Below are 115,343 nucleotides of genomic sequence, written 5' to 3' on the forward strand. Positions count from 1 at the left end.
GTCTTCCGCGCTTTAGTTTCGATATTGACCATAAAATATTTCATTTTCGAAAATTTTCAAGCGATGAATTGTGACAATTTATAGTCACTCAGCATCTATTGACACGTTCACCTCCTCAAATACCGGGAAAGTTTGCATAAAAATTTCGATTTTGAAAAATATGAACAGATTTATTTGTTGCACAAACAAAAACACTCCGCCAGAAGACGGAGTGTTTCAGAGGCCGGAATATGAAGACGGGATCAGGAAAGCCAGCGGCGCTGCCAGTCAGACAGCATGGCAATCGCCCAAAGCTGCTGCGACCAGTTCTTGCGACCTGAAAGATGTTCGTTAAAGCGTTTGTCGATTTCAGCCCGGTTCAGGCCAAGATCGGAATAAAGCGCATCGCGTGCCAGCAAATCCCCGACCCATTCCTTAAGCGGCCCGCGCAACCATTCCGCCAGCGGTACAGCAAAGCCGGTTTTGGGGCGGTCGATCAATTCGTGCGGAACATATTTGTAAAGGATACGCCGAAGGGCGATCTTGCCCACCGAACCATCCAGCTTAAGGTGCGCTGGCATACGCCAGCCAAATTCGATCACCCGATGATCAATCAAAGGCACGCGAACTTCAAGCGAGCTTGCCATTGATGCCCGGTCAACCTTGGTCAGGACGTCATCGACCATATACATCATCGTATCCATGACCTGCATCGCAGACACATAATCAAGGTTTCGATTGCGGCAGAATTTTTCGCCCGGAATGCGGAATTTCTTGCGGGGCTTACCCGGTTCATCCGCCATCAGGACATCGGGGTTCCAAAGCGAAAGCAACGCCTGATAGCGATCCAGATCATCATGGATCGACAGAAGTGGTGCCACCTTGTGGATTTTATCGCCCAATGCCGCCGTCCCGCGCTTGCCGGGTACAAGACCGATCAGGGCATCCCATTGCGCAGGCGACAGCGCCGTCAGCCCCTTGGACAGCAACGACGACCCGAACGGGATGTTTTTGGCGATATTGCTGATCTGGCGCGCCCAAAGATACCGATTATAGCCGCCAAAAGTCTCATCGCCGCCATCACCCGAAAGGGCAACCGTGACTTCCTTGCGGGTCAGCGATGAAATCAGGCAGGTCGGGATGGATGAACTGTCAAAAAACGGTTCGTCATAGATTTCCGAAAGACGCGGCACCAGATCAAGCGCATCCTTGGCGGTGACGTAAAGCTCGGTATGGTCGGTGCCAAGATGTTTGGCGACTTCACCGGCAAAGGCCGCCTCGTTATAGGCATCATGATCAAAGCCTATGGAATAGGTTTTCACCGGCCGATCCGAAACCGATTGCATCAGGGCAACGACAGTCGAGGAATCAATGCCGCCCGACAGAAACGCGCCCAACGGCACATCCGCAATCATGCGGCGTTCGACGGCATCGCGCAGCAAATCTTCCAGCGCGTCAATCGCACTTTGGTCATCGCCACTCCAATGATGGTTCTGGCCACTGATAACCGCGTCCTCGACCGACCAGTATGCGAATTCGGATGCGTGCCCCTCGCCCGCGATTTCAAGGATGTGACCGGGTTGCAGCATTTTGGCATGGGCATAGATCGAATGCCCCGATGGCACATAACCAAACCGCAAATAGGCATCAAGGGCGGTACGATTGACCTCGCGCGAGATGACATTGCCCGCAATCAGGCCTTTAAGCTCGGACGCAAAAGCGATGTTGCCGTCATAGCGCGACCAGTAAAGCGGCTTGATCCCAAGACGGTCACGCACCAGTGTCAGCTTGCCGGTCTTTTTATCCCAAAGGGCGATGGCAAACATGCCGATCAGGCGTTTGACCGTATCACGCACGCCCCAACGGGCTATACATTCAAGGATCACTTCGCTGTCAGAATGGCCGCGCCAGGCGATGTTATCACCAGCCAGTTTGGCACGCAGGTCTTCGGCGTTATAGACCTCGCCATTATAGACCATGACATAACGGCCATCGGCCGAATGCATCGGCTGTTTGCCGGCATCGGAAAGATCGATGATGGCAAGGCGACGCTGCCCCAGTGCCAGCCTGGCATCTTTATCGCACCAGACATCGCCGCCATCCGGCCCACGATGCAGCAACGCATCGGTCATGCGCGTGATGGTGTCGCGCAATTTATCGCCGTCGCTATTGCGACCAAGCCACAGACCGGTGATGCCGCACATGAAAATATCCCTTTATTATTTGCCCCTACTTAAAAACGATCCGGGCGCGTTCGACAACGAAAATCATGGGGATGCCGCCACGGATTCGCAGTTTGTTCCGGGGATTTTGGTCGCACACGATGGCAAGCGGTGATAAACAGGCAGCATTGCCCATCAAGCTGGAATGACCATGCTGAAACTGGATCGACTGTTCATCAAAATCCTGCAGGTTTTGCAAACCAACGGCCGGATTTCGAACCTTGATCTTTCAGAAGAGGTCAATCTGTCGCCCTCGCCCTGTCTGGAACGGGTGCGCAAGCTTGAAGAAGCCGGGCTGATCACGCAGTATCTGGCGGAAATCGACCTTGATAAAATCGGTGCCAACCTGCACATCATGGCAGAGATTACGCTGGGCAATCATCTGGTTGACGACTTCAAACGGTTCGAAGCCGCGATCACCGACGTACCCGAAGTCATTTCCTGCTATAAAATCGCCGGTCCGTTCGATTACACGATGGATATGATCTGTCGCGATATCGCGCATTTCAACCGGCTGAAAGAAAAGCTTCTGGCCGCCAATATCGGGATCGAGAATTTCCGCGGCCATGTTGTGATGGAACGCACCAAAACCTTTTCCGGCTATCCGCTTGAAAGCCTCACCGCGCCCTCGCCGCTTGACGGTGTGCTTAAGGGCTAGGCTTCACGCCTTATATTGAACCGGTCCATCTTGCGATAAAGCGTATTGCGACTGATGCCGAGCACCTTGGCGGTTTTGCTGATATGCCAGCGATGATCCTCAAGGACTTGGCGCAACGCATCGGCTTCAGCCCGTTTCAGGATCGATCCGGCAGGGGTCGGGTCGCGCATAACGGTTTCGTGGAATTCATCGGGCAAGTGATCGCGCAGGATCAAACCACCTTCGGCAAAGACGCAGGCATATTGCAAGACATTGACCAGCTCGCGAATGTTGCCCGGCCAGTCATGGCGTGACAACAGTTCCAGAACGTCGTCCGAACAACGCACATTCCCCGCCATATCTCCGGAAATACCGCGAAGAAGCCGGTCGATCAGATCGGGCAGATCGGACCGTTCGCGAAGTGCTGGCAGGGAAAGGCGCGCACCTTTGATCCGGTAAAGCAGATCTTCGCGGAATTTGCCATCCGCCACCGCACGGGTCAGATCAACATTGCTGGCACAGATCAGACGGAAATTGACCGGCACGGATTTGGTACTCCCCAGCGGCTCCACCGTGCGCTGTTCAAGCACGCGCAAAAGCCGCCCCTGTGCCGATAACGGCATATCACCGATTTCATCCAGAAACAGCGTCCCACCATCGGCCTGTTTGATCCGCCCGCCAAAGCCATCGCGCGCCGCCCCGGTAAAGGCACCACCGGCATGACCAAACAATTCGCTTTCGATCAGGCTTTCGGGAAGGGCCGCGCAATTGATCGCAACAAACGGTTTGCGCGCACCGACTGCGGCGGCATGAATGGCGCGCGCCATATGTTCCTTGCCGCTGCCGGTTTCGCCCGACATCAGAACATTGATACGATTGGTCAGAAGCTTGCTGCCGACCTTGTAAAGACGACGAATTGCCGGGTCCTGATCAGGGATGTGATCGGCTTCGTTTGCAGGCGTCCGGCTGACGGGACGCGAAACGGGTGCAGGACGCAACGAAATGAATTTGCGCCGCTGCTTTTCAGGCAAAGTCACCCGCCCGAACAAAAGCCCCCCACCATTGACGGGCAGGGCCTTGGCCGATGCAGAAGTTGATGCCCCCTCGCCCACGCCAATCTTCGCGATCAGGCCATCCAGATCAAACCCGAACATCGACTGGACATCGCGCGCATTATCCGCCGCCGCCAGCAAACGGCGTGCGGTCGACGTCGCCCCGCGGATATTGCCATCCGGACCAATGGAAATCAGGGCGTCACGGGTCGATCCGACATGCTGTGCGTCGGGATGAAGATGCAGGATCAGGTCGGACGCGCATTCATCAAAGAAAAGAATACGCTCAAGCGCATCGGCATAATCGGCAATCAGGCTTCGGACCCGCAAACAATCCGTGCGTTTGATGTCATCGCGCACGGCAGATACATCAAGGACGGAGCAAACCTGCCCTTCGGGGTCAAACACCGGGGCCGCCGTGCAGGTCAGAACCGCATGTTGCGCCAGAAAATGCTCGTCCTTGTGGATGGTGATCGGACGGCCTTCAACGATGCAGGTGCCGATACCGTTGGTGCCCTCGCGTTCCTCGCTCCAGACGGCACCGGGCAAAAGGCCGTTGGTGCGAAACGACGGCAGCAGCGTGTGGGCCGCGACACTGTCAAGGATCACACCGTCATTATCGGTCAGGAAAACCGCATAGCCCGACGCATCGATCTTGCGATAAAGAGTGCGCACCAGATCATGGGCATGATGATAAAGCCGCCCGCTGCGATCACGGCGCTGGCGGGTTTGGCTTTCGGGCATGATTTCGGGACGGCGCAGCGTGTCATGCGCCAGACCAAAGCGCTGTTCGCAACGCTGCCAGCTTTCAAGCACGGCGCGATTTTGGGCGACGCCACTTAACTGCAACGCAGCTTCGATCCGTCCACCGTAATGGTTTCCAGACATAAGACGTTATCTCCCTTGCGTCGGTATTTTGTCGGGAATGCGTTCTGGCATGGCCCGGCCTGCGGCTTTATCCGCGTCCGATCACAAGCAGGATCGTAACACATCAAAGCCCCGAAACGCCAAATGGTTTCCGCGCAAACAAGCCGCATAATTGGTTGTGTCACGAATATGGGACAGTTTGTATCACCTGTGCCACCGCCGGGGACGGAATGACACAGATACCTTGCACCACCGCAACCCTCCAACCGATTGGAAAAAGACGAAAAAACGGATCAATCAACCATCTGGCACGGAATTTTGCGAACTGGCACGTGCTTTGCGGAACTGTCAGGGCCAAAACCAAAAACAGGTGGCAAAGCCGCCTTCCGATCATGGAGGATCCAAGATGATTTACAAGAATCCGGGCGACGCGGGCAGTGTCGTTGCGTTCAAATCCCGTTATGACAACTTTATCGGCGGCGAATGGACCGCCCCCACCAAGGGGCAGTATTTCGAAAATGTCTCGCCCGTGAATGGCAAGCCATTCTGCGAAATCGCACGATCCAGTTCGGAAGATATCGATAAGGCACTTGATGCCGCCCATGCCGCAGCCGAAGCGTGGGGCAAGACATCGGTCACCGAACGGGCCAATATCCTCAATAAAATCGCCGACCGCATGGAACAGAACCTTGAAATGCTGGCGGTTGCCGAAACATGGGATAACGGCAAGGCGGTGCGTGAAACGCTGGCCGCCGATATTCCGCTGGCGATTGATCATTTCCGGTATTTTGCCGGTGCGATCCGCGCCCAGGAAGGATCCCTTGGCGAGATTGACGACAACACCGTCGCCTATCACTTCCACGAACCGCTTGGCGTTGTCGGGCAGATCATCCCGTGGAACTTCCCGATCCTGATGGCGGTTTGGAAACTGGCCCCGGCGCTGGCAGCGGGCAACTGCGTTGTCCTGAAGCCGGCCGAACAGACCCCGGCATCGATTTGCGTGCTGCTGGAACTGATCGGTGATCTTCTTCCGGCAGGTGTGCTCAACGTTGTGCAGGGCTTCGGGGTTGAAGCGGGCAAGCCGTTGGCACAAAGCAACCGGGTCGCCAAAGTCGCCTTTACCGGTGAAACCACCACCGGCCGCCTGATCATGCAATATGCCAGCGAAAACATCATTCCCGTCACGCTGGAACTGGGTGGCAAATCGCCGAACATCTTCTTTGACGATGTGATGGCACAGGATGACGATTTCCGTCAGAAAGCCGCCGAAGGCCTGACCATGTTCGCGCTCAATCAGGGCGAAGTCTGCACCTGCCCGTCGCGCGCGCTTATTCAGGAAAACATCTATGACAAATTCATGGATAGCGTGCTGTCACGCGTGGCCAATATCAAGCAGGGCAACCCGCTGGATAGTGAAACCATGATCGGCGCGCAGGCATCGACCGAACAGATGGAAAAAATCCTGTCCTATCTTGATATCGGCAGGCAGGAAGGTGCTGAAGTCCTTTGCGGTGGCGGCAAGGCCGAAATGAGCGGCGATCTCTCGACCGGGTTCTATATCCAGCCGACCATCTTCAAGGGCCATAACCGGATGCGGATTTTCCAGGAGGAAATCTTTGGCCCGGTGGTTTCCGCCACGACCTTCAAGGACGAGGCAGAGGCACTTAAAATCGCCAACGACACGCTTTACGGTCTTGGTGCGGGTGTCTGGACCCGTGATGGCACGCGTGCCTATCGGTTTGGCCGCAATATCAAGGCAGGTCGCGTCTGGACCAATTGCTATCACCTCTATCCGGCACATGCCGCCTTCGGCGGGTACAAGCAATCGGGTATCGGGCGTGAAAACCACAAGATGATGCTCAACCATTATCAGCAGACCAAGAACCTGCTGGTTTCCTATGATCCGAAACCGATGGGCTTCTTCTGATCGGAAAATGTTGGCCGGGTGCCTGCTTACACCCGGCCGTTCCCGATACAGGAGGCGAAAATGACGACAGACCAGATACCGGCACGGGTCACGGCCACCGATGCGGCCACCGCCCTGATCCGAAAGCTCAAGGACATTCACGGCCCCCTGATGTTTCATCAATCCGGCGGCTGTTGCGATGGCAGTGCGCCAATGTGCTTTCCGGATGGAGAGTTCAAAACCGGCGATCAGGATGTGTTGCTGGGCGAGATTGAGGGCAGCCCGTTTTATATCGGGCGGGCGCAATTCGAATATTGGCGTCACACGCAACTGATCATCGACGTCGTGGATGGGCGCGGGGGCATGTTTTCGCTTGAGGGACCAGAAGGCAAACGCTTTCTGACCCGGTCGCGCATCTTCACCGATGATGAATGGAACACGCTGAAAGACGCAGAACAAAGAAACGAGCAATCTGAAACAGAAGCAAGAACGTAAAGAAGATTACCAACGCAGGTCTACCCGTGGCATTGCGAGATCCCTGCCTCCCAAAGAGTCTGCTCTGCAATGCCTGAAGATGCCGGACGCATCTTCCCCTTGCCCGTCGCCATCCCCCCGAACAGGCGGCGGGCTTTTTTTTGTGATTTTTCCGGGCCGGGGCCATTAAAATTATGGCGAAAAAAATCTGGAACAACACCCCGACCGGAATTGTTCCGCAGTTGGAAAGCGATCCCGGGACGCACCGCGCCCGGAACTGAATTCCAATTCAAAAAAGGAGCATCCATAATGCGACGCTCAATCATCACACTGACCGCCCTGTCCGCTATTGCCCTTGGGACGGCCCCCGCAATGGCAGCAGGCCAGCAGAAAGAAAATCCGCAACTTCCCGATACAACACAGCAGTCGACGCAGCAAAATCCTGCAACCCTTAACGAAGCGGAATCGGTGCATCTTTCGGGTACGGTAAAAAAAGTTACCGATAACCAGTTCACGATGAACTATGGCAATGGGGAAATTGCCATCGATATGACCGATTATACCTGGTTCGATCAGGACTTCATCAAAACGGGCGACAAGGTCCGGGTTAATGGTGAAGTTTCCGAAGGCTTCTTCACCGATAAAATGGTCGTCGCCACGTCGATCTTCCTTCCGGAACGCGGCGCCTATTACACCAACGGCAAAGACCGCACCGGTTTTGTAAACAACAGTGGTCTGCCAACAGGTGACGAATGGGTCACATTCACCGGCGAGGTAACAGAAGTTCGCGAAGATGAAATTGCCCTGAATACCGGCAATACGTCGATCACTGTCGATACCAGCGACGTCCCGGAAAACAGTGCCGATGGACAGGCCTATCAGAAAATCAGGGCCGGGGATCGCATTTCGGTCGCCGGGGAAATGGATGCAGCCGGCCTGTTCACCGACCGCGAGCTTGTTGCATCGTCGATTGTCGTCATGAATGACAGCAACACCTACATGCAGTAATCCGGCAAAGGTAACTGTTACCTGACGATGTAAAAATGGCCGACGCCGGTTAAACTGGCGTCGGCTTTTCTGTTCGCGATCAGGTCAGAACAACCAGAACCAGAAGGCCAAGCGCACACAGCACCAGAAGCGATAGAAGGGCTGCTGCCATCACCCGCCCGCCGACATGCATGACACTTCGGATATCAACACTTAATCCCAATGCCGCCATGGCAAGGATGGTCAGGAAGGATGAGGTTGTGCGCATCGGTTCAAGGGCGATTTCGGGGATCAGACCAAACGAACGGGCCGCCATCATCGCAACAAACCCGACAATGAACCACGGCACCATCTGGGTGACAGGCAGGCGGACCTCGCGTTTGCGTCCCCCCATCAGGGCAAGCGCAAAGATCACCGGGCCGAGCATCAGAACCCGGATCAGCTTGACCAGCGTGCCGACCTGCACGGCCAGGGCCCCCGCCGGGGCGGTCGCGGCCAGAACCTGTGGGACTGCATAGACCGTCAGCCCGGAAAAGATGCCGTATTGCGCGGCACTCAGGCCCAGCCCGACATGCACCAGCGGCAGGGCAAAGACAAACAGAACCCCCAGAACAGCGGTAAAGGCGATGGATGCTGCGACATCATCGGATTTTGCCGAAATCACCGGGGCGGCGGCGGCAATCGCCGAATTGCCGCAGATCGAATTACCGCACGCCACCAGCATCGATAAATGCTTCGACAGGCCCAGCGCCCGCCCGATATGAAAACTCAGAAACAGGCTGGCACAAACCACCAGAACAATTGCGGCAATCAGGCCAAATCCCGCCTGCCCCAGGGCCTGCGCGCTGATTGACGCACCCAGCAAAACAATCGCGATTTCAAGCACGGTCTTGCCACAAAACCGCACCCCGTCATGAAACGGCTTGGCAAGGCCGAACACGGACCGCACCACAACCCCCAGAAGGATCGCAAAAACCAAACTTTCGATCCAGCCATGCCCCAAAAGGCTACGCTCCGCCTGCTCGACCAGTTTGGCGATCAGGGCAATCGCCGTCGTCAGGAACAGACCCGGCAAAAGGGGTTTTAGGTGTGCTTTAAAAAACATGGTTTACCTGTAAAATGTGACAGGCGGAAAATCACACGAACAATCATTTACTTCTATCGAATAAAAATGGATATTTCATTCGATTATTTCGAATGATCAATGGACATACGCCATGATGACGCTTGAACAGCTTGCCATCTTTGTTGCCGTGGCCGAACGCGAACATCTCACAAAGGCCGCAGATGCGATTGGCCTCACACCTTCGGCGGTCAGTTCGGCAATCAAGAACCTTGAAGGGTTTTATGGCGTTGCGCTGTTCCACCGGGTCGGACGGCGGATCGAGCTTAGCGAAACCGGGCGGCTGTTTTTAAACGAGGCCAAGGCGACCCTGGCGCGCGCACGCGCCGCCGAACTGACACTGGCGGAACTTGGCGGATTGCAGCGCGGCGAACTTAACGTCTATGCCAGCCAGACAATCGCCAGCTACTGGCTGCCCCCCTTTTTGATGCAGTTTCATGACCAGTATCCCGGCATTTCGATCAATCTGACCATTGGCAATACCAAAACCGTGGCCGATGCCGTGCGTGGTGGTGCCGCCGATATCGGCTTTATCGAGGGCGAAGTGGATGAACCCGCCCTTGCCATGCGCGAAGTCGCCGAAGATGCACTGGTGGTCGTGGTCGGCCCCAAACATCTTTGGGCCGATGGCAGGCCGCTTAGCGCGCAGGACCTGACCATACAAAGCAGTTGGGTGCTTCGCGAAGCTGGATCAGGCACAAGGTCGGAATTTGAAAATGCCGTGCGTCAGTCGGGCGTCGATCCACAAAAACTCAAAATCGCCCTGACATTACCGGCAAACGAGGCGGTGATCACCGCAGTTGAAACCGGCATCAGCGCCACCGCCGTTTCAAGCTTCGCGGTCAGCTCCCTGATCGCGCAGGGGCGGCTTTTCCGCGCGGCATTTCACATCCGCCCACGCAAATTCATGATGCTGCGCCACAAGGAACGCCGCCAGACGCAAAGTTCGCTGGCTTTGGAAAAGCTTTGCCTTTCCACAAACGCATAATCGAATTTTTCCAGATCAAAATTGCGAATACGCAATGCACAATTCGGACGGGTCCTTTATCACTTTGTCCTTATGAACACGGCCCCTGATCCCCTGTTTTCAGTGGATCAGGTCATGCAATGAGCGATTTCGCATTGCAGCGAAAAACGCGGCCCGACAGGAAGGCTTTGCCTGATAAAAGGACCAACGCCAATGTTTGATCCCGACATATTGGCCCGCATACAATTCGCGTTCACCATCTCGTTCCACATCATTTTTCCGTCCTTTACCATTGGATTGGCCAGCTTCCTTTTCGTGCTCGAAGCACTTTGGCTGCGCACGCGCGATGATGCCTATCTGGCGCTATATAAATTCTGGCTGAAAATCTTTGCGCTGGCCTTTGGCATGGGCGTGGTTTCGGGCATTGTCATGTCCTATCAGTTCGGCACGAACTGGGGACCGTTTTCCGAATTTACCGGCGGGGTTTTGGGCCCGCTTATGGCCTACGAGGTGCTGAGCGCCTTTTTCCTGGAGGCCGGGTTCCTTGGCATCATGCTGTTCGGGCTAAACCGTGTCGGACCGAAGCTGCATTTCACCGCGACCACCATGGTCGCAATCGGCACATTATTTTCCGCCTTCTGGATTTTATCAGCCAATAGCTGGATGCAGACGCCGACCGGCTATGTCATCGAAAATGGCCGGGCGGTTGTGCAAAGCTGGTGGGATGTGATCTTTAATCCAAGCTTCCCCTATCGGCTGGTTCACATGGTTCTGGCGGCCTTTCTGACCACATCGCTTGTTGTCGGTGCGGTCGGGGCGTGGCATTTGTTGCGTAATCGGGAAAACCGTGCCGCCCGGATCATGTTTTCGATGGCGATGTGGATGGCGGCGATTGTGGCCCCGATCCAGATCGTTGCCGGTGACATGCACGGGCTTAATACCCTTGAACATCAACCGGCCAAGGTCGCCGCGATGGAAGGCCATTTTGAAACGCAGAATGGCGCGCCGCTGATCCTGTTTGGCTGGCCCGACATGGCTGCCGAGGAAACGAAATACGCCATTGAAATCCCGAAACTGGGATCGATGATCCTGACCCATGACTGGGATGGCAGGATCACCGGATTAAAGGACTTTGCCCCCGAAGATCGCCCGAATGCGACCATCGTATTCTGGACATTCCGCATCATGGTCGGGCTGGGCGTTCTAATGGCGTTGCTGGGCATCGCCAGCCTGTTCGCCCGGTGGCGCAAATCGCTTTATAGCTGCGTATGGCTGCATCGATTTGCCCTTGTTATGGGGCCAAGCGGCTTTATCGCCATTCTGGCCGGGTGGTTCACCACCGAAATAGGTCGCCAGCCTTGGGTGGTTTACGGACTGATGCGCACATCCGAGGCCGGATCGCCAGTCGCCCCGGCTGCGATTGCCGGGTCACTCGCCGCATTCGTCATTGTCTATGCCATCGTGTTCGGGGTTGGCACCGCCTATATCATCCGCGCGATGAACAGGGACCCGCGTTTTGCTCATTCGCCGAAGGGCGAGGTGCTCCGTGCCGGAAGCCGCCCGGTTGCCGATCACACCATCCCGACGGCAGGAGAATGACCATGGATTATCAACTGATCTGGGTACTGCTGATTGCGGTTGCCGTTTTCGCCTATGTCACGCTGGATGGTTTTGATCTTGGCATCGGCATTCTGTTCCCGTTCATCAAGGATCCTGCCAAACGCGGCAGGATGATGAATACGGTTGCCCCTGTGTGGGATGGCAATGAAACCTGGCTGGTGCTGGGTGGTGGCGGGCTTTATGCCGCCTTCCCGCTGGCCTATTCATTGCTGATGACCGCGTTTTACATCCCGGTTTTCACCATGCTTCTCGCCCTTGTATTTCGCGGCGTGGCGTTCGAATTCCGGTTCAAAAGCCGCGATCATCAAAAACACTGGGACTTTGCCTTTTCCGCCGGGTCGATCATTGCCGCTGCCATGCAGGGCGCGATGCTGGGCGCTTTTATCGAAGGCATTGCGGTTGAAAATGCCAAATTCGTTGGCGGCCCGTTTGATTGGCTAAGCCCGTTTTCGGTGTTCTGCGCGTCCGCCGTTGTCGTCGGCTATGCCCTGCTTGGCACCGGCTGGCTGATCATGAAGATGGAAGGCAATTTTCAGGGACGTTTGCGGGCGCTGGCAAAACCCGCCGTCATCTGGATGGCGGCCAATCTTGGCGTGGTGTCGCTGATGACAAGCTATATCCACCCGGCTTATGCCGCACGCTGGTTTGATACGCCAAACCTGTTTTTCCTGGCCCCGATCCCGATTGTCACGACCGGTCTGCTTTTCTGGCTTTGGCATGCGGTGAAACACCGGGAAAAGACGGTATTTGGCATTACACTTGGCATTTTCTTCCTGTGTTATGCCGGATTTGGCATCACGCTTTATCCCAATATCGTGCCGCCAATGATTGATTTCAGAACCGCCGCAGCCCCCGATAACAGCCTGTCCTTCATGCTGGTCGGTGCCGCCATCCTGATCCCGATCATTCTGGCCTATACCGCCTATGCCTATTGGGTATTCCGGGGCAAGGTCGGGGATGAGGGATATCACTGATGACGGCATTTTCACCCAAACCCAAAACCCGGCGTATGCTTTGGTTTATCGGGCTCTATGCCGGGGGCATCCTCGTGATCGGGGCCGTGTCGCTTTTGCTGCGCAGCCTGATCACCGGGATTTCATGAAAATATCCGGTCACAAATATCGGATTTAACCGTCTACCTGCTGACACTTGTCAGCAACTCCGGCCCGGCAGCAAGGTCCCCCACCCCTGCCGGGCTTTTTTATTCGGGTCCGGTCATTGGCCCAGATAATCGCTGTCGGCCACCTTTTCCAGCCAATCGACCGGCGATCCGTTGACCGATTCCGCAATCGCGATATGGGTCATCGCGGTTTTGTCGGTCGCCCCATGCCAGTGTTTTTCACCCGGTTCGAACCAGACGATATCGCCGGGGCGGATTTCTTCGCGGGGTCCGCCTTCACGCTGCGCCCAGCCAAGGCCACTTGTGATGATCACGGTCTGGCCTAACGGATGGGTATGCCATGCGGTGCGGGCACCCGGTTCAAACGTGACAATGGCACCGCTGACCCGTGCGGGATCGGTGGTTTGAAACGGGCTGTCGATCCGGACCGTACCAGTGAAGTAATCCGGCGATCCCTTGGTCGATGGCTTTGATGCGTTGCGCTGGATGTTCATGATGATCCTTCGGCTTTGTTTCGCAATAATCCTTACTGATTGTGCACACGCCGGATCAGCAATGCCAAGCGTTCGATGCCGTCGCGGATGCGATCCGCCTTTTCGGTCGCGAAGCTGAGCCGTGCGGTATTGCGGCCCGTATGATCGCAGAAAAAGGCCTGACCGGGGACGAAGGCGACCTTGGCGTCGTGCAGGGCCTGATCCAGCAATTGGCGGCTATCGATATTTTCCGGCAGGGTCAACCAGATGAACATGCCGCCTTCGGGCCGGGTGTAGGACACGGTTTCGGGCATGAATTCGTCAAGGGCGGCCAGCATCGTATCGCGCCAAACGCGATAGGCATCGCGGATGGTATCAAGATGCCCCGGAAACAGTTTGCGCGCTGCACGAAGGGCGACTTCCTGATTGATGGTCGAGACATGCAGATCACCGGCCTGCGTCATCAGCACCAACCGTTCAATCACCGGACGCGGCGCACAGACCCACCCGATCCGAAGGGCAGGCACCAGCGTTTTGGAAAATGTGCCAAGCTGAATGACGGTTCCGGCCTGCGGATCGCCGTTGGTTTCATCAAGTGACAGCAACGATGGCAAGACTTCGCCTTCGTAAGCCAGCTTGCAATAGGCCGCGTCTTCAAGAATGACCGCACCATATTTGCGCGCAACCTCAAGCACCGCCAGACGCCGCTCAAGACTATAGGACCGCCCGGTCGGGTTTTGGAAATCAGGTGCGAGATAGGCAATGCGCGCACCACGTTCAAAGGCGGCTTCAAGTTCGGCAATCACCGGACCATCCTCATCCATATCCACCCCGACATAGATCGGGCGGCGCATGGAAAAGGCCTGCATCGCTCCAAGATAGCTTGGCTTTTCCACAACGATTTCGCGGCCCGGTTCCAACAACAAACGGGCAAGCATATCAAGCCCCTGCTGCGCGCCACAGGTAATCAGGATGTTATCGATCCCGCGTAACGCCCCGCTGGCCACCCCACTGGCAGCCAGATCATCTGCAATCCATTGACGCAGGGCCGGCAGGCCTTCGCTGATGGAATATTGCAGGCTTTTGCGACCGGCGATTTCATCCGTTGTCAGATCGCCATAGATGGCATTGAAATCGGCCAGCGGGAAAAGCGACGGGTCGGGCACGCCCCCGGCAAAGGAAATGATTTCCGGCTGGTCGGCAACTTTAAGCAGATCACGGATTTCGGAGGCGGTAAGCGCACGGGCATCACGAACGATCAGGTCATTCCATTGGACAGTCATGGGGCTTCTCTTTTTAGGTCAGTGTTGCTGCCATTATTTGGTAAGAAAGCCTGACCTAAATCAAGTTTATTTTTCTATGGAGGCTAATTTTGAAATAAAATTACCTTTGAGCATTTCATTTGCCCGCATGTAATTCCGTTTCCATCCCCCTATCCCGCACCACCTGCCGGGCGGTTTTTGGCACCCTATATCCAATAAACAATCAACAATGCCAAAACGTCCCGAAGGTTATCATGACCGAATATGCAAAGTTTCAGCCCTGGCTCGACTGGCTTGATCAGCGTTACGATGAAACGTTTGATCGCCTGAAATCGTGGTCGGTGATCAATAGCGGCACGGGCAATATCGCCGGCCTTGACCGGATGCGTGATGCCATTCTGGATGCCTTTGCCGAACTTGATGCCAAAACCGCGATCATCGACCTGCCCGATAGCGCGGCAGTCGCCGCCGACGGCAGTATCGCACCGGTGCGCTATGGCAAGCTTTTGCATTTTTCCAAACGGCCACAGGCCCCGGTTCGGGTTTTGCTGTGCATTCATTATGACACGGTCTTTGCCATCGATAGCGCGTTTCAAACCCCGCGCCTGATCGATGAAAACACCTTGAACGGGCCGGGTGTTGCCGATGCCAAGGGCGGCATTCTGACGATCCTCAATGCCTTAAGCGCACTGGAACGAAGCCCGTTTGCCAGTGGGATCGGCTGGGACGTGATCCTGAACCCGGATGAAGAAACCGGCTCCATCGGATCGGCCCCGTTTTTGGCCGAACACGCCCGCGCCGCCGATTTCGGCATGCTGTATGAACCGGCGTTAGAGGACGGCACCCTTGCCGGGGCGCGCAAGGGATCAGGCAATTTTTCCGTCCGGATCAAGGGGCGTGCTGCCCATGCGGGGCGTGAATTTCATGCCGGGCGCAGTGCCATGGTCGCGGCCAGTGACTGTGTCATGCGCCTTGATCGGCTTAACGGCAAGGTTGGCGAGGCCACATTCAACATCGGCAAGATCGATGGCGGCGGGCCGGTCAATGTCGTGCCTGATAGTGCCGTTGTGCGCTTTAACGTTCGGGTTTCAAACCATGACGAACGCCATCAGGCCGAAAATGAAATTGCCGACGTCATTGCCGCGATCAATCAGCGCGACGGCATCACGGCCGAACTGCATGGCCAGTTTGGCCGAGCGCCAAAGCCGATGGTCGGCAGGACCAGGGCGCTTTTTGAATGGGTCCGCGAACTGGGTCATGACCTTGATCTGGATATCGCATGGAAACCCACGGGCGGCTGTTGCGATGGCAATAACCTGGCCGAGGCCGGATTGCCCAATATCGATACCCTTGGGGTGCGCGGCGGCCTGATCCATTCCGATCAGGAATTTGTAAAGCTCGACAGCTTGATCGAACGGGCAAAACTTTCGGCCCTGATCCTGATGAAAGCCGGCTCCGGTGATTTACCCGACACATTAAATTCGGGTGATTTACCCGACGCATTGAAAAAGACGGAGATATAAAATCATGATGCGTGTCCGCCCCGCCCGTATGAACGACCTTGACCGGCTGGTTGATCTGGCATCCTCCGCCAGCAAGGGATTAACCACCTTGCCCGCCAATCGTGACGTGCTTGAAGCCCGCATTATCGAAAGCATCGAGGCATTCGGGGCCGATGCAGACGGGCCGGGTGGCGAAAGCTATTTCATGGTTCTCGAAGATACCGCCAATGGCAAGGTCGCGGGCACCTGCGCGATCTATGCGGGGGTCGGGTTATCAAAGGCCTTCTATAACTATAAAATCCTGAAACTGACGCAGTATTCGCATGAATTGAATGTCACCGTGACATCGCGCCTGCTGACCCTTGTGAACGATTATCAGGGTGCGACCGAGGTGGGCACGCTTTACCTTGATCCCGATTATCGCAAGGACGGCAACGGGCAGCTTCTGGCGCGGTCAAGATACCTGTTGATGGGGTGCTTTACGGAACGGTTTTCGGAAATGGTCATGGCCGAAATGCGCGGCTGGCAGGATGAAAACGGTAAATCTCCGCTGTGGGAAGCGCTGGGGTCGCATTTCTTCAATATCCCGTTCCCGGATGCCGATTACATTTCCGGGATCGGCAATAACCAGTTCATCGCCGATCTGATGCCGAAATATCCGATCTATATCGAAATGCTGCCCAAGGCCGCACAGGATGTGATCGGCAAAACCCATGATGAAACGCGCCCGGCATTGAACCTTTTGAAAAAGGAAGGTTTCCGGTTTTCAAATGCGGTCGATATTTTTGACGGCGGGCCATGCGTTGATGTCCGGCTTGATGACATCCGCACTATTCGTCATTCCAAAATCGCCACCATCCGCAAAACAGTTGATCGCACGACCTCTATGGAACGCCACCTTGCCTGCACGCTGGAACTTTGCGGGTATCAGGCAAGCTGGCTTTACATGAATGTTGTGAATGGCACGCATGTCGATCTGGACCGTGATCAGGCCGAAATCCTTGGCCTGATCGCTGGCGATCAGATCCGTTTTGTCACCGATTAAGCATCAGGAGCAGGCATCATGACCCAGAAATCAAATCCCGCCCTGTTCATCAATGGCACATGGCAAACTGGCAATGGCACGGCCTTTCACGCCGAAAACCCGGCCAATGGCGATATCATCTGGCAGGGAAATGCCGCCAGCAGCGATGATGTTAACACCGCGATCATGGCGGCGCGAAATGCCTTTCCGGCATGGGCAAAACGCGACCTTCATGAACGGATCGCAATCCTTGAACGGTTTGCAGGGCTTCTCAATGACCATAAGGACGCACTGGCACACGCCATCAGCCTTGATACCGGAAAACCGCATTGGGAGGCCCTGACCGAAGTCGGTGCAATGGCCGGTAAAATCGCGATTTCGATCAAGGCCTATCATGAGCGCACCGGCACACGCCACGGCGATGCGCCGGGCGGCGGACAGGCGGTTTTGCGCCATAAGCCGCACGGGGTTGTTGCGGTCTTTGGCCCCTATAACTTCCCCGGCCATCTGCCCAACGGCCATATCGTCCCGGCTCTTCTGGCGGGCAATTGCGTCGTGTTCAAGCCATCCGAACTGACCCCGCTTGTCGCTGAGGAAACCGTAAAGCTCTGGCAACGCGCCGGATTGCCCGACGGGGTTCTGAACCTTGTGCAGGGCGAACGCGATACCGGCATTGCCTTGGCGCAGCATCCCGGTATTGAAGGGTTGTTCTTTACCGGCAGTGTCCCAACCGGGCGCCATTTGCATCAGGCCTTTGCCGGGCAGATGGACAAAATCCTGGCACTCGAACTTGGCGGGAATAATCCGCTTGTCGTCTGGGACGCCGCCGATCTCGATGCCGTCGCCCACCATACCGTCATGTCGGCCTTTATCACGGCGGGGCAGCGTTGCACCTGTGCGCGCCGCCTGATCGTACCATCCGGCGCAAAGGGCGATGCGATGATCGCCGCGATCAATGACTATTGCGACCGGCTGATTGTTGGGGCGCCAGATGATGATCCTGACCCCTTCATGGGGCCGGTGATTTCCAACCGGGCGGCTGATGGCCTTATGGCGGCACAGGCAAAACTTGTTGCCAATGGTGCCAAAATAATCCGCGAAATGACGCGCCCCGACCCTGCCCGCCCGTTCCTGACACCAGGTCTGATTGACGTGACCAATGTAAAGAACCGCGCGGACGAGGAACTGTTTGGTCCGATCCTGCAAATCATCCGGGTCGACAGCTTTGATGCGGCCATTCTTGAAGCCAACAATACCCGTTTTGGCCTTGCCGCCGGGTTGCTGTGCGATGATGCCGAACTTTGGCAACGTTTCATCCATGAAAGCCGCGCCGGGATCGTCAACTGGAACAAGCAACTGACCGGCGCATCCAGTAGCGCCCCGTTTGGCGGCATCGGCGAAAGCGGCAACCACCGCCCCTCGGCCTATTACGCCGCCGATTATTGCGCATGGCCGGTCGCAACCCTTCAGACCGACAAACTGATCGCCCCCGATGCCGCCCCCAAAGGAGTCCGCCCATGACCCGTTATGCCATCGAAGCCAATTTTGACGGTCTGGTCGGGCCAACGCATAATTATGCGGGGTTAAGCTTTGGCAATGTCGCCTCGACCAGTAACGCCAGCACCCTTTCCAACCCGAAATCGGCAGCCCTTCAGGGCCTGACCAAGATGAAGGCCCTGCATGACATGGGCTTTGTTCAGGGCGTGTTGCCGCCCCATGAACGCCCGCATATCAAAACCCTCCGCGATGTTTTCGGCTTTCGCGGATCGGATGGTGATGTTCTGACCTCCGCCTGGAAGACCAACCCGAACCTTGTTCTGGCGGTATCATCGGCATCCCCGATGTGGACGGCCAATGCCGCAACCGTTTCGCCTAGCGGTGATACAGGTGATGGCAAGGTGCATTTCACCCCGGCCAATCTGTGCGCGATGTTCCACCGGTCGATCGAACATCCGGCGACCGGGCGCGCGCTTGCCGCGACATTCGCCAATCCCGATCATTTCACCCACCACGCCGCCCTGCCCGGCACGGACCATATGGGGGACGAGGGGGCTGCCAACCATACCCGTTTTTGCGGCGACTATGGCGGGCGCGGGGTCGAATTTTTCGTCTATGGCCGTCACGCTTTTGATCCGGGCAAAACCCGGCCAAACCGTTATCCGGCACGCCAGACGTTCGAAGCCAGCAGCGCGATTGCCCGCCATCATGGCTTAACCGAAAATGGTGTCGTCTATGCGCAGCAAAACCCGGACCTGATTGATGCCGGGGTGTTTCATAATGACGTGATTTCGGTCGGCAATGCCAATGTGCTGTTCCATTACGAGGGCGCCTTTGTTAACACGCCCGCCGTCATTGACGACATCCGGCACAAGATGGATGGCATCGCCGATTTCACCAGTATTGAAGTGCCCAAAAGTGCCGTGCCGCTTTCCGACGTGATCAAAAGCTATCTGTTCAATTCACAGCTTTTGCGCCTGCCGGAAAACGGTCAGATGATGCTGATCCTGCCGACCGAGGCCGAAGAAACCATATCGGTCCGCGATTACCTGTATGACCTGATCGGCAAGGGCAACACGCCAATCAGACAGATCAAGTTTTTCGATCTGCGCCAAAGCATGCGCAATGGCGGCGGCCCGGCCTGTTTGCGGCTGCGCGTTGCCCTGACAGAGGATGAACTTGCCGCCACCAACCCGCAAAGCCTGATTGATGATCAACGCTTTGCCGAACTGACAGGCTGGGTCGAAAAACATTATCGCGACCGGCTGAGTGCCGATGATTTCCGCGATCCAACGCTTCTGAACGAAGTCCGGACAGCCCTGGATGAACTCACACAGCTTCTTGACCTTGGCCCGATTTACGATTTTCAACGGGAAGGATGAACCGTCCCGCATTCCCTGCCGTGCTGCCCGGTTGCTTCGAAATTTAATACCGGACCAACCATGGCAGAATAACCGGAACAACAAGCTTCACGCCCCACACAAAGCCCGGGAGCCCCGCCATGTCGACCCCCTATGATACCGAACTCCTCAAAAGATTGGATGCGGCCAATATCCTGCATCCGGCATCCGTGGTTGCCGATGTGTCAAACAACGGCCCGGCCCGCATTTTTGTTAAGGGCAAGGGGGCGTTCATTACCGACAGTGACGGCAACAGGATGCTGGACGGGGTTGGCGGGCTTTGGTGCATGAATATCGGCTATGGCCGGACCGAGATCGGCGATGCGATGAAGGCCGCATCCGATCAGATGGGCTATTTCCATACCTTTGCCGGGGCATCCAACCCGGCCCAGATCGAGCTGGCCGAAAAGCTGGTGGCAAAAATGCCCGCTCACATCACCAAGGTGTTTTTTGGCAGCTCCGGGTCGGATGCCAACGACACGCTGATGAAGATCGTCTGGTATTATAACGGGCTTCGCGGCAAGCCGGAAAAACGCAAGATCATCGCCCGCGGGCAGGCCTATCACGGCACCACCATTGCCACCGCCAGCCTGACCGGACTTGCATCGTTTCATCGCAATTTCGGCCTGCCGATCCCCGAAGTCAAACACACGTCGCTCCCGCATTATTACCGCGAAGCCAAACCCGGCGAGAGCGAGGAACAGTTTTCCGCCCGGCTGGCAAACGAGCTTGAATCCCTGATCATCGCCGAAGGCCCGGAAACGGTCGGTGCCTTCATTGCCGAGCCGATCATGGGGGCCGGTGGTGTCATCACCCCGCCAAAGGGTTACTTCAAGGCCGTTCAGGCGGTTCTGAAAAAGCACGATATCCTGTTCATCTGTGACGAGGTTGTTTGCGGTTACGGTCGCGCCGGACACTGGTTTGGTCATCAGCTTTATGACATTCGCCCGGATATGATCGCCACCGCCAAGGGCCTGACCAGCGGCTATTTCCCGATGTCGGCAGCTTTCATCAGCGATGATATCTGGAAAGTCCTGCGCGACGGGTCGGCAACCCTTGGCGCATTTGCCCATGGCTTTACCTATTCCGGTCATCCGGTGGGATCGGCTGTCGCACTGGCGAACCTTGCGATCATCGAAGGCGAAAATCTGGTCGCGAATTCCGCAAAAACCGGTGCCTATCTGCATGCGCAGCTTAACGATACCTTTGGCCATCATGCCCATATCGGCGAAATCCGCGGTGTCGGCCTTCTGGGTGCCTTGCAACTGATGGCGGACCGGGACACAAAAACCGGGTTCGATCTGAAACACAAGATTGCGGCGCGCTGTGCCACTGCGATTGGCGATCATGGCGTGATTGTCCGCCCGCTTCCAACCGCCGACAGCCTGGCATTTTCCCCGCCCCTGACGCTAAGCCGGGGCGAAGCCGACCAGATGGTCGATGCCATCAAAAAGGGGATTGATCAGGTAATGGGCGAACTGAGCGCCGAGGAACGCAAGGGCATGGCTGCCTGATTTTCAAAACACCCCAAATCCTACCCCACTTGCCCGACCGGAATACTGGTCGGGCCGTTTTTTTATGTGTAAGGTGGCGCAAACAAGATAACGGCGACCCGATGATCAAGATCGACGAGATCAACCTTAAAATCCTGCGCGCCCTTCAGGCCAATGCAAAGCTGACCAATCTTGCCCTGTCAAAGCTGGTGGGACTAAGCCCGAGCCCCTGCCTTGACCGGGTCAAAAAGCTTGAAAAAGAAGCGGTCGTGAAACGCTACCGCGCGGTACTTGATATCGAAAAAATCTGCCCGCATGTCCGGGTCTTTGCCGAGGTCACCTTGACCGGCAAGACAGCCACCGATTACAAACGCTTTGCCGATGCGGCCAAAACCATCCCCGAAGTCGTTGCCGCCTACCGGATTTCGGGGCCTTATGATTATATGCTCTGCCTCGTTTGTCGCGATGTGCAGCATTATCATTCCCTGTCCGAGGAAATGATCCACGGCAATCTTGGCATCACCAAATTCATCGGCCATGTCGCCCTTGCCCAGACCAAGGCATTCAAGGGCTATCCGGTTTGATGCCGGAACTTCATCGACCACAAAGAAAACACCCAAAGAACATATTTAGTTTGTACTAGAAAATATCTGGTTATCTTTTTTGTGTGATTTGGATAGATCGCGCTTGCATCAAAGCGGATTCCATATTACCCATCAAAGCAACGTGAAATACATTTATAAACACAAATTTTGTGTTGTTTGCCACAGTTTTGATTGATCGGCAGGAACGAGAATGCAGCCTAATCTGACCCATCTCCGCCAGCTTGAGGCCGAGAGTATTCACATTATCCGCGAAGTCGCGGCGTCGTTCGAACGGCCGGTGATGCTTTATTCCATCGGCAAGGATTCGTCGGTTTTGCTGCATCTGGCGCGCAAGGCATTTTACCCGGCCCCGCCGCCCTTTCCGTTGATGCATGTCGATACCACGTGGAAATTCCGCGAAATGATCGCGTTTCGCGACAGGATGGCCAAGGAATACGGGTTCGATCTGATTGTCCATATCAACGAGGATGGCGTGAAGCAGGGCATTGGCCCCTTCACCCACGGATCGAGCCTGCATACCGATGTCATGAAAACGGAATCGCTGAAACAGGCGCTGAACAAATACAAGTTCGATGCCGCCTTTGGCGGTGCGCGGCGTGACGAGGAAAAGGCACGCGCCAAAGAACGCGTATTTTCGTTCCGCACCGAAACCCACCGCTGGGACCCGAAAAACCAGCGCCCGGAACTTTGGGACATTTACAACGCACGGATCAACAAGGGCGAAAGCATTCGCGCCTTCCCGATCTCGAACTGGACCGAGCTTGATATCTGGCAATATATCTATCTCGAACAGATCCCGATTGTGCCGCTGTATTATTCGGCCAAACGCCCGGTTGTTGAACGTGACGGCATGCTGATCATGGTTGATGACGACCGCATGCCGCTTGATCCGGGTGAAAAGCCGGAAATGAAATCGGTGCGTTTCAGAACGCTTGGCTGCTATCCGCTGACCGGTGCGGTTGAGTCCGAAGCCGCCACCCTGCCCGACATTATCCAGGAAATGCTCCTGACCCGTTCAAGCGAACGACAGGGCCGCATGATCGACCATGATCAGGCCGGTTCAATGGAAAAGAAAAAGCAGGAAGGCTACTTCTAATGGCGCATCAATCCGACCTGATTGCCGATGACATTCTCGGCTACCTGAAATCCCAGGAAGAAAAAAGCCTGCTGCGCTTCATCACGTGTGGCAGCGTTGATGATGGCAAATCGACCCTGATTGGCCGTCTGCTTTGGGATTCCAAACTGATCTTCGAGGATCAGCTTGCCGCCCTTGAGTCTGACAGCCGCAAGGTCGGCACCCAGAATGGCGAGATCGATTTCGCCCTGCTGCTGGACGGGCTTCAGGCCGAACGCGAACAGGGCATCACGATTGATGTCGCTTATCGCTTCTTTTCGACCGATAAGCGCAAATTCATCGTCGCCGATACCCCCGGTCACGAACAATATACCCGCAACATGGCAACCGGCGCCTCGACCGCCGATGTCGCCGTGATCCTGATTGATGCCCGCAAAGGCATCCTGACACAGACACGCCGCCACAGCTTCATCACGTCCCTTCTGGGCATCAAGCATGTGGTGCTCGCCGTGAACAAGATGGACCTGATCGACTATGATCAGGCCAAATTCGATACCATTGTCGCCGATTACAAGGAATTCGCCAAAGACCTCGGCTATAGTTCGATAACGCCGATCCCGTTATCAGCCCTTCGCGGCGATAACATGATCGAAGCCAGCCCGAACACCCCTTGGTATGACGGCCCGACACTTCTCGCACATCTTGAAACCGTTCAGGTCGAACAGGATGCGATTGAAAAGCCGTTCCGCTTTCCGGTGCAGTGGGTCAACCGCCCGAACCTTGATTTCCGGGGCTTTTCCGGCACCATCGCATCGGGCATCATCAAGCCGGGCGATCCGATTGCCGTCACCGCATCGGGACAGACCAGCAAGGTCAAGGAAATCGTCACCTTTGATGGTAACCTTGATCAGGCCTTTGCCGGTCAGGCCGTCACCCTGACGCTTGAAGATGAAATCGACATTTCGCGTGGCGATGTTCTGGCCCGTCCGGATGAACGCCCGGAATTTGCCGATCAGTTCGAAGCCCGCATCATCTGGATGCACGAAGATCACCTTCTGCCCGGCCGCCCCTATATCATCAAGATGGGCGCGCAGGTCACCAACGCACAGATCAGCGACCTGAAATACAAGGTCAATGTCAACACGCTGGAACATATTGCCGGCAAGACGCTGGAACTGAACGAAGTCGGGATTGCCAATATCGCAACCGACAAGGCACTGGCCTTTGATCCCTATGATGACAACCGCCATTCGGGCCGGTTCATCATCATCGACCGTTATTCCAACGCCACCGTTGGTGCGGGCATGGTCAACCATTCGCTTCGCCGTGCGACCAACGTCAAATGGCAGGAAATGGACATCAACAAAAAGTCGCGTGCCTATCAGAAAGGTCAGAAATCTGCCGTTCTGTGGTTCACGGGTCTTTCGGGTGCCGGTAAATCGACCATCGCCAACCTGGTCGAGAAAAAGCTCCATGCCATGGGCAAGCACACCTACACCCTTGATGGTGACAATGTCCGTCACGGATTGAACAAGGATCTTGGCTTTACCGATGCCGACCGGGTGGAAAACATCCGCCGTGTCGGTGAAACCGCCAAGCTGTTTGTCGATGCCGGGATCATCACGCTGGTATCCTTCATCTCGCCGTTCAAAAGCGAACGCCAGTTTGCACGCAACCTTCTCGAAGATGGCGAGTTCATCGAGGTCTTTATCGATACCCCGATTGAAGTCTGCGAACAGCGCGACGTGAAAGGCCTTTATAAAAAGGCCCGCGAAGGCAAGATCGCCAACTTCACCGGGATCGACAGCCCGTATGAAGCACCGGAAAATGCCGAGATCACGGTCAACACATCCGATCAAACCGCCGAACAGGCAGCAGAGGTCATCGTTGCCAAGCTCGAAGAATTCGGTGTTCTGGGTGCGTGGTATCCGGAAATCTGATCATCTGGCGAAAACAATCGTCTCACAAGACCCGGTGCTCAAAATACCGGGTCTTGTTGTGTTTCATGGCTTATTCAAATCAAGGATCTGCCACGCATCATAGGCCGCAACAACCGTTGCCATCTGCGCTGTATGGGCCGCAATAAAGGCGTCGCCATAAACCGTTTCATCGGGATATTCGGTAATCAGGGTCAGCGGCACATCATGGCGATCATCAATGGAAATCATGCACGGAAAACCATTGATGATCCGAAAACCGGTTTCACCGGCATGGATGCGATAAAGATCGATCTGTGCCGCGTTGAATGCCAGAAGCCCCGGAATGGCCGCAAGTTTCCGGGTGACCTGATCGATAAAGTTTTCCGCCCATTCCGACCATTCATCATGATGACGCATGATCAGGAAGAACCCTTTGGGCAGGGTCCACATGCCAAATCCGCGCGGAACATATCCCGAAAGCGGCCGGGTCCATTCATGGGACGGATAACCATGCAGGTTGACATGCAGGCTCGCCCCGCTGATGGCGCGCGCCCGAACCCGGATTTCCTTTTCATACAGGCCATCATCACTGCGATATTCCATGTCATCGCCAAGCGCTGTATAGCGTGCCGCATGATGCATATGGGTCGGGTTGTCCACAATCAGGCGCTGATGAAGGGCATAACCATCCGGGTTTTCCAGCGGTGAAATCGTGAAATGCGCCCCGTCGCGTTTTGCCAGTTCCAACGCCCCGCGAAGCGCGCCAGCAACACCGGAAGTCTCGTTGGGATGCTGCCCGCCACTGATCATCACCGGCAAATCCGTACCCTTGTGATAGCGCGCATTCAAAACCCGCCCGGACCGCGACGTCGCATGGAATTCTTCGCCCTCGATCCCGTCAAGCTCGGCCCGGATTTGCGCAACGCTCAACGGACGGATGGCATGATCAATCTGTTGCATCTCACCCGTTGTCTCATCCTTTGACAGGGGGCGTAACTCAACCGTGACACGGGCCTCGCCATCCTCGGATATCTGCCGGATTTCCGGGATGATCTGCCCTGGTTGCAATCCGCGATCGCCGAGCGAACGGCCCGATTTGACCTGAAAATATTCCAGCAGCGAGAAATAGAAATCCTCGTGCAGGGCTTCATGCAGGCTCAGAACCTCGTGGGCATGGGCGATCTTCTGATCATGCCCCGGCAGATCGACCGAAATGTTCAACTCTTCGAAATAAGGTTCCTGATCGCCCCAGTCATGACCGGCAATGGCCGTCATGGTCCGGGCAAAAAGCGCCTCATATTCGGTTTCAATCCGTTCATCGCGCACAATCTGACCATCGACATCGGCAATCCGCACCCAACCGGTCGGCGACAGATGGGTTTCATTGACCGCATCCTGATGCACCCGGTTTGGGGCAAAAACTTCGTGTCGCGTTTCCGCCCCGTCCGATCCGCGCAGGATCACGTCATAGGTACAATCACACCGATCCGATGCCTCGAACGTAATCGAGGCTGACGCAACCAACGCCGCCAGCGGATAGGTTTCAAGCAGGAAACGATTATCCGCCGCATTTTCATGGCGCGGATAACGCACCGTGATCTCGGCAATATCCGACTTTGCCACGTCAATATCTTCAAGGAAGAAATGCAAAAGCGGCTTATAGGTACTGCGGATACGGGCTGTAACACCCTGCCCCGCCAGTTCGGCCTCGGCTGCGCTGCGGGTTTGAGTATCGTTAAACAGCCATGCCTCGATAACCTGTCCGGGGCGGGCGGTTTTAACCAATTCATTCATCAGGGTTCGGATGGTCGGCGCAAAGGTGGTGGCGAAAATCTGTGTCATTTGGACGTCCTGCCTGTGGGGTCAAGGCTATCGCGCAGCCAGTCACCCAGAAGGTTCAGGCCAAGCACGGTCAAAAGAATGGCAAGCCCGGGGAAAACCGATACCCACCAGGCATTCTGCAAATAGGTCCGCCCATCCGCCAGCATCCCGCCCCAGCTCGGGATCAGGGGATCGACACCCAGTCCAAGGAAGGTAAGACTGCTTTCAAGCAGGATGTTGGTCGCAACATTAAGCGTCATCAGCACGATGACCGGACCGATCAGGTTGGGCAGAAGATGGCGGAACAGGATATGAATATCGCGCACGCCAATCGCCTTGGCCGACTGGATGAATTCCCGATCTCGCAATGACAGAACCGATCCCCGCACCAGACGGGCATATTGCACCCATTGCGCGATGATCAGCAGAATGATCATGTTGGTCAGTCCACCACCGATAATCGCGATAAACGTAATCGCCAGCAGGATAAACGGCAATGCCAGTTGCACATCGGCAAACCGCATCACGATCATGTCCCAGAAACCGCGATAATATCCCGATATCAGGCCCATTATCACACCAATGACAACCGCCCCCGCAACCGATAGCAAACCCACCTGAAGCGAGATTTTGCCCCCCGAAATCACACGCGCCAGAACATCGCGCCCCAGCGGATCGGTGCCAAAGATATGATCCGGATTGGTAAACGGCACGATCAGCCGGGCCGAAAGATCGATCTTGTCCGCCGCACCGGGAAACAGCAGATCGGAAAACACGACCAGAAAACAGATGCTGCCGGTCAGAAAAGCACCCAGAACGAATTCAAGATTTTTAAAGCGCGCAAACCGCGACTTGGTTGCAGTGGTCGCCATGGGGTTACTCCGTCCGGATACGTGGATCAATCAGGCCATAGGCAATGTCGACAAGCAGGTTCACCCCGACAATCATGATCGACAAAACTGTAATCACAGCCTGCAAAACCGGATAATCACGCCCACCAACGGCATCAAAAGCCAGCGTGCCCATTCCCGGCCAGTTAAACACCAGTTCGACAACAACAATCCCGCCCAGAAGATTGCCAAACTGCAAACCGAAATAGGTCACAAGCGGGATCGCACAGTTGCGAAGCGCGTGTTTATACAGCACGACATTTTCGCTAAGCCCCTTGGCACGCGCGACCATGATGTATTGCGACTGAAGGGTTTCCAGCATCGAGGTCCGCACAAGCCGCACATTGGTTGCGGTCAGGATCACCCCCATGGTGATCGCCGGCATGATGAAGTTTTCAATCCCCGTCATCCCACTTGGCGGCAGAAGCCTGAACGTGATCGACAGCAACAGCACCAGCATTATCGCTAGCCAGAAATTCGGGAACGACAGTCCCACCAGCGACAGGATGCGAATGACCTGATCGGGCCATTTGCCACGCGAAATGGCAGCCTTGATCCCCAACGGGATCGAAATCACGATGGATACGAACATCGATGCAAACGCCAGCATCAGGGTTGCGGGCAATGCATTGCCAATCAGGGTGGAAACCTGCGTTCCACCAAGGAAGGATCGACCGAAATCAAGGCTGAAAAGCCCCAGCATGAAATCGGTATACTGAACAAGAAACGGCTGGTTCAAACCAAGGGATTCACGAATACGTGCAAGGTCTTCCTCGGTGATGCTGCCCGCCCCCTGACTTAGCATCAGCGCCGGGTCCCCCGTCAATCGGATGGCAAAGGACACAATCAATGTCACCGCGACGACCACAAAAATCGCCTGCAAAAGGCGCTTGATCAGAAAACCAGCCAAAATACTTGTCCTTTAAAGAAATAGGCATGAAAGCCGCCCGGTATCTGTCCGGGCGACTTCCGTTTCACATTAGTCGACGGTCACTTCCGTCAGACGCAGACGGCTGTCAGGAACCGGAATGAAATTCTTGACGCGCTTGGAAACCCCAAAGATCGCATTAAGGTTATAAAGCGGCATTTCCAGTGCACGATCGGCCGTGTAATGCGCAATCGACTGGAGGATTTCTTCACGTTTCGCACGATCGGTAATCGCACGCTGGGATTCCAGCAGCTTGTCGAGTTCCGGGTCGCTGTCATACGGGTTCCACTTTTCACCCGTGTGATACATGAAGTAAGCGGTGTTATCATAATCAAGCGTCCAGCCGCCCCACGACTGCTGGAACATCGCACCGGTTTTACCCGCCGGAATGATGTCGTTAAGCAGAACGTTCGTTTCATACGGCTTGATCGTCGCATTCAGGCCAATCACCTGAAGGTAGCTGGCAACGGCCTGGGCAACTTCGTTAAAGGTTGCGTCATTGCCACGAATATCGATCTGGATTTTCGTGCCCGGTGCAACCCCTGCCTCTTTCAGAAGCGCTTGGGCTTTGGCCGGGTCATAGGGCAACGGCTCCATCGACGGGTCGTTGCCAAATGACAATTCACCCTGGAAACTTGCAATCTGGGCGGCCTGACCGCCAAGGATCGAATCAATGATTGCCTGACGATCCACACCGTAAATCAACGCCTTGCGGACTTTTTCATCTGCCGTAATGCCATTGCCGGTGTTGAAACGAAGCGCATAAACCGTCGGGCTTGCCGTGGTGACGACATCGATATTTTCGTCTTCTTCGATGGTCGGGATCATACCAATCGGAATGGTCGGCGGAATGACCAGATCAACGTTACCGGCCTGCAATTCCGCAACTGCGGTCGACGGTTCGCTGATGAAACGGTATTTGATGGTCGAAAGTTTCGGCGCACCACCCCAATGATCGGCATAGGCTTCAAGCGTCAGACCAACTTTGGGTTCATAGGACACCATCGTGAACGGACCGGTGCCGATCGGGTGGGCGTTGAAATAATCCTCGCCTTTTTCCGCGATGTATTTCGGTGGCACGATCATCGCACCATAACCGGCAAGCTTGGTCAGAAGCACCGGGTCCGGCTGGGTCAGATGCATGTCGACGGTCTTTTCGTCGATGACCTCGACCGATTCAATCGCGGCATAATTCGACCGCTGCGGGCCTTTTTTGCCTTCATCACCCATCAGGCGATCAAAGGTGAATTTGACCGCTTCGGCATTGAACGGTTCGCCATTCTGGAAAGTCACACCTTCGCGCAGGTGGAACCGGATGCGTGTTCCCTCATCAAGTTCCTCCCAGGACGTCGCAAGCCCCGGAACCAGCTTGGTATCCGGCCCGCGATAGGTCAGACCGTCAAAAATATTGGTCGCAACCGACGACCAGTTGACCAGAAATGTATCGACCGGGTCCCAGCTGCCGGGGTCCTGTGGCGATGAAATGGTCAAGGTGCCTTCGGCATATGCCGGCGCAGTTGCCATCAGGCCGCCCGCAAAGGCAAGAGCCATCAGCGCGCTGCGCATTCCCTGTTTTTTCGTCATGTTATTTTTTCTCCGTTGTTGGTGGCTTGGCGCGAGGGGAGACAAGGCTTGCGACCCAAGGGCCGCTTAACGTGCGTCGGCCACAAAGTGACCGGGCGCAATTTCGCGATGGGCAAGGATGGCCGGTTCATCACCGACCCGGCGGATCGGGCTGGGGATTTCACCATCCATCAGAATATGGTTCCGCACGATTGTGGGGTCGGCAACCGGCACGGCACTCAGAAGTCTTTGGGTATAGGGATGTGTCGGCGTTTCAAGAACCTGCTGGCGGGACCCGAGCTCGGCAACCTGACCCAGATAAAGCACGGCGACGCGGTGGCTCATTTTTTCGACCACCGCCATGTCATGGCTGATGAACAGATAGGCCAGCCCATGCTCTTCCTGAAGCTCCATGAACAGATTGATGATCTGTGCCTGGATCGACACATCAAGCGCCGAAAGTGCCTCGTCGGCAATGATCAGCTTGGGATTGGATGCCAACGCGCGCGCTATGCAGATACGCTGGCGCTGGCCACCCGAAAATTCATGGGGGTAACGGTTGGCATGGGTCGATGTCAGGCCGACCCGCTCCAGCAACTGGTCAACCCGCGCAGAAATCTGTTTGTCACCCTCAATCAGGCGGTGTGTGCGGATCGGCTCTGCAATCGAAAATCCGATTTTCTTGCGCGGATCAAGGGACGCAAACGGATCCTGAAAGATATACTGGATTTCCTGACGCAGGCGTTTCTGTTCGCCTTTGCCCATTTCACTGAACGGTCGGCCTTCGAAACTGATATTCCCCGCCGTTGCCTTTTGCAATTGCTGGATCGTGCGACCGATGGTCGATTTGCCCGATCCGGACTCTCCGACAAGGGCAAGTGTTTCGCCGCGATAAATATCAAAACTGACATTCTCGACCGCATGAACCCGATGGGAAACCCCACCAAACAGGCCCTTTTTGATATCAAAGCGCGTCACCAGATCACGCACCGACAATAACGGAGCTTCGTCGTAACGTGCGGTATTCTGAATATGCTCCGTCCCAATCAGACGCGGCGTTTCACCGTCCATCATGGTGACCGGGAAACGTTTGGGGAATGCTTCACCCGTCATGCTGCCAAGTTTCGGAACCGCAGATAGCAGGGTCTGGGTATATGGATGGGCAGGATTGGCAAAAATATCGGCAACCGTACCTTCTTCGACCTTTTTGCCCTTCCACATGACGACAACATCATCGGCAATTTCGGCAACAACCCCCATGTCATGGGTGATGAAAATCACCGCCATACCGAGCTGTTTTTGCAGATCGCTTATGATGGTCAGGATTTGGGCCTGAATGGTGACATCAAGCGCGGTGGTGGGTTCGTCCGCAATAAGTACCTTTGGTCTACATGCCAGTGCCATGGCGATCATGACACGTTGGCGCATCCCGCCCGAAAGCTGATGGGGATAACGGCCTAGAAGTTCCTGCGCATCGGGCAGCCGTACCATATCAAGCAGCCGTTTGCTTTCAACAAATGCATCGGGCTTGGACATGCCTTCATGGAGCATCAGGGATTCTGCAATCTGATCGCCGATGGTGAAAACCGGGTTTAGCGACGTCATCGGTTCCTGAAAGATCATCGCGATGTCTTTGCCACGAATACTGCGCATCTGTTTTTGTGACAGTGCCAGCAAATCTTCATCGCGATCCTGAGGTGTGAACCGGATGCGCCCCGATGCATAGGATGCGCCCATCATATCGGCCAGACGCATGATCGACATCGATGTCACAGACTTGCCCGATCCGGACTCCCCGACAATTGCCAATGTCCTTCCGGGCTTCACGGCAAAACTCAGATTTTCGATGACCCGGCTGTCGCCGAACTCAACGGACAAATCTTCGACGGACAGGATCGGAACAGAAACAGAATCAGTCACGCAAACATCCTCGGCAATGTAAGGCGGATGCGCGGGTGGCGCGCACCGGTCAAACCGGTGTCAGTGCTGCAAGACGTGATTGGCGCCAGATCGGGTTTCTCGTCCGGCACGGTGGGGGCCGTAGCCTTCTGACGATGCGTAACGGAAAGTTGTAACGCGGTCCCTCTTAACGACGATTGCCAACAACCCTGATACCGAATTCATGGTTTTTTATTTTGTATACAAACCTCATCATTTATTCGACAAATTGTCAACGAATTGAATTTCACTAAATTCAATTCGGTTTTAATGCCTTGTTTTCGCATAATCGATCATCCAGTCTGGACGAATTAAACGGTTGTTTCACAATCATAATTCCGCATCGCAGCATTCCGCCCCATATCACGAGCAGTCCAACACACCTTGCAACCCAAAGACGAACGCATGACGCCACGTTCGTAAAGCGCAACCAAAGACTCCTCATGAGCTGACGCCAGACCACCCTACCCTCTGCCAACCCGGGGCCGTTTTTGGATCATCCCGTTAGCCCCGCAAATTGGTCCCCTTCATTTTGCCAAAACGGCTCTTTATGGCGCACCAATAATGCCCCAAACTGCATGCTCCCTCGCCTCACAACAAAGGTCATCAGATGCCATTCGAATATAAAAACGAATTTGGTCAGCCGGTCGGCCGCCCGGTTGAAAACTGGAAAGAATGCCCGATGCCACCACGCAGCGACATGGTCGGCAACCATGTCATCGTCAGCCCGATTGATGTCAAACGCGACGCCAGACACCTGTTTGATGCCAACCGCAAAGCCATGGACGGATCTCGCTTTACCTATCTTTTCAATGACGCATTCGTGGATTTTGATGCTTATCAGGCGTGGCTTGCAAGCATGGCCGCCACCAGCGACCCGATGCTGCATACCATCATCGACAAGGCATCTAACAAGGCGGTCGGCATTGCCGCCTTCATGCGCATCGATACCAAATTTGGCGGTATTGAAATCGGCAATATCAACTATTCCCCGGCCCTGTCGCAAACCATCGGCGGGACAGAGGCGATGTATATGATGATGAAACGCGCCTTTGACGAGCTTGGATATCGCCGCTACGAATGGAAATGCGACGATCAGAACGCCCCCTCACGTGCCGCCGCCCTGCGATACGGTTTCACCTACGAAGGCACCTTCCGCAACCACATGGTCTATAAGGGCCGCAACCGCGACACCGCGTGGTTTTCGATTACCGATCTTGAATGGCCAAGGGTCAAGGCCGCGTTCGAAGCATGGCTTGCACCCGGCAACTTCGATGCAACCGGCAAACAACGCAATAGTCTGCAAAGCTTCCGCAAGGTATAATCACGCGCAGGGAACAAGGAAACACAAGCAACGCGCGCATTCATGATCGCGCATCCCCGGGAGGTTATGTGCCATGCAATCCTTTTCCGTTCGCCTGCGAAACAGCCTGAAATGCCTGATAACAAGCATCTTTCTGATCGGCGCGGCACACAGTGCGCGCGCCGATATTACCCTGCCGATGCCCGACCCGGATCAGATCAAGCGGATAGAGCTTAACGGCTACGAGAAGCTTGAAGAGCTTTACGAAAGCCTCGATTACACCCGGCAAAGTTGGCAGGACGGCAAACGCGAAGTCCCGCGCCTGTTCCTGCAAACCATCCCCGAAAGATGGCGCAGCGAGATCAGCGATCAGGTCACCGTTGCCACCAAAAAACGGATTTTCTTCCGCACATTGGGGCCGCTTGCCCTGCTGGCGAACGAGGAAATCGAATTTCAGCGCGCTGCACTGGAAAAAGCCGTTGCTGATGGTGACAACACCGTAATCACGGAACTTGCCACCCAGTACAGGGTCGATGGTGCCCCGCGAGACAGCGCGACCCTTGCCGAACTGCGCAAACGGATCAATCCCGTGCCGCCGTCACTTGTTCTGGCCCAGATGGCAATCGAAAGCGGCTGGGCCACATCGCGCTTTGCCGCCCTTGGCAATGCCCTGTTCGGCCAATGGACCTATGATGGCGAGGGCATCACCCCTGAACAGCAACGAACGCACCTCGGCGATTATAAAATCGCATCCTTCAGAACCCCGTTCGGATCGGTGCGTGCCTATCTGCTGAACCTCAATACCCATAATGCCTATGCCGATCTGCGTAACATGCGCGCAAGCGACATCGCAGCAAGCCGCCAGTCAACCGGCATGGAACTGGCCGAAGCCCTGATCCGCTATTCCGAACGCGGGGAAGAATATGTCAGGGAAGTTCAGGCCGTCATCCGGCAAAACAGCTTGCAGGAAGTCGACAATGCCGTCCTCGAAGGACCGTATTATCACCTGATCCCGATCGGCGCGACGGCACAATAGGTTCGCATTCAAAAGCCGACAGCCGGTGTCGGGTCATTCCCCGACACCGGCAAAGTTCCGCATATCGAAAATGCTGTTATCAAGAAACGCATCCGGGCCGACAAACGCCCGGTCCGCGGCATCATTGACACCCTCTACCCGCCAGTCATCATGCGGAAGCGCAACATCAAGCCCCTTGACCGCACGACGATAAAGGTCGGGACGGTAAATATCGGAAATAAGCGTATTGAAATCGACGGAGGCATCAACCTGCCCCCAGCGCTGCATCTGTGTGCCAACCCAAGCACCTTGCGACAGCCACGGGAACGTCGCGGTATAGCGATAGAACACATGGCGATCGGGTGCCTCAATCGGGTTGTCACCGGGTTTAAGAACCGGTCGGCCAAGCAACGACGCCCGCAGAATATCAAACGATGCACCGACGTGATTTTCACCAGACAGCAATTGCGCCAGTTCGGTGCGGTTTTCGGGCTGATCGGCCCATTCCGCCGAACGGACAAGCGCACGCACCAGCGCATCGACCGTATCGGGGTTGGATTGTACCCAGTCTTCGCGCACGCCAAGAACCTTTTCCGGGCTGCGCGCCCAGATGTCCTCCTTAAGGGCGACAATCACCCCGTCACCATGAAACACCGCCCGCTGGTTCCAAGGTTCCCCCACGCAATACCCATCGACCCAGCCATTGCGCAGGCTGTCAAACATGCGCGGTGGTGCAATGACGCCGATATTGATGTCCTTGTCCGGGTCAATACCGCCTGCCGCCATCCAGTAACGCAGTTCGTAATTATGGCTTGAATAGGGAAACACGGTTGCAAAGGACATGATCGGGCGACCAGCCGCCCGGTCTTCATCAATAACCTTTTTCAGCGCCCGCGCCGAAAGCCCGCGCGCCCCATGCATCACCGAAGGATCGGCTTCAAGCATCCGCTGATAAAGCCGGGTTGAAACCGTAATCGCATTCCCGCCGCGCCCCAGTGCCATCGGAACCGCGATGCGCTGCGACGGCATGCCGCCAAGCCCAAGCCGCGCCGCCAATGGAATACCCGCCAGCAAATGGGCCGCGTCATAAACACCATAAGACAGCTTGTCACGAATGGCCGCCCAGGACATTTCGCGGATCAGGGTCAGGTCGATATTTTCTTCCTCGGCAAAGCCCTTGGCGCGCGCCACGACAGGCAGGGCACAATCCACAAGCGGCACAAAGCCAAGTCGAACCTGTTTAAGGGACATGCGTTAGAACTCCAACTGAAAGGCCGTAATCACGCTTTGCGCGATTTCAGAAATTTTGCGGTTCTGTTTCATGGCGTTTTTACGCAGCAGGTTATAGGCCTCATCCTCGCTCAGCCCCTTTTCCTGCATCAACAATCCTTTGGCCCGGTCAATCAATTTGCGATCATTAAGCTTGGCCTTGGCTTCGTCGCGTTCCCGGCGCAACTGATCGAACGCGTTGAAACGCGAAATGGCCATTTCGACGATGGGCCGAATACGATCCTGGCGCAAGCCATCAACGACATAGGCACTGACCCCGGCCTCGACCGCCTCGCGGATCGTGTTGCTGTCGCTCTGATCGACAAACATCGCAATCGGGCGCGCAATAACGCGCGATACCTGAAACATCTGCTCCAGCGTATCGCGGTCCGGGTTTTCAAGATCAATGATGATGATATCGGGGGCCAACGCCTGAATGCGTTCGACCAGATTGTATGACGTGCCGATCCGGCTGACACGGGTATAGCCACCTTCGACAAGGCCGCGCTCGACAATGGCCGCGCGGTCCGGGTTTTCGTCGATCACCAGAATGCTGAAGTCTTCAAGCTTCATTTAAACCAACCCAAATCCCTGACGATCAAGGTCTCTCTCCTGTCTGTTCTTTTTCGCCCGGACCTTGATGGCCCGGTGAGAACCGGGATGCGACACATGCCGCATCCCGGAAAGGTCGTATCTTATTCTGCCGGAACCGCCCGCGCGCCCGAAGGCAACGCATCGCGTTCCCGGATGGCTTTTTCGAAACGTTCCTTTTCCTCGGCCACTGTTTTTTCCGAGAAGCGAACCGTAAGGGCCGCAAACGAACAGATAATCACGGCAATACCAAGATACATCAGTCCCTGCTGATAGCTCAGTGCTTCGGATTTGAACAGGAAGCCCGCGGCAACCGCCCCGGCATTCCCGCCCGCACCGACGATACCGGCAACCGAACCAAGCGCCTTGCGGTTAACAAACGGAACAATCCCGAATGTAGCACCTTCGGACATTTGCACGAAAAGCGAGAAGACCACCATCATCGAAACCGCGATGACCAACGCATCCATCATCGAAAAGGCAACAAGTGCTACACCTTCGATGAACAGCGCCAGGAACAGGAACCTAACCCGCCCCGAAAGCCCGCCCCTGGCGGCAAACTTGTCCGAAAACACCCCGCCCAGCGTCCGGGCAAAGATATTCATCAAACCAAACAGACCGGCAATCAGGCCAGCGGTCTGAAGGCTAAGTTCAAACCGGTCAAAGAAATAGATCGCGGCAATATTGTTGATCGTCAGTTCGACACCAAAACACGCCCCGTAAACCAGAAACAGCGCCCAGACCCGGTAATCCCTGGCCGCAGCCAGCATACCCTTGGTCGCACCGGCATGATCGTCTTCCGGTGACAGGGCACCGCTTTTGCGCATGTCGGCATAATTGCCATCCGGCGCATCGGTGGTGAAGAACCAGTAAAGTACCGCAACCACCAGCATGATCACACCCGGGAAGACCATCGCCAGACGCCAGCCCATGGTTTCCGAGACGCCAAAGCCAAGCACCATGGCAAGGATCAGTGGCATGACCATCTGTGTCACACCACCGCCAAGGTTGCCCCAGCCCGCCGTGGTGGCGTTTGCCGTCCCAACGACGTTCGGCGCAAACATGGTCGAGGTGTGATACTGCGTGATCACGAACGATGCCCCGATCGAGCCGATGGCAAGACGCGCCAGCAGGAATGTTTCATAACTGTCGGCAAGCCCGATCAGCATGACCGGCAGGGACCCGAGAACCAGCAAGCCGGTATAGGTTTTGCGCGGACCGATTTTATCGCAAAGCGGCCCGATCAGAAGACGTACAAGAACGGTAATCGCGACAGACGCAATGATGGTATTGCCGATTTCACCCTTGGTCAGGCCAAGATCGTCACGCACAAGCGGCATCAGCGGCGCAATACCGAACCAGCCAAAGAAACACAGGAAGAAGGCAAGCCAGGTCAGGTGGAAAGTCCGCATCTGAACAGTCTTGAGACTGAAGAGATTGATGCGCGGAGCCTTGTTTTTGATTTCCATAACAATGAAGCCCTTCGTTTGGGCCGCTCCTAACCGGTTTCCCGATTGTTGCGACCGACGGTTATTTCCCCAAGGGCCGCATGCTTCATCAGATGGATTCCGCTGGCGGCCCGTCATTCGTTTCGATTGCGGCCGCGCCATCGTTGCGCGCCAAAATCGAACGTCTGATCGCCCGCCATTGGACGAAGAACTGTGAGTCACCCGTCATTGGGCCTGCTTCCGTCGAAGCGGCTCACATGACAACCCTGCTGCAAACAGCGCGCCAATTTTTTCGCAACGCGGAATTTTTCAAATAATCACCTGAAATCCAAAGCATTTTAACAACCGCAATTGCACAGGCGAAAAACCCGCCATGTGAGGAAGCAGCACATCTGCATATTTTTTAATCTTATCATTTTATGAGTGGTTATTTTTTAAACAATCACAGGTTTTGCCTCATTCCCGCACATTTCCGGCACACCTGAAATCGGGCCTGAAATCAGTATCTTGCAAGTTTTTCACCGCAATCTGCAGTTCTGGCACGCAACTTGTATAGTAAGGGACAAGAGCGCGGGCAAGGTCGCCTGCTGCCACGGCAGAAATGCCAAACCCATATATAGAATCCAATGGCGGGTTCACCCGGATAACGACGTCCGTTGCGAGATTGCCTTTTTGACAGGCAGTGCGCACCGGACGTTTTTTTTTGCCAATTCGCTTCCCGCGATCAGGAGCCAGAGACAAATGAACCACGTCCCTGCCGCACTTACCAAGAAACCCCGCCTTGTCGTGATCGGCAACGGCATGGCCGGCATGCGCACCGTCGAGGAAATCCTCGGTCGCGCCCCTGACAAATACGAAATCACCGTTTTTGGTGCCGAGCCACGCGTGAACTATAACCGCATCATGCTCTCCCCCCTTCTGTCGGGCGAAAAGGAATTCGACGATATCGTGATCAACACCGCCGAATGGTATCGGGAAAACCGCATCCATCTGTTTTCCGGTGATCCGGTGGTTGAAATCGACCGCGCCCGCAAGGTCGTCATTTCCAAAAGCGGCACCGAAACCGCCTATGACCAACTTCTGCTCGCCACCGGTTCCGACCCGATCATGATCCCGGTTCCCGGCCACAAGCTTTCAGGCGTTGTCACCTTCCGCGATGTAGATGATGTCGATACCATGCTGAAAACCGCCGAAAATGGCGGCCCGGCTGTGGTGATCGGTGGCGGCCTGCTCGGCCTCGAAGCCGCCGTCGGCCTTCAAGCACGTGGCATGTCGGTCACGGTCCTGCATCTGGCCGGCCACGTGATGGAACGACAACTTGATCCGTCAGCGGGTTATCTTCTCGCACAGGAACTCGGTCGTCGGGGGATCAATGTGATTACCGAGGCCGACACCGCCGAAATCGTCGGAACCGATTGCGTAACCGGCGTCCGGCTTAAAGACGGGCGCATGATCCCGGCTGATCTGGTGGTCATGGCTGTTGGCATCCGCCCCAACGGGCGCCTTGCCGCAGACGCGGGACTGACCGTCGAACGCGGCATTGTCGTTGACGATGTCATGACCACCAGTGATCCGGATATCTTTGCCGTTGGCGAATGCGTGCAGCATCGCGGCCAGTGCTATGGCCTTGTTGCGCCGCTGTTTGAAATGGCAAAATCCTGTGCCGATCATCTGGCAGAAATAAAAACCGATGGCTATGCCGGTTCGGTCACCTCGACCAAACTGAAAGTCACCGGGGTCGATGTTTTTTCCGCCGGTGATTTTTCCGGCGGCGGCGAAACCGAAGAAATCGTCTTCCGCGATGCCGGACGTGGCGTTTACAAACGCATCGTGCTTGAAGACGGCAGGATCAAGGGTGCCGTCCTTTATGGCGATACATACGATGGCGGCTGGTATTTCCAACTGATGAAGGATGCTCAGGACGTGACCGAACTGCGCGATACCCTCGCCTTTGGTCAGGCCTTCGCCGGGGGACCCGCCGGAAACCCTCTTGATGCCGTTGCCGCCCTGCCAGACGACGCAGAAATTTGCGGCTGCAACGGCATTTGCAAGGGAACCATCGTTTCGGCCATCACCGAAAAGGGCCTGACGACACTCGACGAAGTCAAAGGCCACACCAAGGCATCCGCATCGTGTGGCTCATGCAGCGGCCTTGTTGAAAACCTTCTGGCGGCAACCCTTGGCGGTGATTACGAGGCCGCCGCGATCAAGCCGATCTGCACCTGCACCGATCATGACCATGACAATGTGCGTCGCCTGATCAAGGCAAAAAACCTGAAATCCATGCCTGCGGTCATGCAGGAACTGGAATGGAAATCTTCGGACGGCTGCCATGTCTGCCGCCCGGCACTCAACTATTACCTGCTTGCCGCATGGCCGGGTGAATATGCCGATCATGGTGCCTCGCGCTTCATTAACGAACGCGTCCACGCCAACATTCAGAAAGACGGCACCTATTCGGTGGTGCCGCGCATGTGGGGTGGCCTGACCAACCCGCGCGAATTGCGCGCCATTGCCGATGTCGCTGACAAATTCGATATCCCGACCGTCAAGGTCACCGGCGGGCAGCGCATTGACCTTCTGGGTGTCAAAAAGGAAGACCTGCCTGCCGTCTGGGCCGATCTGAATGCGGCCGGGATGGTTTCGGGTCATGCCTATGGCAAGTCCCTTCGCACGGTCAAAAGCTGTGTCGGCCAGGAATGGTGCCGCTTTGGCACCCAGATGTCGATGAGCATGGCCGTCGAACTTGAAAAAATGACCTGGGGCTCCTGGATGCCCCACAAATTCAAGATGGCAGTATCAGGTTGCCCGCGTAACTGCGCCGAAGCCACGATCAAGGATTTCGGCGTTGTCGCAACCGATGGCGGCTGGGACCTGCATGTGGGTGGCAATGGCGGCATTCATGTCCGTGCGACCGATCTTCTGTGCAAGGTCACAACCGATCAGGAAGTAAAAGAATATTGCGGTGCCTTCATCCAGCTTTACCGCGAAGAAGCCCGCTATCTGGAACGCACCGCACCCTGGATCGAACGTGTTGGTCTGAAACACGTTCAGGAACGCGTGGTTGATGATGCCAAAAATCGCGCCGCCCTGTTTGAACGTTTCATGGAAAGCCAGAAAACGGCGCAGGTCGATCCGTGGGCCGAACGCGCCAGCCAGGGCGTGGATGCGCACGAATTCAAATCCCTTTCCCTGATCGCAGCGGAGTAACGGCAATGACGGATATCGTAAACTGGGTAAATGTCGGACCGATCGCCAATATCCCGCTTCAGGGCGCGCGTACCTTCCAGACCGAAACCGATCGTATCGCGATTTTCAGAACCCTTGATGATCAGGTCTATGCCCTTCTGGACCGCTGCCCGCACAAGGACGGGCCGCTGGCACAGGGGATCGTGCATGGTCATTTCGTCACCTGCCCGCTGCATAACATGGTTTTCTCGCTTGAAACCGGCGAGGCGCAAGGCCCTGATGACGGCTGTGCGGCCAAGGTTGAACTGCGCGTCATTGACGACAAGGTTCATATCGGCCTGACGGCGGAACAAATCGGTCTGCGCCATGCGGGGTGAGGTTAAAACCACCTGTCCTTATTGCGGCGTTGGCTGCGGCTTGATCGTCTCCCCCACCCGGGACGGCTGGGCGGTCGGGGGCGACCCCGATCACCCGGCCAACCGGGGCCGGATATGTTCAAAGGGTGCCGCCCTGATTGATACGATCACCGCCGAGATGAATCGCGATTTCCGCCTGCTGAAACCCGAAATCGACGGCAAAACCGTCGACTGGCCAACGGCAACACAGGAAACCGCGGATCGACTGCGCGCAACCATCCAGAAATATGGCTCGAAATCGGTGGCATTCTATGTTTCCGGTCAATTGTTGACCGAGGACTATTATATCGCCAACAAACTGATCAAGGGCTTCATCGGATCACCGCATATCGATACCAATTCCCGGCTGTGCATGGCATCAACCGTGGTCGGGCACAAACGTGCCTTTGGCGCGGACGTCGTGCCGGGATGCTATGAAGACCTTGAAATTGCTGATCTGGTCGTCCTGACCGGATCGAATCTGGCATGGTGCCATCCGGTCCTGAACCAGCGTTTGCGCACGGCCAAGGAAAAACACGGCACCAAGATCGTCGTGATTGATCCGCGCAAAACCGCAAGCTGCGACATCGCCGATCTGCATCTGCCGATCAAGCCGGGCAGCGACGTTGCCCTGTTTAACGGCCTGCTGGCGTGGCTTGACCAGAACGGTCATTGCGACCTTCAATATGTCGCCCGCCACGTCAGCGGCTATGAAACCGCCGTCGCCGAGGCGCACGCGGACTGCCCCGATATCGAGAGTACAGCCAAAAAATGCGGCCTCGATTATCCTTCCGAGATCAGTGAGTACGCCGATCATGACGGCTCGGGTCTGGGGAAACTGGAAACGTTCTTTAACTGGTTTGCCGCCTTTGACCGCACGGTCACCGTGTTTTCACAAGGTGTCAACCAGTCCAGCAGCGGCTCTGACAAGGTCAATGCGATCATCAATACCCATCTGGCGACCGGACGGGTCGGCAAACCGGGATCAAGCCCGTTTTCCGTCACCGGCCAGCCCAACGCCATGGGCGGACGCGAGGTCGGCGGCCTTGCCAACCAGCTTGCCGCCCACATGGATCCGAATGATGTTAACGATGTTGACCGGGTCCGCCGGTTCTGGAAATCCGATATTCTGGAACCGGGCGAGGGATACAAGGCGGTTGATATGTTCCGCGCCATCGAACGCGGTGAAATCAAGGCCGTCTGGATCATGGCAACAAACCCCGCCGTCAGCCTGCCCGATGCGGATCGCGTCCGTCTTGCCCTGTCGCGCTGCCCGCTTGTCATCGTATCGGACACGGTGAACGATACCGACACGTTGCGCTATGCGCATATCAAGCTACCCGCCGCCGGTTGGGGCGAAAAATCCGGCACGGTCACCAACTCCGAACGACGCATTTCCCGCCAACGCCCCTTCCGCGAATTGCAGGGCGATGCCAAACCCGACTGGTGGATCATGACGCAGGTCGCACGCGCCATGGGATATGGCAAGGCATTCAAATACCGCGATCCTGCCGATATTTTTGCCGAACATGCCGCCCTGTCGGAATTTGAAAATGACGGGATGCGCGCCTTTGACATCGGCCAATGGCACAAGGCAAAGAAATCGACCTATGACGCCATGGAGCCTTTCCAATGGCCCGCATCGCGCAAACATCAGCCCGCTGGCGGCGCGGAACGCCTATATGGCAATGGCATTTTCACCACCTCAAACGGGCGGGCCCGTATGCTTGCGGTTGCGCATAAACTGCCCATGTCGCAACCCGGCAAGGAATTCCCGCTGATCGCCAATAGCGGCCGCTATCGCGACCAATGGCACACCATGACCCGCACCGGCACCGCTGCGCGCCTTTCGGCCCATCGGCCCGAACCGCTGCTCGAAGTCAACATCCTTGATGCCAAGCGTTACAAGTTGACCGATGGTGGCCTTGCCAGAATCAAAAGCAAACGCGGCACCGCCCTGATGCGGGTATCCGTATCAGACGCCCAGATGCCCGGCGAAGTCTTCATGCCGATGCACTGGAACGATGTTTACTCATCGGCGGGCGGCATTGGCCGTTTACCAACCGCGCATGTCGATCCCTTTTCCGGGCAACCCGAAACCAAACATATTCCGATTTCGGTCGACCCGTTTGAACCGCTGTGGCAGGGATTGCTGTTTTCCAACACGCCGGTTGATCTGTCAGACCTGCCTTACTGGGTGGCGGCAACCGGCCCCGGCTGCATGATTTATGAAATCGCCGGTGACAGGCCCTGCCTGTTCAAATCCATTCTGCCAATGGCGGCCAATAATACCGGCGATGAAAACACCATCGAACACATCATCGAATATAACGACGGCAAAAAAGGCGTTCATCGCTATGCACGCCTGAATGGCGACCGCATCACCGGCGCGCTTTTTGTCGGCCCGGATCGTCCCGCCCTTGGCCGGGACTGGATATCGGCACTGCTTGGCAATGATGCGATCAGCGGCCCGGAACGCAATGCCCTGCTTGCCGGGCGTATGCCCGATGCAGGTGCCATCAATGATCGATTGATCTGTTCGTGCTTCTCGGTCGGGCTGGCGGCCATCACACGCGCCATCCATGACAAGAATGCGGTCAGCACCGCCGATATCGGCCGCCTGTTGCAAGCCGGAACCGGATGCGGGTCCTGCCTGCCGGAACTCAGGGAGATTCTTGATGACGCATTACCGCGCGCCGCAGAATAAGCAGCAGCATAAAACGGCCACACCCGAAAACCTGTATGGCCCTGCAACGGAAAACCGGGAAACCTTCCCCTTCTTTCCGGCCTTCGTCCATGTCACCGGCAAAAAGGTGGTGGTACTGGGCGGGGGCGAGGTCGCGGCGGGCAAACTCCGCCTGTTGCTGCGAAGTCAGGCCGATATCACCGTCATCGCCCCGGAACTGTGCACCGACATCGCAACGATGGTCGATACCGGCACGATCCGCTGGGAAGCAGCCCCGTTTGTCGATACCATGCTAAATGGTGCGGTCATGATCTTTGACGCCGCCGATGACATGCATCTGACCCGCCGGGTCAAGGTCGCGGCCAAGCGGCGCAACATCCTTTTGAATGTCGTCGACAAGACCGAACATTGCGATTTCATCGTCCCGGCAATCCTTGACCGGGCACCGGTGATGGTCACGATCTCGACCGGCGGCTGCGCCCCGGCACTGGCGCGCATCATCCGCCAACGCCTTGAAACCACCCTGCCCGCCTCGATGTCACAACTGGCAAGCCTCGCCCGCAGCGCACGCCGTCGCGTTGCCACCCACCTGCCCGACAATGTCGCAAGGCAACGGTTCTGGACGCATTTTTTCCAGAACGGATTGCAGGATACCCACCTGACGCAAAGCAGCCCAAAGGACCTTGACGCTGCCCTGACCCGTTTCGTCCCCGAAGGCAGCTCCGCCACCGTTCCGGGCGGCCAGATCCTTCATGCGGATGTTACGGCCGACAATGCCTTTGACCTTGCCCACGGCATTGCGCGCGCGATTGAAACATCCGACATCATTTTCCACATGCCCGGCATCGCCGCCGACATTCTGGGTCTTGCCCGCCGCGACGCCACGGTGATCGAACTCGAAAGCAGCGGCGATGACGGAAACATGGATGACGACGCCCGCGAACGTCTGAAACACCAGGCCGCCTTTTTCGCCCGGCAAGGCAGCAATATCACCTGCCTGTATCGAAACTAACGCTTCAAAAAACGCGCCAGTCCGTCCATTGCCCTGTGAATGCGGTCTTCCGATACCGCGTAACAGGCACGGATATGACCGCCCCCCTCTGTCCCAAATGCCTCGCCGGGCGCAAGGCCGATGCCCTCGGACAGCAAAAGCTCCTTGGCAAAGGAAAGCGTATCCTCAACCCCATCAACCCGGAAAAAGGCATAGAACGCGCCGTCTGCTTCGGGCAGGTGGATGCGGTTCATGTCGCGCAACCGTTCGATGATTGCTGCGCGCGCTCGGCTGTATCTGGCGCGCGAACTCGCGACAAATTCCTCACCCTGTTCAAGCGCCACAATGCCCGCCTGCTGAACAAACCCCGCCGGACAGGACACGTTGAATTCCATCAGCTTTTCAAGCTCGCCCCCGACACCCTTGGGTGCAGTGATCCAGCCCAGCCGCCAGCCTGTCATCGCCCAGCTTTTGGAAAAGCTGTTGATCACCATGATCCGGGTATCGTCATTAACATAAGGGACAAATGACGGTGCCACATCCGATCCGTCATAGATCAGGCGCGCATAAACCTCATCCGCGATCAGCCAGATACCCCGTTCCGTGGCAAAGTCGACCAGCCGTTTCTGGTCCTCGGCCGACATCACCCAGCCGGTAGGATTATTCGGAGAATTGATCAGGATCGCCCGCGTACCCGGCGCACAGGCCGCGATGAATTCATCGATATCAAGCTGCCAACCGTCATCACCTGCGCGCAACGGCACGGTTGTGACCTGCGCATCCAGAACCTTTGGCATCGCAATGATGTTGGGCCAGATCGGGGCCGTGGTCACCATCCTGTCACCCGCCTTAAGGATCGCCTGCATCGCAATCATCAGTGCATTTAACCCCGATACCGTCACGGTGATGTTTTCAGGATCCAGTGACGTGCCATAAAGACGATTGCCATACACCGCCAGCGCATCGCGAAGCGGCATGATACCCCGGTTGGGCTGATAAAAAGTATCGCCGGCCTCAAGGGCTGCAATCGCCACCCTGCGAATGAATTCCGGGGTCGGCTGATCGGGTTCGCCAAACCATAGCGGCACGATGTTTTCGCGCCCCATGCCAAGATGGGCAACCTCGCGGATCAGCGACGCGCCAATATCACGTACGTCATTTCGAATGCCGTTTGCGGCAAAGGGAGAAACAGACAAGTCATCTGAAACGGACATATGGGACACACCGGTAAAGGATGAAGGATTTCTCTGCCCGATAGCCAATCGGGTTTTCAAAGCCCCGTCAATCGGACAATTTCAAACCGGCATCATCGCGCGTGCGTGATTTCCCCAAAGACCGTGATAGGATTATGGTTGTGCCCGCAATGATTTAACCGGAAACCGCAATGTTTGATGCCCGCCTCCGTCCCCTGATCGACAAGCCGTTGAATGCTGTTGCACGCCGTCTGTCGGGCAGCGGTATTACCCCGAACATAATCACCGGGTTTGGCTTTGTGATTGGTGTTCTGGCCGCTGTCGCACTGGCCTTCCGGCTGGATCATATCGCGCTTGGACTGATTTTGCTGAGCCGCATCATGGATGGCCTTGACGGGGCGGTCGCCCGTCATGCAGCCCCGCGATCCCGTCACCCCGGTGCCAAAAGCCAGGAAAGCGACCTTGGCGGCTATTACGATATCGTCGCCGATTTTCTGTTTTATTCCGGGATCATTCTGGCTTTCGCCGTCGGACGGCCCGACCACGCCCTGATGGCGGCATTCCTGATTTTCTGTTTTGTCGGCACAGGCTCAAGCTTTCTGGCCTACGCGATTATCGCCGCTAAAACCGGCCAAAACCATGAAAAGCAGGGCAAAAAAAGCTTCTATTACCTGACCGGCATTACCGAGGGCAGCGAAACCATTTTTGTCCTGGTCCTGATTTGCCTGTACCCGGAATGGTTCCCGCAAATCGCGGCTGTATTTGGCACTTTATGCCTGATCACAACGGCGGGCCGGGTCATGCAGGCCCGCCGGGATTTTGGATAAATCCGGTATGATTTCCGTCTCGAAAGCCCGACCTTATCAGTAAGGGCGCTTGAGAACCGGAAGGACGTTCCGATCAGTGATCGGATTCTTCAACAAAGTTTTCGGCAAGGCCGGTATCATATTCCATGCCTTCACGGGTCAGAACGATGCTGGCCGGATAACCTTCGCGCGCCAGTCCCTTGCGCGCCAGGGCAACCCATACGGCAGGATTGGAAAAACCGCTGGCATCACGCGCGGCAACCACGAACTTCCCGACATGAACATGATCGCCATGCGCATGTGGAATACGCAGCAACGTCGCATCGCCCGTGGCCTCGTCAATTGATCCCGAATTCGGGTCCTTGGCGATAATCTGCGCCAGCACAAGCGTGCGCAGCTGCAGGTTATTGAGCTTGAGCGGATTTTTGCGTTGTACCGGCATGATGTCGTCCTGATGGTGTGAAACTGTTGGCCCAGATATCTGCGACTGCGCGCAAATATTCAAGTCCTGATTTGTTTATCATCCGCCACCGGACAGCATTTTGCGCAATTTCCGGTCACGCTTCAAATGCCATTCGCGGCTCATGGCCTCGCCAAAGGTGCGGAACCGTTCGACATAGACAACATCCCATTGCCGACCGCGTGTCGTCTTGGCCCCCTTGCCGCTGTTATGCGTCGCAAGCCGTGCCTCGACATCGGTCGACCACCCGACATAGGTCCGGGGCAGCGTCGCCTTGCCCTGCCCCGGCACAAAATCGCGTTCGCGCAGCACATAAACAAAGGTGAATGACGCCATCTATGAACCCACGCAATCGCCGTTGTCGCATTAGGTGTGTTGAGGTTCGCCACGCTACAGGGCGACGATCAATTCACCTAAAGGGTGGAGTTGAAGGCACCACCGTCCAGCAACACATTCTGCCCGACCATGAATTTGGCATGCTCGCTGCACATGAAGGCACAGGTCGCCCCGAAATCAATCGGATCACCAAAGCGACCGGTCGGAAGACCCGCCTGCGTTTTGGCGCGCGCCTCGTCAAGGCTGATGCCTTCGTTCTTTGACCTGTTGGTCATCAGGGCATTGATGCGGTCAGTATCATGTTGCCCCGGCAAAAGGTTATTCATGATCACGCCATCCTTGGCCACCTGGCGTGCTGTCCCGGCAACAAAGCCGGTCAACCCGGCGCGCGCGGCATTCGAAAGACCCAGATGCGGGATCGGCGATTTGACTGAACCCGATGTGATATTCACGATCCGGCCCCATTTACGCGAAATCATGCCGGGCAGAACCGCCGTCGCCAACAGGATCGGCGTCAGCATGTTGGACTGAACCGCCGCTTCCCATTCGGCCTGTCCCCAGTCGGACCAGACACCCGGCGGCGGACCACCGGCATTGTTAATCAGAATATCAGGCATGCCCTCCGCCGCCAGAACCTTGTTGCGGCCATCTTCGGTGGTGATGTCACACGCAACCGTCGTGACTTTCACACCAAACGTATCGCGAATATATTCCGCCGTTTCCTTCAACGGCCCCTCGGAACGCGCATTCAGCGTCAGATCAACGCCTGCCTCGGCAAGCTTGATCGCACAACCACGTCCAAGCCCCTTGGATGACGCACAAACAATCGCCTTGCGGCCCTTGATTCCCAGATCCAATGGATCCTCCCATTCTTGAAATTCAGATAATGGCAGGAACTTAGCCCGGCGAAGACCCGCCGGTCAAACAGGGTTCCACAATCCGAAATCTCTTAATCGCCAAACACCGCATCATGGGCCGCAACATAGGCTTTGGCGGCTTTTGACACATCATCCGCCGACATACCGGGCTTATAGATGCCTGACCCAAGACCAAAGCCGTCACACCCGGCCTTGGCATAGGTGGCAAAATCATCCGGCCCGACCCCGCCGACGGCATAGACCCGCATGTCTTTTGGTAGAACCGCACGCATCGCCTTGATGCCTTCCGCCCCGATGATGCTGGCCGGAAAGATTTTAAGCCCGCTTGCACCGGCCTTGATCGCGGCAAAGCACTCGGTCGGTGTCAGAACACCGGGCCATGATCCAAGGCCCAATTCCCTGGTCTTGGCGATGACGTCGATATCGCAATTGGGTGAAACGATGAATTCGCCCTTGGCCGCCTTGACCCGTTCGACGTTTTCAGGTGTTAAAACCGTCCCCGCCCCGATCAATGCTGCCGCCCCGACTTCATCCTTCATTGCCGCAATGCTTTTAAGCGGTTCGGGCGAATTCAGCGGCACTTCGATCATCGTGATCCCGGCATCGACAAGGGCACGTGCCATTGAGGCCGCCTCGTCGGGTTTCACACCGCGCAGGATTGCGATCAACCGGCGATGCGACGCGGTAACTGCCCCGTCCGTGATCTGCGAATTGATCGAAGTGGGATATGCCATTTTACACCTGCAAAGCCTGAAGAAAGAGTATTGTTACGCTATGTTTATTGCCCGGTAGGCACGTGCCAGACCGGCGATTGTAATCGCCGCACCATCCACCGCCTCGGCGTCACGACCATGCGCGGCCAGTGCCTTGCGATATAATCCCGCCAGCTTGCCATCGCCGATCAATGCAATCTGGATCTTGTCCCCAAGATCACCGACCACATCGGCAATTTCCGACCCGATAACCGCCCCCGACAGGACCGACGCCCCCGGCTGGCTTGCGGCATCGGCATTGCCAACCAATCCGCTGGCGCGCACGGTGAACAGCTTGTGCAGAAAACCTGTCGGCGCACTTGCCGCCTCGCGCACGGTTTGCTCGAACACGGCATCGTCCCACCGGTCATCCATTGAATGACGCAGGATCGATTGCCCCGACAGCAACGCAAAAACTTCGCCCGTCATATAGGTCCTGAATGCACGGATCGCACCACCCGAAACCCGCGCCCATTTCGAATGGGTTCCGGGCAAACAGACCCAGCCATCAAACCCCGGATGTGCCGCCATAAACCCGACAAGCTGGGTTTCCTCGCCGCGCATCACATCGGGATCATCCACCTGCTTAAGGCCCGGCAAAATCGCAACATCAATCCGCTGATCGGAAACGGCCGGGCGTACCGCGCCGGATGCCAATTCATCCGGGCGCACCGGCACCGAACAATATGGCGCTTCAAGCCATCCCTGCTTTGCCCCCGCCATGCCGCAAACCACAACCCGCATCCGATCAGATGCCTTCGCTGGCAACCACCGTTCAATCAGATCGATCAGAACGCCCTCAAATCCAAGTACCGCATCGGCGGCAATCGCATTCATGCCACGCGGGCTTGAAACCTGATCAAGGATGTTGTCACCGCCATCCATCGCCCATGCGCGAACATTCGATGTCCCCCAATCCACGGCAATCCATGCCGGATGTGCAAACTGCGATGACGGGGACTGCAAAGACGGAGATACGGCCACATTGATCCTCGTATTATTGTTATACTGGCTCATATCCTCATACAATTTGCACAAGACCCGGTCAATCATGATCCGGGTCAATCGCCGAAGGGGGCGGAAATCCGCCACGGTCATCACCACCACTTGCGCCGCAATTGAAACCTCACACCCTTGTGAAATCATAAGGGGAGTTAATTATGTCATCCTGTCGGGGTTTGAGGGGCCTTCATATGCTCAATCCAGACAGGAGACACAGAGACATGCCCACTCGTATCTGCAAAGTTTTCATGCTTGCATTGACGGTCATACTGATCACCCCGTCCTTTCCGGCTTTCGCCCATCACGGCTGGTCCTGGGCCGAAAGCACCCAAATGACCCTCGACGGCACCATCGAAAGCATTTCGATGAACCCGCCGCACCCCTCGCTGACGGTTACCGATGCCGAAGGTACGGTTTGGCAGATTGATCTGGGCAATCCCAATCAGACGGCACGATCGGGCTTTACCGGCGATATAGCACAGCCCGGTGATGCGATTACCGTGATCGGAAATCGGAACAAGGACCCGTCAGAAGCGCACATGAAAGCCGTCCGCATCATAATTGATGGTCAGAATTACGATTTGTATCCGGAACGCATTCAGGGAAACTGACGTTTGCAGGAACTTGCGACCTGGGTAGAGGCAAGCACCCTGGCCGCCGCACTGCGCGGCCCGGGATACCTTTATATGCTGGTCAATACCGCGCACATTCTCGGGCTGTCATTAATGATCGGTGCAATAGTTCCATTGGATTTGCGACTTGTCGGGATCATCCGGGGGCCCGATATCCGGGTGATCGGCCCCTTCCTGTCGCGCGCGGCAGGGGCTGGCCTCTTGCTGATCCTTCTGACCGGCCCGGCACTCTGGTCGGTCAATGCAGTCGAATATCTCGACAACACAGCCTTCCTCTGGAAGATGCTGCTTGTCGCACTCGGCATCGCAACCATTGTCATACAGCATGCCGGTCATGGCTGGCGCCAGACGATCATTACGGGCAGGATTACCCTGACAACGCGCGTCATTGCCGCGACATCTCTCCTGATCTGGCTTTCCACACTACTCGCGGGACGATGGATCGGGTTTCTCTGATTTCCCTGCGGGCAAACAGGCAAATTGTAACTAGCGTGATCATGCTCAGTATTCGAAATAAAGTTCATATAGCACCGGCTCTACGATAGGCAGAAACATGTACTATTAGCCGGACCAAAAGAAAGAACCCCGCCCGAAAATTCGGACGAGGTTTAGTTTTATTATGTAGGCTCGGGAGGTTATTCCCTACTCCAGCCCTAACACTATGGTCGGCAATGTCATGGACAAGGCAGGGATGAATGTGGTCAAGAGGACCACAGGGAGATAGGCAAGAAAAACGAAAATCAGGGTTGGCTTTAGCATCGGACCAATCCCGGTTTTACCAATCAATGCACCGAAATAAAGGATTGGTGCCGTCGGCGGGGTTACAAGACCCATGCCAAGATTGGTCGCGATAATTGCGGCAAAGTGGACATTATCGACCCCGGCAGCCTGCATGACAGGCAGCAACATCGGGGCGGCCAGCAAAATCCCGCTGACATCCTCCATGAACATACCGATCAGCATCAGGAACAGATTGGCCATCAGCAGAAGAATGACCGGATCGTTACTAACCGCCAGAAAACCATCCAGAATGTGCTGCGGCACATTCATCATCGTGAACATACGTCCAAGCATGGCTGCAAAAAAGACAAGCACCAGCAAAACACCAATCGTCTGCCCGGTACGCCACAGGACTTCATACATGTCCTTCCAGTTCATGCCACGATAGACATAGATACTGATCGGCACTGCATAGATTACGGCAATTGCCGCGGCTTCTGTCGGTGTGGCAATTCCGCCATAAATGCAGGTCAGAATAATAATCGGCATCATTAAACCAAGAATGGCGCGCTTGCCCTTTTTTCCAATATCGATAACGAATTCGGATGAATTGACCGGTTCGGGTGCCTTCAACGGCATTTTTCGGGTGAGTATCCGGTTCCAGAACGCAAACAAAAGCACCAGAATGAGGCCCGGCACCACGGGAGCAAGAAAGCTTGCCGTAATCGATGTTCCAGTAACCCAACCATACAGGATCATGGAAGCACTTGGCGGGATCAGCAGCGCCAACACCGCCGAAACAGAAACCAGCGACGCCGCATAGCCTCGCGAGTAGCCTCGTTCGACCATGCGCGGTATCATGATGGTGCCGATTGCCGCCACCGCCGAGGATGCCATACCGGAAATCGCCCCAAATACAGCCGTCGTAGCAATTACGACAATGCCAAGACCACCCTTTAAACGGCCAAAGATACTATCGGCCAGATCAACAAGACGTGCCGCAATACCGCCGTGGCTCATAATCCCGCCGGCGATGATATAAAGCGGGATGGCGATGATCACGATGGATGAAATTTTACCAAAACCGGCCGCGACCAGAAAAGACGCGTTGCCAAAATCGCCCATGATCACAAGGAACAGAACAGCACCGGCGAAACAAAGCGGGACCGGCACACCAATCACAAGCAGCAGCGTCAGAAGCAGGGCATCAAGTGCAATAATTGATGTCATTTCTGCGCCTCCCGCTTCGTTGGGAAGATATGGCTTAAAAGATCAATCAGGAAATAAAGCGTCATCAAGCCAAGACCAAGCGGGATGACCGTATGCACCCAGAATAACGGAATGCCAAGCTCCATAGAGCGTGTCCCGCGCGAGATATTCCAGACAGTATATTGCACTGCCCATACCGTCATCCAGCACGATAGAAACACTGTAATCACACCGCTTAAAATATGAATACCGCGCCGTATCAATGTCCGCCGCACAACCAGCTCAACCAGACTGGCCGAGATATGGCCGCGCTCCCACGCGCCATATGCCCCGCCAATGAAGTAGAGCCATATCGCAAAGAACATTGCGAGTTCCTCGATCCCGAAAAACGAAAATCCGAACCCGTAACGGGTTACAACCTGAATTCCGACAAGGATGGTCAACATGACCCCGCAAAAGACCATCACAAAACGCTGAGCGCGAAGCTTCCAGCGCCAAAAATGCGCAAATGCAGAGTCCTTGTTTTTAGGAAAATCGGGGGGTAGATGTTCGACACCAAGATCGTCAATTAGGGCAATGTCGTCATCGGCAATATCCGATCTGTCGTTGCTGACAGACATGGAGGCCTCCTGAAGGGTCGTTCATTTTTTGCGCTGAGTGCCTTGTGGCATTTATATTGGGTGCCCCGGCACCAAAACCCACATCGTGCCGGGGCCAGTCGATATAACCGTTCTCAGTTCATACCGACATTCTTGCGCAGGACATCAAGCGTGTCCGCACCGATTTCGTCTGCAATTGTCGGCCAGACATCCTGACGAACAACAGAGGCGAGCTTTTCAAGTTCGGCGTCGCTGAAAGTAACAACATCGATCCCGGCATCGCGCATTTCCTGCAGGAATTTTTCATCGGCTGCCTTAACCTCGGCAAAGCGCGCATGCGTAACTTCCTGCGAGATATCGACCAGCGCCTGCTGGTCTTCGGGCGAAAGGCCATCGAAACTGTTTTTGTTGATGAATATCCAGGCGGCTTCGAAATGATCGTTATACTGAACCCAGGTCTTTGTGATGTCTTTGAAATTATCGATCAGAAGCTGCGGCGTACCGCCAATCTGACCATCGACAACACCAACCTGCATACCGGTATAAAGCTCTGCCCAAGGCACAGTCACCGTGCTGAAACCAAGACGTTCCATCATATGACGGTGGGTTGTACCACCTGGCCAGATACGGATTTTCAGATCGCGGTCTGTATCCGGATTGGATGCATCCGGGACAGCCTTGACGAAGCCAGCCCCGCCCATACCATCACCGAACACACCCAAAAGCTTCATATCCTGATCGGAAATAATATCATCGACCATCGCATCAATATATCCACCTTTGGTCATAGCCTTTTCGGCACTTTCATAGGTGGTTACCGAATACGGGAACCACGATATGGCAAGCCGTTTGTCAAAACTGGTCGATAGGGGCTGGATCGCCATATCGACCGCCCCTTGCGAAACGAGTTCATGAACCTCGGTCCAATCTCCAAGCTGGCTTGCCGGATATACGTCGATCTGGACGCGGCCATTTGTACGTTTGTTAATCTCGCTTGCCATATGTTCTGCAGCGATGACACCGGCAGAACCCGGCTTCATCAATGTAGACAGGCGAAGTGTTTCGGCCTGTGCGAAACCGGCCACCATCATACCGGCTGCGGCAAGAACCGCACCTTTAAGAATGTTTGAGGCAAAAACCTTCCTGATCATGATTTTTTCCTTTTTCTGGAGCCATTCCTGCAATCCACCGGGAGGTTGCGAATTGCAGGTCAACAGTCACCCTGCTGCCGATAATGTACCACCATACAAATCCGACAATTCGAAACGCTAAATCAAATTGTATGGTGGGTCAATTACCTTTTTTGCTTAATTTAGCATGACAACGCATTATTATTACCGTTATATGATCAGATAATTCTTTTGCACGTGGTTGTTGTATGGATTGTATTGTGGTACAAACCGAACTTAATAATGACAATCAGGACAAGTTCATCATGCTTGACGGCGCCGTAATCACCGAAGATGGCCCTCCGATCTACCGCCAGCTTGCCGACCATATCGAAGCCCAAATTCGAAGTGGCATATTGTCACCTGGTGATCGTCTGCCACCCCAGCGCGATGTTGCTCGTGAACTGGGCATTAACCTGACAACGGTAACGCGCGCGTTTTCCCTTCTGCAAAAACAAGGGCTTATTGAAAGCCGCCCGGGCCGTGGAACGCTGGTCGCTTCGGCAAGTCGCCCGCCAAGAGAAGAAAATGCATTCAGATCTGCACCTTCGGATGAAAGCGGTCTGATTGACTTGTCAGTCAACCGTCCGGCGACAACGGCCTATATCGAAGAACTGACATCCCTCCTGCCCCGGATTTCACGCGATCCACGCTTCAAATCCGTTCAGGATTACCAAACTTCGGACGGCCCAGTCTGGGCACGAAATGCCGTCGCACAGTGGGCCGCAACGAAAATGGGTAACGACAGTGCACGACACCTAATCCTGACAGAAGGCGCACAGCATGGCTTGTCCTGTGTCCTTATGGGCGTCACACAGCCCGGTGACGTGATCCTTGCCGATGCCATCACTTATCAAGGGATCAATGCGCTTGCACGCAGTCATGGTACAGAATTGCGCGGTGTCGCCATGGATCGCGACGGCATGCTTCCAGATGCATTTGAGGCAGCCTGCCTGCAATGGCACCCTCGTGCAGCTTTCCTTGTACCGTCGATGCAAAACCCGACCGCAATCACAATTCCCGAACAACGCCGCCGCGAACTGGCTGCCATCGCATCACGCTTCAATGTACTGATCATCGAGGATGATGTTTATGGCCCGTTGGTCGAGGAAGATATTCCAACCTTCGCAAGTATTGAGCCCGAACTGACAATTTATATCGGCTGCCTGTCAAAATATATCGCCCCCGGATTACGATACGGTTTTGTCCGCGCCCCTCGTACGCTTGTCGGCGATATTGCAAGCGCCCTTCGCATCAACTGCTGGAGCATCAGCCCCCTTACGGCATTGATTGCAACCGTGATGATTGAAGATGGTACAGTCGATGCGATCATCACCCGGCAAAAGGAAGAATTGCGCGCGCGCTATCAAATCGTACAAAACGTTCTTGGCCGGTTTGATATCCAGACGCAGCCAACATCGACGCATTGCTGGGTTCATTTGCCCGAACCATGGCGCGCGGCCGGTTTTGCCCGTGCTGCCCAGCGCGAAGGTGTGGGGGTTCTTCCGGCTGATACTTTTGCCATTGGACGCGATCCGGTACCGCATGCGGTACGCGTGAATATCGGTGCAGCACGCTCACGAGACGACCTTTTAAAAGGTCTGACGATCATCGCCAACCTTCTTGAAAACGGCCATTTGCATCTGCATAACGCCGTCTAGGGAGTAAAATTTAAATGACTGCAATCAAGGCGGAAGTCGCTGTCATCGGCAGCGGGGTGATTGGCTTGTGCTCGGCTCTTGAGCTGGCCGAAGCCGGTTATGAGGTCATGGTAATCGCCAACAGCGATGCCGGGGCAGAATATGCAGCATCATATGGCAATGCCGGAACAGTTGCACCTTACGGTGTCATCCCTGTTGGCAATCCCGGAATATTGCGCGATCTGCCAAAATTGCTGACCTCCCCGGATAGCCCGTTTGCCATGCGTTGGACGTCTCTTCCCGGCCTTGCTCCATGGTTGATCCGGTTCATTTTACAATCACGTTCAAAACCGGCCAGACGCAATGCCACTGCACTTGCCAGTTTGCTATCAAATGCCATCCCAAGCTGGCAACAACGAGCCAGTGACAGCAATGTCACAGACATGACGGAACATAAAGGATGTCTTTATATCTATCGCAATCACGCTGACCTTGATTTGCAAAACTGGGAAAACCGTCAGCGTGTTAAACTTGGTATCAAGCAGCAATCATTGAATGGTGCTGAAGTTGCCGAAATGGAGCCCGTACTGGGCAACAAGTTCGGTGCCGGGCTTTATTTCCCCGATGCGATACATCTGGCTGATCCGGCAGCCGTTTTACAAAAATTATCCGACCATGCATGCCGCCTCGGTGTCCGGTTCATTCACGATACCGTCCTGTCGCTTGATCCAGGACGCGGAAATTCGGGCACCCTTATTAATGGGCAGGAATCCTCCTATTTTGCCGATTACACCGTCATTGCGGCAGGTGTGTGGTCACGCAAGTTTGCCGCGATGGCAGGTGATAAGGTGCCACTTGATACGGAACGTGGATATCATTTGGAATTTGAAACAAACGAAACATTATTGTCGCGCCCTGTCTGTCCGGTAGATAAAGGGTTTTACATGACACCGATGCAGGGACGATTACGCGTTGCCGGTACGGTTGAACTTGGTGGGATCAAAGCTGGACCAAACCCGAAACGCTTCACCCTTCTGGAACGAGGCGTGCGGTCGATATTTCCTCATCTGCCATCCCCCGCCAAAAGCTGGCTCGGCTTTCGCCCCTCCCTGCCTGACTCTTTACCTGTGATTGGCCCATCTCGTCATAACAACCGCATCATTTACGCCTTCGGTCACGGGCATCTCGGGCTGACCCTTGGCCCCGTCACGGCAAATGCTGTCAAAAATCTGATCACTGATCACAGTAATAGCAATCTTTTGGCTCCGTTTAGTGCCAAACGCTTTGACTAATCCTGACCAATCAATCCCATTGGCAACTTTTAGAATAATGGAATGAAAGCGATGACCGAAATTCAACGTATTCAAACCGAAACCCGTATGAGCCAGATCGTCAAGCATGGCAACACTGTTTATCTTGCCGGGCAAGTCGGTGAAAACGGCCACTCGATTGCCGACCAGACCCGGCAAACCCTTGAAGCTGTTGACGCGCTTCTAACGGAAGCTGGCAGCAGCCGAAAACATATCCTGAAAGCGGTTATATGGTTGGCGGATATGTCCGATTTTGAAGAAATGAATGCCGTTTGGGATGCCTGGGTGCCGACCGGTCATGCACCGGTACGGGCATGTGGCGAGGCCAAACTTGCCGAACCCGATCTTCTGGTTGAAATCATCATCGAAGCGGCAGTAGCAGTAGAGGATTGCTGATACAGTAAGTGTTATACTTATTATTTCTTCCCCGTACACAACACCCCGCCTGGCTTTCGCCGGGCGGGGTGTTTTGATCCAGAGCATTATTATATCTCGCACAGGAGCGAATTATAACAGAAGTGGTTGCGGAGAGGATTAGCGCTCGCGCTGCTCGCTCAGCTCCGCCCGATGGGCTCCGCAAAGAACCTTGCAAACAGGCATTGGCCTGTTTGCGGGTTCAACATCCGTCATCCCTGAAGCCAAAACGACAAAACCCCGCCGAATGGCGGGGTTTGATCGTTTGGTTGCGGGGAGAGGATTTAGCTACGCGCATTGCGCTACGCTGAACCTGCGCAAAGCGATGCTTTGCTTGGTTTGAACAAGAGGTTCAAAATGACCGCTCCCACCTACCAGACATTAAAAAAGCCCGCCACGAGGGCAGGCTTTCTTAATGTTGGTTGCGGGGACTTGCAATTAACTACTCCCTATTACGCCAACACCTTCTCCTCATCGTCTATTAACCGCTCTTACACTAAGCCCCCTGCAACCAGCATAAAATGCGCTATGAGTTCTGAAAAACTTTCATTCAAACTGTAAGTACGTTCGGAGCAAATAACTCAGCAAGCGATAATCACATATTATTAGTAAGACTACCAAAATACCCCGGCTGATAACTGATCGGCAGAAAACGATCATGCAGCTTCTTGAATGTTTCGTCAGGATCAAGATCGGCAAACAGTTCCGGATGGAACCATTTTGCCATTTGCTGGATCGCGACGAACTGATAGGGGCTGTTATAGAACTGATGCCAGACCGCGTGGAATGCATGCGTTTTTTGTGCCGCAATTCCAAGATAGGCCGAACGTGTCGGATAATATTCCAGTTTTTTCTTCACCAGTTGCGCATCCGCCCCTGGCCCGACCGGCACCCATTTCCCACCCGGCACATAGGCATCCCACGCGGCACTGGTTACAATCACATGATCGGGGCTTGAAACCAGAACCTGTTCGGCATTGATTTGCCCGAACGTTCCGGGGATCAGGTCCTTGGCGATATTGTCGCCCCCCGCCATTTCGACCATCGCACCGAAATTGCCGTCGCCAAACGAATGGCAGCAGTCCTCATAAAAACCGGCAGCCCGGTCGATGAAGACCTTTGGTCGCGACGGGTTGGCTTCCGCCAGTTTATCGGTCACGCGGGCAATTTCGGCGGCGCGGAATGTGATGAACTCTTCTGCGCGAGCTTCCTGATCGAACAGTTTGCCAAACAGCCTGATTGATGGCTCCGTATTGCGTTCCGGGTCATGCCGGAAATCGACATAGATCACCGAAATATCAAGCGCATCAAGCTTTTCAACGTAGTTCGCCTCGTCAACGGCCTGTTGTGTTTCAAGGTTCAGGAACACGACATCAGGCTTTTGCGCAATCGTGGTTTCGATATCAATCAGGCTTTGTTCCAACCCGGCAAAAGACGGGATATCACCAAAGACCGGGAACTTCGCCAGATAGGCCTGATAAGTAGCCGGGTCGGCCTCGATCAGATCCTTGCGCCAGCCGACAATCCGTTTTGCCGGATTTTCACGATCCAATGCGGCGATGATATAAAGCTGCCGCCCTTCACCCAAGACAGCCCTTTGGATCGGCATATTGACCCTGACCTCGCGTCCGGCAATGTCGGTGACGGTGATCATTTCGGCCAAGGCCGTCTGAATAAAAAGCAGGCTTAAACCGGCGGCGGCAATAAGGCGTGATATCGTTTTTACGATCATTATTATTCTCCGGGAATTTCTGATGGTCGGGCAATCGTGTCTGCACGCGCGCGCGCAAAAACGGTCAGGACAAACCCGATGGCGTAAACAAATCCGACAAGAAAATAGATATTTGAAAGTCCGGCGGCCTGACTGAACCAGCCACCAAGAGAGATACCCGCGATGGACGCAAATTGTGCCGTACTTTGCGCAAGACCAAGCACATGCCCCTGCCGGTGATCCCCCGCCGCCCGCGATACAAGGGCGGTCAATACCGGTGTGGTCGCGCCAAGCAACACACCCCAGATGAAATACATCGCGGTAAAAACAAAGATCGACCGGGTCATACCGGTCAACAAGGTCACCACCACACATCCAGCAATCACCAGACACATGCCACCCAGAATATCGCGCGCCGCACGTCCTTCGAAATAGCGCGCCCAAAGGGATGCCGAAACGACAAAACCAAGTGCCAGCAAGCCATAGCAAAAACCGACGACCCAGTTACCGACATCAAAGATGTTCAGCACATAAATCGAAAACGGTGATTGCGTCACCATCCGGCCCAGCAACAAAACGCCCAGAATGGTCAGAAGGGAAACGATCTGTGGTGATTGTAAAATGCTGATCTTTGCTGTTGCTGCGGCATTGTCAACGGCACCACGCCCGGCATCTTTTGGCTCCACAACCGGCAGCAATGCCCAGACCGAAACCAGACAAACAGCACACAGAATGGCTGCGGAAAAGTTGATCCAGAAGAAAGCCGCATGATCAAGGATCACGCCCCCCACCAACGCCCCGCCAAGCGAGCCGACATTGGTTGAAACCTGCAAATAGGCAAACAACTTTACCCGTCTTGCCGGGCTTTCAATGCTGACACCATAGGCCTGTGCTGGCGCAATATAGCCCGCACACGCCCCTTGCAGGAACCGCAGCATCAGGATCAGCCACACGTCATTGGCATAGGCTAGGGCAAGCTGGGTAATCGCAAGCCCGAAAAGGGCGCGCATCATCATGGCCTTATGACCGAACCGATCCCCAAGCCGCCCCCAGAACGTGCTGGTCAGCATGATGCCCAGCATCGGCCCGATATAAACGGCAATACCGGCAAATGTGAACAGATCTTCCGAATGGCTTAATGAACGTAAATGAACGGGCCAGAACGGCCCGCTCATCTCCATTGCTCCCATCGAAACCAGCTGGATGATAAACAGAAGATGTATCTGCCAGCGAATGGACATCAGACTAGAAGTCAGCTGTTACAGACAGCAGAGCCGTACGAGGTGCCCCGACAGAGACCATGCTGAATTCGTTGACTCCTGCCCAATAGTCCTCGTCCGTTGCATTCTGGATTGTTGCTCGGAAGGTAACTGGTGTTTCTGCGAAGATTGTTTTGTAACGCAGGCCCAAATCCAGCGTCGTAGAATCCGGGATATCCAACGTATTCGTTGTGTTGATATATTGCTCGGAAACGTGGTTGACCGTGCCACTCAGTGTCAGCCCCGGCGCAAATGGTGTGTCCCATTCGGCCGTCAGGTTGATTGACATTTCCGGTGCGCCAACAGCCTGATTTCCCTTTGTCGTCGCACTATTGGTTTTGGTCAGCTCCGCATCCAAGAACATGACGCCGCCAAGCAACCGAACATTTGGCATAACTTCACCGAAAACACCAAGCTCGATGCCACGATTTCGCTGCTCTGCATCAGAATTGTAAACGTTATTTGCCAACTGTCCCGATGGTTTCGTGATCTGGAATATCGCCGCCGTAGCACCGAACTTACCGTAATCAAACTTCACACCTGTCTCGATCTGCTTGGCAACGTATGGTGCCATTGCTTCGCCAGCATTGGTCGCCGTATTTGGCGCAATGCTGCCACGGCTGAGCCCTTCAAGATAGTTGGCATAAACCGACAGCGAATTGCTTGGTTTCACGACGACGCCGACCATCGGGGTCACGACGCTATCGTCATAGCTTGAAGTTATCAAACCGGTCGTGGCATTGAAGTTGTCCGTCTCAATACGCTGATGACGAGCGCCCACTGTCACTTGAAGGAAATCGTCCCACATCGACAGAGTATCTGCGATAGCAACCCCGGTCAGATCGGTTTCTGAGAGTTTTGGACGGCTCGCCGGAACCACGACAGCATCCATCGGATTGGCAACAGGTGAATATATGTTGGAATTCAGAGTGTCATCACCGTTCAATAATCCCCGGCTAAATTCATCGGAATAACGGCTGACTTGGAAAGTAGCCTGATGTCCGACAAAACCTGTTTCAAACTCTCCCCGAATTCCCGCATCCGCTGTCCAGCGTTTGGTTTGAAACTTGGCGTACGAAACGGTGTCGGTTGTATCCCCGGCAGAGTTCTGGATTTCAGGATAACCGAACAGACGCTCGACCTGGGTTTTCCCGGCACCGAAACTGCCGAACAAAGTCATTTTTTCTGTAAGGTCATATTCGCCCCCAAGAAGAGCTGACTGATCGGTTACCTCGGACCATTCCCACTCGTTGGCAACGTTTCTATTACCATCTGGCGCATTTGGCATCGAGGTAACAGCTCCATCCACCAGAAATTCCCGGAATGGCGCATTCAGGTTTTCACGTTGATCAATCAGGTCAAGTGTTGCTCTGAAATCATCACCACGATAATCAAGTGCAATCGCCCCTAACAATGCTTCACGTTCCTGATGATCAAGGTACGTATCGCCGTTGTGGTAGCCACCATTGAAGCGGACGCCCAACTGATTCTCGTTGCCAAAACGACGACCGAAATCAACGTTACCCCCGGCCTGCTCGCCAAGTCCATAATCGGCACTGACACGGGTCAGGTCTTCATCACCGGCACGTTTGGGAACGATGTTGATCGTACCACCAACACCACTATTAGGCGCCATACCACCCAGCAGCGCTGCCGGACCTTTAAGAACTTCGATACGCTCGGCATAGCCAGTCTGCGCACGATATGTTGGTGCAACACCGTAGACCCCATTGAAGGAAACTTCGCCAGAGTTACCGGTATTCATGTTGAAACCACGGATTTGATAGGTATCAAGCATCCCGGCACTACTGTTTGGTGACCGAACGGATGGGTCATGCTTTAAGACATCGGCAATCGTCTGGGCTTGCTGATCGGCAATCTTTTCGCTGGTGTAGCTGGTGATGCTGACTGGTGCATCCATGATGTCTGTGTTGCCCAGCATGCCAAGACGGCCACCGGTCGCGACCTGGCCACCGGCATAGGCGGGTGGCAGATCGGATTGCGTGCTGTTGGCTTCAACGCGGATCGGATCGACAACTGCGGCACCGCTTTGCCCGGCTTCCGCCGCCGGGTCGATCAGGATCAGGGAATTTTCGCCAGTTTCACGATAGGAAAGTCCGGTACCGCGCAGCAATGTATCAATCGCGGCGGGAACTGTCATACCGCCGCGGATTATGCGCGTTCCGTCGATAGACGGCAGATCAATCGTATAGGCAATTCGCCAGCCCGACGCGGCACCGATTTCAGCGATCCCTTCGGCAAGCGAAGAAACCGAGATATCAAATGAATAGGTCGCCTGTGCGATTTCGGTCTGCACATTTGCCGCCAGCGCCCCCGATGCCGCTGGCACGACCATTGCGGTTGAAACCAGTAATACCGAAATCAGAGAGTATGTTCTTTTTCTTGCTTGTTTGAATTCCAACTTCCCGCTCCATAAACGTCTTTTCTTTCAGGCAGGCCCCCTGCATCTAAAAGGACAAACGAACGGGAAATAAGAGTCCTCACATCGGAGGATGATTTTTTGCGAATTTTTCGCAATCTCAGTAAATAACTGTTAACCAAGGCGAGGTTCTGACGACCTTTGCGCCAATCGCATCGGCAACAGTTTCAAGTGATCCGGGTATATTGGTCGTCGGAAAACTACCGGAAATGTTGCGCGTTCCCACATCGCCAATCACAACGATGCGGCCTTGATCAAAGTTTTCCAACCGGGCGGTCAGCTCTGAAACGGGCATGTTGTGCACACTAAGCCGCCCCTTCATCCAGGATAGTGCAAGGCCGACATCGCCGATTTCGGATGGCGAAAGTGTTCCGTCATTGACAATAACCCGCTGCCCCGGTCCCAGCAGAACACCGTTTTCATTCAGCCCGCTTGATACGCGAACAGCCCCATCCTCGACAACCACAACAGTCTGTTGTGAAAGGCGATCCACATTGAATCGGGTGCCAACGACCTGTACCGTGGCATCGCCGGTCCGCACCCGGAACGGATCGCCATTACGGTGGACAACTTCAAAAAATGCCTGTCCCCGCAATAATTGTATTTCCCGGTGGCCTTCATCGAAGTCGGTCGATAGCGCACTGTTTGCCGCAAGCCGCACAACCGAACCATCGGGCAATTCAATTTCAGTGACATTTGACTGACCGGTAACGATATCGGCCTGGATGTTATCGATGAAATCGGGATGAAGGAAAAAGACCGCGCCCGCGACAAATGCCATTCCCGCAAGGGCGGCAAAAGAGCGCCACGGGCGGAACCATGAGAGGAAACCGGAAAGTACCGGCTTCCTTTGGGTTTCGGAAAGGCGTCTTGCAGGCTCCTCGATCCGGGCCCAAAGCACGCGCATCTGATCAAAAGCCAGCCGGTTGTTCCGGTCTGCATTCAGCCATTGTTCGAACTCGTATTCCTGCTCAGCCGACAACGAACCACCTGCCCGTCTTGCGTGCCAGAGTGCAGCTTCGTCCTTTTGCTGTTCAGTCGGTTCAAAAGCGCCTTGCATAGGTTCCCGGTTCGCCCGTTATGATGTGGCGTTCATATCAGTAAATGATGTGACCCGCCAAATTCCCTTTCTATAAACAATAACGGATGACGATAAAATATCCTCATAGCGCGTATGGGATTTATCAGACGTCGTTGCGATAGGCTGCCAGCCGTTTCTGGCAATGGCGCATGGTCCGGGCCAGTTGTTTTTCCACCGCACTGACGGAAATGCCATACTTTTTCGCCAATTTCGCGTTGGATATGCCATCGACACGATGAAGGATGAACATCTCGCGCGCCTTCGGCGAAAGTTCCAGCAAGGCACGATCAAGCGCAGAAAGCGCCTGACGGGCTTCGGCATGATCATGAGGAGACGTCGTTTCACACAACCAAAGCTGATCCGGAAGGACCCCGTTCATGGCCTGCGCACGGCCAAAAGTGCTGCGGTGATGATCAATGACGGCATTGCGTACTGACGCATAAAGCATCTTGGTATTCGCTTCCGGCTCACCGCAATCACCGGACTGCATCAGACGCGCATAAACATCCTGTACAATTTCGGCCGCAACTTCACGATCACGTATCCGCCGAACAACCATCGCGACAAGCTGGCGCCGATGATCTTCGAACAGCTTTGCAAGTGTGTTCCGCCAGAAACTCATGCGTATGTTCATCATTACCTATGAAACCCTGCCCGATGGCCCGTTTCACGCGCCCGGACAGACAGCCCCCACAACGGTGACGAGCGGAACGTATCAGTAATGATAATCATTTTCAACTTAAACTGTGACTATTATTAGTAGAGCAACGAAACTAGGCTCAGGACCTATTAATTTTTGGTCCAGCTTTCTGATTGAAAGTGGTTTCTCTGATTGGTGAGTAGAACTTTATGAGCGATCCGTTTTGACTTTCCCGTTGTCAGTTACAGCGCATTGAGCCCTATTTTCCTAGGCCCACGGGATCCCTCGTGTTGATGATCAGCGGGTTGTTTCCGGGATCATCCATGTCATTCGCAGCGGTCTTCGCTGGCGTGATGCCCCAAGGGAATATGGGCCGTATAGGACGTTCTACAACCGCTTTGTACGCTGGAGCCGATTGGGTGTTTTGTTTTAAGGCTCTGTTATATCTCGCAAAGGAATGATTTATAACAGAAGTGGTTGCGGGGGCACAAACAACTACGATCTTTTACGATACGCCTCTCGCAAGCCACCTTTTCCACGATTGAGTACCCGTCTATAACGTTATGGCCCGCAACTAATCTGCATTGGTTGAATGTTTAATAATAACCATTCCCTACCCAAGAAAATGACACTTACCGTCAGCACTATTTTACGCCAGTTTGAGCCCTGACCTACACCGTCCAAATCGCCACTGTGCTAACAAACAAAATGAATTCAAGCACTTCAACGCCAAAGTCAGGAATCATTAATGCCATGCAAGCTTCAAGATGCAGCCTTGTACAACTCAAGAATATCCTGCTTTGACAGGTTAACCGGATTCCAGTCGAGAAGACGGCGAATAGCATGCGCCTCTGCTGCCATGTTCTCGAAATCAGCCTCTGGAACACCGTAACTGCCGATATCCATGCACATGCCCAGTGAAGCGCAAAATGCAACAGACGCATCCCGCAAGCCTTCGACACCATTGTAATCCGCCAAGCCAAGAGCGCGGGCGACCTGCCGGGTTTTTTCAGGAACAGCAGGCTCGTTAATCGCAAGAACATGCGGAAACATCAAAGCATTGGCTAGCCCGTGCGGAAGCTTGTGCCGTGTTCCAAGCGGATAGGAAACGGCATGGCCAGCAGTCGTATTCACCGGACCGAGGCAAACACCACCGTACAAGGCCGCCAAAGCCATGCCTGATCTGGCTTCGATATCGGTCCCGTCCTTTACCGCCCGCGCAAGATATTTCCCAACCAGTTCGATACCTTGCAAAGCATAACCATCAATCAGCGGATGCGCACGTTTGGAGGTGAATGCCTCCACACAATGCGCCAGAGCATCTACACCAGTTGCCGCCGTGACGTCAGCCGGCACCGAAACCGTCAAGACCGGGTCAATAATGGCAATATCCGCCAGCATCTCGATACTCTCGGTTGCAACCTTGTTCAAGCTCGACGGATCCGTAACAAGCGCACGCGTGCCAACTTCCGAGCCGGTTCCAGCTGTCGTCGGTATCTGAACCAACCCGACACATCGCTTGGGAGCGCGACCAGGTCCTGAGATATCCGAGAGCAGCACATCGCGATCAACCATCACAGAAACAAGCTTGGCAAGGTCCATCGCGGACCCCCCGCCAAATCCGATTACGAGATCACATCCGGACCCAGCTTTGATCGCTGCATTGAGATTATGCTCGTCCGGCTCGGGCACTACATCGCCGAAAACGGCAACATCCGAGAGACCGAGAATATCCAGCCTCGCGACATTGACACCGTCGGAGACAACAAACGGCTTTCTGAAACCATGCCCGCGAACCCATTCAGACAGCCCGGAAACCGCCCCCTCACCAAAACGCAAAATGGACGGACGTTGAATTTCGATCTGGCGGGAAAGGTTAAGCATCTTCAGGCCCTCTAAATGGTGTCGACTTGTCAAAATTGAAATTTACCGATCTTCCAAATCGATGCTTCAGCCCGGTTTCCGGCTAAATTGCGAGAGGATTCGTCGGAAGAACTGACTCAACATAAAGCGTGAATTCTAAATTTGTCAATTTGTAATAACAAACAATTTCAACACCTCAATAACCACATCAACATCACTACAGACCAATCTTCTCAGTATAATTTTATGATTAAATAACTGATATTATTATATATTTATACACCCCATAGTCACAGACACGCAAAACAAACATGGCTGGGAAATTCCACCAACTCAAAAAGATTTCACAACAAATGACAAAATAAGTTGACATATTTTCAAGCCACCATACCCTAGCACTCAACAAGAAGCAGAAAATGCCACGCCAATTCATCACGCCTGCAAGGGAGGAAAGCGTGAGCACAGTTAGCGAATCACGCAGCAGCCTATATATCGGCAGCGGTCTTTTACTATTTTGCGGTTTTGCCGCCTGGCGCACTGCACTTGTAAAAGCGCAATCCACAAACACTGTTGCTGGGCCATCATTCCTGCCATGGATCATGATCGGACTGATCTCGGTGCTTTCTGTTGCCCTGATCGCGCGCGCTCTCAAGCACCGAAATGACAAGACAGGGATATCAATGCCGGACCGAAAGCTTCTGCTCCGGATGGGTATGTTTACAATTTTGCTTGTTGCTTACGCTGCCGCTTTCATGCCGCTGGGCTATTTGCCTTCGACGCTGATCACATTCTGCCTCGGCCTTTATCTCGTCGGAGAACGGCGTCCTCTTGCGCTGATTGCTTTTCCCGTTCTGACAACCGGCGTCATCTATCTGGGCTTTACCAATTTTCTCAAAGTTTGGTTGCCCTGATCAAAAAATCAAAATTCCATCAAGGAGGAAACCATGAACAAGAAACTCATCGTTGCCGCAGCCTTGCTTGCAGCATCCGTCTCCACCGAGGCATTCGCCTTTCCTGATCGTCCCATACAGGTCATCGTTCCCTATTCGGCAGGCGGGGGTACAGATCTTTCGCTGCGCCTTCTCGCCGAAAGCTTCGAACGAAATTTTGATGGCAGCACCATGGTTGTCCGCAACCAGCCTGGTGGCGGCGGATCAATCGGCACTTCGGGAGCTTTGCTGGCCCGTCCCGATGGCTATACACTGGGGGCAGGAGCGCAAGGCCCGCTGGCACTTCTGCCGCATCTGGGGGGCACCCCCTATAATATCGACGATGTAGAATTTATCGGCCTGTTTGGCCGTAACCTGCAGGTCATGGTTGCCTGCAAGGATGCACCGTTCAGCAATTTTGACGAATTCCTTGAATATTCCAAAACAAAGGCCCCGCAAATCGGAAATTCAGGTGCAGGGGGGGCCAACCACATCTCTGCGGAAGCCTTTGGCAAAGCTGCCAATATCAAAATTGAATCCGTGCCGTTTGGCGGTTCCTCGGAAGCACGCACCGCGTGTGTCGGCGGGCATATCGATGCAATGGTCGCGTCACCGGCAGAAGCCCTTGGTCAGGTTGAAGCAGGAAACGTATCGATGCTGTTCGTTATGGAACCTGAACGGATTGATCTGTTCCCGGACACCCCGACGGCCGTTGAAAAAGGCATTGATTTCACCTGGTCCTCCTGGAAAGGCATCATCGGCCCGAAAGACATTCCGGAAGAAGACCTGAAATTTCTTCATTCTGCGATCAAAACCGCCGTTGAGGATGAAGAGTTCCGCAAAAAGATGGAAGAAATGGGCGAATTCGTCATCTACGAAGATGCCGAACAATATGAAACGCGCGCCCGTTCCGACAGCAAAACCGCAGAAGCCGTCATACGTGACCTTGGCATGTACGGCATGAATAACTGACCGGACTAACTCGGGGCTTCAGGCCGGAAAACATGGAACCTGAAGCCCTCCTTCTTTTTTCGGTTCGAGCGAGTAGCCTTAATGGATGTCCTTTCATCTCTATCCCAACTGTTTGAGTTAAACGCCCTGTGGACAATTGCCCTCGGAACGCTTGGAGGGCTTATTATTGGTGCACTGCCCGGATTGACCGCCACCATGGGTGTTGCATTGCTGATCCCGATGACATTCGGCATGACACCGGTTGTCGGGCTGAACATGTTGATCGGCATTTATATCGGCGGGATTTACGGCGGCTGCGTCTCATCCATTCTGCTGCGAACGCCCGGCACCCCGGCATCTGCTGCAACCGTGCTTGACGGCTACCCCATGGCCCAAAGAGGCGAAGCTGGTAAAGCCCTTGGCATGGCAACGATTGCCTCAACAATCGGTGGGCTTTTTGCTGCAATCGTTCTGGCGACCCTCGCCCCCCAACTTGCGTCGATTGCCCTGAAATTCGGAGCCCCCGAGTATTTTGCGCTGGCGCTGTTCGGGCTCACAATCATTGCGTCTCTTTCGGGCGATTTACTGAAAGGTGCGATCTCGGGGTTGCTGGGTATCTTGATTTCCTGCGTCGGGGCAGATCCGATTACCGGCGTACTGCGATATACATTTGGCGTATCAGGCTTTGCATCCGGATTTGCTTTTACACCTGCGCTTATTGGTCTTTTCGCCCTTTCGGAAGTCTTTACGCAAATGGAACGCATTGGAAAATCCGAGGCACCGGTGCGCACAGTTTCCGGCCGCTGGCCCTCAAAGACAGACATGCGTGAAAGCAAAAGCGCCCTGATCAGAGGCTCCATCATCGGGACGATCATAGGCATTATTCCAGGTACAGGTTCGGGAACTGCGTCGTGGATTTCCTATAACGAGGCCCGACGTTCGTCGCGTACACCCGAAAAGTTCGGCACCGGGTACGCACCTGGTATTGCGGCAACGGAAAGTGCAAATAACGCGGTTTGTGCTGCGGCTCTCATCCCGCTGCTTGCACTCGGAATTCCCGGTGACGTTGTCACGGCGGTATTGATGGGCGGGTTGATGATCCAGGGGCTTGCCCCCGGGCCAATGCTATTCCAGACCAATCCCGATGTAATCATCGGCATCTTTGGTGGCACTTTTATCGCAACCATCTTCATGTTCATTTTCGGCATGGCCTTAATCCCGCTGTTTTCGCGGATATTGCTGATCCCCCGACAGATGCTTGCAATGACCATTGTCATCTTCTGCTTTATCGGGTCGTTTGCCATCAACCTGAACCCGGTCGACCTCTACACGATGATTGGTTTTGGTGTCCTTGGTTGGGGCATGCATAAATTCGGGTTCAGTCAGGCCGCCCTGTGCATTGCCCTCATCCTCGGTCCAATGATGGAAGCCAATCTGCGCCGTGGTCTTTTGCAATCGGGTGACAATCTTATCGAATTTGCATCCGGGCCCATCACCTTGCTGTTTTTCTTCCTGACCATCCTTTCCCTTGGCTGGCCAATGATTGCCCGGCTGAAGCAGCGTAATCGCAAGACAACACAAGCCCCAGAATAACAGGAACCACCAATGACCAAATCGGCATATGTCGCTCTCGTCACCTGCTTTAATGACGACGAAACGATCAATTACCAAGCCACCCGCGATCAGGTGAAACGTCAGGTCGCGGCTGGCAACAACATCATGTGTGCCGGAACAAATGGCGATTTTTCCGCCCTCACATTTGAGGAAAAAGTCCGGTTGACCGAAGAGGTCGTTGATGAAGTCAGCGGCAAGACAAAGGTCATCGTCAATGCCGGTATGCCTGCAACGTTTGAAACCATCAAGCTGGCGCGTGAATTCGACAGCATCGGAGTTGACGGTATTGCCGTCATTACACCCTTCTTTATCGCCTGCACGCAAGACGGGCTGATACGCCATTTCACTGCCGTTGCAGACAGCGTTTCAACACCGGTTTATCTTTATGATATTCCCCCGCGCACCCAAAACCACATTGAACCCGAAACTGCAAAGATTCTGGCGGGACATGGCAACATCGCCGGGATCAAGGATTCCGGCGGGACCAATGAAAGCCTGAACGCCTATCTTGGCATCAGCAAGGAAACGGACGGGTTCGAGGTTTATTCCGGACCGGACCATCTTGTTTTGTGGTCATTACAGAATGGTGCGGTCGGTGCAATTTCAGGGTTGGGCAATGTTCTGCCCGAAATTCTCGCGGGCATTATCGACGGTGTGAATTCTGGAGACATTACCAAAGCCGAAAAAAATCAGAAAATATTCGGCAATTTCCGTAAGGATCTTTATGGCCTGGGATACCCACCGGCACTGGTGAAACGTGCTCTGTATCTGATGGATAAATCGGTTGGGGCTTCCCGTCAGCCAGCCCTGCTTCCGGATGCGGAACAGGACAGGAAAATTGTCGAAATCCTCAAAAAATACGGGCTCATCTGATCATGACAGTTCTTCTCACGACGTCGCCGGGATTTGGCAAGTACGGAGCAGTGTCATCCCGCCTTGAAGAACTCGGCTGGGAACTGATCCGCTGCGTCGATACGACAAAGCCCGATGGTGGCGTAGCCGAACATATCGGACGGGCAGATTATCTTGTGGTCGGGCTGGTGCCGGTTACATCGGAGACCGTTGCACAGGGCGCCAATCTCAAAGCGGTTTTGAAGCATGGCGTCGGCATTGATAATATTGACATCACTGCCTGCACGAAGGCCAGCTTGCCAGTACTGAACACACCCGGTGCAAATGCCGATGCGGTTGCGGAGCTCGCCATCGGAATGATGTTCAGTCTCGCACGCAATATTGTCGCAGGCCACCATTCCGTTATTTCAGGCGGCTGGAACAGAACAATCGGCACACAGGTCGGTGGCAAAACGCTGGGCATTATCGGACTAGGCAATATCGGCAAGTCGCTTGCACTTAAAGCGCACGCACTCGGCATGACGGTTATCGCACAGGATGCCTATCCGGACATTACCTTTGCAAAGGATAACGGCATTGACTTTGTCGATGTAGATACGCTTCTTGCGAAATCGGACTATGTCTCGCTGCATATCTTTGGCGGCACGGAAAACACCGCCTTCATCAATGCTGACAAACTGGCACTCATGAAGCCGGACGCCTGCCTGCTTAACCTCGCACGCGGTGAGGTCGTCGATATCGATGCACTGTCAGATGCCCTGCACAATGATCGTTTGGGCGGTGCCGGCATTGACGCCTATGTAACTGAACCTCCGCAAACCAGTCATCCGATTTTTTCCCATCCACGCGTGGTGTTTACCCCGCATACGGGCGCAGATACATTGGAAGCAATGGCAAATGTCGGCCTGATGAATATCTCCGATATAGAAGCCCTGATGCGCGGGGAACAACCCAAACGGGTTCTCAACCCTGAGGTTTTCGGGGGGCTGACATGAGCATCATATTTGACGTATCCGGATTGACCGAATTCGCAACCAGACTGTTTTCTGCCGCCGGGCTTGAAGCCGACAAAGCCGACGCCGTCGGTCGCTATCTGGTTGAGGCCGACCTGATGGGTCATAGCACCCACGGGATGGCACTGGCACCATGGTATCTACAAGGTATCCGAGACGGCGTAATGACGACCCGCGGCAGTTATGAACTCATATCGGACCGTGGGGCAGTTCAATGCTGGGATGGCAAAAGGTTGCCCGGTGCCTGGCTGACCAGCGAGGCCCTGAAAACTGCCGTTGATCGTGCCCGAGAGTTTGGCACGGCCACCGTGGCTATCGGGAACAGCCATCATATCGGAGCACTTGCAGCCTATCTTTCAATCGCGACCGATCAATCAATGCTTGCCTCTGTTGCATCTTCGTCCCCGTCAGGCGCGCAGGTTGCCCCCTTCGGAGGATTGGACGGCGTATTTACCCCCAACCCGGTAGCCTGGGGCATTCCGACGGACGATCAACCGATACTTGTCGATATCTCGGCTTCGATCACTACCGTCAATATGGCATCGCGCCTGAAACGCGAAAATCGCGTTTATGATCACTCGTGGCTGATGGACCGCAATGGTCAGCCCGGTAATGATCCCGGGCTTCTTGACAATGGGGCCACCCTTTTGCCGACGGGTGGCATTGACCACGGGCAAAAAGGTTATGGCATGGCACTTTCTGTCGAAGCCCTCACACAAGGGCTTGCAGGTTATGGGCGCGCCAACAAACCCAAAGGCACGAATGCCGCCGTCACCATCAGCGTCTATGATCCCGCAGCCTTCGGCGGGGTGGATAAATTTATCGAACAAACAAGCTGGTTGCGCGATGCATGCCTTGCCAACCGCCCCAAATATCCATCACATCCCGTTCGTTTACCCGGCCAGGCAGCTTTACAGCGCAAGGCAATCGCTGTCCGGGATGGCGTCGAGCTCTATCCCGGAATCAGTGAAGGTTTGAAAGCCGAGGCGAAGTACTACGGCATCCCCTTTATTTCCGCAAAAGCATAACACGATCAGAACCGGGTCCTGCCGACCCGAGACAGGAGACAAAAATGACACTCTCCAACGCACCAATCGCGATTACCATGGGCGATCCGTCCGGTGTCGGGGCGGAAGTTACCGTTCGCGCGCTTGCAACGCTGTCACCGGAAAAAAGACAAAGCTATACCGTGATCGGCGACATCAATGTTCTGAACCGGGCCATCCGCGCCTGCGGTCTGGATATTGCAACACATCATGCTGATAAAACAGCAGACAATGCATCGATTGCTGTAAAGCACATTGCAATAGATGGCCTGCCCGAGAAATTCGGAGTCCTGTCTGACCGCTGCGGCGAAGCCAGTTTCCGTTACATTGACGCTGCCGTGAAAATGGCGCAGTCGGGCGAAGCTACCGGTATCGTCACAGCACCTATCAACAAGGAAGCACTTAATGCCGCTGGCCACCATTATGACGGCCACACCGGCATGCTGGCCCATTTGACCGGCTGTAAATCGTCCTGGATGCTGCTGGCCTCCGAACGGCTTAACGTTATTCATGTTTCAACACATGTCTCGCTTAAAGATGCCATTGACCGGGCAACCACCGAACGCGTACTGGAAACCATTCGCACGGGTTACCGGCATTTCAAACGTATGAGATATGAAAAACCACGTATTGCCGTTGCCGGGATTAACCCGCATTGCGGCGAGAACGGGCTGTTTGGCAGTGATGACCCGGAACGGGTCGAGCCTGCGGTCAGGCTCGCACAGCAAGAAGGCATCAATGTACAAGGACCAATTTCAGCAGATACCGTCTATCATCGCGCGTTCCGCGGGGATTTCGATCTGGTGATTGCACAGTATCATGATCAGGGACACATACCGGTCAAACTGGTGGCATTTGATACTGCGGTGAATGTTTCGCTCGGCCTCCCTATTGACCGGACATCCGTCGATCACGGGACAGCATTTGACATTGCAGGCACAGGTCGCGCCAATCATGAAAACATGATCTCTGCGCTCAGCTATGCTGATACGCTGGCGAATTCAAAACGCCTTTCCTGAGCCGCCTGTTTCAGGAACTCCAAAAGAGAAAGCCCGGACAATCCGTTCCGGGCTTTCTTGTTTTCATGTCACATTTTCAGGCTGAGTAAACTGCCACCAAACAAGCGATCACGCGAATGCTCGATATGACGATACATAAGCGTCCTAGCCTCTTCGGCCTTGCCATCCCGAATAGCCCCGTAGATAGCGGAATGTTCTTCTAGAACTTCTTCCAGCCGCTTCACTCCATCTGACATCAAGGACTGGCCGTGCAGCTTCATCCCGACATTGATGTGCTCGCGCAAGGCCCGCATTGATGCTTCCAAATAATGGTTGTTTGCGGCGCGTGTTATGGCGAGGTGGAATGCAAAGTCCGCATCTTCGCGATGCTGGTTTGACCCCGTCGCAACCCTTAGCAAATCAAGAGCATGCTCAATCTCGCGCAATATGGCTTCGTTGTGGCGCGTAGCCGCCAGCGAAGCCGCCTCCGGTTCAATCGTCAGGCGGAACTCGTAGCAACGCTGAATATCTGCCAACGTCTCCACCTTGGCAAAACCGAGCGGCGCATGTTTTGCTGCCCGAACATAACTGCCAGCTCCCTGCCTAGAATAAATCAATCCCTCTTCACGCAATTTTTCAAGCGCGGTTCGCAAGACAGGTCGGGAAACTTCAAGATCGGTCGCCAAAATGTTCTCGGGCGGCAGCTTGCTGTTTGGTGCATACTCCCCATTCGTAATCCGGCTGTAAAGTGAATGGTAAACCCGGTCAGCGAGAACCACGCGGGGCTTTTTGGTTTGATCTTTCACCGGGGAACTTCCTGATTTATCCTGTGTCATGAGAGCCTTAAACAAAATCCGTTTTTATCTAATCGAAGACAATACACGTTCAAAAGCATCTTCTGCCCCAAATCCGCCAGACTTTGTTACAACAGTCATCTTTTGACTGTTAAAAACAGTTTCGGCGAACGGTATTCCCGGCAGAAGTTCCCCTTTTACTGTCAATAACCCCATACCCGCTTCATTCAGAATTGCAGCAGCGGTTTCTCCACCGCAAGCGAGCAAAGTTGCGGGCGCGTTTGCCTGTATCCTCTGTACAATGCCTGACGAAAATGCTCTGCTAGCTTCTAACCCTGAAACTGTTTCATTTCCCGGCACCATCTCGACAATCGTCACTTTTGCATCGCGCCATCGCCCATTAGGCTGAACATGCAGATTTTCACCGTTGGGTGCTTCGACAATTTCGCAAACTGATCGAATTTTATCGAGCTGTGCTTTGGTGATCGGGTCCTTTGAACCTATGGCAAACAATGCAGGCGAAGGTAACTTGATTTGCCGATCTGGTGGCATTTCAGGGCGCAGCCGGATAGCCAATGCTTCTGCCAACCCTGCCGCACCGACAAAAAGATGATCTTCCAGATTTGACGGCAATGCCAAGGCAATATCGGAGAGATTTTGAGCGTCGACAATACTGTCCAGCGGCAAATCTCGCGAGACAAATTTCGCTATATCAATCGGTTCGGTTACACCTTTGCCAACGATCTGTCCCCCTTCTACCCTGCGGCTCTGCGACGGGATCGCGGGACAGGCGAACATGTGTGGCTTAAGTTTTTTTTGAGAAAATGCGTCAAGTTCGACCTTGATGTTGCCCTTCAGGCGAGAGTCAACTTTCTTCATAAGCACCGGTGGATTGAAGCACATGCAACTCAAAGCTTCCGTTACCCTTTGCCATGCATCTTTTGCAGAAATCTCACGCGAGGCTGTGCTGACTGCAACCACATCGCTCCCACTTCGAAGTGCCTTGGCAAATGCATCAATTGTCCCAGCGACGACTGTCACCATCCCCCGGTTGGCAAAGCATACAGCGCTATCAAGCGCCCCCGTCAGATCATCAGCCAGAATAACAACGGAAACCATCCAGAAACCTTATGATTTTTACCAATTAACCCCAATATGTAAACTTGTATATTATTTGTAAAAACGTTCAAGGACTAGATCAAGCTAAAAGCATTTTAATGGCACAGCCCATCAACAAACATCACTAAGCACATCCAAGCGGATAGAAACCCTTTTCACCGGTCTGCGCCAAGAACGCAGTGTACCGTGCCGCGGGTGAAGCATTGAGCTCAATTGCAAATCAGCAATCAAATGGCAGGAAGCTCTCTACATTCTAGGATAGAGAGACGCCATTGGGACATGAAACATTTAACTTCGAGGGGGAACGGCACAATTCCCTCTCCCTTAGTCGATATTTTCCCCGGTCTTACTTGAAGTGTGCCTCATCTCAACCTTATGCATTCACAACAGAATGACCTGATGCAGGCCTTGAGCCACGTAGAATTTGTACAGGCTCACGGAATTTATGGAGACTCTGGAAAGCCCTGATCCGCTCCAACCTGACTTCGGTGATGTAGGTTCCATGCGTGAGAACCACTCTATCTTCTGTCGTCTCCAAATCCGTCATCAGATAATCATTCAGCTGCAATTTATCGACCAAAACGGCCATTTCCCGTCCTTCCGGAGGAAAGTCTCCCTCCTCGTCCACGATCGCAAGCAAATTTCTGATTTTGGTGAACAGAGCCGGGTCATAACAATGTTTATGACGGTCCAGTTGCTCGAAATCGATATCCGTTGGCAGATCGGTGACACCGTTTTCCCCCAGATCATTTAAAATACGCAATATTCTGGCTCCCAACGGGATATCTTCCCCCGAAGGGCCTTTTTCCGGGAAGCCGGTGCCATCAAAATTCCTGAATTGCAGAAAGACAATCTCGGCGATCACTTCAAGCCGGGGAATGTTGCTGATCAGTTTTCTCCCGACCTCGGGAGTACGTTTCATTAATTCGCGTTCAAGAGGCTGCAAAGGCTTTCCTTGCGCCATCCGCGCTAGGACATCTGGCGGCATCGAAACCATGCCAATGGGGCAAAGAAGTGCTGCAACACCAAGTTCCCATGAACGTGGGTACTGAAGTTCCAATGCAATTCGATCACACCATCTCCTGACCTTCATCGCCCGACCAAAGATCGCCGGGTTCATTTGCGCCATGACATCGGTCAGTACCTTCACACTGCCCGCCAATGTTTCCTCGATCAGACTCTTTTCGGCCGTGATCAATCGGTATTGACGTAATGCATCGTTCAGTCCCTGTTCAAGAAGGTCACTGTCATAGGGTTTAGAAAAGAAGCGGAATATTCGGCCTTTATTGATTGCATCAATCGCTGTCGCCTGATCCGCGTTACCGGTGAGCATGATGCGAACGGTTTCCGGACTGATCTGCTGTACTTTTTCAAGCAGTTGGAGGCCATCCATATTGGGCATGCGCATGTCGGCTACACATACAGCAATCTCTTGTTCCTTTAACAGCTCAAGCGCGTGTTTACCGCCAACTGACGTCAGAAGATCAAATTTCCCGCGCAATTGACGCCTGATTGCCATCAGCAAGTTGTCGTCATCATCAACAAAGAGAATGTTGTGCTTCGCCATAAAAGGCATCTCCGTAAGTTTCTAATGATGATCCATCCGCTCATAACTTTTCAGGACGGTGGCCACGATGTCACGCCATACAGGTACGCGATCTGCTTTACCTACACGTGTCAAATAAGGGATATCAATTTTGGTCTCGATATCACCATCGACGTCATAGCCTTGGCTGGCGACTTCCCGTGACAGAAGCTGGGCCGCATATATGGCCGTCAATCCGGTCATGCTGTTGTGCGGAAAATCAAACGGACGATGATGATAGATAACGGTTTGAACAACCTGCTCCGGGAAGCCCCAAAGTCCCAGAAGGTATGCCCCGATTTCCGGATGGGCGGCACCGAACTGTTGCTGCTCCGCTTCAATAATCGTGATCTTTTCCCGCTCAATGCGGGCAACAGCTTCTTCCATCTGCTTTGGATAGTTCAGATACAGTACCAGACTACCAACATGACTAAGCATTCCGATCGAGGGTAACATCTGACATGTCAGTCTATCGAGCTTCTCGTTCTCCCCAATCAATGCTGCGGAAATGCCAATTTGCTGGGACCTTTGGCAAAGGTTCTTGATTGGGCCACTTATACCGGATGAACTTTCAAAACTTCTGAATATACCAATAAAAAGAGCCAATGATTTCAAAGTCTCAGTACCGATCATGCGTACGGCATGAGAAATTGATGTCATTTTTGTCGGCAATGAAAAATACGCCGAGTTGGTCAGTTTCAGCACTTCTGCGGTCAATGCAATGTCCGATGAAACGATTGCTGCAATACGGTCATTCCCTATTTTCGGGTTCTCCAGGGCCTGAACAAGCCGGGTGTAAGTATCGGGAGGAGATGCCAAAGCATCAATGTTACCAACCAAGCTACGGAGTGCGGGAGCCGTCAAAATCTTGCGCAGTTCAAGCGTATGCTGAATTGTCTCTATCAATACTTCATCGTCGCAGGGTTTGGCGAGATACTGGTGAGCAGGCCCGACGGTCCGTAAAACAGCTTCATCTTCCGAAAAGCCCGAAAGAATAATACGCGCGGCACTCGGAATACGGTCTCGCACATGCCCCAGAAGCTCGGCACCATCCATACCCGGCATTCTCATATCTGTGACAACAACGTCGAAGGCATTTTGCTCGCAAAGAGCCAGTGCCTCAGCGCCGCTGGCTGCAAACGACATCGTCCATGAAGGGCAGGCGGCATGCAGACGGCGGCGTAATCCATTCAGGACATTGGTATTGTCATCCACGAAAAGAACTTTACTCATCGCCACCTCCGCAAGTCAGAACTTTCATGCATTACACTTAGAGTTGCTCAATTCTTTTTGAAAGCATTGGTGATAAAAGTTTTACGCAAAACATTCCAAGCGTTACGACACGAGAGATCATCGCGCAATACAACCGCTTAGCAAGGTTTGAAAAGCGAAAGGATTATTTGCTGGTCTTTCTTAATTTGGTGAAGGCAAGGGCTCTGGGGGCCCAAAGAAATAGCCTTGCAGTTCATCAACCCCGATATGCTGGAGGAACGTTGCAGCATCAAGCGTCTCCACCCCCTCCGCGACGACAGTCATACCGAGTTGGTGTGCGGCCTGGGTGACCCATTCGACAAAAGAGCTGTCGATTGTATTGTGATCATCTAGACGGGCGATCAAGGATTTATCGAGCTTAAGCCCGGAAAAATGCCCCTTACGCAATAATGACATCGAATTGTTGCCCGCGCCAAAATCGTCAATGAAAACCGGATAACCGGCAGCACGCAATCGGGGCAGGTTTTTCTGAAACTCAGCCGTGAATGCAAGATTACTCTGTTCAGTGATTTCGAACTCCAGCTTCGGCAAATTTCGACAAGTAGACAGGAAATCCAGCAAGCTGTTTACAAAGTTACTATCCGCAATGGAATGCGGTGACAGATTGATTGAGATAGGTACGGCCCGATATTTGGACTCAAGGGCCTCCTGATGATGGATAATGAAGTCCAGTACCTTAAATGTAAGCGCCCCAATTACCGGGTGATCTTCTGCCCCCGTAATGATTTCTTCGAGTGTGTAGGTATTTTGCAACTCTGGAAATCGGCTCAAAGCCTCCGAACCGATTACACCGAAATCCTGGGCATCAACACGTTTTTGAAAAACAACCGTATGGTCCTCTTTCAATGCTGTTCGCATTCTTTGAACCATCAAACGGGAAGGTCTAACCTCACCGTTCTCGTCAGACACAATATCGCGGACAGTCTTCAAAATAGCATGCGCCGGAATGGGCTTGACCAGAACACGCGAAATACCGGCTTTATTGACGGCTTCCCTCAATGCCGTCTCAGTAAGACTGCCGGAAAGAAGTATGCGCGGCGTATCGGGACATATGGATCTGGCTTCTGCCAGAAACTCTACACCGTCCAGTCCCGGCATCATCATATCGGAAATGATAGCATCGAACTGGTCAGGAGACTGTCGAAGCAGTTTGAGGGCCTCATGCGGATCATCGCAGGTTTTCAGGATACATTGAGTATGCAGCATGCGCCGAACAGAAGCCAAAAGTGCCTCTTCATCGTCAACAAAAAGCACGCAAGGATAATTCATCGACGATAAAAGCGCTTCCTCAATTATCTCCATTACACGGCCCCTTCCCTCCCGATTGATACCACTTAAGATAGTTTATCATATGGGATACAGGCTTTTATATTACTATCATCCGAGAAACTTTAGTCCTTCAAAAGATTATCAAACTTCTGAAAATCGCTTACCTCATTGTTATATTTATTAATTCCGCTACACGATTTTGAAAGAATCTCGATTGTCATTCCGGAAAATCATCTGGAACCAGTCATAGCCTGTATTCTTTTTTGGCACTATGCTTTTTCCATTCTCAACCATTGATACACAAAAGGATAGTTGTATATACTATTGGATATACCGCTTCGTCGTTGTCTGAATTGGCATTGTAAGGCGGTTTCTCTCATTGCCCGGGAGTATGCAATGCGCAGGTTCAATCTGTTTTCCATGCTGTCTATAGCATTAATCTGCTTTTTAGCGGTGCCAGTACCAGCTTTGTCCGCCGAGAATGACTTACCACTCGAAGAAATGCAGAAGCAGGTCGCGGAAGCCAGCACTCCCAACCCTCCCTGGACAGGACCAACAACTGGTGCCATTGCCCAGAAGGGAAAGCACGTAGCGATTATCGCTGAAGATCTTAGAAATGGGGGCGTTCTGGGTGTAGCACAAGGCGTAGCGGAAGCTGCAAAAATACTCGACTGGTCTCTTAAGATATTCGATACCACCGGAACACAGGAAGGCCGGCAGGAAGCCATACAAAAGGTCCTATCCGAAGGATTCGACGGTTTAGCTCTGATCGGAGCAGATGCAGAGGCACTCAGACCGCAGCTTGCACCTTTCTCCCGCCAAAACATACCAATCGTTGGCTGGCATGTCGGCCCCAAGGCTGGCGTTATGACAAACTCACCGGTCTCGGTGAATGTGTCGACCGACCCACAGGAAGTAGCGAAGATCACGGCAATGGCAGCTGTTATCCAGTCGCAGGGAAAGGCCGGTGTTGTCATTTTCACCGATTCAAACTTCGAAATAGCCATGTCCAAAGCGAACGCCATGGCGGAAGTTATCAAAGCCTGCCGCCAATGCTCTTTACTGGAAATCCGGGATGTTGCGATATCGGACAGTCATTCCCTAATGGCCGGGATTACACAGGATCTATTATTGAAGTACGGTCAGGATTGGACTTATGCTCTGGCAATCAACGATATCTATTTCGACTATATGGTGCCGGCGCTCATCAAACAGAGCACGAATGCCCTGAATATCAGGTTGCTTTCGGCAGGTGATGGCAGCGCTGCGGCTTTTCAACGCATAATCGCGCAAAGCTTTCAGGTGGGTACCGTGGCCGAGCCCTTAAACCTGCATGGCTGGCAACTGGTTGATGAGCTTAATCGTCTCTTTGCTGGTCACGGTGTCAACGGCCATGTCGTGCCGGTGCATCTGGTAACGCCGGAGAATGTGAGCTTCGACGGTGGACAGGAGTTCATCTTTGATCCCGACAATGATTACCGGGAGATCTATCAAAGGATTTGGATGCCTTGACCTTTGTTCGCATCTCATGGCCCAAAAGCCTGAAAGGGCAATTCAATCTTGCTTTGGCAGGATTAACTCTCCTGATCCTCGCCATCGGTTTCATTGGCATACGATCTCTGGACGAAACCGTAAATGCATCCGGTCGATTAAGTGAAGATCGTCTCACGCATATGGAGGACGCGCAGACTTTGGTGCGCACGGCCCTACTGCTTGAGAGAGAATCCCGGATGATGCAGATGGCTTCCGAACCTGCAGAAATGCAGAGCCACTACAATCAGATTCTTGTCCATCTTGATGAGATGGACAACCTCGTTAGCAATTTGGGGCAAGCTGGCACTAATATCTCTGTTCTGGCGTTCCAACATACGGCTCAGCTGTTTAGAGGAACCATCCACATACTCGCCAAGCTGCACGATCAGGCCTTAAACAGCAATATTGAGGAAAGTCAGAACGAGGTTTTGGCGACCAGACTGGACCTTTTCAATCGAAATCTGGCTCAGCAAGGGCAGGAGCTTCTGGCTGCTTCTGAAGCTCTTTCAAATGACTTTACCTCGGACTACCGGCAATCTGTGCAACAGCTAACTCAAAAAGCGGAAAACCGGCGTTTTCAGGTTCTGGGGTTGCTGGCTATCTCTCTGGTCGTAGCCTGGTTTATATCGACCCGCTTTCTGGGAAAGGTTGTCATATCCCGCCTTCAAAAGGTGAGCCATTATTTACGCAAAGCCGGAGAAGCTCCATCAAAAGATGCTGGCGTACCTGTGACCGGTGATGACGAAATTGGCGAAATGGCTCGCGCTGTAGAGCAATATATGAAAGAGCGTCAACAACTGGCAAAGGTTCAGCAGGAAGCAGCCCATACAGCCCGCTTCATAGCTGTTGGCCAATTGGCTGCGGGGATCGCTCATGAAATCAATACGCCTGCTCAGTATATCGGCGACAATCTGCAGTTCATTCGTACCATTGCCGAAAACATGGCAAAAGATCCGGCATGCTCATCTTGGCAGGATGATTTGACAGAAGTTACAGCTGCCATCTCTGATTCTCGCGAAGGCATAAAACATATTTCCGGAATTGTTACGTCCATGAGAGAGTTCTCCCATCCCGGGATTACTGACAGAATTGAAGCTGACATAAACCGGGCTTTGGAAAATGCGTTAACGGTATCTCAAAACCAGTGGAAGCATGTCGCAACGCTTGAGCAAAATTTTGATCCCAATTTGCGCCCTCTTCTGTGTGACATTGGAAAATTAAATCAGGTCTTTCTCAATCTGATTGTTAATGCTGCCCATGCTATCGAAAAATCGGGAAAACCTTATCCAGGCAAGATTTTTGTTACGACAACACAAAACCAAGCCTCTATTGAAGTACGGATATCAGACACAGGCACCGGGATAGACGAAGCGCTGTGCGAACGCATCTTTGATCCGTTCTTCACAACCAAAGAACCTGGACAGGGAACCGGGCAAGGCTTGGCTATTTGCCAGGACATCGTCGTGCAAAAGCACGGTGGCACAATTGATGTCACCGGAAATGAAGGTGAAGGAGCCGAGTTTACCATCAGACTTCCAATCATATCGCCGACCAGCATTTCCGAAGCTGACAAGGAAGATTGAAAAGCACATAGAACACCCCGCTGGCTTTCGCCAAGCGGGATGTTCTAATTTAGGGCTCTGTTATATCTCACAAAACCTCATTATGAAAACATCGTAATTCCTGACCGGAGCATCGCGTTCTGCAATTCCCAGCACGAGCCTGTTCCCAAGGAGCATCCATAAAGCTTATTCTTCCACTTACTGGATCTGCAATTTGAATAGCGGGTCCCAAGCCATTTCCTTGAAATCATTTACATCTCTGCAACTGGCGCAATCGCCGAACGCCCAGCAGTTAGAAGCCAATCTTGCGGCGAAATACGAAGAATTGCGCGCGCATGACATGCAGGTTGTTGAGCGGATCAACGATACGCTTGCCGCAAAGCTGAACGATGCGGCACAGCCAGTCATTGATGACTGGAAGAGTAAAGCAAGTCCAATATCTGATGAAATTCTGGATACATTCGACAAGAACCCGTAATGTCGTAATCAATCCTGATTGATTGTATAACGAGGCGGACAATATGGTCGCCTCGTTTTTACATGAAGAGCTGAATTCTTGCGCGAAAACATACTGAACCGTTAAACGATCTCAATCCTAGAACCTGAAAACAACTCCGCCATAAGGCGCTGGTGTAATAAATCTACCATACTGAACTGTAACCTTCAGCTTCATCCAATCATCTTGCTATTAGAAATTTTATCTCGTTCTTAATGAGAAAGTGCAAGCAACATCCTACGATCCAGAATTCGGAGTTTCGGTCCGGCAGCAATTGCTCCTGTTGCTTCAAGTTTACGCAACGAACGTGAAAAAGTTTCAGGTGTAATGCCAATTCGGCTCGCGATCTGCCTCTTTTCCGGAAAGTTCGTTTCATCATCACCACCCAGATTCTCGCCACTGCGCTCTTCGAAATCAATCAGGAAAGACGCAATTCTTTGAATCGGTTTAGTGTGACGTATTTTGAAAATCTCTTCGAGAAAGAATCGTTCCCACTGCAGAAGGCCTGCAAGGACCTCGGCTATCACATCCGGCGCACTTCGTAACACGGAAAGGTAGGTATCTCGAGGAATGGCAATGATCTCGCAATCTTCCATAACCTCGCATTCCACCGGATAAGCCCGGCCTGACAGCGAAACGGCTTCGGCGAATGCCCCCGGTTGGGTCAGGAAATGCATGACGGTTTCTTCGCCCTGCGGGGAAACCTTTACAAGGCGCAAGTGCCCGGAAAGCAGAACATAGAAGTTACGGGCAACATCACCGGCACGAAACAGATGTTCGCCGCGCGAATGGCATTCTACACGACATTTTGCCATCAGATTATCAAGCCGCGCCCCGCCAAGAGCAGACAGAAACGGGACCTTTCGGACGATATCGTAATCAGTTTCAGACAGCGGTCTTGAACGCATCTTCGCCCCCTTCCTTGGCATCATTCCCAGACAACCCGCACCAATCGGCCAGCATTTCGGCATCTGCAATCCGGATAATGTGACCATTGGCATGTTGCGAAACACCAATTTCAGAAAGTTTCTTAAGCGCGCGAGAGATCGTTTCGCTGGTCATTCCCAACTTGCGGGCCAAGGCAGACTTTTCAATGGTCAGGGGTGTTTCATGCACACCGTCAATCGGCACCGCATCTGCCAGGAAATAGATCCCCAGACGTTGTGCCGCAGACCGGCATTTAAGTTCTTCGGCCTGTCGCAACATCTGACACAACCGTTCTGTCATGGCCGACATCATGGTCAATGCACGGTCGAAATGAGCCGCTAGAAAATCGGCAAAGCCAGCACCATTAATACGAACCGCTGTTGTTGCCTCCAAGGTTCGAACCGAAACCGCATAACAGCCATCGGGCACCAATGCGCATTCCCCGACAAGCTGGCCATTCCCCAGAAGATCAATGACCCCGTCTTTCCCGTCCTGATCCTTGAAAGACAACTCGACATGCCCGTTCACAATCAGATAAAGCGCTGACGCCGGTTCATCTGCCGAAATCATCATTGTATCAGTGTCAAACCTGACCCATTGGCATAGTGATGCCAGTTCAAGGATATCTTCCTGTGGCCAGGTTCGGAAATAGTTCGCAAAGCGAAGAACACCGGAAATGCGTTCGACATCATTCATCACGGCATCGTCCATTGTAGAAAAAAGGGAAGATTGCATTTACTGGAATAACTCTAACATCAGCCGAGATGATCAAGTTTGTTCCAGATCAATTTTTGATCGGAAAACGCTTATCGGCTCGAGAACTGCCTTAGCCCTTCGACATCAAGGATGCTCATCCTTGTATCCCGCGCAATAAATCCATCGTCTTCAAGTTTGCGCAATGCACGTGAGAATGTTTCCGGGGTGACACCGATCCGGTTTGCGATGACATGCTTGGGGACGATTTTCGCATCGTCAGACTGCGAGAGCAAAAACCCGGCAAGGCGCTGCGATGGGCTTCGCTGGCGCAAATCATTGAGTTCCCTGTAGAAAAACCGTTCCCTCTCGATCAATGACTGCATCATCCGACCAATCATCGCCTTGTCATTTCTAAGGCGATTGACCAGTTGCAGCCTGCTGATTGCGATAATCTCGCTGCCGGGATCGCATTCGGCAGAAACCGGATAACTTTGCCCGGAAAGAACCACAGCTTCGGCAAAGGACGCGCCTGCTGACACAAGATGGAAAAGCGTTACACGCCCGTCACCCAAAATTCGAAACAGGCGGACCTGCCCTTTCATGACAATGAAGAATTGTTCGGCGGGCTCCCCCTCGCTAAACAGCAATTCGCGCCCGTTATAAATCACAACGGCCGCACCATTTGTCATCGATACGATTTCATCGCGCGAGAAGGCAGAAAGAACTGCCACCTTCGACATCAGACTGAAATCCGCATCATTCAGGTTACGGCGTGACATGATCGGCTCCAAACTCTGTCCGAGCTGACTGCGATGGTTGAAAACTGCTTCTGCGATGATGTCGACCGCAATTCACATGATCGGCCAAGAGCGAGGACAACTCCCACCACGTGCCAACCGGTGCGAGCATGCCAACTTTCTCATCAGACCGGGAATTAACAGAAGCCGGAATATCAATGCGACAATGCGCCCCATCCCCCGTCAAAAGGGGAACAAAAAGGGCATTTCTGCACCTTGTCATGTTTCGCCAGTTGGCGAGAGACGGTTGGCCATCAATCTGGACATTGTAGATTTCGTCGTGATCAAGATGGTGCGAAAGTATCGCTCGCAACTGCTGCATTACGGGCGACGGGCAGATGTCCTGCTTCTGCCCGTGAGCCACCAGAAAAACTGCCTTTTTATCCTTTTGATTTCCACCAGCCTTTAATCGCTGGGCAATTCGTGCCGCCAACATGCGGTCATATCCAGGCAAATGTCCTGCGAATGGCAGAAGTGCCTCCGCTTCCAACCGGGCATCGGCAACAAGTGCGGACATTTCGGCAACCAACCCCGTACCCGGCGTAAAGAACAGCGGAAAGACAAGCATGTCAGACGCCGAATTCCGCGTCATGACCTTGAGCACATTCCCCACGGATGGTGTTGACCGCAAAAATGAAAGCCGGATGTCGAAATGCGGTAACAAACGTTGCAGATGTGCGGAAAACATCCCGCCGGGCACTGCACCAGTTCGTCGCGTTCCATGCGCGACAATCATCAAAACCGGATCGCAGACGGACATAACCATTCCCCTGTTTCACTCTCTCTGAACGCATTTTGCGGGCTTTTCCCCCAAGCGTATTGACTCCCGTCAAAAGTGGAACGGCTCAAAACCACAATGTTCCTATGGTTATTTGATCATCATCAAGGCTGGCTCGCGTCGAAAGATCAAATCTCCGCAACCGGGAGCGAAGGCTTTCATTTTCCTAATGGAGGGACGCATGAAACTCACAACTCGGCTGAGACGGTCGGCAGCGCCGCTTGCACTTGGTTTCGGCCTTATCTTTGCCTCGGTGGCAATCGCTCAGGAAAAACATCCTGAAAGCGAAAGCACCTATGAACCCAGTCTAGAGTCACTTCCGACCGATGGGACGCAACCTGGCACACATGAAGGTGTGCCGACGATGACGTCCGAGGAATTTAATCAGGGTCGCAAGATTTTCTTTGAACGTTGCGCAGGCTGCCACGGCGTTTTGCGCAATGGTGCGACCGGTCCCGCATTAACGACGGATCGTACTCGTGATCTTGGCTATGACCATCTGCACGACTTCATCACCTATGGCTCTCCGGCCGGGATGCCGAACTGGGGGACTTCGGGTGAACTGAGCGAAGAACAGGTCGATGTCATGGCACGCTATGTCATGCAAGACCCGCCCACGCCACCGGAATGGGGTATGGAAGCCATGAAGGAAAGCTGGAAAGTCGTCGTTCCGGTTGACCAGCGTCCGACCAAGAAGATGAACGATCTTGATATCGAAAACCTGTTCTCGGTCACGCTTCGTGACGCAGGTCAGATCGCCCTGATCGATGGTAATAACTATGAAATCAAATACGTCATTGATACCGGCTACGCTGTCCATATCTCGCGCGTATCGGCATCGGGTCGTTACCTGATGGTGATCGGACGCGATGCAAAGGTCGACATGATCGATCTTTGGATGAAATATCCAAAAATTGTGGCAACGGTTAAGGTGGGTCTGGAAGCCCGTTCGGTTGAAACGTCGAAAATGAAGGGTTGGGAAGACCGCTATGCGATCGCCGGTGCCTACTGGCCGCCTCAATTTACGATCATGGACGGCGAAACGCTTGAGCCACTTAAAATCGTTTCGACCCGCGGCATGACCTATGACGAACAGGAATACCATCCAGAACCGCGCGTCGCCGCCATCGTAGCATCACATTACAATCCGGAATTCGTTGTCAACGTCAAGGAAACCGGCAAAGTTCTTCTTGTAAACTATGAAGACCTTAATGCACTTCAGGTCACGTCTATCAATGCTGAACGCTTCCTCCATGATGGTGGGTTTGACGCGTCAGGTCGTTACTTCATGGTTGCTGCCAACGCACGTAACACCATTGCCGTTATCGATACCAAGGAACGTAAGCTGACCAAACTGGTTGAAGTCGGCACCACCCCGCATCCGGGACGTGGCGCAAACTTCATTCACCCGAAATTTGGTCCGGTTTGGGCCACAAGCCATCTGGGCGATGACAGCATTGCCCTGATCGGTACCGATCCGGAAAAACACCCGGAAAATGCATGGAAAATGGCGGCATCCATTGACGGGCTCGGTGGTGGTTCACTGTTTATCAAAACCCACCCGAATTCGACAAACCTGTGGGTTGATGCGCCGCTGAACTCGGATGCCGAAATTTATCATTCGGTTGGTGTCCTTGACATCAACAACCTTGATGCCGGTGTCGAGACACTCCCGATCGCGAAATGGGCTGATCTGGGCGATGAAGGTGCCCAGCGCGTCGTTCAGGGCGAATATAACAAACAGGGTACTGAAATCTGGTTCTCTGTCTGGAACGGCAAAGCTGAAAAGTCAGCCATTGTGATTGTTGATGACAAAACCCGGAAGCTCAAGAAGGTCATCAAGGATGATCGCCTTGTGACCCCTACGGGCAAGTTCAATGTCTACAATACCCAGCACGACATCTACTGATCTGCTGAACCGGAGGCCGCCTGCGGCCTCCGGTTTTTCCGCATTTGAAAACTTGCCAAAACAGGGGAAAAGCCATGCAGAAACCCGGGCGTATCTATCTTGTCGGAGCCGGACCAGGCGATCCCGAGTTGCTGACCATCAAGGCGGCACGTCTTCTCGACCGTGCGGATGCGGTTATCTATGACCGGCTTGTTTCTGATGAAATACTTGATTTGGCCAACCCGTTTGCAGAACGCGTATATGTCGGAAAATCAACCGGATCTCATAGTCTGAAGCAGTCCGAAATCAATACGCTTCTGGTCCACATGGCCAGAAAACATCGCCATATCGTTCGCCTGAAAGGTGGCGATCCGTATATTTTCGGGCGTGGGGGGGAAGAAGCAGAATGGCTCAGCCTGCATGATGTTCCGTTTGAAATTGTTCCCGGAATTACAGCCGCCGCAGGATGCATGGCGCAACTTAATCTACCGCTGACCCATCGCGGTCTGGCAACCAGTGTACGCTTTGTTACTGGTCATATGCAGGCAGACATCGAACCCCATCATGACTGGCGTTCCCTTGCCGATCCGGACACGACCCTTGCGATTTACATGGGGGTGAAAACCATGCCGGTAATCGCAGGCAAACTGCTTGAACATGGGCTGCCCACCGATACGCCGGTGATGATTATCGAAAATGGTTCCACACCGTATCAACGACATTTTCGCAGCATGCTTGGCAATGTCTGTGACGACCTGAACCGGCTGGATTTTAACCCGCCCTGCATGATTGTCATTGGCCGCGTCATTTCTCTGGCGGATCGGTTATCGCTGCCTGTGGTCGATCTTCTACCTGAAAGCACATTAGACAAGAATGTGACATCTGATCGCCCCGATGGGGATTTACGTTATGTCCATACTGCGTAAATCCCTTGCCATCATGAGTACCGCAATTGCTCTGGCGGCAATCAATCCGGCGCAGGCAGAAAACGGCATATCGGCCAGAAACCCTGATGCGCTTGAACAAATGGTGCGTCAGGATTGCGGCTCCTGCCATGGCCTGACCTTCAAGGGGGGGCTGGGATCACCGCTTTTGCCGGAAAACCTCGCGGCTTATAGCGTCGAAGATTTGGCACAAATTATCCTCGAAGGATTACCCGGAACCGCCATGCCCCCCTGGCGTGCAATCGTGACCCGCGATGAGGCCAAATGGATGGCCCGTTATCTGAAAACAGGAGAATCCGAATGATGCGCACCGCATTTTCGGCCCGAATTTCTTTTGCCCCGTTTCGTGCAACCCGCAACCTGTTCGTTGCCGGGGGCATTTTGCTTTTGGTGGCCTGTGCAAACACCCTGCCCCCGCGTGGGACAGCCGATCTGGCAACTGTCATTGCCCGGGCCACCGGCGAGGTCGCGATCCTTGATACCAGCACCCTCCAGTTTACCGGAATTGTCGACGGTCTGGGTGACCTGTCACATGCCTCGATCGTTTATTCCCGGGACGGCCGGTTTGCTTTCGTCTTTGGTCGCGACGGTGGATTGACCAAGGTCGACATCTTACAGCACAGGATTGTCAACCGGACCCTGCAGGCAGGCAACAGCATCGGCGGCGCCATCAGTCAGGATGGCAGGCTGGTGGCCGTCGCCAATTACGAACCCGGCGGTGTGCGTGTTTTCGATAGTGAAACACTTAATCTGGTCGCAGACATTCCCGCAACCATCGGCGACAGCTCTGATCGTTCGAAAGTCATCGGGCTGGTTGACGCCCCCGATAACCGCTTCGTCTTCAGCCTTTGGGATTCCGGCGAAATCTGGATTGCCGATTTTTCAACCGGCACCACCCCAAAAGTCAGCCACTACAAGGATATCGGCACACAGCCCTACGATGCGCTGATCACATCCGATGGTCGTTATTACATTGCCGGTCTGTTTGGCGAAGACGGCATGGCATTGCTTGATCTTTGGCATCCGGAAAATGGCGTGCGCCGCATCCTTGATCATTACGGCATGGGCGAAGAACGCTTACCCGTTTACAAAATGCCCCACCTGGAAGGCTGGGCGATTGCGGGAAACCGCGCGTTTGTACCGGCCATAGGTCGCCACGAAGTTCTGGTGATTGATACCGAAAGCTGGCAGCAGATCGGACGTATTCCCGTCCATGGACAGCCCGTTTTCGTCATGGCCCATCCCGATAACAGGCATGTCTGGGTCAATTTCTCGGTCCCGGATTACAACACGGTCCAGATAATCGATACAGAAAGTCTGGCAATCGTCGGGGAACTGAAACCCGGCACCGGTGTCCTGCATATGGAATTCAGTCCACGTGGCGATCAGGTCTGGCTGTCCGTTCGTGATAACAACAAGATTGTTGGATATAACCCCTACACGCTCCAGCCGATTGCCGAGCTTCCGCTCCCCAGTCCCAGCGGCATTTTCATGTCGGATCGCGCCGGTCGGATCGGGTTGTAGGAGGCCATCATGAGCACCGAACTCACCCGCCTTCAGACCCGGCTGATCGAACATTTTCAGCGCGGATTTCCGACGACGCCACGGCCGTTTGAAACCATCGCCAACGAACTTGGCAGCAGCGAAGACACCGTAATTTCCGCCATTTCCGATTTGAAGGACAAAGGTTATCTCGACCGGATTGGCGCGACCTATGCGACCGGACGCGCAGGGGCATCAAGCCTAGCGGCGATGGAAGTACCAGATGATCAGCTTGAAAAGATTGCCGCCCAAGTCAGCCACTTTACCGAAATCAATCACAATTACGAACGCGAAGATAAACTCAATCTATGGTTCGTCGTGACCACCGCCGATCAGGCCAGTCTGGACACGACAATCAAGGCAATCGAAGCCAAGACAGGCTTCCCGGTATATCGGATGCCGATGATCGAACATTACCGTCTCGATTTGGGATTTGCGTTGAAATGGAACTGAGCGAGCTTCAACACCGGCTGATCGAAAGACTGCGTGACGGCTTGCCAATCGGCAAACGTCCCTACGCAGATGTTGCCAATGACCTCGGCATGACCGAGGAAACAGTGATCGAAACGCTTGAACAGCTTATCGCCCACAAGGTTATCAACCGCTTTGGCATGATCATCCGTCATCGCGCACTTGGTTATCAGGCCAATGCGATGTGCGTTTTCGATATCGATGATGATGCGGCACCCGACATTGGCAAGGCGATGGCGACACTTCCCTATGTCACCTTGTGTTATCGCCGGGAACGGGTTGCCGGGGTCTGGCCATACAATCTTTATTGCATGATCCATGGTCGTGACCGGCTGACCGTCCGGGCACAAATCCGCCATCTGATTGCGCGTCTGGAACTTCACGATACGCCTCACAGGGTTCTTTTCAGCAAACAATGCTTCACCCAGCGGGCCGGAAAATATGGTGCCCCGATGGCGTCAGCATCCCTATCCGCATCCGGACCTGCATCAACGCAGACGATCCCGTTCCCGATCAAATCAGGGAAGTACCATGAACAAGCTTGAACGCGATCTGATCAATAATCTTCAGGGTGGTTTCCCGATCTGCGCCCACCCGTTTCAGGTTCTGGCTGAACGCCTTGGCTATGACGAGAAAACGATCATTGATGGCGTGAAAAAACTGATCGCAGATGGTTATATCAGTCGGTTCGGGCCGCTTTACAACACCGAAAGACTTGGTGGTGCTATCACCCTTGCCGCGATTGCCGTACCGCCGGATCGCTTTGACGAGGTCGCAGAACAGGTCAACGCGTTTGACGAAGTCGCCCACAATTATGCCCGTGAAGATGCGCTTAATATGTGGTTCGTGATCCTTGCCGAGGATGAAAAAACCCTTCAGCACATCATAACCCGGATCGAGAACGCAACCGGCCTTCCGGTGCTGAGTTTCCCAAAGGAACGGGAATATTTCCTTGAATTGCATCTGGAGGTTCCCGACCAATGATTTCCTTTCTGAACCAACCAGAATTGCCGGAACTTGATGAAATCGATCATGCCCTGATCCGTGCGACGCAAACCGGGTTGCCGTTAACGCCGTCACCCTACGGGGATATCGCGCTGGGTCTTGGTCTTGGCCCGGATGAAGTTGAACAGCGTCTGCAACGGTTGCTTGATGTTGGCGTCATTCGGCGTATCGGTATCATCCCCAACCATTACCGGCTGGGCTATCGCGCCAATGGCATGAGCGTTTGGGACATCGACGATAAAACCGTTGATGCCATGGGCGAGATGATCGGAAAGCTGGATTTCGTATCGCACTGCTATCGCAGGCCACGCCACCTGCCTAATTGGCCTTTCAATCTGTTTGCCATGGTCCACGGGACAACACGCGAAACGGTCGAGGCCAAGGTTCAGGATATCCGCGACCTTTTGGGCGAGAATGTCCGCAACCACCGCATCCTTTACAGCAACCGAATTCTTAAAAAAACCGGCCTGCGTTGGCGCAAAAACGGAGAAAAGAAATGTTGCGGTTAAGCCAGTATATCCGTGCTGCCATCGACATTGCCGAAAATGGTACGGCTCCCGTTGCGACCTCGCGTAAACACGCCCCGCTTTCCAATCGTGGGCCTGTCGTTATCTGGAATCTGATCCGGCGGTGCAATCTGACCTGCAGGCATTGCTATGCCTCCGCCGTTGATAAGGATTTCCCGGGCGAGCTGATGACAAAACAGGTTTTCAGCACCATGGAAAACCTGCGCGATTTCAATGTTCCCGTGTTGATCCTGTCGGGGGGCGAGCCGCTTATGCGGCTCGATATTTTTGATATTTCGGCCTATGCCAAAGAGCTTGGCTTTTATGTCGCACTGTCGAGCAACGGAACCCTGATCGATGATAAAAATATCGATCAGATCGCAGCCGCCAATTATGATTATGTCGGGATCAGTCTGGACGGGCTTGGCGCAACACATGATTATTTCCGCCGTCTTGAAGGCGGGTTTGATCTTGCCCTTCGCGGGGCAAAACTTTGCCGCGATGCCGGTTTGCCGGTTGGCATCCGTTTCACCATGACCCGCGAAAATTATCAGGACCTTCCCGGTCTTCTGGACCTTGTGGAACAGGAAAAGATCGACAAGTTCTATTTCTCGCATCTGAACTATGCCGGTCGTGGAAACCACAACCGCAAGGACCACGCCTTTTACAATATGACCCGCGAAGCACTTTTGATGATGTTTGCCCGTTGCGAGGCCGACGTCAAAGCCGACATCGCGCGTGACTATGTGACGGGCAACAACGATGCCGACGGGGTTTTCCTGAAATTCTGGATTGATGAACATTACCCAGCGGCATCCGGCCAGATCGGGAAAATGCTGCAACGCTGGGGTGGGAACGCATCGGGTGTGAATGTTGCCAATATCGACAATCTGGGCAATGTCCATCCCGATACCATGTGGTGGCAGCACACATTGGGCAATGTCCTGAAACGCCCGTTTTCGGAAATCTGGCAGGATGTCAGCGACCCTTTGATGGCCGGTTTAAAACAACGCCCCCGTCTTGTGCATGGCCGCTGCGGCGAATGCCAATATCGCGATATTTGCGGCGGCAACACGCGAACGCGCGCCTATCAACTAACCGGTGATCCATGGGCCGAGGATCCCGGCTGTTATCTTGATGATGCCGAACTTGGCATTACTGGCGACCATAACCGTCTTGAAACCGTTCCGTTTTCCGCAACCAGACGCCACGGTCAGGTGGAGGTCACATCATGACCACCATCGTCAAGCCTGCCTTGGCGCGGATTTGCCTTGGAACGGTATTGGTATCCGGTTTGATCGGCACCACAAATGCCTTTGGCCAAACCGCCCTTTCATCTGCCCAGATTGCCGATGCCAAGGCGCTCTATGCAATGCATTGCGCTGCCTGTCACAATGGCGACCGGTTGGGTGGGATGGGCCCGGCCCTTTTACCCGAAAGCCTTGAAAAACTGCGCGGCAATGGCATTTCAGATGTCATCCGCGATGGCCGTGCGGCAACGCAGATGCCGGCCTTTGGCGAAACCCTTGCCGCAACGGAAATCACGCTTCTGGCCGACTGGTTGCGCCAACCGACGGACAGGTCACCGGAATGGGGCATGTCCGAAATTGTCCAAAGTCACGATGTTTTCATCAATCCGGCGGAACTGCCCGACAAACCAAAATTCGAAGGTGATCCGTTAAACCTGTTTACAATTGTCGAGGCGGGCGATCATCACGTCACGATCCTTGATGGTGACACGTTCGAACCGCTTGACCGTTTCCCGACCCGCTTTGCCCTGCATGGCGGGGCGAAATATTCCCCGGACGGTCGGTTTGTCTATCTGGCGTCGCGCGATGGCTGGGTTCAGATGTATGACCTTTATTCCCTGCAAACCGTTGCTGAAATCCGGGTCGGCCTGAATACGCGAAATGTGGCGGTATCCGATGATGGCCGCTATGTGATGGCGGGCAACATGCTGCCGCACAATCTGATTCTGCTTGATGCACGGGATCTGACGCCGATACGTGAGTTTGCCGTTGTCGGTGATGATGGCAAATCATCGCGTGTATCGGCGGTCTATACCGCCCCTCCGCGCCAAAGCTTCATCGTTGCCCTGAAAGACCTGCCCGAAGTTTGGGAAATTTCCTATGCCGATGATCCGCGTCCGGTCTATCCCGGCTTTGTTCACAACTACGAAGCCAACATGGTCGAAGCACTGGATGTTCAGAACGGCCCATTTCCGGTAAGGCGTATTCGCCTTGATGATGGTCTGGATGATTTCTTTTTCGATCAGGATTATCGCCATCTGATCGGGGCGGCGCGCAATGGCCGCGATGGACAGGTAATCAATCTGAATGTCGGCCGAAAGGTTGCAGATATCGCGCTGGAAGGCATGCCCCATCTTGGTTCGGGCATCACCTTTGACTATCAGGGCCATTCGGTGCTAGCGACACCGCACCTGAAAGATTCCAAGATCAGTGTGATCGACATGGAAAACTGGAAAACCATAAAAACCATCGAAACGATGGGCCCCGGATTTTTCACCCGCAGCCACGACAACACGCCTTATGCCTGGGTCGATGTATTCTTTGGTCCGGACAAGGATGTGGTCCATATCATCGATAAACGCACACTCGAAATTGTCAAAACGCTCCGCCCCGAACCCGGCAAGGTCGCGGCCCATGTCGAATTTGACCGCAGCGGCAAACACGCGCTGCTCTCAATCTGGGACGATGACGGCGCAATCATCGTTTACGATGCCCAAACATTCGAGGAAATCAAACGCATCCCGATGAAAAAGCCGGTTGGGAAATATAACGTGTTCAACAAAATCACTTATTCCGCCGGCACCAGCCATTAAAACCGGTTCAGACGGCTTAGCGGTTCATTAAAATCATGGCCGCTTCTGCGGCCAGAACGCCTGCGAAAATCACGATCAGAAACGCGATGAACAATCCCCGCCATCCGCCCGCAGACGGACCAAGCCCAAGATAATATCGCAAAATCAGCCACGCCTTGAGGCTCCCGACCATCATGATCGTCATGGCGGGCACAATGCCAAGCATCGCACCTATGCGATCATCACCGATCAGGGCAAGAACCATCGACATGACAGTCGTGCCACTGGCCAGTAACCAGACAAAAATCGCCGTGCGCGATGAAAGCCCATGCCCGTCGCTTGGCATCGTGGGCGAGGCTGAAATATCATCGCTTTCGGCAGCGACTGGAAGATGTCGGTCCATGGTTTCCTCACCGCAAAAGATAGATCACGGGAAACACCAATACCCAGACCATATCGATCATGTGCCAGAATGCCGTTCCGGTTTCGATATTTGTCAGGTTCGGCCATATGGCAACAACGCCCAACACCCCAAGCCCCATCACTACATGCAGGGCGTGGAAGCCGGTGATCAGGTAATAAAGCGTGAAAAACGTGCTGGTTTCCAAACCGATCCCGGCATCGATTTTGGTGCCATATTCAATCAGCTTCACGATCAGGAAAACGATGCCCAAAGCTGCCGTCCCCACCAGCCAGACCCGGCATTGCAAAACTGCATCCTTTTTGATGGCGCGCACGGCAAAAACAGCAAAAAGGCCGCTTGTCAGAAGAACAAGCGTATTGATCCCGCCCATGACTCGGTCAAGGTGAAGCTGATCATTGGCAAAGCCCGCCGGATCACCAATTCTTGCCGCCGAAAATGTCAACAGGAACGCCCCAAAGACAACCAGTTCCGACAGGATCAGAACCCACATCAACGGATGCCCTGGCAAGGCTTCAAGGCCACCCCAAGCATCCGAAGCAGATTGCCGGTCATGATCCATCAGACCGGAACCGTCATGCTGCGCAATCGTGTCCTGATCGAGTCCCATCTGACACCCCGTTTTCAACGTACAAGTTGGCGGTAAATGCGTGGCAATGCCGCAGGAAGATTTTCCAGTTTGCTGACAATCGCATGTCCGCCTGCACCAAATATGTAGGGGAAGTAATCCTGCGCCTTGCGGTCCACCGTTACCCCGAAAAGCCCGATACCAGCCTTTCGGCATTCGCGCACCGCACGGCGGCTGTCCTCGATCCCGTAACGGCCTTCGTAATGGTCGATATCATTTGGTTTTCCATCCGTAATCACCAGCATCAACCGGTGCTGATGCGGACGATCCCCCAGCAATTTTCCGATATGACGGATTGCTGGTCCCAACCGGGTGTAATAACCGGGCCGAAGCTTCTGTATCCTTTCCTGGGTACGGGGTGACCAATCCTCGTCGAAATTCTTGATCGCATTGATCCGCACCCAGTCGCGGCGACGGGATGTAAAGCTGAAGACACCAAATTCGTCCCCGCAGGCGTCCAGCCCACCGGCCAGCACCGAAAGCGCCTGCTTTTCGACATCAAGAACCCGGTGATCCTGTATCCAGGCATCCGTCGACAGGGACACATCAATCAGCACCGCAACCGACAGGTCGCGTGCCCGCCGGACGGTGTTCAGATAAAGCCTGTCACTAAGTTCGCCGCTGCCTTTCTGGTCACACCGAGCACGCACCAATGCCTCAAGGTCAAGCTCGCTTCCGTCGCATTGCGCGCTTAGCGTTTCATGGTGTGGCCGAAATGCTTCGAACTGGCGGCGAACCTGACGGATTTGCCGCCGTTCGGTTTCACCCGGATGCCAGACATCACAGTCACTGACGGTTTCATCCCCGGACTGCATGACGATTTTGCAGAAATCCGGGTGATACGATTGCTGCCGATAATCCCATTCCGGGTAGGTCCATTCACCAATCACACGCCCTTCATCGGCTTCGCGGGGCGGCAGGTCCAGATCGAAACGCAATTTGGTTGCCGCTTTGCGTTTGCAGTCGGAAATTTCCATTTCGTCGAGTTCGTCGGCCGCTTTTTTCGCGTCCTGCTCGTCCTCGTCATCCATCGGCCGATTGACATTGACCATCTCGGCAATCGAAAGGATTTTTTCAAACCGGTTTAACGCCAGCGGATCATTCCGTCCCGCCTGATCATTCTTGCGCCGGCGGGCTCGCTTTTTGCGTTCCTGACTGCCGTCTGATGAATTTCCATCCTCGTCCATGTCGGTATCGGCAACACGACCGGCCGTGCCCGAACAATTGGCTTCGCCCCAAAGCGGAACGGGAAGGAACGGCGCATAACGATGCGGTTGCATACCCGCAACATCAATCATGCCCACAATATCGCCATTTGCCTCAACGGCGTTAACAACAGGCCACAGAACGTTTGCGTCCTGTTGATCCGCAGCCCCAAGAATCTTCAGAACACATTCTTCGATCTGCTGTTCGCATCGGGGCAAGGGACGAACCGGTCGCAACGCCAGAAACGCATCATACAGGCGTTGCCGCAAACCGATGATGCCGGGGAACTGGCGACACACATCCTGATCGGTTTGTCGTGCCCGGGAAAGCCGCATGATGTCGGCCAATAACGGGCTTTGCGCAATGTCCGCCGAAATGGTTTGCGGCTCCGAAACCGCGAACCATGCCATCAGCCAGATATAAAAATCACGGTTAAGGTCACGCGACGGAAACAGCGAAATGGACGCGGGCAGCTTTACCGATGCCTCGTTCATTTCGGCCATCGTGATCTGTTCATCCACCAGACCAATCCGCTGCCGCCAGCGTAACCGATGCCCCGAAACCCGTTTATCGATCTGGGCAAATTCCCGCGCCGGATCGCCACCAAGGGTGCGAAAGATCACCGGCAAATGGCTCCGCAATTCGGCAAACGTGATCGCGTGCTCAGCATGATCGCGATAGCTTTCCTGATTGCGCGATGCGATCCGGTGCCAAATCATGCCGACCTGTTCTTCGAATTCCAGAAAATCGAAACTCATCATCGCCTCCCGGCTGTCAGCCCCGGATAATCCCGATGGCCTCGCGAAGGCCCGCCTTGATATCCGCATCATCCGACAGAGGTTCGATGATGGCGGCATTGATGGCGTCATCAAACGTCACATTGGCCATCAAAAGTGTCGCGCAATAAACCAGCAACCGGGTTGAAACCGCTTCTTCAAGATCAATACCGGTAAGCTTGCGAATATTGCCAGCGATACGCACCAGAAGGGCTGCGCGTTCAACATCGATCCCGGTTTCACGCATGATCACCGCTTTTTCGGTTTCCGCATCCGGGAAGTCGAACTCGACCGCCAGAAAACGTTGCCGGGTTGATGGTTTCAGTTGCTTCAAAAGGTTCTGGTAACCGGGGTTATAGGACACCACCAGCATGAAATTGGCCGGCGCTTCCAGAAGCTCGCCCGTCCGGTCCAGCGGCAAAAGACGCCGATCATCGGTCAATGGGTGCAGGACCACCGTCACGTCCTTGCGCGCCTCGACTACCTCGTCGAGATAGCAGATCCCACCGTGGCGGACCGCGCGCGTTAACGGACCATCCACCCAAACGGTTTCCCCGCCCTTGATCAGATAGCGACCCGTCAGATCCGCAGCCGTCAGATCGTCATGGCAGGAAACAGTATAAAGCGGAACACCAAGCTTTGCCGCCATATGCGACACAAAACGCGTTTTCCCGCAACCGGTCGGTCCCTTTAACAACAAGGGCAGATGCTGCTGCCAGGCTGTTTCAAACAGCTGCTGTTCGTTGCCGGTAGACTGATAATAAGGAACGTCTTGCTGGGCGAGTACGTCTTTAAGAGCGGTCTGCATTTGAATGCTCCTTGGAAAATGGAGAGGCCGAAAATGACAACGACCGGTCGCGGGAACCAACCGGTCGTTGTCCGCCATGTGTCGTCATGGAAGAGAGCATGAAATCGAACACACAGACTTGATTGCCGTCATTCGGCAGGCTGACGTGCCCCGGCTGTTACGCGTGCATCACGCGGTGCCACCACCAGTGACCAGATAATCATGGTGACACCGATCAGCACGACAACACCCGATCCCAAGCGCATCCAGTAGAACAGGGCAACCTGGTCCTGGACTTCCATGTAATTCATTCCCAGAACACGTTGCAGATGGGTCTGAACGACACCCGCAAATGTCAGGGTAAAGGTCATGAAGGCCATCGCACTGGTCGTGATCCAGAAGCCCCACATATTGAGCTGCTGATTATAAGGTTCACGCCCGCGAAGATAAGGCAGCGCATAGGTGAAGATTGCCAGATTAAGCATCACATAGGCCCCGTAGAAAGCCAGATGACCATGTGCTGCCGTTACCTGTGTGCCGTGCGTATAGTAGTTGATCGACGACAGGGTATGCATGAAGCCCCATACACCCGCGCCAAAGAACGCCATGACCGAACAACCCAGCGACCAAAGCAAAGCCGCCTTGTTCGGATGATCGCGACCGCCTTTCCACACCATGTAGAAACAGAAAACCACCATGGCAAAGAAAGGAACGACTTCCAGCGTCGAAAACACGTTACCGATCCACTGCCAGTAACCCGGCGTACCGATCCAGTAATAATGGTGCCCCGTGCCGAGAATACCGGTGAACAGAGTAAGTGACACCATGACGTAAAGCCATTTTTCAACAACTTCGCGGTCGACACCCGTCATCTTGATCATCAGGAACGCCAGGATCGACGCCATGATCAGTTCCCATACGCCTTCGACCCAAAGATGCACGACATACCACCAGTACATCTTGTCAACCGCCAGGTTGGACGGGTTATAGAAGGCAAACAGGAACAGCAAAGCCACGAACCAGAGTGCCACCATCAGCACGTTTGATACGGCGGTTTTCCGGCCCTTAAGCAGTGTCAGCGTCGTGTTGTAAAGGAACATCAGCGCCACCACGACGATACCGACCTTGATCGGCAATGGCTGTTCAAGGAACTCGCGTCCTTCGTGATAGCCAAGGATGTATCCGACAACTGCGGCAGCGGTTGCCGCCATGAACAGCCAGAACTGGATAATCGCCATTTTCGGGCTGTGAAGTTCGGTTTCGCATTCTTCAGGCAGCAAATAGTAAGCCGCCCCGAAATAGCCCATCAACAACCAGACAATCAGGGCGTTGGTATGGATCATGCGAATGACGTTGAACGGCAGCAGTTCGGACAAGACGTTTGGAAAAACATAGACAGTGCCCGCCACCACGCCGAACAGAATCTGGGCTGCGAACAATGTCAGCGCGCCGTATATGTAATACAGCGCAACCTTTTGCGATTGATATTTCATTGTAGCCTCGTTTCCATCAGCACCGGATTATCCCGCCTCGTTTGGCGGCCAGTTCTGGGTGTCGATTTCACTGGTCCATTTCAGAAAGTCGACAAGCTCGTCGAGCTCCTGATCTGTAAGGTTGAATTGCGGCATCTGGCGGCGGCCTTCGATGCCTGTAGGTTGTGCGGCCATCCATGCCTTAAGCATATCGCGCGCACCTTCCGGATCATCTTGACCGCCATACCGCACCCAGACATTGCCAAGTTCAGGTGCGAAATAGGCACCCTCGCCCAAAAGTGTATGGCAGTTGATGCATGAATTGCGTTCCCAGACATGCTTGCCCGCGACAACCGATGGCGTCAGCTGGTCCTGATTGCTGGACTCGTTGACGATATAGTTATGGCTGTGCAAGGTCAGTCCGACGAAGATGACCAGAAAGAAGATCGTTCCGCCGTAGAAGATGTTTCGGGCGGCAGATTTTGTCAGTCGTTCCGACATGTGAACGGATCCTCACTCCGATTGGCAGTTCAATGCCGCTCTGTCCCCAAAACGGCGTCATGCAATCATTTCCCGACTGGACGTTTCCCACCTTGACTACCGTCAAACGAAAAAAGCCCCGCACAATGGCGGGGCAGGTGAGGTCGGAAATGCACGGCAGGAAGGATCAGGCAAACTGCGTCAAGCTATTCAAAACGCGGAAACAGTATTTCATTCTCAAGATGGATATGTGCCACCAGATCTTCGACCAGCTTGGCCGTACCGGAATAAAGCGCCCGCCATGAACCACAGACACCATCGGGCAACGCGAAATTGTTGGTCAGCTTTTGCAGTTTATGGATGGCTTCAGCATGCTCGTCATGTTCTTCGCGCATGCAATGGATCGGCATGATCAGGGGAATTGTGCTGGCACTGTTGCGTTGCATTTCGCGCATCGCCGGGAACAGAACCATTTCCTCTTTCGCCATATGGGAATCAAGCTTCTCCGTCATTTCAAACAGCGCGTCGGCCAATCCCGTCGGGGCTTCCGGATGATCTCCGTGAACCGCCTCGACCTTGCGGGCAAGCAGGATAAGCTCGGCCAGTTCATCACGATGGGTCTGATGATACCGATCCAGAATAAAATCGATGAACGCATCGATATCATTTGGATCCGGCAAGGTCAGTGGCCCCTTGGGCAAATCGCACAATTCACGAGCTATCAGACCGGCATCCAGTCCTTTCGCACCGGCGACCTCGTCCAGCGACTTGTTGCTTGAACAGCAAAATCCGATTTTATGACGTCGTAAAACCAAGGTTGCCCCCGGAAAGCTTGCGACCAGATCGCCTATCTTGCGATGGATCAGATTTGCTGAATTGGCAGCTTCCTGATCATGGGTGAAATCGGATTGCATGCTGGCGGACCTCCATCCCCGGATATTGATCCAACCAAGTTTAGGCACCTTCCCAAAAGTCACGTTGACGATGGTCAAGTAGCCCCGCGTGGAATTTTGCAATCCCCCCTGCCCAATACTCTCTTTCAAAAGCAGAACCTTTCCACCTTATCAAGAACCGTAAGAATTCAAATCTTTCAGTGATTTGACGGACATCAACACCTTAAACCCCAAACAGGACAATACTTCCGGCACCAATTCGGTCCGGAGTCCGCCGTGTCAATCAAACGCCCGTCATTCACACCCTTTCTGCTGATGAACCCCATCGTTCGGAATGTTCCGGCATTCGCGCTTGAACGCCTGTGCCAGCACGCCATGGCAACCATGTATCGCCGACACAAACCCGTTTTTGAACGGGTCACCGAACGCGAAACATTTGCCCTGCTCATATGTCCGACGGATCTTGATCTCGACCTTTTCCTTGCCCTTGATCCAGAGGCCCCCGTCCTGCGCCCGGCCCATGAGGGGGATGACAATATCATCGCGGCACGGATCATCGGCTCCCTTCCGGCCCTTCTGGAACTGCTCGAAGGAAAATCCGACGGGGACGCGCTGTTTTTCTCGCGCGTATTACGAATAGAGGGCCGGACCGACCTTGTCGTTGCCCTTCGCAATGCCCTGGACGGCGAAGAAATAGACCTACGTTCAGCCGTCATTGAAAGCTTCGGTGCATTGGGCCCGGCGGCACGTCTGGCACTGCGCGCCGCCGAAGCGGCATATCGCCAGATGCAATCGGACATGGACCGGGTTGCCGATACCCTGATTTCCCCGATTGAAAAACGTCTAGGCGGACTTGACCGGCGTCTTGGCGAACATGCGGAAAGCATTTCAGGGCTTCAGAAATCAGTAAAACGTCGCACGCCCCGCACCGCTCAGACCGCGCTGGCGGGTGATGATTTCGCCCTGCCCGATCCTTCATAACCGACAAACACATACAGGGATTTCATGGAACTAGTTTGCCCGGCAGGAACACCCGCCAGTTTGCGCGCCGCCGTCGAGGCCGGTGCGGATGTTGTATATTGCGGTTTCCGCGATGCGACCAATGCCCGCAACTTTCCGGGACTGAATTTTTCCCGACCCGAACTGGCCGAGGCCGTTACATTTGCACATAAACATGGCGTGCATGTCTATCTGGCCTGCAACACCTATCCACAGGCTGGTTCCGAAGACATCTGGCACAAGGCTGTCGATGATGCGGTTGCAATTGGTGTTGATGCAGTCATTCTGGCTGATATCGGATTGCTGCGATATGCGCGCGATAAACATCCCGATGCGCGCCTGCATCTGTCGGTACAGGCATCGGCCTCGAACGAGGAAGCCATCCGTTTTTACCACCGCGAATTTGGCGTACGTCGTGTGGTTCTGCCGCGTGTCCTGTCGCTCGAAGAAATCCGGATGTTAAACCGGCGCATTTCGGTGGAAACCGAAGTTTTCGCCTTTGGCGGCATGTGTGTCATGGCCGAAGGCCGTTGTTCGCTATCTTCCTATGCCACGGGGGAAAGCCCCAACATGAACGGCGTTTGTTCACCAGCAGCCCACGTCCATTACGAGGAACGCGGCGACAGTACCGTTTCCCGCCTTGGCAATTTTACAATCAATGTTTACGGCAATGATGAAAAGGTCGGATATCCCACCCTGTGCAAGGGCCGGTTCCGCGCCATGGACAAGGCCGGTTACCTGTTTGAAGAACCCACCAGTCTTGACGTTACCGCAATCCTGCCCGAACTCGCCGATGCCGGTGTAACGGCCCTTAAGATCGAAGGGCGACAGCGCGGTAAGGCCTATATCTCGCAGGTGGTCGGCGCGTTCCGCGCATCCCTTGACCGTATTGCAAATGGGCAGACCGGCGCACGTGGCAATCTTGCCGCCCTTAGCGAAGGTCAGGCAGATACAACAGGTGCCTATCGGAGAAGCTGGCAATGACGAAATCAAGACTGGTCATGGGGCCCATTCTTTTTCACTGGGATGAAAACCGCAAACGGGATTTCTATGCCCGCATTGCCGATGAAATCGATGTTGATACAGTCCATGTTGGTGAAGTCGTCTGTGCCAAACGCATGCCGTTCTTTGACAAACATCTGCCCGACATCATCGAACGGCTTCAGACTGCCGGAAAGGAAGTCGTCTTCTCGACACTGGCCCTCGTGATGAATGAACGCGAGATCGCCCAGCTGCGTGAAATTGCCGAAATGCCGGACCTTCTGATCGAAGCCAACGACATATCTTCCATCGGCCTGCTTTCCGGCCGCCCGCATGTCGTCGGGCCGTATATCAACACATATAACGAAAGCACCCTGGACTATCTGATTTCCAAAGGTGCACACCGCGCATCGCTTCCCTGGGAATTGCCGATGTCATCGATTGAAGCCCTTTGCAGCGCGCGTAAAACGGCCGAGATCGAAGTCCAGATATTCGGTCGTGTCCCGCTTGCCATATCAGCCCGGTGTTATTCCGCACGCGCACATGGCTTGCACAAGGATGGCTGCCGATATGTCTGTGGCGAGGCCCTTGATGGTATGGATGTCGAAACGCTGGATCACACACCGTTTCTTGCCGTTAATGGTCTGCAAACCCTGTCCAGTCACTATCTGGAATTATCAACCGCTATTGATGATCTGAAAGATGCCGGTGTTAACGCCTTCCGGATTTCACCGCACACTCTTGATATGGTGCGCGTTGCCAATCTCTACCGTCGTCTGATCGATGGCGAAACCTCGTCTGACGAGGTCAGGCAATCATTGCAGGAAATGCAAAACGATCTGGCCTTCGCGGATGGCTTCCTGCACAGCCTTCCGGGTGCGGACCTCCGGGAAACGCTTGGTTCCCGGGCAGAATAGCTTTCCCCACCGCGCAAATATCCCGGTCGGGAATACAGATATGAAAAGGGCCACAGCCTGATGAACTGTGGCCCTTCGATACATTGTGCAGGGGAGTAAACAGCTCAATGTATTGACGATGGCTGGAGTATACTTGATTTGCTTTGATACTCCTTGACGGTCGTCAATCAGGGCTGCCTTCAGCGGATACGACACCGTTCTGATAGAACGACATCGTGCCATATTGCTCATCCTCGCGTCGGTAAGATCGGGTTGCGCTGGACAACTCCCATCATGATCGGGTTCAAGCCCTGTCGCCGATATCCCAGAACACACCGGCCATCATTTGCAGAGCCTGTCGGCTGAGGCTTTGCAGGATATGTTCATTGGGCGCATGCTGAGAGCATGACGCATAGGAGTGCGGCACCCAGACGGTCGATAAATCAAGGATATAGGCAAATGTATCATTGGGCAGCGACCCGCCAAGATTGGGCAGGATTGCCGGTTTGGTTCCGGTGGTCTTGATGATTGAATCGCGTACACGCTTGACCCATGGATGGGACGGGTCAAGCCGGGTTGCGCGGAAGAATCCCTTAGCCGAGGGAACGATCTCAACATCGGTTCGAGGTGACGGCGTAAAGCCGGCAGAATGTCATCCGCATCCGTTCCGACCACATAACGCAACTGGCAATGTGCAATGGCTTCAGGCGCGATGGCATTGACCGGTTTTTCCGGGTTTCCGGCCTTTGACGGAATACCGGTTGGCGCCATCCACTGTTCTCTGCCATCGATCCGCTGGACCATCGAACGTACAGAAGCAGAAATTGCCCCGCTTGTTGTAGAAGCTGCCCAATCTATTGTGCCATCAAGATAAACGGGGCTGACCATGCGCAACCAAATCATGAACGCCTCGTGATTTTTTTTCATGGCCGACTGATCATTTAAATCCCATTCATTTCGGGCACTTGACCTCTATCAAGCAAGGTCTTCCCGACATGGAATAAAGAAGCATTATGAAAAATATGCTTCGTATATTCCTGTCATTCTGGATTGCATTTTCCCTGATCGGGACAAATGCCGGTCAAACTTTTGCACAGATGGCGAAGTATTCGATCAGCAGCGACATTATTGAAATCACGATATGTGCTGCCGGTCAGCAACCAGAAACGATCTTGATCGACCAGAATGGCAATCAGGTCCCCGCACCGGACAAATGCGATTGCCCCGCCTGCCCGAATTGCATCAACAGCACGTTTTTCAGCCTTCCCGATGCGATACGCACCATCGGGCATGAGCGCGCAATCATCCTGACCAACATCCCGCAATCATTCGACGTTGCAGACGCCACGATCCGGGCGCCTGCGTCGGCACGCGCGCCCCCGCACAAGGTTTGACATCATGAAAACGCCATCTGTTCCAGTGTCTTTTCTGTCAGCTCGGCACTTCTTGCAAATCCGGTACACCCTGTCTCGCATGTTGCTTCTTGCAATGGGCATCCTGTTTCCGGTTCTGTTCGCGCCATCTGACGCACACGCCCAGAACAACCCGGTTCTGGCACAATTCATTGACAAGGTTCCCGCCGCATCGCTGGTTGATGGGGCAGATGGCTATGGTCCGATTGATGCACACAATCCGGTCGCCCCGATACTTAAGAATGGCACCAGGATCGGCTGGGCCTTTATCACATCCGATTTTGTCGGCACCACCGGCTATTCCGGGAAACCGATCCATGTGATGGCTGCGGTTGATGACGATGCCAAGGTCATCGGCGTCAAACTGGTCAAACATTCAGAACCGATTGTCCTGATCGGTATTCCCGAAGCGCGTATCGCCGCCCTGACCGAGGGGTATATCGGTTTTGATCTGGTCCAGGCTGCCAAGGGCGCGGACCATGAGCTGAACATTATTTCCGGTGCCACCGTGACCATTATGGTTATTGATGACTCGATCCTCAGATCGGGTATCAAGGTAGCGCGGGCCCTTGGCCTTGGCGGGTTGAGCACCCCGACGGCAACAACCGGACCGCAGTTCAAGATTAATCCGGACGCTTCGGCCCCGGCCGACTGGCAGACAATGGTCGGGGACGGAACGTTGCGGCGCATGTCGCTTGATGTCGGGCAGGTCAATGATGCCTTTGCCGCCATGGATGACCCGCGGGCTACCGAACGCCCGATCACAGCCAGCCCTGCAGAAACCTTCATCGACATGTATGCGACCCTTGTCAGCATTCCGGCAATTGGCAGGGCAACACTTGGTGAGCGCGGCTACAACAACCTCAAATCATGGCTCAAGGAAGGTGAAGAAGCCATTCTTGTCGCCGGACGGGGGCAATATTCCTTCAAGGGATCGGGCTATGTCCGTGGCGGGTTGTTCGACCGCATTCAGTTGATCCAGGGCGACATGTCCGTGCGTTTCCGCGACCGGAACCACCGGCGCGTTGGCGATATCATGGTCGGCGGAGCCCCGGAACTGACAGAAATGGATCTGTTCAAGATTCCGGCGTCGAACGATTTCGATCCGACACAGCCATGGCGTCTGGAACTTCTGGTCCATCGCGATATCGGTGCAGTTGAACGTCTTTACACCACGTTTGATATGGGCTGGCAACCGCCTGCAACATACCTGAAAAAGGTGGTGAAACCGGAACAGAAGGCCGCCTCTCAAGCCCCGTCAACACTTGAAACGGATGAACAGGCGGCAAAAACCGCACTGTGGCAACGCATCTGGCACGACAAAACGATCGAGATCGTGGTGCTGAGCATCATGCTCTTTACCCTGACGCTCGCATTCTTCTTCCAGAATATCCTGACACGTTCGGCAAAATTCACCTTCTGGTTCCGTATATCATTCCTGACCGTGACACTGGTGTTCCTGGGCTGGTACGCCAATGCTCAGCTTTCAGTCGTGAACCTGATGGCGCTGACCAATTCACTCGTGACCGGATTTACATGGGAAGCTTTCCTGCTTGATCCGCTGACCTTTATCTTGTGGTTCTCGGTCGCAGCCGCCCTGATCTTCTGGGGTCGCGGGGCATATTGCGGCTGGCTTTGCCCATTCGGCGCCCTGCAGGAATTGACCAACCGAATTGCAAAGCTTTTCCACGTTCCGCAATGGACTTTGCCCTGGGGGCTGCATGAACGGCTGTGGGCGGTGAAATACATCATCTTCCTTGGTCTTTTCGGCACCATGCTGGCCAGCATTGACCAAGCCGAAAAACTGGCCGAGGTCGAACCTTTCAAGACCGCCATCATCCTTAAATTCGACCGGGCTTGGCCGTTTGTTCTCTATGCCCTTGTCCTTCTTGGCGCCGGACTTTTCATCGAACGATTCTATTGCCGGTATCTGTGCCCGCTGGGCGCAGCTTTGGCGATCCCGGCGCGTATCCGCATGTTTGATTGGCTCAAACGCTACAAGGAATGCGGGAGCCCGTGCCAGACCTGTGCGCATGAATGCATGGTCCAAGCCATCCACCCAACAGGAGAAATCAACCCGAACGAGTGTCACAACTGTCTTCACTGCCAAGTGCTGTATCAAAGCAAAAAAATCTGTCCGGTCGTGATTAAGAAGCTCAAGCGGCAGGAAAGCCTTTTGGCAAGCATGGAAGGCGCACAAAAAGCGCTGAACCGGACCCAGACAACAAAGCACAATCCCAAGGAGAAATCGTGATGTCTGACAATACCGAAAAAACCGGTGTTACCCGTCGTGGTCTGCTGACTGCAGCAGCTGGTGGCGCTGCCTTTGCCGGTACTGCTGGCGCTGCACGCCTGGCCATGGTTGGCGGGGTGACGGGTGCCGCAACCGCACTTTCTGCTGGAAGTGCGCAGGCCTCCACCGCTGCCGGGGCAAGCCTCGCCCCCGGACAGCTTGACGAGTATTACGGCTTCTGGTCATCGGGCCAGACAGGTGAAATGCGCATTCTGGGCATCCCGTCCATGCGCGAACTGATGCGCGTTCCTGTCTTTAACCGCTGTTCGGCAACCGGTTGGGGGCAAACCAATGAAAGCCTGAATGTCCTGACCGAAAACATGTTGCCCAAAACCAGGGATTATCTGGCCGCAAACGGCAAGAAAGTCCATGATAACGGCGATCTTCACCACGTGCATATGTCCTTTACCGAAGGAAAATATGACGGGCGGTACCTGTTCATGAATGACAAGGCAAACACACGTGTAGCACGTGTCCGTTGCGACGTCATGAAAACCGACAAAATCCTTGAAATCCCGAACGCCAAGGCCATTCATGGCCTCCGCCCGCAAAAATGGCCGCGCACCAACTATGTCTTTGCCAATGGCGAGGACGAAACCCCGATGGTCAATGACGGCAAGGTACTGAATGATCCATCACAATATGTGAACTTCTATACAGCAATCAATGCGGATGAAATGCAGGTTGCCTGGCAGGTCATGGTATCGGGCAACCTGGATAACACCGATGCCGACTATGAAGGGAAATACGCGTTTTCCACCAGCTACAACTCGGAAATGGGCATGAACCTTGCGGAAATGACCGCATCCGAGCTTGATCACGTCGTCGTCTTTAACCTCAAGGAGATCGAAAAAGGTATCGCCGCCGGCGACTACATCGAGCTCAATGGCGTCAAAGTCATCGACGGTCGTAAGGGCAAGAACAAAAACTATACCCGTTACATCCCAATCCCCAACAGCCCGCATGGCTGTAACATGGCACCAGACAGGAAACACCTGTGTATCGCAGGCAAGCTGTCCCCGACGGTGTCGGTGATCGATGTCACCAAGCTTGATGCCGTGTTCTATGACGGTGCGGAACCCCGCTCTGCGGTTGTTGCCGAACCGGAACTTGGCCTTGGTCCGCTTCATACCGCATTTGACGGCAAGGGCAATGCGCTGACCACCCTGTTCCTTGACAGCCAGGTGGTCAAATGGAACATCGAAAAAGCCGTACGTGCCTATGCTGGCGAGCAGGTCGACCCAATCATCAAGAAGGTCGATGTGCATTATCAGCCAGGTCACAACTCCACCTCGATGGGTGAAACCCTGGAAGCAGACGGGAAATGGTTCATTTCGATGAACAAGTTCTCGAAGGACCGGTTCCTGAATGTCGGTCCGCTGAAACCGGAAAACGAACAGCTTTTCTCGATGCAGGGTGACGACCTTGTTCTGGTTCATGACGGCCCGACCTTCGCCGAACCCCATGATTCGATCATTGTGCACCGTTCTGTGGTCAATCCGGTCAGTGTATGGAACCGTCAGGACCCGATGTGGGCAAAAACCCGCGAACAGGCCGAGGCCGATGGCGTCAATATCGACGAATGGGCCGAAACGGTTATCCGCGATGGCAACAAGGTGCGTGTCTACATGACCAGTAGCGCTCCGACCTTCAGCCTTGAATCCTTTACCGTCAAGGAAGGGGATGAGGTCACGGTAATCGTGACCAACATGGATGACATCGACGATCTGACTCACGGTTTCACCATGGGTGATCACGGTGTGGCCTTTGAAATCGCGCCACAAGCCACGGCATCGGCAACCTTTGTTGCGTCCAAACCCGGTGTCTACTGGTATTACTGCCAGTGGTTCTGCCATGCCCTGCACATGGAAATGCGCGGGCGCATGTTTGTCGAACCGCGGAGCTGATGATCATGATGCGCTCCGTCCTGATGATTCTGGCCCTGGTTGTTTTGCCGCTGCAGGTTTTTGCTGCAACGCAATCCGTGCCGTCAACAGACGGCGCGCTCGCCGCAGCCATCGCCGGGGCGGCCCCCGGCGATGTGCTTTTTCTTAATCCCGGCTACCATCAGGGGCCGGTTGAACTGAACAAACCAATTACGATTGATGGCCGAAACCAGGCAACAATCATCGGCAAAGGGGCCGGAAGCGTCATCACCATAACCGGCTCGGACATTACCATTCGCAACCTTGAAATCACCGGGTCGGGGTCATCACACGAAACCATTGATTCCGGTATTCAGTTGCACCGCACCGCCGCACGCATCCTGATCGAGGGAAACACACTCCTCGGCAACCTGTATGGTGTTGATATTCACGGTGCCACGGATGCCACGGTTCGCAACAATATCATCGTCGGGCGGCGTGATCACAGAATCAACTCCCGGGGCAATGGTATTTATGTCTGGAACGCGCCCGGCACGCTGGTCGAAAAAAACGATATCCAGTATGGCCGTGACGGTATTTTCGTAAACACATCCAAACGCGGAATTTTCCGCAATAACCTGATGCACGATCTGCGATTTGCCGTGCATTACATGTATACCCATGCCTCAGAAATCTCGGGGAATGTATCGGTAGGCAATCATCTTGGTTTTGCCCTGATGTATTCCAACCGCATTATCGTGCGCGACAATCTTTCACTCGCCGACCGCGATCAGGGATTGATGCTGAATTACACCAACAAATCCGATTTGGTCGGGAATATGGTGCGTGGAACCGGCGGGAAATGCCTGTTTATCTATAACGCGCATCACAACCTGATCGGCGACAACCGGCTTGAAGGCTGTGGTATCGGCATTCATTTCACTGCCGGTTCGGAAAGCAATGCCATGACTGGCAATGCCTTCATCGCCAACCAGACCCAGGTCAAGTATGTCGGTACCCGCGATGTGGAATGGAGCTTCGATGGCCGGGGCAATTTCTGGTCGGATCATCCGGCATTCGATCTTGATGGCAATGGCATCGCCGATAGCCGGTTCCGCCCCAATGACCTTATGGACCATATCCTTTGGTCGCAACCGGCTGCCGTAATGCTGTTGGGTTCACCGGCGGTTCAATTGATCCGCTGGAGTCAGGCGCACTTCCCGGCCACCCTCCCCGGCGGTGTTATCGATAGCTTCCCGCTGATGGAACCGATCAGCATTCCCGTTCCCGACAATATCGCCATGCTGGAATCTGCTGCCCGCGCCACCCCCATATGGCTGGGTGAAAGGACTGAAAATGTGTCTGACACTCTCGCAGGTCACTAAACGTTACGGGAACCATACCGTTCTTGATGCTGTCGGCTTTGATGTAAACGCCGGAGAACGTGTTGCACTTCTTGGCCATAACGGGGCTGGCAAATCGACACTGATGAAGATCATCCTCGGACTGATCCCGGCCGATCTGGGGTCTGTATCTGTCCTTGGCGCTGCCCCGGGCAGCCAGACAGCCAGAACCGGTACCGCCTATTTGCCCGAAAACGCTGCGTTTCATCCGGCCCTGACCGGGCAGGAGCAACTTTGTCACTACCTTCGTTTACGCGGTGCAAGCACCAGCCGGGCAATGCCCCTTCTGGAGCGTGTCGGGTTGGGGGCCGCAGCAAAACGACGGATCGGAACATATTCCAAAGGTATGCGCCAGCGCGTCGGCCTGGCGCAGGCCTTGATCGGAACACCGCGGCTTTTGGTCCTTGATGAACCGACAAGCGGGCTGGACCCGGTTTCGAGGCGGGAATTTTATACCATTCTGGATGAACTTGCCGCTCAGGGAACCGCGATCCTGCTTTCCTCCCATGCCCTGACAGAAGTTGAAGCCCGAACCGACCGGATTGTGATCCTGTCATCCGGGGTCATGGTGGCCAACGATACGCTGGCAAATCTGCGACGGCGGGCATCCCTGCCCATTCGCCTGCAGATATCGGCACAAAACGGCAAGGCCGATGAGGTTGCCCGGAAACTCTCTGCGGGCCGGCGCAACGGCGTCATGGTCGATCTGGTCTGTCGTTCCGATGAAAAACTTGCCCGGCTGGGGGATATTTCCGCACTTGGGTCACTGGTGGATGATGTCGACATTATCCCGCCAAGTCTGGAAGACATTTACAGTCATTTCAGTAAAGGGGGTGGCGCATGAACCTTATTCTGGCATCGGCCCGAACCGAATTTTTCATTGCCTTGCGCAACCGCTGGATCACGATTGCCGTGGCAATGATGGTGCTGTTCTCGCTTGTTCTGTCTGCTGCCGGAAGTGCGCCAACCGGGGCGCTCGGGGTAGATAAACTCTCGGTGACAGTCGCCAGCCTGACCTCGCTTGCGGTGTATCTTGTCCCGTTGGTCGCACTTTTGATGTCCTTTGATGCGATTGCCGGGGAAATCGAACGTGGCACCCTGTCACTTGTTCTGACCTATCCCGTGTCGCGCGCAGCCCTTATCCTTGGAAAATTCACGGCCCACCTGGCGATCCTCGCCATCGCAGTTGCTGCCGGGTACGGTATTGCCGCCATTGCGGCAATGGCCGCCGACCCCGATGCAATCCGGGGCGTACCGGCATTGCTGCGTCTTTTCTGGACATCCATCCTTTTGGGCGCGACGTTCATCGGCATTGGATATGGCTTATCGGCCTTTGCCCGTCGTCCGGGCGCGGCCGCCGGTCTGGTGATCGGTCTGTGGCTGGTGCTGATTGTACTTTATGACCTCGGTCTTCTGGCGGCAATTGTTGCGGATGACGGCGGGAAATTCACCACCGATTACTTCCCCTGGCTTTTGCTTGGCAATCCGGCTGATGCCTTCCGGATTTATAATCTTGCCGTATCGGACGCCACCGCCGCCGCCACCGGCCTGACAGGCGCAGCCAATAGCATCCCGCCTGTCCTCGCCCTGATCTCCATCCTTGTCTGGCCCATCGTCGCCACAACCATTGCCTGGCTGACATTCCGGAAGGTAACGCCATGATAACCCGATCAAAGCAAGCATCGTGGCTGCTGATTGCAGGTAGTCTTTTGATCCTGACTGGCTGTGAGGATCAGATCACGGATGACATGCCGCCACCGGTCGCCCTGACAGAAGAAGCCGTCGGACATTTTTGCCAGATGAATATTCTGGAACATGCCGGTCCCAAGGCACAGATCCATCTGGATGGGCTGCCCTATCCACTGTTTTTCAGTCAGGTGCGCGATGGTGTGGCTTATGAACGCATGCCCGAACAGAATTATAAGATCCGCGCCGTTTATGTAACCGATATGTCCAAGGCATCGGAATGGAACAATGTCGGTTCGGATAACTGGATACCAGCGACATCGGCCTATTATGTGGTGGGATCGAACAAAGCGGGCGGCATGGGATCCCCCGAACTCGTCCCGTTCTCCGGG

At 54.2% G+C, this 115,343-nt stretch carries 104 protein-coding genes and 1 pseudogene (1 of these 105 running past the window's edge); 60 read left to right on the forward strand and 45 right to left on the reverse strand.

Annotation, left to right across the window (positions count from 1 at the left end; all coding sequences use genetic code 11):
- Positions 1 to 242: 242 nt before the first annotated feature.
- Complete coding sequence (gene asnB, locus LG297_RS14140) at positions 243 to 2,183, reverse strand: asparagine synthase (glutamine-hydrolyzing) (RefSeq protein WP_404421305.1); 1,941 nt, start codon at positions 2,181 to 2,183, stop codon at positions 243 to 245.
- On the opposite strand from asnB, the gene LG297_RS14145 reads away from it, so the two are divergent.
- Positions 2,182 to 2,316: a hypothetical protein gene (locus LG297_RS14145; RefSeq protein WP_404421307.1), complete on the forward strand. Its 135-nt coding sequence runs from the start codon at positions 2,182 to 2,184 to the stop codon at positions 2,314 to 2,316. The genes asnB and LG297_RS14145 overlap by 2 nt on opposite strands.
- 36 nt (positions 2,317 to 2,352) lie before the next feature.
- The gene (locus tag LG297_RS14150) at positions 2,353 to 2,859 is read left to right on the forward strand and encodes an Lrp/AsnC family transcriptional regulator (protein ID WP_404421309.1); all 507 of its coding nucleotides are present in this window, start codon (positions 2,353 to 2,355) and stop codon (positions 2,857 to 2,859) included.
- Here LG297_RS14150 and LG297_RS14155 read toward each other — a convergent pair.
- Positions 2,856 to 4,778: a sigma-54-dependent Fis family transcriptional regulator gene (locus LG297_RS14155; RefSeq protein ID WP_404421311.1), complete on the reverse strand. Its 1,923-nt coding sequence runs from the start codon at positions 4,776 to 4,778 to the stop codon at positions 2,856 to 2,858. The genes LG297_RS14150 and LG297_RS14155 overlap by 4 nt on opposite strands.
- A gap of 385 nt (positions 4,779 to 5,163) precedes the next feature.
- On the opposite strand from LG297_RS14155, the gene adh reads away from it, so the two are divergent.
- Together adh and LG297_RS14165 are read left to right on the forward strand one after the other, a co-directional pair.
- Positions 5,164 to 6,684 (forward strand): aldehyde dehydrogenase, encoded by a 1,521-nt coding sequence (adh, locus tag LG297_RS14160; RefSeq protein WP_404421313.1) that lies wholly within the window; start codon positions 5,164 to 5,166, stop codon positions 6,682 to 6,684.
- 60 nt (positions 6,685 to 6,744) lie between these two features.
- Positions 6,745 to 7,158 (forward strand): DUF779 domain-containing protein, encoded by a 414-nt coding sequence (locus LG297_RS14165; RefSeq protein ID WP_404421315.1) that lies wholly within the window; start codon positions 6,745 to 6,747, stop codon positions 7,156 to 7,158.
- Between the two features lie 20 nt (positions 7,159 to 7,178).
- Here the strand turns inward: LG297_RS14165 and LG297_RS14170 are convergent, their stop codons facing one another.
- Entirely contained in the window at positions 7,179 to 7,463 is a 285-nt protein-coding gene (locus LG297_RS14170) for a hypothetical protein (protein WP_404421317.1), read from the reverse strand.
- On the opposite strand from LG297_RS14170, the gene LG297_RS14175 reads away from it, so the two are divergent.
- Positions 7,447 to 8,145, forward strand: coding sequence for a NirD/YgiW/YdeI family stress tolerance protein (locus tag LG297_RS14175; protein WP_404421319.1), 699 nt, complete (start codon positions 7,447 to 7,449; stop codon positions 8,143 to 8,145). The genes LG297_RS14170 and LG297_RS14175 overlap by 17 nt on opposite strands.
- A gap of 79 nt (positions 8,146 to 8,224) precedes the next feature.
- On the opposite strand, the gene LG297_RS14180 is transcribed toward LG297_RS14175, so the two are convergent.
- Positions 8,225 to 9,229, reverse strand: coding sequence for a YeiH family protein (locus LG297_RS14180; RefSeq protein WP_404421321.1), 1,005 nt, complete (start codon positions 9,227 to 9,229; stop codon positions 8,225 to 8,227).
- A gap of 112 nt (positions 9,230 to 9,341) precedes the next feature.
- On the opposite strand from LG297_RS14180, the gene LG297_RS14185 reads away from it, so the two are divergent.
- From LG297_RS14185 to LG297_RS14200, 4 genes are all read left to right on the forward strand, one after another.
- Positions 9,342 to 10,235 (forward strand): LysR substrate-binding domain-containing protein, encoded by an 894-nt coding sequence (locus LG297_RS14185; RefSeq protein WP_404421323.1) that lies wholly within the window; start codon positions 9,342 to 9,344, stop codon positions 10,233 to 10,235.
- Between the two features lie 192 nt (positions 10,236 to 10,427).
- Positions 10,428 to 11,813 (forward strand): cytochrome ubiquinol oxidase subunit I, encoded by a 1,386-nt coding sequence (locus tag LG297_RS14190; protein WP_404421325.1) that lies wholly within the window; start codon positions 10,428 to 10,430, stop codon positions 11,811 to 11,813.
- Positions 11,810 to 12,808, forward strand: a complete 999-nt coding sequence (gene cydB, locus LG297_RS14195; protein WP_404421327.1) for a cytochrome d ubiquinol oxidase subunit II — start codon at positions 11,810 to 11,812, stop codon at positions 12,806 to 12,808. The genes LG297_RS14190 and cydB overlap by 4 nt, the downstream gene beginning before the upstream one ends.
- Positions 12,808 to 12,936: a DUF2474 family protein gene (locus LG297_RS14200; RefSeq protein ID WP_404421329.1), complete on the forward strand. Its 129-nt coding sequence runs from the start codon at positions 12,808 to 12,810 to the stop codon at positions 12,934 to 12,936. Before cydB ends, LG297_RS14200 begins: the two co-directional genes overlap by 1 nt.
- Before the next feature lie 113 nt (positions 12,937 to 13,049).
- On the opposite strand, the gene LG297_RS14205 is transcribed toward LG297_RS14200, so the two are convergent.
- Both LG297_RS14205 and LG297_RS14210 read right to left on the reverse strand, forming a co-directional pair.
- Positions 13,050 to 13,448, reverse strand: a complete 399-nt coding sequence (locus tag LG297_RS14205; RefSeq protein ID WP_404421331.1) for a cupin domain-containing protein — start codon at positions 13,446 to 13,448, stop codon at positions 13,050 to 13,052.
- 32 nt (positions 13,449 to 13,480) lie between these two features.
- Positions 13,481 to 14,710, reverse strand: coding sequence for a PLP-dependent aminotransferase family protein (locus LG297_RS14210; protein WP_404421333.1), 1,230 nt, complete (start codon positions 14,708 to 14,710; stop codon positions 13,481 to 13,483).
- Positions 14,711 to 14,943: 233 nt separating this feature from the next.
- Here LG297_RS14210 and LG297_RS14215 point away from each other — a divergent pair, with 233 nt between their 5' ends.
- From LG297_RS14215 to cysN, 8 genes are all read left to right on the forward strand, one after another.
- Complete coding sequence (locus LG297_RS14215; RefSeq protein WP_404421335.1) at positions 14,944 to 16,212, forward strand: hydrolase; 1,269 nt, start codon at positions 14,944 to 14,946, stop codon at positions 16,210 to 16,212.
- Positions 16,213 to 16,216: 4 nt separating this feature from the next.
- On the forward strand, positions 16,217 to 17,236 hold the full coding sequence (locus LG297_RS14220; protein ID WP_404421337.1) for an arginine N-succinyltransferase: 1,020 nt from the start codon (positions 16,217 to 16,219) through the stop codon (positions 17,234 to 17,236).
- A gap of 18 nt (positions 17,237 to 17,254) precedes the next feature.
- The gene (astD, locus tag LG297_RS14225) at positions 17,255 to 18,736 is read left to right on the forward strand and encodes a succinylglutamate-semialdehyde dehydrogenase (RefSeq protein WP_404421339.1); all 1,482 of its coding nucleotides are present in this window, start codon (positions 17,255 to 17,257) and stop codon (positions 18,734 to 18,736) included.
- On the forward strand, positions 18,733 to 20,094 hold the full coding sequence (gene astB / locus LG297_RS14230) for an N-succinylarginine dihydrolase (protein WP_404421341.1): 1,362 nt from the start codon (positions 18,733 to 18,735) through the stop codon (positions 20,092 to 20,094). Before astD ends, astB begins: the two co-directional genes overlap by 4 nt.
- Positions 20,095 to 20,213: 119 nt before the next feature.
- Entirely contained in the window at positions 20,214 to 21,626 is a 1,413-nt protein-coding gene (locus LG297_RS14235) for an aminotransferase (RefSeq protein ID WP_404421343.1), read from the forward strand.
- Between the two features lie 101 nt (positions 21,627 to 21,727).
- Positions 21,728 to 22,189: an Lrp/AsnC family transcriptional regulator gene (locus LG297_RS14240; protein WP_404421345.1), complete on the forward strand. Its 462-nt coding sequence runs from the start codon at positions 21,728 to 21,730 to the stop codon at positions 22,187 to 22,189.
- 211 nt (positions 22,190 to 22,400) lie between these two features.
- Positions 22,401 to 23,306, forward strand: coding sequence for a sulfate adenylyltransferase subunit CysD (gene cysD, locus LG297_RS14245; RefSeq protein ID WP_404421347.1), 906 nt, complete (start codon positions 22,401 to 22,403; stop codon positions 23,304 to 23,306).
- A complete protein-coding gene (gene cysN, locus LG297_RS14250) occupies positions 23,306 to 25,225 on the forward strand; it encodes a sulfate adenylyltransferase subunit CysN (RefSeq protein WP_404421349.1) in 1,920 nt (639 codons plus the stop codon). The genes cysD and cysN overlap by 1 nt, the downstream gene beginning before the upstream one ends.
- A 63-nt stretch (positions 25,226 to 25,288) precedes the next feature.
- On the opposite strand, the gene LG297_RS14255 is transcribed toward cysN, so the two are convergent.
- The 5 genes from LG297_RS14255 to LG297_RS14275 all read right to left on the reverse strand — a co-directional run bounded on the left by LG297_RS14255 (position 25,289) and on the right by LG297_RS14275 (position 32,326).
- Positions 25,289 to 27,046 (reverse strand): M14 family metallopeptidase, encoded by a 1,758-nt coding sequence (locus LG297_RS14255; protein ID WP_404421351.1) that lies wholly within the window; start codon positions 27,044 to 27,046, stop codon positions 25,289 to 25,291.
- The gene (locus LG297_RS14260; RefSeq protein ID WP_404421353.1) at positions 27,043 to 27,897 is read right to left on the reverse strand and encodes an ABC transporter permease; all 855 of its coding nucleotides are present in this window, start codon (positions 27,895 to 27,897) and stop codon (positions 27,043 to 27,045) included. Before LG297_RS14260 ends, LG297_RS14255 begins: the two co-directional genes overlap by 4 nt.
- 4 nt (positions 27,898 to 27,901) lie before the next feature.
- A complete protein-coding gene (locus tag LG297_RS14265; protein ID WP_404421355.1) occupies positions 27,902 to 28,825 on the reverse strand; it encodes an ABC transporter permease in 924 nt (307 codons plus the stop codon).
- Positions 28,826 to 28,894: 69 nt separating this feature from the next.
- Positions 28,895 to 30,427: an ABC transporter substrate-binding protein gene (locus tag LG297_RS14270; protein ID WP_404421357.1), complete on the reverse strand. Its 1,533-nt coding sequence runs from the start codon at positions 30,425 to 30,427 to the stop codon at positions 28,895 to 28,897.
- A 66-nt stretch (positions 30,428 to 30,493) separates the two neighbouring features.
- Complete coding sequence (locus tag LG297_RS14275) at positions 30,494 to 32,326, reverse strand: dipeptide ABC transporter ATP-binding protein (RefSeq protein ID WP_404421359.1); 1,833 nt, start codon at positions 32,324 to 32,326, stop codon at positions 30,494 to 30,496.
- A gap of 628 nt (positions 32,327 to 32,954) precedes the next feature.
- Here LG297_RS14275 and LG297_RS14280 point away from each other — a divergent pair.
- Both LG297_RS14280 and LG297_RS14285 read left to right on the forward strand, forming a co-directional pair.
- The gene (locus LG297_RS14280) at positions 32,955 to 33,668 is read left to right on the forward strand and encodes a GNAT family N-acetyltransferase (protein WP_404421361.1); all 714 of its coding nucleotides are present in this window, start codon (positions 32,955 to 32,957) and stop codon (positions 33,666 to 33,668) included.
- 73 nt (positions 33,669 to 33,741) lie between these two features.
- A complete protein-coding gene (locus LG297_RS14285; protein WP_404421363.1) occupies positions 33,742 to 34,683 on the forward strand; it encodes a glucosaminidase domain-containing protein in 942 nt (313 codons plus the stop codon).
- Between the two features lie 33 nt (positions 34,684 to 34,716).
- Here the strand turns inward: LG297_RS14285 and LG297_RS14290 are convergent, their stop codons facing one another.
- The 3 genes from LG297_RS14290 to LG297_RS14300 all read right to left on the reverse strand — a co-directional run bounded on the left by LG297_RS14290 (position 34,717) and on the right by LG297_RS14300 (position 37,991).
- A complete protein-coding gene (locus LG297_RS14290; RefSeq protein WP_404421365.1) occupies positions 34,717 to 35,913 on the reverse strand; it encodes a CmpA/NrtA family ABC transporter substrate-binding protein in 1,197 nt (398 codons plus the stop codon).
- A 3-nt stretch (positions 35,914 to 35,916) separates the two neighbouring features.
- Positions 35,917 to 36,504: an ANTAR domain-containing response regulator gene (locus tag LG297_RS14295; RefSeq protein WP_404421367.1), complete on the reverse strand. Its 588-nt coding sequence runs from the start codon at positions 36,502 to 36,504 to the stop codon at positions 35,917 to 35,919.
- Between the two features lie 122 nt (positions 36,505 to 36,626).
- Positions 36,627 to 37,991 carry an MFS transporter gene (locus tag LG297_RS14300; RefSeq protein WP_404421369.1) on the reverse strand — a complete coding sequence of 455 codons (1,365 nt, stop codon included), beginning with the start codon at positions 37,989 to 37,991 and terminating at the stop codon, positions 36,627 to 36,629.
- A gap of 720 nt (positions 37,992 to 38,711) precedes the next feature.
- Here LG297_RS14300 and nirB point away from each other — a divergent pair.
- The 4 genes from nirB to LG297_RS14320 are packed head-to-tail and all read left to right on the forward strand — an operon-like array spanning position 38,712 to position 45,252.
- A complete protein-coding gene (nirB, locus tag LG297_RS14305) occupies positions 38,712 to 41,180 on the forward strand; it encodes a nitrite reductase large subunit NirB (RefSeq protein WP_404421371.1) in 2,469 nt (822 codons plus the stop codon).
- Between the two features lie 5 nt (positions 41,181 to 41,185).
- Positions 41,186 to 41,536, forward strand: coding sequence for a nitrite reductase small subunit NirD (nirD, locus tag LG297_RS14310; protein ID WP_404421373.1), 351 nt, complete (start codon positions 41,186 to 41,188; stop codon positions 41,534 to 41,536).
- Positions 41,526 to 44,261, forward strand: coding sequence for a molybdopterin-dependent oxidoreductase (locus tag LG297_RS14315; protein ID WP_404421375.1), 2,736 nt, complete (start codon positions 41,526 to 41,528; stop codon positions 44,259 to 44,261). The genes nirD and LG297_RS14315 overlap by 11 nt, the downstream gene beginning before the upstream one ends.
- Positions 44,233 to 45,252, forward strand: a complete 1,020-nt coding sequence (locus tag LG297_RS14320) for a bifunctional precorrin-2 dehydrogenase/sirohydrochlorin ferrochelatase (protein ID WP_404421377.1) — start codon at positions 44,233 to 44,235, stop codon at positions 45,250 to 45,252. The genes LG297_RS14315 and LG297_RS14320 overlap by 29 nt, the downstream gene beginning before the upstream one ends.
- Here LG297_RS14320 and LG297_RS14325 read toward each other — a convergent pair.
- Positions 45,249 to 46,445, reverse strand: coding sequence for a pyridoxal phosphate-dependent aminotransferase (locus LG297_RS14325; RefSeq protein ID WP_404421379.1), 1,197 nt, complete (start codon positions 46,443 to 46,445; stop codon positions 45,249 to 45,251). The genes LG297_RS14320 and LG297_RS14325 overlap by 4 nt on opposite strands.
- Positions 46,446 to 46,615: 170 nt before the next feature.
- Here LG297_RS14325 and LG297_RS14330 point away from each other — a divergent pair, with 170 nt between their 5' ends.
- The gene (locus LG297_RS14330; protein WP_404421381.1) at positions 46,616 to 47,251 is read left to right on the forward strand and encodes a CDP-alcohol phosphatidyltransferase family protein; all 636 of its coding nucleotides are present in this window, start codon (positions 46,616 to 46,618) and stop codon (positions 47,249 to 47,251) included.
- Between the two features lie 73 nt (positions 47,252 to 47,324).
- On the opposite strand, the gene LG297_RS14335 is transcribed toward LG297_RS14330, so the two are convergent.
- From LG297_RS14335 to LG297_RS14355, 5 genes are all read right to left on the reverse strand, one after another.
- Positions 47,325 to 47,672 (reverse strand): hypothetical protein, encoded by a 348-nt coding sequence (locus LG297_RS14335; protein ID WP_404421383.1) that lies wholly within the window; start codon positions 47,670 to 47,672, stop codon positions 47,325 to 47,327.
- Between the two features lie 78 nt (positions 47,673 to 47,750).
- Positions 47,751 to 48,026 (reverse strand): GIY-YIG nuclease family protein, encoded by a 276-nt coding sequence (locus LG297_RS14340; RefSeq protein ID WP_404421385.1) that lies wholly within the window; start codon positions 48,024 to 48,026, stop codon positions 47,751 to 47,753.
- Between the two features lie 77 nt (positions 48,027 to 48,103).
- Positions 48,104 to 48,883, reverse strand: coding sequence for an SDR family oxidoreductase (locus tag LG297_RS14345; RefSeq protein WP_404421387.1), 780 nt, complete (start codon positions 48,881 to 48,883; stop codon positions 48,104 to 48,106).
- Between the two features lie 92 nt (positions 48,884 to 48,975).
- Complete coding sequence (locus tag LG297_RS14350) at positions 48,976 to 49,638, reverse strand: 2-dehydro-3-deoxy-6-phosphogalactonate aldolase (RefSeq protein ID WP_404421389.1); 663 nt, start codon at positions 49,636 to 49,638, stop codon at positions 48,976 to 48,978.
- 33 nt (positions 49,639 to 49,671) lie between these two features.
- Complete coding sequence (locus LG297_RS14355) at positions 49,672 to 50,754, reverse strand: 2-dehydro-3-deoxygalactonokinase (RefSeq protein WP_404421391.1); 1,083 nt, start codon at positions 50,752 to 50,754, stop codon at positions 49,672 to 49,674.
- 125 nt (positions 50,755 to 50,879) lie between these two features.
- Between LG297_RS14355 and LG297_RS14360 the strand changes: the two genes are divergently transcribed.
- Both LG297_RS14360 and LG297_RS14365 read left to right on the forward strand, forming a co-directional pair.
- On the forward strand, positions 50,880 to 51,269 hold the full coding sequence (locus tag LG297_RS14360; protein WP_404421393.1) for a DUF6152 family protein: 390 nt from the start codon (positions 50,880 to 50,882) through the stop codon (positions 51,267 to 51,269).
- Between the two features lie 3 nt (positions 51,270 to 51,272).
- On the forward strand, positions 51,273 to 51,746 hold the full coding sequence (locus LG297_RS14365) for a DUF6644 family protein (protein ID WP_404421395.1): 474 nt from the start codon (positions 51,273 to 51,275) through the stop codon (positions 51,744 to 51,746).
- Between the two features lie 186 nt (positions 51,747 to 51,932).
- On the opposite strand, the gene LG297_RS14370 is transcribed toward LG297_RS14365, so the two are convergent.
- The 3 genes from LG297_RS14370 to dctP form a co-directional block, all read right to left on the reverse strand.
- Positions 51,933 to 53,240: a TRAP transporter large permease gene (locus LG297_RS14370; RefSeq protein ID WP_404421397.1), complete on the reverse strand. Its 1,308-nt coding sequence runs from the start codon at positions 53,238 to 53,240 to the stop codon at positions 51,933 to 51,935.
- Entirely contained in the window at positions 53,237 to 53,839 is a 603-nt protein-coding gene (locus LG297_RS14375) for a TRAP transporter small permease (RefSeq protein WP_404421399.1), read from the reverse strand. The genes LG297_RS14370 and LG297_RS14375 overlap by 4 nt, the downstream gene beginning before the upstream one ends.
- A gap of 113 nt (positions 53,840 to 53,952) precedes the next feature.
- Positions 53,953 to 54,969 carry a TRAP transporter substrate-binding protein DctP gene (gene dctP / locus LG297_RS14380; RefSeq protein WP_404421401.1) on the reverse strand — a complete coding sequence of 339 codons (1,017 nt, stop codon included), beginning with the start codon at positions 54,967 to 54,969 and terminating at the stop codon, positions 53,953 to 53,955.
- Between the two features lie 239 nt (positions 54,970 to 55,208).
- Here dctP and LG297_RS14385 point away from each other — a divergent pair, with 239 nt between their 5' ends.
- Genes LG297_RS14385 through LG297_RS14395 form a run of 3 tightly spaced genes read left to right on the forward strand, consistent with a single transcriptional unit; the run spans position 55,209 to position 58,333 of the window.
- The gene (locus LG297_RS14385; protein ID WP_404421403.1) at positions 55,209 to 56,648 is read left to right on the forward strand and encodes a PLP-dependent aminotransferase family protein; all 1,440 of its coding nucleotides are present in this window, start codon (positions 55,209 to 55,211) and stop codon (positions 56,646 to 56,648) included.
- A gap of 14 nt (positions 56,649 to 56,662) precedes the next feature.
- Positions 56,663 to 57,919, forward strand: coding sequence for an NAD(P)/FAD-dependent oxidoreductase (locus LG297_RS14390; protein ID WP_404421405.1), 1,257 nt, complete (start codon positions 56,663 to 56,665; stop codon positions 57,917 to 57,919).
- A gap of 51 nt (positions 57,920 to 57,970) precedes the next feature.
- The gene (locus LG297_RS14395; protein ID WP_404421407.1) at positions 57,971 to 58,333 is read left to right on the forward strand and encodes a RidA family protein; all 363 of its coding nucleotides are present in this window, start codon (positions 57,971 to 57,973) and stop codon (positions 58,331 to 58,333) included.
- A 613-nt stretch (positions 58,334 to 58,946) separates the two neighbouring features.
- Here the strand turns inward: LG297_RS14395 and LG297_RS14400 are convergent.
- The 5 genes from LG297_RS14400 to LG297_RS14420 form a co-directional block, all read right to left on the reverse strand.
- Entirely contained in the window at positions 58,947 to 60,083 is a 1,137-nt protein-coding gene (locus LG297_RS14400; protein WP_404421409.1) for an ABC transporter substrate-binding protein, read from the reverse strand.
- A gap of 2 nt (positions 60,084 to 60,085) precedes the next feature.
- Positions 60,086 to 61,303 carry an MFS transporter gene (locus LG297_RS14405; RefSeq protein WP_404421411.1) on the reverse strand — a complete coding sequence of 406 codons (1,218 nt, stop codon included), beginning with the start codon at positions 61,301 to 61,303 and terminating at the stop codon, positions 60,086 to 60,088.
- A gap of 4 nt (positions 61,304 to 61,307) precedes the next feature.
- Positions 61,308 to 63,743 carry a TonB-dependent siderophore receptor gene (locus LG297_RS14410; protein WP_404421413.1) on the reverse strand — a complete coding sequence of 812 codons (2,436 nt, stop codon included), beginning with the start codon at positions 63,741 to 63,743 and terminating at the stop codon, positions 61,308 to 61,310.
- Positions 63,744 to 63,861: 118 nt separating this feature from the next.
- Positions 63,862 to 64,821: a FecR family protein gene (locus tag LG297_RS14415; protein WP_404421415.1), complete on the reverse strand. Its 960-nt coding sequence runs from the start codon at positions 64,819 to 64,821 to the stop codon at positions 63,862 to 63,864.
- 124 nt (positions 64,822 to 64,945) lie between these two features.
- Complete coding sequence (locus tag LG297_RS14420) at positions 64,946 to 65,464, reverse strand: RNA polymerase sigma factor (RefSeq protein WP_404421417.1); 519 nt, start codon at positions 65,462 to 65,464, stop codon at positions 64,946 to 64,948.
- Between the two features lie 269 nt (positions 65,465 to 65,733).
- On the opposite strand from LG297_RS14420, the pseudogene LG297_RS14425 reads away from it, so the two are divergent.
- Positions 65,734 to 65,906, forward strand: a pseudogene (locus LG297_RS14425) (transposase); the annotation flags it as partial.
- A 338-nt stretch (positions 65,907 to 66,244) separates the two neighbouring features.
- Here LG297_RS14425 and LG297_RS14430 read toward each other — a convergent pair.
- Positions 66,245 to 67,399: an iron-containing alcohol dehydrogenase gene (locus LG297_RS14430; RefSeq protein ID WP_404421419.1), complete on the reverse strand. Its 1,155-nt coding sequence runs from the start codon at positions 67,397 to 67,399 to the stop codon at positions 66,245 to 66,247.
- Between the two features lie 401 nt (positions 67,400 to 67,800).
- Here LG297_RS14430 and LG297_RS14435 point away from each other — a divergent pair, with 401 nt between their 5' ends.
- The 7 genes from LG297_RS14435 to pdxA all read left to right on the forward strand — a co-directional run bounded on the left by LG297_RS14435 (position 67,801) and on the right by pdxA (position 74,769).
- Positions 67,801 to 68,256: a tripartite tricarboxylate transporter TctB family protein gene (locus tag LG297_RS14435; protein WP_404421421.1), complete on the forward strand. Its 456-nt coding sequence runs from the start codon at positions 67,801 to 67,803 to the stop codon at positions 68,254 to 68,256.
- A gap of 33 nt (positions 68,257 to 68,289) precedes the next feature.
- Entirely contained in the window at positions 68,290 to 69,246 is a 957-nt protein-coding gene (locus LG297_RS14440; protein WP_404421423.1) for a Bug family tripartite tricarboxylate transporter substrate binding protein, read from the forward strand.
- An 81-nt stretch (positions 69,247 to 69,327) separates the two neighbouring features.
- A complete protein-coding gene (locus tag LG297_RS14445) occupies positions 69,328 to 70,818 on the forward strand; it encodes a tripartite tricarboxylate transporter permease (RefSeq protein ID WP_062958846.1) in 1,491 nt (496 codons plus the stop codon).
- Positions 70,819 to 70,830: 12 nt separating this feature from the next.
- Positions 70,831 to 71,712, forward strand: coding sequence for a dihydrodipicolinate synthase family protein (locus LG297_RS14450; RefSeq protein ID WP_404421425.1), 882 nt, complete (start codon positions 70,831 to 70,833; stop codon positions 71,710 to 71,712).
- A gap of 2 nt (positions 71,713 to 71,714) precedes the next feature.
- Entirely contained in the window at positions 71,715 to 72,686 is a 972-nt protein-coding gene (locus LG297_RS14455; RefSeq protein WP_404421427.1) for a phosphoglycerate dehydrogenase, read from the forward strand.
- Positions 72,683 to 73,732, forward strand: a complete 1,050-nt coding sequence (locus tag LG297_RS14460; protein WP_404421429.1) for an Ldh family oxidoreductase — start codon at positions 72,683 to 72,685, stop codon at positions 73,730 to 73,732. The genes LG297_RS14455 and LG297_RS14460 overlap by 4 nt, the downstream gene beginning before the upstream one ends.
- A gap of 44 nt (positions 73,733 to 73,776) precedes the next feature.
- On the forward strand, positions 73,777 to 74,769 hold the full coding sequence (gene pdxA / locus LG297_RS14465; protein WP_404421431.1) for a 4-hydroxythreonine-4-phosphate dehydrogenase PdxA: 993 nt from the start codon (positions 73,777 to 73,779) through the stop codon (positions 74,767 to 74,769).
- Positions 74,770 to 74,837: 68 nt separating this feature from the next.
- On the opposite strand, the gene LG297_RS14470 is transcribed toward pdxA, so the two are convergent.
- The 5 genes from LG297_RS14470 to LG297_RS14490 all read right to left on the reverse strand — a co-directional run bounded on the left by LG297_RS14470 (position 74,838) and on the right by LG297_RS14490 (position 80,820).
- Positions 74,838 to 75,554 (reverse strand): FadR/GntR family transcriptional regulator, encoded by a 717-nt coding sequence (locus tag LG297_RS14470; protein WP_404421433.1) that lies wholly within the window; start codon positions 75,552 to 75,554, stop codon positions 74,838 to 74,840.
- Between the two features lie 54 nt (positions 75,555 to 75,608).
- On the reverse strand, positions 75,609 to 76,661 hold the full coding sequence (locus tag LG297_RS14475; RefSeq protein ID WP_404421435.1) for a four-carbon acid sugar kinase family protein: 1,053 nt from the start codon (positions 76,659 to 76,661) through the stop codon (positions 75,609 to 75,611).
- 373 nt (positions 76,662 to 77,034) lie between these two features.
- A complete protein-coding gene (locus LG297_RS14480; protein ID WP_404421437.1) occupies positions 77,035 to 78,228 on the reverse strand; it encodes an HD domain-containing phosphohydrolase in 1,194 nt (397 codons plus the stop codon).
- Positions 78,229 to 78,249: 21 nt separating this feature from the next.
- Positions 78,250 to 79,479: a response regulator gene (locus LG297_RS14485; protein ID WP_404421439.1), complete on the reverse strand. Its 1,230-nt coding sequence runs from the start codon at positions 79,477 to 79,479 to the stop codon at positions 78,250 to 78,252.
- Positions 79,480 to 79,659: 180 nt separating this feature from the next.
- Positions 79,660 to 80,820, reverse strand: coding sequence for an EAL domain-containing protein (locus LG297_RS14490; RefSeq protein ID WP_404421441.1), 1,161 nt, complete (start codon positions 80,818 to 80,820; stop codon positions 79,660 to 79,662).
- 363 nt (positions 80,821 to 81,183) lie between these two features.
- Between LG297_RS14490 and LG297_RS14495 the strand changes: the two genes are divergently transcribed.
- The 3 genes from LG297_RS14495 to LG297_RS14505 all read left to right on the forward strand — a co-directional run bounded on the left by LG297_RS14495 (position 81,184) and on the right by LG297_RS14505 (position 84,360).
- Positions 81,184 to 82,299, forward strand: coding sequence for a substrate-binding domain-containing protein (locus tag LG297_RS14495; RefSeq protein WP_404421443.1), 1,116 nt, complete (start codon positions 81,184 to 81,186; stop codon positions 82,297 to 82,299).
- A complete protein-coding gene (locus LG297_RS14500; protein ID WP_404421445.1) occupies positions 82,296 to 83,903 on the forward strand; it encodes a sensor histidine kinase in 1,608 nt (535 codons plus the stop codon). The genes LG297_RS14495 and LG297_RS14500 overlap by 4 nt, the downstream gene beginning before the upstream one ends.
- A 220-nt stretch (positions 83,904 to 84,123) precedes the next feature.
- Positions 84,124 to 84,360: a hypothetical protein gene (locus LG297_RS14505; RefSeq protein WP_404421447.1), complete on the forward strand. Its 237-nt coding sequence runs from the start codon at positions 84,124 to 84,126 to the stop codon at positions 84,358 to 84,360.
- A 230-nt stretch (positions 84,361 to 84,590) separates the two neighbouring features.
- Here LG297_RS14505 and LG297_RS14510 read toward each other — a convergent pair whose 3' ends face one another.
- The 4 genes from LG297_RS14510 to LG297_RS14525 form a co-directional block, all read right to left on the reverse strand.
- Positions 84,591 to 85,286 carry a Crp/Fnr family transcriptional regulator gene (locus tag LG297_RS14510; RefSeq protein ID WP_404421449.1) on the reverse strand — a complete coding sequence of 232 codons (696 nt, stop codon included), beginning with the start codon at positions 85,284 to 85,286 and terminating at the stop codon, positions 84,591 to 84,593.
- Entirely contained in the window at positions 85,264 to 86,001 is a 738-nt protein-coding gene (locus tag LG297_RS14515; protein ID WP_404421451.1) for a Crp/Fnr family transcriptional regulator, read from the reverse strand. The genes LG297_RS14510 and LG297_RS14515 overlap by 23 nt, the downstream gene beginning before the upstream one ends.
- A gap of 110 nt (positions 86,002 to 86,111) precedes the next feature.
- Positions 86,112 to 86,780 (reverse strand): Crp/Fnr family transcriptional regulator, encoded by a 669-nt coding sequence (locus LG297_RS14520; RefSeq protein WP_404421453.1) that lies wholly within the window; start codon positions 86,778 to 86,780, stop codon positions 86,112 to 86,114.
- The gene (locus LG297_RS14525) at positions 86,767 to 87,534 is read right to left on the reverse strand and encodes a sirohydrochlorin chelatase (protein ID WP_404421455.1); all 768 of its coding nucleotides are present in this window, start codon (positions 87,532 to 87,534) and stop codon (positions 86,767 to 86,769) included. Before LG297_RS14525 ends, LG297_RS14520 begins: the two co-directional genes overlap by 14 nt.
- A gap of 223 nt (positions 87,535 to 87,757) precedes the next feature.
- Here LG297_RS14525 and LG297_RS14530 point away from each other — a divergent pair, with 223 nt between their 5' ends.
- The 10 genes from LG297_RS14530 to LG297_RS14575 all read left to right on the forward strand — a co-directional run bounded on the left by LG297_RS14530 (position 87,758) and on the right by LG297_RS14575 (position 96,774).
- Entirely contained in the window at positions 87,758 to 89,485 is a 1,728-nt protein-coding gene (locus LG297_RS14530; protein WP_404421457.1) for a cytochrome D1 domain-containing protein, read from the forward strand.
- A gap of 74 nt (positions 89,486 to 89,559) precedes the next feature.
- Positions 89,560 to 90,390, forward strand: coding sequence for a uroporphyrinogen-III C-methyltransferase (gene cobA / locus LG297_RS14535; protein WP_404421459.1), 831 nt, complete (start codon positions 89,560 to 89,562; stop codon positions 90,388 to 90,390).
- Positions 90,374 to 90,712, forward strand: a complete 339-nt coding sequence (locus tag LG297_RS14540) for a c-type cytochrome (RefSeq protein ID WP_404421461.1) — start codon at positions 90,374 to 90,376, stop codon at positions 90,710 to 90,712. Before cobA ends, LG297_RS14540 begins: the two co-directional genes overlap by 17 nt.
- The gene (locus tag LG297_RS14545; RefSeq protein WP_404421463.1) at positions 90,709 to 91,932 is read left to right on the forward strand and encodes a cytochrome D1 domain-containing protein; all 1,224 of its coding nucleotides are present in this window, start codon (positions 90,709 to 90,711) and stop codon (positions 91,930 to 91,932) included. The genes LG297_RS14540 and LG297_RS14545 overlap by 4 nt, the downstream gene beginning before the upstream one ends.
- A 9-nt stretch (positions 91,933 to 91,941) precedes the next feature.
- Positions 91,942 to 92,403, forward strand: coding sequence for a helix-turn-helix domain-containing protein (locus LG297_RS14550; protein ID WP_404421465.1), 462 nt, complete (start codon positions 91,942 to 91,944; stop codon positions 92,401 to 92,403).
- On the forward strand, positions 92,394 to 92,966 hold the full coding sequence (locus LG297_RS14555) for an AsnC family protein (RefSeq protein WP_404421467.1): 573 nt from the start codon (positions 92,394 to 92,396) through the stop codon (positions 92,964 to 92,966). The genes LG297_RS14550 and LG297_RS14555 overlap by 10 nt, the downstream gene beginning before the upstream one ends.
- Entirely contained in the window at positions 92,953 to 93,405 is a 453-nt protein-coding gene (locus LG297_RS14560; RefSeq protein WP_404421469.1) for an Lrp/AsnC family transcriptional regulator, read from the forward strand. Before LG297_RS14555 ends, LG297_RS14560 begins: the two co-directional genes overlap by 14 nt.
- A complete protein-coding gene (locus LG297_RS14565) occupies positions 93,402 to 93,935 on the forward strand; it encodes an Lrp/AsnC family transcriptional regulator (protein ID WP_404421471.1) in 534 nt (177 codons plus the stop codon). Before LG297_RS14560 ends, LG297_RS14565 begins: the two co-directional genes overlap by 4 nt.
- Positions 93,923 to 95,167, forward strand: a complete 1,245-nt coding sequence (gene nirJ, locus LG297_RS14570; RefSeq protein WP_404421473.1) for a heme d1 biosynthesis radical SAM protein NirJ — start codon at positions 93,923 to 93,925, stop codon at positions 95,165 to 95,167. The genes LG297_RS14565 and nirJ overlap by 13 nt, the downstream gene beginning before the upstream one ends.
- Entirely contained in the window at positions 95,164 to 96,774 is a 1,611-nt protein-coding gene (locus LG297_RS14575) for a cytochrome D1 domain-containing protein (RefSeq protein ID WP_404421475.1), read from the forward strand. Before nirJ ends, LG297_RS14575 begins: the two co-directional genes overlap by 4 nt.
- A gap of 16 nt (positions 96,775 to 96,790) precedes the next feature.
- Here the strand turns inward: LG297_RS14575 and LG297_RS14580 are convergent, their stop codons facing one another.
- From LG297_RS14580 to LG297_RS14610, 7 genes are all read right to left on the reverse strand, one after another.
- Positions 96,791 to 97,156, reverse strand: a complete 366-nt coding sequence (locus LG297_RS14580; protein WP_404421477.1) for a cytochrome C oxidase subunit IV family protein — start codon at positions 97,154 to 97,156, stop codon at positions 96,791 to 96,793.
- A gap of 7 nt (positions 97,157 to 97,163) precedes the next feature.
- Positions 97,164 to 97,784 carry a cytochrome c oxidase subunit 3 family protein gene (locus tag LG297_RS14585; protein WP_404421479.1) on the reverse strand — a complete coding sequence of 207 codons (621 nt, stop codon included), beginning with the start codon at positions 97,782 to 97,784 and terminating at the stop codon, positions 97,164 to 97,166.
- Positions 97,785 to 97,798: 14 nt separating this feature from the next.
- On the reverse strand, positions 97,799 to 99,766 hold the full coding sequence (locus tag LG297_RS14590; RefSeq protein ID WP_404421481.1) for a nitric oxide reductase activation protein NorD: 1,968 nt from the start codon (positions 99,764 to 99,766) through the stop codon (positions 97,799 to 97,801).
- A gap of 16 nt (positions 99,767 to 99,782) precedes the next feature.
- Positions 99,783 to 100,592, reverse strand: a complete 810-nt coding sequence (locus LG297_RS14595) for a CbbQ/NirQ/NorQ/GpvN family protein (protein WP_404421483.1) — start codon at positions 100,590 to 100,592, stop codon at positions 99,783 to 99,785.
- A gap of 128 nt (positions 100,593 to 100,720) precedes the next feature.
- The gene (locus tag LG297_RS14600; protein ID WP_404421485.1) at positions 100,721 to 102,064 is read right to left on the reverse strand and encodes a cbb3-type cytochrome c oxidase subunit I; all 1,344 of its coding nucleotides are present in this window, start codon (positions 102,062 to 102,064) and stop codon (positions 100,721 to 100,723) included.
- Between the two features lie 27 nt (positions 102,065 to 102,091).
- On the reverse strand, positions 102,092 to 102,544 hold the full coding sequence (locus tag LG297_RS14605; RefSeq protein ID WP_404421487.1) for a c-type cytochrome: 453 nt from the start codon (positions 102,542 to 102,544) through the stop codon (positions 102,092 to 102,094).
- A 185-nt stretch (positions 102,545 to 102,729) separates the two neighbouring features.
- Positions 102,730 to 103,437, reverse strand: coding sequence for a DUF542 domain-containing protein (locus LG297_RS14610; RefSeq protein ID WP_404421489.1), 708 nt, complete (start codon positions 103,435 to 103,437; stop codon positions 102,730 to 102,732).
- 255 nt (positions 103,438 to 103,692) lie between these two features.
- On the opposite strand from LG297_RS14610, the gene LG297_RS14615 reads away from it, so the two are divergent.
- The 10 genes from LG297_RS14615 to LG297_RS14660 form a co-directional block, all read left to right on the forward strand.
- Positions 103,693 to 104,397, forward strand: a complete 705-nt coding sequence (locus LG297_RS14615) for an SCP2 sterol-binding domain-containing protein (protein ID WP_404421491.1) — start codon at positions 103,693 to 103,695, stop codon at positions 104,395 to 104,397.
- A 24-nt stretch (positions 104,398 to 104,421) separates the two neighbouring features.
- Entirely contained in the window at positions 104,422 to 105,399 is a 978-nt protein-coding gene (locus tag LG297_RS14620) for a peptidase U32 family protein (RefSeq protein ID WP_062947894.1), read from the forward strand.
- Positions 105,396 to 106,313 (forward strand): U32 family peptidase, encoded by a 918-nt coding sequence (locus LG297_RS14625; RefSeq protein WP_404421493.1) that lies wholly within the window; start codon positions 105,396 to 105,398, stop codon positions 106,311 to 106,313. The genes LG297_RS14620 and LG297_RS14625 overlap by 4 nt, the downstream gene beginning before the upstream one ends.
- Before the next feature lie 992 nt (positions 106,314 to 107,305).
- On the forward strand, positions 107,306 to 107,686 hold the full coding sequence (locus LG297_RS14630; protein WP_404421495.1) for a hypothetical protein: 381 nt from the start codon (positions 107,306 to 107,308) through the stop codon (positions 107,684 to 107,686).
- Positions 107,687 to 107,765: 79 nt separating this feature from the next.
- Positions 107,766 to 109,958, forward strand: a complete 2,193-nt coding sequence (locus LG297_RS14635) for a 4Fe-4S binding protein (RefSeq protein ID WP_404421497.1) — start codon at positions 107,766 to 107,768, stop codon at positions 109,956 to 109,958.
- Positions 109,958 to 111,904, forward strand: coding sequence for a TAT-dependent nitrous-oxide reductase (nosZ, locus tag LG297_RS14640; protein ID WP_404421499.1), 1,947 nt, complete (start codon positions 109,958 to 109,960; stop codon positions 111,902 to 111,904). Before LG297_RS14635 ends, nosZ begins: the two co-directional genes overlap by 1 nt.
- Positions 111,905 to 111,909: 5 nt before the next feature.
- Positions 111,910 to 113,247 (forward strand): nitrous oxide reductase family maturation protein NosD, encoded by a 1,338-nt coding sequence (locus tag LG297_RS14645; RefSeq protein ID WP_404421501.1) that lies wholly within the window; start codon positions 111,910 to 111,912, stop codon positions 113,245 to 113,247.
- Positions 113,219 to 114,109, forward strand: coding sequence for an ABC transporter ATP-binding protein (locus LG297_RS14650; protein ID WP_404421503.1), 891 nt, complete (start codon positions 113,219 to 113,221; stop codon positions 114,107 to 114,109). The genes LG297_RS14645 and LG297_RS14650 overlap by 29 nt, the downstream gene beginning before the upstream one ends.
- Complete coding sequence (locus LG297_RS14655; protein WP_404421505.1) at positions 114,106 to 114,927, forward strand: ABC transporter permease; 822 nt, start codon at positions 114,106 to 114,108, stop codon at positions 114,925 to 114,927. Before LG297_RS14650 ends, LG297_RS14655 begins: the two co-directional genes overlap by 4 nt.
- A protein-coding gene (locus LG297_RS14660; RefSeq protein WP_404421507.1) for a nitrous oxide reductase accessory protein NosL crosses the window boundary here: on the forward strand, positions 114,924 to 115,343 show its 5' portion. The gene runs 183 nt beyond the window's last position; the window shows 420 of its 603 coding nt (coding positions 1-420); its start codon is at positions 114,924 to 114,926; the stop codon falls past the right edge of the window. The genes LG297_RS14655 and LG297_RS14660 overlap by 4 nt, the downstream gene beginning before the upstream one ends.

The organism is Thalassospira australica, from assembly GCF_044790785.1.
In the GTDB taxonomy this organism is placed as follows: Bacteria; Pseudomonadota; Alphaproteobacteria; order Rhodospirillales; family Thalassospiraceae; genus Thalassospira; species Thalassospira australica_A.

Coding starts and splice junctions, on each gene's coding strand:
- LG297_RS14145 (WP_404421307.1), top strand. CDS start 2,182: ATGAAAATATCCCTTTATTATTTGCCCCTACTTAAAAACGATCCGGGC.
- asnB (WP_404421305.1), bottom strand. CDS start 2,183: ATGTGCGGCATCACCGGTCTGTGGCTTGGTCGCAATAGCGACGGCGAT.
- LG297_RS14150 (WP_404421309.1), top strand. CDS start 2,353: ATGCTGAAACTGGATCGACTGTTCATCAAAATCCTGCAGGTTTTGCAA.
- LG297_RS14155 (WP_404421311.1), bottom strand. CDS start 4,778: ATGTCTGGAAACCATTACGGTGGACGGATCGAAGCTGCGTTGCAGTTA.
- adh (WP_404421313.1), top strand. CDS start 5,164: ATGATTTACAAGAATCCGGGCGACGCGGGCAGTGTCGTTGCGTTCAAA.
- LG297_RS14165 (WP_404421315.1), top strand. CDS start 6,745: ATGACGACAGACCAGATACCGGCACGGGTCACGGCCACCGATGCGGCC.
- LG297_RS14175 (WP_404421319.1), top strand. CDS start 7,447: ATGCGACGCTCAATCATCACACTGACCGCCCTGTCCGCTATTGCCCTT.
- LG297_RS14170 (WP_404421317.1), bottom strand. CDS start 7,463: ATGATTGAGCGTCGCATTATGGATGCTCCTTTTTTGAATTGGAATTCA.
- LG297_RS14180 (WP_404421321.1), bottom strand. CDS start 9,229: ATGTTTTTTAAAGCACACCTAAAACCCCTTTTGCCGGGTCTGTTCCTG.
- LG297_RS14185 (WP_404421323.1), top strand. CDS start 9,342: ATGATGACGCTTGAACAGCTTGCCATCTTTGTTGCCGTGGCCGAACGC.
- LG297_RS14190 (WP_404421325.1), top strand. CDS start 10,428: ATGTTTGATCCCGACATATTGGCCCGCATACAATTCGCGTTCACCATC.
- cydB (WP_404421327.1), top strand. CDS start 11,810: ATGACCATGGATTATCAACTGATCTGGGTACTGCTGATTGCGGTTGCC.
- LG297_RS14200 (WP_404421329.1), top strand. CDS start 12,808: ATGACGGCATTTTCACCCAAACCCAAAACCCGGCGTATGCTTTGGTTT.
- LG297_RS14205 (WP_404421331.1), bottom strand. CDS start 13,448: ATGAACATCCAGCGCAACGCATCAAAGCCATCGACCAAGGGATCGCCG.
- LG297_RS14210 (WP_404421333.1), bottom strand. CDS start 14,710: ATGACTGTCCAATGGAATGACCTGATCGTTCGTGATGCCCGTGCGCTT.
- LG297_RS14215 (WP_404421335.1), top strand. CDS start 14,944: ATGACCGAATATGCAAAGTTTCAGCCCTGGCTCGACTGGCTTGATCAG.
- LG297_RS14220 (WP_404421337.1), top strand. CDS start 16,217: ATGATGCGTGTCCGCCCCGCCCGTATGAACGACCTTGACCGGCTGGTT.
- astD (WP_404421339.1), top strand. CDS start 17,255: ATGACCCAGAAATCAAATCCCGCCCTGTTCATCAATGGCACATGGCAA.
- astB (WP_404421341.1), top strand. CDS start 18,733: ATGACCCGTTATGCCATCGAAGCCAATTTTGACGGTCTGGTCGGGCCA.
- LG297_RS14235 (WP_404421343.1), top strand. CDS start 20,214: ATGTCGACCCCCTATGATACCGAACTCCTCAAAAGATTGGATGCGGCC.
- LG297_RS14240 (WP_404421345.1), top strand. CDS start 21,728: ATGATCAAGATCGACGAGATCAACCTTAAAATCCTGCGCGCCCTTCAG.
- cysD (WP_404421347.1), top strand. CDS start 22,401: ATGCAGCCTAATCTGACCCATCTCCGCCAGCTTGAGGCCGAGAGTATT.
- cysN (WP_404421349.1), top strand. CDS start 23,306: ATGGCGCATCAATCCGACCTGATTGCCGATGACATTCTCGGCTACCTG.
- LG297_RS14255 (WP_404421351.1), bottom strand. CDS start 27,046: ATGACACAGATTTTCGCCACCACCTTTGCGCCGACCATCCGAACCCTG.
- LG297_RS14260 (WP_404421353.1), bottom strand. CDS start 27,897: ATGGCGACCACTGCAACCAAGTCGCGGTTTGCGCGCTTTAAAAATCTT.
- LG297_RS14270 (WP_404421357.1), bottom strand. CDS start 30,427: ATGACGAAAAAACAGGGAATGCGCAGCGCGCTGATGGCTCTTGCCTTT.
- LG297_RS14280 (WP_404421361.1), top strand. CDS start 32,955: ATGCCATTCGAATATAAAAACGAATTTGGTCAGCCGGTCGGCCGCCCG.
- LG297_RS14285 (WP_404421363.1), top strand. CDS start 33,742: ATGCAATCCTTTTCCGTTCGCCTGCGAAACAGCCTGAAATGCCTGATA.
- LG297_RS14290 (WP_404421365.1), bottom strand. CDS start 35,913: ATGTCCCTTAAACAGGTTCGACTTGGCTTTGTGCCGCTTGTGGATTGT.
- LG297_RS14295 (WP_404421367.1), bottom strand. CDS start 36,504: ATGAAGCTTGAAGACTTCAGCATTCTGGTGATCGACGAAAACCCGGAC.
- LG297_RS14300 (WP_404421369.1), bottom strand. CDS start 37,991: ATGGAAATCAAAAACAAGGCTCCGCGCATCAATCTCTTCAGTCTCAAG.
- nirB (WP_404421371.1), top strand. CDS start 38,712: ATGAACCACGTCCCTGCCGCACTTACCAAGAAACCCCGCCTTGTCGTG.
- nirD (WP_404421373.1), top strand. CDS start 41,186: ATGACGGATATCGTAAACTGGGTAAATGTCGGACCGATCGCCAATATC.
- LG297_RS14315 (WP_404421375.1), top strand. CDS start 41,526: ATGCGGGGTGAGGTTAAAACCACCTGTCCTTATTGCGGCGTTGGCTGC.
- LG297_RS14320 (WP_404421377.1), top strand. CDS start 44,233: ATGACGCATTACCGCGCGCCGCAGAATAAGCAGCAGCATAAAACGGCC.
- LG297_RS14325 (WP_404421379.1), bottom strand. CDS start 46,445: ATGTCCGTTTCAGATGACTTGTCTGTTTCTCCCTTTGCCGCAAACGGC.
- LG297_RS14330 (WP_404421381.1), top strand. CDS start 46,616: ATGTTTGATGCCCGCCTCCGTCCCCTGATCGACAAGCCGTTGAATGCT.
- LG297_RS14335 (WP_404421383.1), bottom strand. CDS start 47,672: ATGCCGGTACAACGCAAAAATCCGCTCAAGCTCAATAACCTGCAGCTG.
- LG297_RS14340 (WP_404421385.1), bottom strand. CDS start 48,026: ATGGCGTCATTCACCTTTGTTTATGTGCTGCGCGAACGCGATTTTGTG.
- LG297_RS14350 (WP_404421389.1), bottom strand. CDS start 49,638: ATGGCATATCCCACTTCGATCAATTCGCAGATCACGGACGGGGCAGTT.
- LG297_RS14355 (WP_404421391.1), bottom strand. CDS start 50,754: ATGACCGTGGCGGATTTCCGCCCCCTTCGGCGATTGACCCGGATCATG.
- LG297_RS14360 (WP_404421393.1), top strand. CDS start 50,880: ATGCCCACTCGTATCTGCAAAGTTTTCATGCTTGCATTGACGGTCATA.
- LG297_RS14370 (WP_404421397.1), bottom strand. CDS start 53,240: ATGACATCAATTATTGCACTTGATGCCCTGCTTCTGACGCTGCTGCTT.
- LG297_RS14375 (WP_404421399.1), bottom strand. CDS start 53,839: ATGTCTGTCAGCAACGACAGATCGGATATTGCCGATGACGACATTGCC.
- dctP (WP_404421401.1), bottom strand. CDS start 54,969: ATGATCAGGAAGGTTTTTGCCTCAAACATTCTTAAAGGTGCGGTTCTT.
- LG297_RS14390 (WP_404421405.1), top strand. CDS start 56,663: ATGACTGCAATCAAGGCGGAAGTCGCTGTCATCGGCAGCGGGGTGATT.
- LG297_RS14395 (WP_404421407.1), top strand. CDS start 57,971: ATGACCGAAATTCAACGTATTCAAACCGAAACCCGTATGAGCCAGATC.
- LG297_RS14400 (WP_404421409.1), bottom strand. CDS start 60,083: ATGATCGTAAAAACGATATCACGCCTTATTGCCGCCGCCGGTTTAAGC.
- LG297_RS14405 (WP_404421411.1), bottom strand. CDS start 61,303: ATGTCCATTCGCTGGCAGATACATCTTCTGTTTATCATCCAGCTGGTT.
- LG297_RS14415 (WP_404421415.1), bottom strand. CDS start 64,821: ATGCAAGGCGCTTTTGAACCGACTGAACAGCAAAAGGACGAAGCTGCA.
- LG297_RS14420 (WP_404421417.1), bottom strand. CDS start 65,464: ATGAGTTTCTGGCGGAACACACTTGCAAAGCTGTTCGAAGATCATCGG.
- LG297_RS14440 (WP_404421423.1), top strand. CDS start 68,290: ATGAACAAGAAACTCATCGTTGCCGCAGCCTTGCTTGCAGCATCCGTC.
- LG297_RS14445 (WP_062958846.1), top strand. CDS start 69,328: ATGGATGTCCTTTCATCTCTATCCCAACTGTTTGAGTTAAACGCCCTG.
- LG297_RS14450 (WP_404421425.1), top strand. CDS start 70,831: ATGACCAAATCGGCATATGTCGCTCTCGTCACCTGCTTTAATGACGAC.
- LG297_RS14455 (WP_404421427.1), top strand. CDS start 71,715: ATGACAGTTCTTCTCACGACGTCGCCGGGATTTGGCAAGTACGGAGCA.
- LG297_RS14460 (WP_404421429.1), top strand. CDS start 72,683: ATGAGCATCATATTTGACGTATCCGGATTGACCGAATTCGCAACCAGA.
- pdxA (WP_404421431.1), top strand. CDS start 73,777: ATGACACTCTCCAACGCACCAATCGCGATTACCATGGGCGATCCGTCC.
- LG297_RS14475 (WP_404421435.1), bottom strand. CDS start 76,661: ATGGTTTCCGTTGTTATTCTGGCTGATGATCTGACGGGGGCGCTTGAT.
- LG297_RS14480 (WP_404421437.1), bottom strand. CDS start 78,228: ATGGCGAAGCACAACATTCTCTTTGTTGATGATGACGACAACTTGCTG.
- LG297_RS14485 (WP_404421439.1), bottom strand. CDS start 79,479: ATGAGTAAAGTTCTTTTCGTGGATGACAATACCAATGTCCTGAATGGA.
- LG297_RS14490 (WP_404421441.1), bottom strand. CDS start 80,820: ATGGAGATAATTGAGGAAGCGCTTTTATCGTCGATGAATTATCCTTGC.
- LG297_RS14495 (WP_404421443.1), top strand. CDS start 81,184: ATGCGCAGGTTCAATCTGTTTTCCATGCTGTCTATAGCATTAATCTGC.
- LG297_RS14510 (WP_404421449.1), bottom strand. CDS start 85,286: ATGCGTTCAAGACCGCTGTCTGAAACTGATTACGATATCGTCCGAAAG.
- LG297_RS14515 (WP_404421451.1), bottom strand. CDS start 86,001: ATGAATGATGTCGAACGCATTTCCGGTGTTCTTCGCTTTGCGAACTAT.
- LG297_RS14520 (WP_404421453.1), bottom strand. CDS start 86,780: ATGTCACGCCGTAACCTGAATGATGCGGATTTCAGTCTGATGTCGAAG.
- LG297_RS14525 (WP_404421455.1), bottom strand. CDS start 87,534: ATGATTGTCGCGCATGGAACGCGACGAACTGGTGCAGTGCCCGGCGGG.
- LG297_RS14530 (WP_404421457.1), top strand. CDS start 87,758: ATGAAACTCACAACTCGGCTGAGACGGTCGGCAGCGCCGCTTGCACTT.
- cobA (WP_404421459.1), top strand. CDS start 89,560: ATGCAGAAACCCGGGCGTATCTATCTTGTCGGAGCCGGACCAGGCGAT.
- LG297_RS14540 (WP_404421461.1), top strand. CDS start 90,374: ATGTCCATACTGCGTAAATCCCTTGCCATCATGAGTACCGCAATTGCT.
- LG297_RS14545 (WP_404421463.1), top strand. CDS start 90,709: ATGATGCGCACCGCATTTTCGGCCCGAATTTCTTTTGCCCCGTTTCGT.
- LG297_RS14550 (WP_404421465.1), top strand. CDS start 91,942: ATGAGCACCGAACTCACCCGCCTTCAGACCCGGCTGATCGAACATTTT.
- LG297_RS14555 (WP_404421467.1), top strand. CDS start 92,394: ATGGAACTGAGCGAGCTTCAACACCGGCTGATCGAAAGACTGCGTGAC.
- LG297_RS14560 (WP_404421469.1), top strand. CDS start 92,953: ATGAACAAGCTTGAACGCGATCTGATCAATAATCTTCAGGGTGGTTTC.
- LG297_RS14565 (WP_404421471.1), top strand. CDS start 93,402: ATGATTTCCTTTCTGAACCAACCAGAATTGCCGGAACTTGATGAAATC.
- nirJ (WP_404421473.1), top strand. CDS start 93,923: ATGTTGCGGTTAAGCCAGTATATCCGTGCTGCCATCGACATTGCCGAA.
- LG297_RS14575 (WP_404421475.1), top strand. CDS start 95,164: ATGACCACCATCGTCAAGCCTGCCTTGGCGCGGATTTGCCTTGGAACG.
- LG297_RS14580 (WP_404421477.1), bottom strand. CDS start 97,156: ATGGACCGACATCTTCCAGTCGCTGCCGAAAGCGATGATATTTCAGCC.
- LG297_RS14585 (WP_404421479.1), bottom strand. CDS start 97,784: ATGGGACTCGATCAGGACACGATTGCGCAGCATGACGGTTCCGGTCTG.
- LG297_RS14590 (WP_404421481.1), bottom strand. CDS start 99,766: ATGAGTTTCGATTTTCTGGAATTCGAAGAACAGGTCGGCATGATTTGG.
- LG297_RS14595 (WP_404421483.1), bottom strand. CDS start 100,592: ATGCAGACCGCTCTTAAAGACGTACTCGCCCAGCAAGACGTTCCTTAT.
- LG297_RS14600 (WP_404421485.1), bottom strand. CDS start 102,064: ATGAAATATCAATCGCAAAAGGTTGCGCTGTATTACATATACGGCGCG.
- LG297_RS14605 (WP_404421487.1), bottom strand. CDS start 102,544: ATGTCGGAACGACTGACAAAATCTGCCGCCCGAAACATCTTCTACGGC.
- LG297_RS14610 (WP_404421489.1), bottom strand. CDS start 103,437: ATGCAATCCGATTTCACCCATGATCAGGAAGCTGCCAATTCAGCAAAT.
- LG297_RS14620 (WP_062947894.1), top strand. CDS start 104,422: ATGGAACTAGTTTGCCCGGCAGGAACACCCGCCAGTTTGCGCGCCGCC.
- LG297_RS14625 (WP_404421493.1), top strand. CDS start 105,396: ATGACGAAATCAAGACTGGTCATGGGGCCCATTCTTTTTCACTGGGAT.
- LG297_RS14630 (WP_404421495.1), top strand. CDS start 107,306: ATGAAAAATATGCTTCGTATATTCCTGTCATTCTGGATTGCATTTTCC.
- LG297_RS14635 (WP_404421497.1), top strand. CDS start 107,766: ATGTTGCTTCTTGCAATGGGCATCCTGTTTCCGGTTCTGTTCGCGCCA.
- nosZ (WP_404421499.1), top strand. CDS start 109,958: ATGTCTGACAATACCGAAAAAACCGGTGTTACCCGTCGTGGTCTGCTG.
- LG297_RS14645 (WP_404421501.1), top strand. CDS start 111,910: ATGATGCGCTCCGTCCTGATGATTCTGGCCCTGGTTGTTTTGCCGCTG.
- LG297_RS14650 (WP_404421503.1), top strand. CDS start 113,219: ATGTGTCTGACACTCTCGCAGGTCACTAAACGTTACGGGAACCATACC.
- LG297_RS14655 (WP_404421505.1), top strand. CDS start 114,106: ATGAACCTTATTCTGGCATCGGCCCGAACCGAATTTTTCATTGCCTTG.